The 114,744-nt window shown below is 63.4% G+C and carries 105 protein-coding genes (2 of these 105 running past the window's edge); 44 read left to right on the top strand and 61 right to left on the bottom strand.

What is annotated here, in order from left to right; genetic code table 11:
• A protein-coding gene (locus ABIA90_RS03135) for an ATP-binding protein (protein WP_354117248.1) crosses the window boundary here: on the bottom strand, positions 1-388 show its 5' portion. The gene continues 2,480 nt to the left of window position 1, outside the view; 388 of the gene's 2,868 nt are visible here — the first part of the coding sequence; the start codon lies at positions 386-388; the stop codon falls past the left edge of the window.
• Positions 389-705: 317 nt separating this feature from the next.
• On the opposite strand from ABIA90_RS03135, the gene ABIA90_RS03130 reads away from it, so the two are divergent.
• Positions 706-1,593: a haloalkane dehalogenase gene (locus ABIA90_RS03130; protein ID WP_085401697.1), complete on the top strand. Its 888-nt coding sequence runs from the start codon at positions 706-708 to the stop codon at positions 1,591-1,593.
• A gap of 25 nt (positions 1,594-1,618) precedes the next feature.
• Here ABIA90_RS03130 and ABIA90_RS03125 read toward each other — a convergent pair whose 3' ends face one another.
• Positions 1,619-2,377: a ThuA domain-containing protein gene (locus ABIA90_RS03125; protein ID WP_247310101.1), complete on the bottom strand. Its 759-nt coding sequence runs from the start codon at positions 2,375-2,377 to the stop codon at positions 1,619-1,621.
• Positions 2,378-2,623: 246 nt separating this feature from the next.
• Between ABIA90_RS03125 and ABIA90_RS03120 the strand changes: the two genes are divergently transcribed.
• The gene (locus ABIA90_RS03120; protein ID WP_354117247.1) at positions 2,624-3,046 is read left to right on the top strand and encodes a DUF805 domain-containing protein; all 423 of its coding nucleotides are present in this window, start codon (positions 2,624-2,626) and stop codon (positions 3,044-3,046) included.
• Between the two features lie 139 nt (positions 3,047-3,185).
• Here the strand turns inward: ABIA90_RS03120 and ABIA90_RS03115 are convergent, their stop codons facing one another.
• Positions 3,186-3,986: a LytTR family DNA-binding domain-containing protein gene (locus tag ABIA90_RS03115; protein WP_354117246.1), complete on the bottom strand. Its 801-nt coding sequence runs from the start codon at positions 3,984-3,986 to the stop codon at positions 3,186-3,188.
• A 120-nt stretch (positions 3,987-4,106) separates the two neighbouring features.
• On the opposite strand from ABIA90_RS03115, the gene ABIA90_RS03110 reads away from it, so the two are divergent.
• From ABIA90_RS03110 to ABIA90_RS03100, 3 genes are all read left to right on the top strand, one after another.
• Entirely contained in the window at positions 4,107-5,078 is a 972-nt protein-coding gene (locus ABIA90_RS03110; protein ID WP_354117245.1) for an alpha/beta hydrolase family protein, read from the top strand.
• A 165-nt stretch (positions 5,079-5,243) separates the two neighbouring features.
• Complete coding sequence (locus ABIA90_RS03105) at positions 5,244-5,612, top strand: hypothetical protein (RefSeq protein WP_354117244.1); 369 nt, start codon at positions 5,244-5,246, stop codon at positions 5,610-5,612.
• A gap of 27 nt (positions 5,613-5,639) precedes the next feature.
• Positions 5,640-6,206 carry a hypothetical protein gene (locus tag ABIA90_RS03100; protein ID WP_063984233.1) on the top strand — a complete coding sequence of 189 codons (567 nt, stop codon included), beginning with the start codon at positions 5,640-5,642 and terminating at the stop codon, positions 6,204-6,206.
• A gap of 415 nt (positions 6,207-6,621) precedes the next feature.
• On the opposite strand, the gene ABIA90_RS03095 is transcribed toward ABIA90_RS03100, so the two are convergent.
• The gene (locus ABIA90_RS03095) at positions 6,622-7,035 is read right to left on the bottom strand and encodes a hypothetical protein (protein WP_354122420.1); all 414 of its coding nucleotides are present in this window, start codon (positions 7,033-7,035) and stop codon (positions 6,622-6,624) included.
• Positions 7,036-7,533: 498 nt separating this feature from the next.
• On the opposite strand from ABIA90_RS03095, the gene ABIA90_RS03090 reads away from it, so the two are divergent.
• Positions 7,534-9,288, top strand: coding sequence for an arylsulfatase (locus tag ABIA90_RS03090; protein WP_354117242.1), 1,755 nt, complete (start codon positions 7,534-7,536; stop codon positions 9,286-9,288).
• Positions 9,289-9,499: 211 nt separating this feature from the next.
• Here the strand turns inward: ABIA90_RS03090 and ABIA90_RS03085 are convergent, their stop codons facing one another.
• The 6 genes from ABIA90_RS03085 to ABIA90_RS03060 all read right to left on the bottom strand — a co-directional run bounded on the left by ABIA90_RS03085 (position 9,500) and on the right by ABIA90_RS03060 (position 13,779).
• Positions 9,500-11,290 (bottom strand): tetratricopeptide repeat protein, encoded by a 1,791-nt coding sequence (locus tag ABIA90_RS03085; protein ID WP_354117241.1) that lies wholly within the window; start codon positions 11,288-11,290, stop codon positions 9,500-9,502.
• Positions 11,291-11,576: 286 nt separating this feature from the next.
• Positions 11,577-11,906, bottom strand: a complete 330-nt coding sequence (locus ABIA90_RS03080; protein ID WP_028155869.1) for a GcrA family cell cycle regulator — start codon at positions 11,904-11,906, stop codon at positions 11,577-11,579.
• A gap of 82 nt (positions 11,907-11,988) precedes the next feature.
• Entirely contained in the window at positions 11,989-12,630 is a 642-nt protein-coding gene (locus ABIA90_RS03075) for a glutathione S-transferase family protein (protein WP_063984235.1), read from the bottom strand.
• A gap of 151 nt (positions 12,631-12,781) precedes the next feature.
• Entirely contained in the window at positions 12,782-12,961 is a 180-nt protein-coding gene (locus tag ABIA90_RS03070; RefSeq protein WP_354117240.1) for a hypothetical protein, read from the bottom strand.
• Between the two features lie 152 nt (positions 12,962-13,113).
• A complete protein-coding gene (locus ABIA90_RS03065) occupies positions 13,114-13,419 on the bottom strand; it encodes a hypothetical protein (protein WP_071917568.1) in 306 nt (101 codons plus the stop codon).
• Between the two features lie 144 nt (positions 13,420-13,563).
• The gene (locus ABIA90_RS03060) at positions 13,564-13,779 is read right to left on the bottom strand and encodes a dodecin family protein (RefSeq protein WP_063986511.1); all 216 of its coding nucleotides are present in this window, start codon (positions 13,777-13,779) and stop codon (positions 13,564-13,566) included.
• 272 nt (positions 13,780-14,051) lie between these two features.
• On the opposite strand from ABIA90_RS03060, the gene ABIA90_RS03055 reads away from it, so the two are divergent.
• Complete coding sequence (locus tag ABIA90_RS03055; RefSeq protein WP_063984238.1) at positions 14,052-14,444, top strand: cupin domain-containing protein; 393 nt, start codon at positions 14,052-14,054, stop codon at positions 14,442-14,444.
• Between the two features lie 886 nt (positions 14,445-15,330).
• Here the strand turns inward: ABIA90_RS03055 and ABIA90_RS03050 are convergent.
• From ABIA90_RS03050 to ABIA90_RS03030, 5 genes are read right to left on the bottom strand one after another with little or no spacing between them, the layout of a single operon-like run.
• The gene (locus ABIA90_RS03050) at positions 15,331-16,038 is read right to left on the bottom strand and encodes a hypothetical protein (RefSeq protein WP_354117239.1); all 708 of its coding nucleotides are present in this window, start codon (positions 16,036-16,038) and stop codon (positions 15,331-15,333) included.
• Complete coding sequence (locus tag ABIA90_RS03045) at positions 16,035-16,472, bottom strand: acyl-CoA thioesterase (RefSeq protein WP_166097310.1); 438 nt, start codon at positions 16,470-16,472, stop codon at positions 16,035-16,037. The genes ABIA90_RS03050 and ABIA90_RS03045 overlap by 4 nt, the downstream gene beginning before the upstream one ends.
• Positions 16,472-17,380, bottom strand: a complete 909-nt coding sequence (locus tag ABIA90_RS03040; protein WP_063984241.1) for a fumarylacetoacetate hydrolase family protein — start codon at positions 17,378-17,380, stop codon at positions 16,472-16,474. The genes ABIA90_RS03045 and ABIA90_RS03040 overlap by 1 nt, the downstream gene beginning before the upstream one ends.
• A gap of 43 nt (positions 17,381-17,423) precedes the next feature.
• Positions 17,424-18,530, bottom strand: coding sequence for a cupin domain-containing protein (locus ABIA90_RS03035; RefSeq protein WP_354117238.1), 1,107 nt, complete (start codon positions 18,528-18,530; stop codon positions 17,424-17,426).
• Positions 18,531-18,582: 52 nt separating this feature from the next.
• Positions 18,583-19,599 (bottom strand): carbon-nitrogen hydrolase family protein, encoded by a 1,017-nt coding sequence (locus ABIA90_RS03030; protein ID WP_354117237.1) that lies wholly within the window; start codon positions 19,597-19,599, stop codon positions 18,583-18,585.
• Positions 19,600-19,726: 127 nt separating this feature from the next.
• Here ABIA90_RS03030 and ABIA90_RS03025 point away from each other — a divergent pair, with 127 nt between their 5' ends.
• The 4 genes from ABIA90_RS03025 to ABIA90_RS03010 all read left to right on the top strand — a co-directional run bounded on the left by ABIA90_RS03025 (position 19,727) and on the right by ABIA90_RS03010 (position 24,579).
• On the top strand, positions 19,727-21,886 hold the full coding sequence (locus ABIA90_RS03025; RefSeq protein ID WP_354117236.1) for a thiamine pyrophosphate-dependent enzyme: 2,160 nt from the start codon (positions 19,727-19,729) through the stop codon (positions 21,884-21,886).
• Positions 21,883-23,448 carry an indolepyruvate oxidoreductase subunit beta family protein gene (locus tag ABIA90_RS03020; protein ID WP_354117235.1) on the top strand — a complete coding sequence of 522 codons (1,566 nt, stop codon included), beginning with the start codon at positions 21,883-21,885 and terminating at the stop codon, positions 23,446-23,448. Before ABIA90_RS03025 ends, ABIA90_RS03020 begins: the two co-directional genes overlap by 4 nt.
• Positions 23,449-23,602: 154 nt before the next feature.
• A complete protein-coding gene (locus tag ABIA90_RS03015) occupies positions 23,603-24,097 on the top strand; it encodes a MarR family winged helix-turn-helix transcriptional regulator (RefSeq protein ID WP_354117234.1) in 495 nt (164 codons plus the stop codon).
• The gene (locus tag ABIA90_RS03010; RefSeq protein ID WP_028153094.1) at positions 24,097-24,579 is read left to right on the top strand and encodes a MarR family winged helix-turn-helix transcriptional regulator; all 483 of its coding nucleotides are present in this window, start codon (positions 24,097-24,099) and stop codon (positions 24,577-24,579) included. Before ABIA90_RS03015 ends, ABIA90_RS03010 begins: the two co-directional genes overlap by 1 nt.
• A gap of 80 nt (positions 24,580-24,659) precedes the next feature.
• On the opposite strand, the gene ABIA90_RS03005 is transcribed toward ABIA90_RS03010, so the two are convergent.
• From ABIA90_RS03005 to ABIA90_RS02985, 5 genes are read right to left on the bottom strand one after another with little or no spacing between them, the layout of a single operon-like run.
• Positions 24,660-25,388 (bottom strand): SDR family NAD(P)-dependent oxidoreductase, encoded by a 729-nt coding sequence (locus tag ABIA90_RS03005; RefSeq protein ID WP_354117233.1) that lies wholly within the window; start codon positions 25,386-25,388, stop codon positions 24,660-24,662.
• Positions 25,389-25,390: 2 nt separating this feature from the next.
• Positions 25,391-27,007, bottom strand: coding sequence for an ATP-dependent acyl-CoA ligase (locus ABIA90_RS03000; protein WP_354117232.1), 1,617 nt, complete (start codon positions 27,005-27,007; stop codon positions 25,391-25,393).
• Positions 27,008-27,014: 7 nt separating this feature from the next.
• On the bottom strand, positions 27,015-27,491 hold the full coding sequence (locus tag ABIA90_RS02995; RefSeq protein WP_354117231.1) for an aromatic-ring-hydroxylating dioxygenase subunit beta: 477 nt from the start codon (positions 27,489-27,491) through the stop codon (positions 27,015-27,017).
• Positions 27,488-28,828, bottom strand: coding sequence for an aromatic ring-hydroxylating dioxygenase subunit alpha (locus ABIA90_RS02990; RefSeq protein ID WP_354117230.1), 1,341 nt, complete (start codon positions 28,826-28,828; stop codon positions 27,488-27,490). The genes ABIA90_RS02995 and ABIA90_RS02990 overlap by 4 nt, the downstream gene beginning before the upstream one ends.
• A gap of 17 nt (positions 28,829-28,845) precedes the next feature.
• Positions 28,846-29,796, bottom strand: coding sequence for a PDR/VanB family oxidoreductase (locus ABIA90_RS02985; RefSeq protein ID WP_354117229.1), 951 nt, complete (start codon positions 29,794-29,796; stop codon positions 28,846-28,848).
• Positions 29,797-30,249: 453 nt separating this feature from the next.
• On the opposite strand from ABIA90_RS02985, the gene ABIA90_RS02980 reads away from it, so the two are divergent.
• Positions 30,250-31,173, top strand: a complete 924-nt coding sequence (locus ABIA90_RS02980; protein WP_354117228.1) for a catalase — start codon at positions 30,250-30,252, stop codon at positions 31,171-31,173.
• An 8-nt stretch (positions 31,174-31,181) separates the two neighbouring features.
• On the opposite strand, the gene ABIA90_RS02975 is transcribed toward ABIA90_RS02980, so the two are convergent.
• Positions 31,182-32,111 (bottom strand): AraC family transcriptional regulator, encoded by a 930-nt coding sequence (locus tag ABIA90_RS02975; protein ID WP_354117227.1) that lies wholly within the window; start codon positions 32,109-32,111, stop codon positions 31,182-31,184.
• Positions 32,112-32,558: 447 nt separating this feature from the next.
• Between ABIA90_RS02975 and ABIA90_RS02970 the strand changes: the two genes are divergently transcribed.
• From ABIA90_RS02970 to ABIA90_RS02925, 10 genes are all read left to right on the top strand, one after another.
• Positions 32,559-33,512 carry a helix-turn-helix domain-containing protein gene (locus tag ABIA90_RS02970; RefSeq protein ID WP_354117226.1) on the top strand — a complete coding sequence of 318 codons (954 nt, stop codon included), beginning with the start codon at positions 32,559-32,561 and terminating at the stop codon, positions 33,510-33,512.
• A gap of 52 nt (positions 33,513-33,564) precedes the next feature.
• Positions 33,565-34,515, top strand: coding sequence for a helix-turn-helix transcriptional regulator (locus ABIA90_RS02965; RefSeq protein WP_354117225.1), 951 nt, complete (start codon positions 33,565-33,567; stop codon positions 34,513-34,515).
• Positions 34,516-34,616: 101 nt separating this feature from the next.
• Positions 34,617-34,910 (top strand): hypothetical protein, encoded by a 294-nt coding sequence (locus tag ABIA90_RS02960; RefSeq protein ID WP_354117224.1) that lies wholly within the window; start codon positions 34,617-34,619, stop codon positions 34,908-34,910.
• A gap of 116 nt (positions 34,911-35,026) precedes the next feature.
• On the top strand, positions 35,027-36,232 hold the full coding sequence (locus ABIA90_RS02955; protein WP_354117223.1) for an NAD(P)/FAD-dependent oxidoreductase: 1,206 nt from the start codon (positions 35,027-35,029) through the stop codon (positions 36,230-36,232).
• A 79-nt stretch (positions 36,233-36,311) separates the two neighbouring features.
• Positions 36,312-37,109: an acetoacetate decarboxylase gene (locus ABIA90_RS02950; protein WP_354117619.1), complete on the top strand. Its 798-nt coding sequence runs from the start codon at positions 36,312-36,314 to the stop codon at positions 37,107-37,109.
• 33 nt (positions 37,110-37,142) lie between these two features.
• Positions 37,143-38,318 (top strand): DUF3734 domain-containing protein, encoded by a 1,176-nt coding sequence (locus ABIA90_RS02945; protein WP_354117222.1) that lies wholly within the window; start codon positions 37,143-37,145, stop codon positions 38,316-38,318.
• Between the two features lie 32 nt (positions 38,319-38,350).
• Entirely contained in the window at positions 38,351-39,499 is a 1,149-nt protein-coding gene (locus ABIA90_RS02940; RefSeq protein WP_354117221.1) for an HlyD family secretion protein, read from the top strand.
• Positions 39,500-39,582: 83 nt separating this feature from the next.
• Positions 39,583-41,199, top strand: a complete 1,617-nt coding sequence (locus ABIA90_RS02935; protein WP_354117220.1) for an MDR family MFS transporter — start codon at positions 39,583-39,585, stop codon at positions 41,197-41,199.
• A gap of 34 nt (positions 41,200-41,233) precedes the next feature.
• Positions 41,234-42,016 carry a 3-hydroxybutyrate dehydrogenase gene (locus ABIA90_RS02930; protein WP_354117219.1) on the top strand — a complete coding sequence of 261 codons (783 nt, stop codon included), beginning with the start codon at positions 41,234-41,236 and terminating at the stop codon, positions 42,014-42,016.
• Positions 42,017-42,068: 52 nt separating this feature from the next.
• On the top strand, positions 42,069-42,800 hold the full coding sequence (locus tag ABIA90_RS02925; RefSeq protein WP_084795221.1) for a YoaK family protein: 732 nt from the start codon (positions 42,069-42,071) through the stop codon (positions 42,798-42,800).
• Between the two features lie 63 nt (positions 42,801-42,863).
• On the opposite strand, the gene ABIA90_RS02920 is transcribed toward ABIA90_RS02925, so the two are convergent.
• The 3 genes from ABIA90_RS02920 to ABIA90_RS02910 form a co-directional block, all read right to left on the bottom strand.
• Positions 42,864-43,730, bottom strand: a complete 867-nt coding sequence (locus ABIA90_RS02920) for a PhzF family phenazine biosynthesis protein (protein WP_354117218.1) — start codon at positions 43,728-43,730, stop codon at positions 42,864-42,866.
• A gap of 69 nt (positions 43,731-43,799) precedes the next feature.
• Positions 43,800-43,982, bottom strand: a complete 183-nt coding sequence (locus ABIA90_RS02915) for a hypothetical protein (protein WP_223153619.1) — start codon at positions 43,980-43,982, stop codon at positions 43,800-43,802.
• A gap of 23 nt (positions 43,983-44,005) precedes the next feature.
• The gene (locus ABIA90_RS02910; protein ID WP_354117217.1) at positions 44,006-44,845 is read right to left on the bottom strand and encodes an AraC family transcriptional regulator; all 840 of its coding nucleotides are present in this window, start codon (positions 44,843-44,845) and stop codon (positions 44,006-44,008) included.
• 452 nt (positions 44,846-45,297) lie between these two features.
• Here ABIA90_RS02910 and ABIA90_RS02905 point away from each other — a divergent pair, with 452 nt between their 5' ends.
• From ABIA90_RS02905 to ABIA90_RS02875, 7 genes are all read left to right on the top strand, one after another.
• Positions 45,298-47,175 carry a PAS domain-containing sensor histidine kinase gene (locus tag ABIA90_RS02905; RefSeq protein WP_354117216.1) on the top strand — a complete coding sequence of 626 codons (1,878 nt, stop codon included), beginning with the start codon at positions 45,298-45,300 and terminating at the stop codon, positions 47,173-47,175.
• A complete protein-coding gene (locus ABIA90_RS02900; protein WP_354117215.1) occupies positions 47,172-47,843 on the top strand; it encodes a response regulator transcription factor in 672 nt (223 codons plus the stop codon). Before ABIA90_RS02905 ends, ABIA90_RS02900 begins: the two co-directional genes overlap by 4 nt.
• 100 nt (positions 47,844-47,943) lie before the next feature.
• Positions 47,944-48,324 carry a response regulator transcription factor gene (locus tag ABIA90_RS02895; protein WP_038955794.1) on the top strand — a complete coding sequence of 127 codons (381 nt, stop codon included), beginning with the start codon at positions 47,944-47,946 and terminating at the stop codon, positions 48,322-48,324.
• Between the two features lie 153 nt (positions 48,325-48,477).
• Positions 48,478-50,379: an FUSC family protein gene (locus tag ABIA90_RS02890; RefSeq protein WP_354117214.1), complete on the top strand. Its 1,902-nt coding sequence runs from the start codon at positions 48,478-48,480 to the stop codon at positions 50,377-50,379.
• On the top strand, positions 50,376-50,579 hold the full coding sequence (locus ABIA90_RS02885) for a DUF1656 domain-containing protein (protein WP_028155834.1): 204 nt from the start codon (positions 50,376-50,378) through the stop codon (positions 50,577-50,579). Before ABIA90_RS02890 ends, ABIA90_RS02885 begins: the two co-directional genes overlap by 4 nt.
• Positions 50,580-50,589: 10 nt before the next feature.
• Positions 50,590-51,888 (top strand): HlyD family secretion protein, encoded by a 1,299-nt coding sequence (locus ABIA90_RS02880; RefSeq protein ID WP_354117213.1) that lies wholly within the window; start codon positions 50,590-50,592, stop codon positions 51,886-51,888.
• Positions 51,889-52,144: 256 nt separating this feature from the next.
• Positions 52,145-53,191, top strand: coding sequence for a helix-turn-helix domain-containing protein (locus tag ABIA90_RS02875; RefSeq protein WP_063986513.1), 1,047 nt, complete (start codon positions 52,145-52,147; stop codon positions 53,189-53,191).
• A 195-nt stretch (positions 53,192-53,386) separates the two neighbouring features.
• Here ABIA90_RS02875 and ABIA90_RS02870 read toward each other — a convergent pair whose 3' ends face one another.
• The 10 genes from ABIA90_RS02870 to ABIA90_RS02825 form a co-directional block, all read right to left on the bottom strand.
• A complete protein-coding gene (locus ABIA90_RS02870) occupies positions 53,387-54,325 on the bottom strand; it encodes an ACP S-malonyltransferase (RefSeq protein WP_071915303.1) in 939 nt (312 codons plus the stop codon).
• A gap of 9 nt (positions 54,326-54,334) precedes the next feature.
• The gene (locus ABIA90_RS02865) at positions 54,335-55,285 is read right to left on the bottom strand and encodes an AEC family transporter (protein WP_354117212.1); all 951 of its coding nucleotides are present in this window, start codon (positions 55,283-55,285) and stop codon (positions 54,335-54,337) included.
• Positions 55,282-56,163 carry a triphosphoribosyl-dephospho-CoA synthase MdcB gene (mdcB, locus tag ABIA90_RS02860; protein ID WP_354117211.1) on the bottom strand — a complete coding sequence of 294 codons (882 nt, stop codon included), beginning with the start codon at positions 56,161-56,163 and terminating at the stop codon, positions 55,282-55,284. Before mdcB ends, ABIA90_RS02865 begins: the two co-directional genes overlap by 4 nt.
• Positions 56,160-56,840: a malonate decarboxylase holo-[acyl-carrier-protein] synthase gene (gene mdcG / locus ABIA90_RS02855; protein WP_354117210.1), complete on the bottom strand. Its 681-nt coding sequence runs from the start codon at positions 56,838-56,840 to the stop codon at positions 56,160-56,162. Before mdcG ends, mdcB begins: the two co-directional genes overlap by 4 nt.
• A complete protein-coding gene (gene mdcE / locus ABIA90_RS02850) occupies positions 56,815-57,537 on the bottom strand; it encodes a biotin-independent malonate decarboxylase subunit gamma (RefSeq protein WP_354117209.1) in 723 nt (240 codons plus the stop codon). The genes mdcG and mdcE overlap by 26 nt, the downstream gene beginning before the upstream one ends.
• Positions 57,524-58,462 carry a biotin-independent malonate decarboxylase subunit beta gene (locus ABIA90_RS02845; protein ID WP_354117208.1) on the bottom strand — a complete coding sequence of 313 codons (939 nt, stop codon included), beginning with the start codon at positions 58,460-58,462 and terminating at the stop codon, positions 57,524-57,526. The genes mdcE and ABIA90_RS02845 overlap by 14 nt, the downstream gene beginning before the upstream one ends.
• Positions 58,459-58,776, bottom strand: coding sequence for a malonate decarboxylase acyl carrier protein (mdcC, locus tag ABIA90_RS02840; RefSeq protein WP_354117207.1), 318 nt, complete (start codon positions 58,774-58,776; stop codon positions 58,459-58,461). The genes ABIA90_RS02845 and mdcC overlap by 4 nt, the downstream gene beginning before the upstream one ends.
• Before the next feature lie 9 nt (positions 58,777-58,785).
• Entirely contained in the window at positions 58,786-60,432 is a 1,647-nt protein-coding gene (gene mdcA / locus ABIA90_RS02835) for a malonate decarboxylase subunit alpha (RefSeq protein WP_354117206.1), read from the bottom strand.
• On the bottom strand, positions 60,429-61,295 hold the full coding sequence (locus ABIA90_RS02830; RefSeq protein ID WP_354117205.1) for an MBL fold metallo-hydrolase: 867 nt from the start codon (positions 61,293-61,295) through the stop codon (positions 60,429-60,431). Before ABIA90_RS02830 ends, mdcA begins: the two co-directional genes overlap by 4 nt.
• Before the next feature lie 94 nt (positions 61,296-61,389).
• Positions 61,390-62,175 (bottom strand): alpha/beta hydrolase, encoded by a 786-nt coding sequence (locus ABIA90_RS02825; protein ID WP_354117204.1) that lies wholly within the window; start codon positions 62,173-62,175, stop codon positions 61,390-61,392.
• 305 nt (positions 62,176-62,480) lie between these two features.
• Between ABIA90_RS02825 and ABIA90_RS02820 the strand changes: the two genes are divergently transcribed.
• Positions 62,481-62,822 carry a hypothetical protein gene (locus tag ABIA90_RS02820; protein ID WP_166351901.1) on the top strand — a complete coding sequence of 114 codons (342 nt, stop codon included), beginning with the start codon at positions 62,481-62,483 and terminating at the stop codon, positions 62,820-62,822.
• Between the two features lie 336 nt (positions 62,823-63,158).
• Here the strand turns inward: ABIA90_RS02820 and ABIA90_RS02815 are convergent, their stop codons facing one another.
• Complete coding sequence (locus tag ABIA90_RS02815) at positions 63,159-63,560, bottom strand: hypothetical protein (protein WP_354117203.1); 402 nt, start codon at positions 63,558-63,560, stop codon at positions 63,159-63,161.
• 23 nt (positions 63,561-63,583) lie between these two features.
• On the opposite strand from ABIA90_RS02815, the gene ABIA90_RS02810 reads away from it, so the two are divergent.
• The 4 genes from ABIA90_RS02810 to ABIA90_RS02795 all read left to right on the top strand — a co-directional run bounded on the left by ABIA90_RS02810 (position 63,584) and on the right by ABIA90_RS02795 (position 70,432).
• Complete coding sequence (locus ABIA90_RS02810; RefSeq protein WP_354117202.1) at positions 63,584-64,756, top strand: efflux RND transporter periplasmic adaptor subunit; 1,173 nt, start codon at positions 63,584-63,586, stop codon at positions 64,754-64,756.
• Positions 64,753-67,896, top strand: a complete 3,144-nt coding sequence (locus ABIA90_RS02805) for an efflux RND transporter permease subunit (RefSeq protein ID WP_354117201.1) — start codon at positions 64,753-64,755, stop codon at positions 67,894-67,896. The genes ABIA90_RS02810 and ABIA90_RS02805 overlap by 4 nt, the downstream gene beginning before the upstream one ends.
• A complete protein-coding gene (locus ABIA90_RS02800) occupies positions 67,883-68,299 on the top strand; it encodes a thioesterase family protein (RefSeq protein ID WP_354117200.1) in 417 nt (138 codons plus the stop codon). Before ABIA90_RS02805 ends, ABIA90_RS02800 begins: the two co-directional genes overlap by 14 nt.
• A gap of 168 nt (positions 68,300-68,467) precedes the next feature.
• Complete coding sequence (locus ABIA90_RS02795; protein WP_354117199.1) at positions 68,468-70,432, top strand: PAS domain-containing sensor histidine kinase; 1,965 nt, start codon at positions 68,468-68,470, stop codon at positions 70,430-70,432.
• 11 nt (positions 70,433-70,443) lie between these two features.
• Here the strand turns inward: ABIA90_RS02795 and ABIA90_RS02790 are convergent, their stop codons facing one another.
• Positions 70,444-72,735, bottom strand: a complete 2,292-nt coding sequence (locus tag ABIA90_RS02790) for an FdhF/YdeP family oxidoreductase (RefSeq protein WP_354117198.1) — start codon at positions 72,733-72,735, stop codon at positions 70,444-70,446.
• Between the two features lie 240 nt (positions 72,736-72,975).
• On the opposite strand from ABIA90_RS02790, the gene ABIA90_RS02785 reads away from it, so the two are divergent.
• Positions 72,976-74,223: an oxalate decarboxylase family bicupin gene (locus ABIA90_RS02785; RefSeq protein WP_063984285.1), complete on the top strand. Its 1,248-nt coding sequence runs from the start codon at positions 72,976-72,978 to the stop codon at positions 74,221-74,223.
• 94 nt (positions 74,224-74,317) lie between these two features.
• On the opposite strand, the gene cydB is transcribed toward ABIA90_RS02785, so the two are convergent.
• The 13 genes from cydB to ABIA90_RS02720 form a co-directional block, all read right to left on the bottom strand.
• On the bottom strand, positions 74,318-75,304 hold the full coding sequence (cydB, locus tag ABIA90_RS02780; RefSeq protein ID WP_354117197.1) for a cytochrome d ubiquinol oxidase subunit II: 987 nt from the start codon (positions 75,302-75,304) through the stop codon (positions 74,318-74,320).
• A gap of 2 nt (positions 75,305-75,306) precedes the next feature.
• Positions 75,307-76,716 carry a cytochrome ubiquinol oxidase subunit I gene (locus ABIA90_RS02775; protein WP_354117196.1) on the bottom strand — a complete coding sequence of 470 codons (1,410 nt, stop codon included), beginning with the start codon at positions 76,714-76,716 and terminating at the stop codon, positions 75,307-75,309.
• A gap of 18 nt (positions 76,717-76,734) precedes the next feature.
• Positions 76,735-78,273, bottom strand: coding sequence for a malate dehydrogenase (quinone) (gene mqo, locus ABIA90_RS02770; RefSeq protein ID WP_354117195.1), 1,539 nt, complete (start codon positions 78,271-78,273; stop codon positions 76,735-76,737).
• A gap of 42 nt (positions 78,274-78,315) precedes the next feature.
• Positions 78,316-78,720 (bottom strand): cupin domain-containing protein, encoded by a 405-nt coding sequence (locus ABIA90_RS02765; protein ID WP_166351885.1) that lies wholly within the window; start codon positions 78,718-78,720, stop codon positions 78,316-78,318.
• Positions 78,717-79,142: a cupin domain-containing protein gene (locus tag ABIA90_RS02760; protein ID WP_354117194.1), complete on the bottom strand. Its 426-nt coding sequence runs from the start codon at positions 79,140-79,142 to the stop codon at positions 78,717-78,719. The genes ABIA90_RS02765 and ABIA90_RS02760 overlap by 4 nt, the downstream gene beginning before the upstream one ends.
• 13 nt (positions 79,143-79,155) lie before the next feature.
• A complete protein-coding gene (gene fumC, locus ABIA90_RS02755; RefSeq protein ID WP_354117193.1) occupies positions 79,156-80,592 on the bottom strand; it encodes a class II fumarate hydratase in 1,437 nt (478 codons plus the stop codon).
• Positions 80,593-80,756: 164 nt separating this feature from the next.
• Positions 80,757-81,422 (bottom strand): YoaK family protein, encoded by a 666-nt coding sequence (locus ABIA90_RS02750; RefSeq protein ID WP_354117192.1) that lies wholly within the window; start codon positions 81,420-81,422, stop codon positions 80,757-80,759.
• An 18-nt stretch (positions 81,423-81,440) separates the two neighbouring features.
• The gene (fdhD, locus tag ABIA90_RS02745) at positions 81,441-82,277 is read right to left on the bottom strand and encodes a formate dehydrogenase accessory sulfurtransferase FdhD (RefSeq protein ID WP_247308970.1); all 837 of its coding nucleotides are present in this window, start codon (positions 82,275-82,277) and stop codon (positions 81,441-81,443) included.
• A gap of 3 nt (positions 82,278-82,280) precedes the next feature.
• Positions 82,281-82,880, bottom strand: coding sequence for an HdeD family acid-resistance protein (locus ABIA90_RS02740; protein WP_063984294.1), 600 nt, complete (start codon positions 82,878-82,880; stop codon positions 82,281-82,283).
• 137 nt (positions 82,881-83,017) lie between these two features.
• Positions 83,018-83,641 carry a histidine kinase dimerization/phosphoacceptor domain -containing protein gene (locus ABIA90_RS02735; RefSeq protein WP_354117191.1) on the bottom strand — a complete coding sequence of 208 codons (624 nt, stop codon included), beginning with the start codon at positions 83,639-83,641 and terminating at the stop codon, positions 83,018-83,020.
• 38 nt (positions 83,642-83,679) lie between these two features.
• Positions 83,680-84,180, bottom strand: coding sequence for a Dps family protein (locus ABIA90_RS02730; protein ID WP_063986515.1), 501 nt, complete (start codon positions 84,178-84,180; stop codon positions 83,680-83,682).
• A 125-nt stretch (positions 84,181-84,305) separates the two neighbouring features.
• Positions 84,306-84,869 (bottom strand): cytochrome b, encoded by a 564-nt coding sequence (locus tag ABIA90_RS02725; RefSeq protein WP_354117190.1) that lies wholly within the window; start codon positions 84,867-84,869, stop codon positions 84,306-84,308.
• Positions 84,866-85,918 carry a catalase family peroxidase gene (locus tag ABIA90_RS02720; RefSeq protein WP_354117189.1) on the bottom strand — a complete coding sequence of 351 codons (1,053 nt, stop codon included), beginning with the start codon at positions 85,916-85,918 and terminating at the stop codon, positions 84,866-84,868. The genes ABIA90_RS02725 and ABIA90_RS02720 overlap by 4 nt, the downstream gene beginning before the upstream one ends.
• A gap of 359 nt (positions 85,919-86,277) precedes the next feature.
• Between ABIA90_RS02720 and ABIA90_RS02715 the strand changes: the two genes are divergently transcribed.
• Together ABIA90_RS02715 and ABIA90_RS02710 are read left to right on the top strand one after the other, a co-directional pair.
• Complete coding sequence (locus tag ABIA90_RS02715) at positions 86,278-87,171, top strand: SDR family NAD(P)-dependent oxidoreductase (RefSeq protein WP_354117188.1); 894 nt, start codon at positions 86,278-86,280, stop codon at positions 87,169-87,171.
• 230 nt (positions 87,172-87,401) lie between these two features.
• Complete coding sequence (locus tag ABIA90_RS02710) at positions 87,402-90,305, top strand: ATP-binding protein (RefSeq protein WP_354117187.1); 2,904 nt, start codon at positions 87,402-87,404, stop codon at positions 90,303-90,305.
• A 262-nt stretch (positions 90,306-90,567) separates the two neighbouring features.
• Here ABIA90_RS02710 and ABIA90_RS02705 read toward each other — a convergent pair whose 3' ends face one another.
• Entirely contained in the window at positions 90,568-93,420 is a 2,853-nt protein-coding gene (locus tag ABIA90_RS02705) for an ATP-binding protein (protein ID WP_354117186.1), read from the bottom strand.
• 124 nt (positions 93,421-93,544) lie between these two features.
• Positions 93,545-93,826: a hypothetical protein gene (locus ABIA90_RS02700; RefSeq protein ID WP_028153535.1), complete on the bottom strand. Its 282-nt coding sequence runs from the start codon at positions 93,824-93,826 to the stop codon at positions 93,545-93,547.
• Positions 93,827-94,139: 313 nt separating this feature from the next.
• Here ABIA90_RS02700 and ABIA90_RS02695 point away from each other — a divergent pair, with 313 nt between their 5' ends.
• The 3 genes from ABIA90_RS02695 to ABIA90_RS02685 all read left to right on the top strand — a co-directional run bounded on the left by ABIA90_RS02695 (position 94,140) and on the right by ABIA90_RS02685 (position 96,397).
• A complete protein-coding gene (locus tag ABIA90_RS02695; RefSeq protein ID WP_063984300.1) occupies positions 94,140-94,382 on the top strand; it encodes a hypothetical protein in 243 nt (80 codons plus the stop codon).
• 380 nt (positions 94,383-94,762) lie between these two features.
• Positions 94,763-96,010: an ABC transporter substrate-binding protein gene (locus tag ABIA90_RS02690; RefSeq protein ID WP_354117185.1), complete on the top strand. Its 1,248-nt coding sequence runs from the start codon at positions 94,763-94,765 to the stop codon at positions 96,008-96,010.
• A 153-nt stretch (positions 96,011-96,163) separates the two neighbouring features.
• Entirely contained in the window at positions 96,164-96,397 is a 234-nt protein-coding gene (locus ABIA90_RS02685) for a hypothetical protein (protein WP_354117184.1), read from the top strand.
• Between the two features lie 322 nt (positions 96,398-96,719).
• Here ABIA90_RS02685 and ABIA90_RS02680 read toward each other — a convergent pair whose 3' ends face one another.
• A complete protein-coding gene (locus ABIA90_RS02680) occupies positions 96,720-97,613 on the bottom strand; it encodes a helix-turn-helix transcriptional regulator (protein ID WP_354117183.1) in 894 nt (297 codons plus the stop codon).
• A gap of 589 nt (positions 97,614-98,202) precedes the next feature.
• Between ABIA90_RS02680 and ABIA90_RS02675 the strand changes: the two genes are divergently transcribed.
• Positions 98,203-101,103 (top strand): ATP-binding protein, encoded by a 2,901-nt coding sequence (locus ABIA90_RS02675; protein WP_354117182.1) that lies wholly within the window; start codon positions 98,203-98,205, stop codon positions 101,101-101,103.
• A gap of 79 nt (positions 101,104-101,182) precedes the next feature.
• A complete protein-coding gene (locus ABIA90_RS02670; RefSeq protein ID WP_354117181.1) occupies positions 101,183-102,391 on the top strand; it encodes an ABC transporter substrate-binding protein in 1,209 nt (402 codons plus the stop codon).
• A gap of 87 nt (positions 102,392-102,478) precedes the next feature.
• On the opposite strand, the gene ABIA90_RS02665 is transcribed toward ABIA90_RS02670, so the two are convergent.
• The 7 genes from ABIA90_RS02665 to ABIA90_RS02635 form a co-directional block, all read right to left on the bottom strand.
• Positions 102,479-103,180 carry a hypothetical protein gene (locus tag ABIA90_RS02665; protein ID WP_354117180.1) on the bottom strand — a complete coding sequence of 234 codons (702 nt, stop codon included), beginning with the start codon at positions 103,178-103,180 and terminating at the stop codon, positions 102,479-102,481.
• Between the two features lie 10 nt (positions 103,181-103,190).
• The gene (locus tag ABIA90_RS02660) at positions 103,191-104,462 is read right to left on the bottom strand and encodes an efflux RND transporter periplasmic adaptor subunit (protein WP_063984307.1); all 1,272 of its coding nucleotides are present in this window, start codon (positions 104,460-104,462) and stop codon (positions 103,191-103,193) included.
• Positions 104,459-107,641, bottom strand: a complete 3,183-nt coding sequence (locus ABIA90_RS02655) for an efflux RND transporter permease subunit (RefSeq protein ID WP_354117179.1) — start codon at positions 107,639-107,641, stop codon at positions 104,459-104,461. Before ABIA90_RS02655 ends, ABIA90_RS02660 begins: the two co-directional genes overlap by 4 nt.
• 140 nt (positions 107,642-107,781) lie before the next feature.
• A complete protein-coding gene (gene rpoH, locus ABIA90_RS02650) occupies positions 107,782-108,702 on the bottom strand; it encodes an RNA polymerase sigma factor RpoH (RefSeq protein ID WP_208089358.1) in 921 nt (306 codons plus the stop codon).
• Positions 108,703-108,896: 194 nt separating this feature from the next.
• Positions 108,897-110,318, bottom strand: coding sequence for a sensor histidine kinase (locus ABIA90_RS02645; protein ID WP_354117178.1), 1,422 nt, complete (start codon positions 110,316-110,318; stop codon positions 108,897-108,899).
• Between the two features lie 60 nt (positions 110,319-110,378).
• On the bottom strand, positions 110,379-111,059 hold the full coding sequence (locus ABIA90_RS02640) for a response regulator transcription factor (RefSeq protein ID WP_354117177.1): 681 nt from the start codon (positions 111,057-111,059) through the stop codon (positions 110,379-110,381).
• 77 nt (positions 111,060-111,136) lie between these two features.
• Entirely contained in the window at positions 111,137-111,316 is a 180-nt protein-coding gene (locus ABIA90_RS02635; RefSeq protein ID WP_166097357.1) for a hypothetical protein, read from the bottom strand.
• A 232-nt stretch (positions 111,317-111,548) separates the two neighbouring features.
• Between ABIA90_RS02635 and ABIA90_RS02630 the strand changes: the two genes are divergently transcribed.
• Positions 111,549-111,797, top strand: a complete 249-nt coding sequence (locus ABIA90_RS02630) for a hypothetical protein (protein ID WP_354117176.1) — start codon at positions 111,549-111,551, stop codon at positions 111,795-111,797.
• A gap of 291 nt (positions 111,798-112,088) precedes the next feature.
• Positions 112,089-112,487, top strand: coding sequence for a hypothetical protein (locus ABIA90_RS02625; protein ID WP_135215372.1), 399 nt, complete (start codon positions 112,089-112,091; stop codon positions 112,485-112,487).
• A gap of 122 nt (positions 112,488-112,609) precedes the next feature.
• Here the strand turns inward: ABIA90_RS02625 and ABIA90_RS02620 are convergent, their stop codons facing one another.
• A complete protein-coding gene (locus ABIA90_RS02620; RefSeq protein WP_014496380.1) occupies positions 112,610-112,810 on the bottom strand; it encodes a hypothetical protein in 201 nt (66 codons plus the stop codon).
• A gap of 467 nt (positions 112,811-113,277) precedes the next feature.
• A protein-coding gene (gene glmS / locus ABIA90_RS02615; protein WP_354122419.1) for a glutamine--fructose-6-phosphate transaminase (isomerizing) crosses the window boundary here: on the bottom strand, positions 113,278-114,744 show its 3' portion. It continues 357 nt past the right edge of the window; 1,467 of the gene's 1,824 nt are visible here — the last part of the coding sequence; its start codon lies off the right edge, out of view — the gene reads right to left on this strand; its stop codon occupies positions 113,278-113,280.

Here is a 114,744-nt window from a genome sequence, read left to right as displayed (position 1 = left end):
TCGACGCTAATGGCTGCGCCGACGCACTTTCCTTTAGGTAGAGTGGATGTCCCGGTCCGGTTGCTGGCCGCATGGTCCAGATGCCGCGCAGGTGATAGCCGCGGCCGGACACCGTCTGCAACAACTCGCGATCTGCGCCGAGCGCCTTGCGAATGGCGGATATATGAATCTGGAGCGTGTTTTCTTCGACCGTCGCAACCGGCCACACCCGATCTATAAGGTCGCGCTTGGTGACAAGCTCGCCGCCCGACTGAACCAGAATCTCCAGAATCTCGAATGCACGGTTCCCGATCGGAACGGAAACACCTTGGGACCGCAGCTCACGCTGGGTAAGATCGATCTCCCACCCGTTCGACTCATAGACGGCTCGTAGGCCTTGCTCGGCCATCACGGCCTGCCCCGTCGGTTGAGTAATCCTAAGAAAATCTCAGCATCAGATCAGGGAACCGCTCCAGGAAAGCAGCTTAAACGTTGATCTGGGCAGTGGGCAAGCGCCGTCGAACTATCCGCTTAACGCGCGGCATATCAATGGCTTGATACCCAGCATCTGCTTGGGTGATCTTCTGAGCAAGATTAGCACAACAGCATCAATGGCGGGCAAGCGATTGATGCAAGGCCCTAGTAAGATCACTCTCGAGCCCAGCGGCGCGCTGTTGCGCAGGCTTCGCAGTCTCGCTGCGCCCACATGTAAACGGGAGAGCGAACATGATCTCTGCGGCATTTCCCTATAAGAAGCAGCGGCGGCGGGTCCTCGGCCGCGAGATGGCGTATGTGGAGGTGGGAAAGGGCGACCCCATCGTACTGCTGCACGGCAATCCCACTTCGTCGTATCTCTGGCGCAATGTGTTGCCGCACCTGAAGCCGCTGGGTCGCTGCATCGCCCCCGACCTGATCGGCATGGGCGATTCCGACAAGCTGCCTGACAGCGGTCCCAACTCGTATCGCTTCGTGGAGCACCGCCGCTATCTCGACGCCCTGCTCGAGTCCCTGGACGTGCGCGAACGGGTCACCCTCGTCATCCATGACTGGGGTTCGGCGCTCGGCTTCGACTGGGCCAACCGCCACCGCGAGGCCGTGAAGGGTATCGCGTACATGGAGGCGATCATGGGGCCGCAATACTGGGACCACTGGGACAAGTTCGAAATGCGTCACGCCTTGCAGGGGCTGCGTTCCGAGAAAGGCGAGGAAATGGTCTTGCGAGACAATTTCTTCATCGAGAAGATCCTGCCGGGAGCCATCCTTCGCAAAATGTCCGACGAGGATATGGCGGAGTACCGACGGCCCTTCGCCGAGCCCGGCGAGGGCCGGCGTCCGACGCTGACGTGGCCAAGGCAAATCCCCATCGAGGGCGAGCCCGCCGACGTGACTGCGATCGTGACCGCCTACGCTGACTGGCTTAAGACGAGCCATATACCCAAGTTGTTCCTGAGGGCGGAGCCCGGTGGGATCCTCGCCCATGGCCCGGTTCTCGATTTGGCCCGCAGCCTCCCGGCACAGACCGAGGTGACGATCTCGGGACTCCATTTTGTCCAGGAAGATTCGCCGGACGAGATCGGACGGGCCGTCGCCGGCTGGATGGAGGCGTTGGGCTGACCGCAAATGCGAAGTGCCGCGGCGTCTACCAGGGCGACCTTCGCATAGACCACAGGATAGCGTTCGTGAGAATTCGCTGGTAGCGGGCGTCCCGCCAAACTGACGGCTCGTGGCCTAGCGCCGAGTAAAATACTCGTCCCTCGCCATAGAATCGGGTCCAGGTGAGAGGCCAGCCATAGAATCGTTGATGTACGCCGGTCTTGCCAAGGTCCACCGAGCTTGGGTCGAGGCGCAGGAGCACGCGTGAACCACGATAGTCGAAGTCGCTGATTTGGTAGATCTCGTCCTCGACTTGCAACGAATTCCCGAGAAAAGCCACCAGGGGATCGCCGGGATCAACCACCTCGATCTTCACGGCCTGATGCCAAGGATGACCATTAAAGTAGCCGCCGACCAGATCGAGATAGTCCGGCCAAGTGTAGAATGTGTCCGTCGCCGAATGAACGCCGAGAAACCCGCGGCCCGAGCGCACAAAGTCGAGAAGAGCTCTCTTTTGCGCGTCGCTCATCGGAAGTTCTCCTGACGTATAGAACATCACCGCTGCGTAGCGCTCGAGGTTTTCAGTAGAAAATTCCGACGTGTCTTCCGTTGCAGTGACTTCAAAAACACCCGAATGGCTTCCGAGCTGGGTCAGGATAACCTTAGAAAGCGGTATGACATCATGCCGGTAGCCGGCGGAGTATGTGAAATAGAGGATGCGCTCTCGCGGACGCTCCGCATGCGCGCCGAGTGGTCGGATTGCCGCCGCGCCGCCGAGGAGCGCGATGAACTCACGTCGCCTCACAACCGCCTCCGCCAAAAGCCAACCATGTGTTGACGAAGCCTAGCACAGATCAGCCCGGCGCCGACCGGGGGGCATCGCCCTCTGGCGTCCTATGCGACGCTGCTGGCCTGATCCTATTGTGACCGTCGGCGATTGTCCGCCCGTGCGCACAATTTTAGGTTATCTATTCGGATAGTGTTGGGCTGAATAGCCTATGCTGCTTAAGCGTTGCACTACAGCTATCGGACAGGATGATCTCGGAGGCGCATGCATTCAGCTTTCATTTGGTATTTCTTATCCATGAAAGGCCGCATCGGTCCGCAGGAATTTCGATTGGGACTTTTGGGACTTGTGCTAGTCGACATGCTCGTCGTGCGCATCGCGAGGAAGCTCACTGATTCAGGACCCCAATACTATAGCGTCAACCCTCCGCTCGACTGGCCCATCGTCCCGGCTGTCCTCTTTATCTCGCTCTGGCCGTTCGCTGCAATCCTTGTGAAGCGACTACATGACTTCAACATCTCGGGTTGGTGGGCGCTCACAATCCTCGCAATTCCTCTCCTCGTCGACGCGCTCAGCATTCCGTATTGGCTTCCTTATCTTTTATTGGCGGCAATCCTGAGTGCATTTCCCGGACGGCCTGGCGACAATCGGTTCGGCTCGACCTCGCTACCGCGCACGCGCGTCTAGCGCGCCCCCAAAGCAGACCGGCCGGGCGTTCGAACGGTGGTGCGAAAGTCAGCCGCGATGTCTGCTGATGGGCCCACAACCGACGTTGCCACGCTGCTGCCGACCACCAGCTTTTGACCCACAACGGACATGGCCTCCGTCATAGGGGCAATATTTCTGTTTCAGTGCTGCGGCCCCCCGTCGAGTTCTCGTTCGTCAACCAGCCCGCGTCCCGCACGATGGCGACGGCTGACCGGGCGACGGGGGCCGTGATTCCATTGACGAGCTGCAGTCGCAGATTGCGGCCCTCGGTAATGGCCCGCACAACCGCCCTCCTCGCGACCCACCAGGAGCGATGTACCTGCAGGCCATCGGCATTTTCGAGCGCCGTCATCGCCTGGTTGAGCGTTGCCAGTACAAGGCGAGAGTTGCCGGCGGTATGGACGCGCACATAGTGGTCCTCCATCTGCAGGCAAAGCACCGCGGAAGGTGGCGCACCGAGTAGCCCGAAAGCAGTTGGCGGCGCTTCGCCGGCTTCCTTGGCCTGTTGCCGGCGATGTAACCGGGCCTGCATGAGAAGGGTGAAACCCAGCACAATCGGCAAGGCGGTGATCAGCCCCTGCAAGTACCAATCGAGCGGTCGTAAGATTCTCAGGAAGGGCCATATCGATACGGCGATCGACACGACCCAGATCTGGAATGGGATGACGACGCCGAGAAAGATCGACATCCAGGTCATCGCCGGGTTCAGGCGGAGCCGCAGCACCACCCGGATGAGCGATCCGAAAAGGAGGGTTCCGGGTAAGAAGCAGGCGAGTTGAAACACCACGCGCTGCCAGGTCGGTCCGTTCAGATAGCTACCAAACGGTCCGATCAGGCCGAAAAAGATGGCGCAGACGCTCGCGATCGCGAGGTCAACGGCCCAATCCCGCAGAAAGTCACTCCGACGCGCTTCGCTCATAAGGCCATTATAGTGGCGGTTTGCCCGCCGGCGAACCCATTCGCCCGTTGGCGAACAAGTGCTGGCGCAGGCCTGTGCCGTTTGCTGGATCCTTGGCGTCCCACTCGCCGAGAGGTTCCCATGCGCTACACGATTGCATATTTTTTCGCCGTACTCATCGCAGTCACCGCCGGCCAGGCCGACGCCGCGGTCGGGTTCCGGCATTTCAGCATCGACGATCCGCAAGGCCCACCCATCGAGGTGGGCGTCTGGTATCCGACCACGATGACCCCGAAGCCGGAGGCGGTCGAGACCGATCAACAGATGGTCGCCCGCGACGCGCCGGTTGAGGGCACCGGTCTTCCGCTGGTGGTCATATCTCACGGTCACGGAGGCTCCTATGCCGGGCACCTCGACACCGCCACGGCCCTGGCCAATGCAGGGTTCGTCGTCGCCGCTCTTACGCATAATGGCGATAGCTGGCGCGACCAAAGCCGTCCTACCGCAATCTGGGAACGGCCACGGCAATTGAAGCTGCTCACGGATTACATGCTGGGCGCGTGGAGCGACCACGGGCGCCTCGATGCCAATCGCGTTGGCGCGTTCGGCTTCTCGGCTGGCGGCTTGACCGTGCTGGCGGCCGCCGGCGGCGAGCCGGACCTTCGGACCCTTCCGAGTCACTGCAAGGCGCATCCCGCCTTCGAAGACTGTCAGATCATGGAAGAGCACCCGTTGCTGCCGGATACCGATATCGTCTGGACCCACGATCCGCGAATCAAGGCGGTGGTCTCCGCCGCGCCCGCTCTCGGTTTTGCCTTCGGGACCAACGGTCTGGCAGCGGTCCTCCAGCCGGTGCAGCTCTGGCGGGCCGAGGATGATCAAGTGCTACCACACCCCTATTATGCGGAAGCCGTTCGGCTCGCTTTGCCGACGCCACCCGAGACGCACGTCGTGACTGACGCCGGGCACTACGACTTTCTGAAGCCGTGCTCTGCGGACCTGGCAACCCGCATGCCGGCAATCTGCACGAGCAAGCCGGGCTTCGACCGCGCTGCGTTTCATGAGCGCTTCGACCACGACATCGTCGCCTTCTTCAGGCGGACGCTGCAGTAGCAGGTTTTGAAGTGGGATGTCCGTTCTTGGCCGTTAGTTGACATTCCCGCGCTCAGAGCGAACGTCCCCTCGTGACCCGAAGCGGACATTACGGATATTGGTGGCTGCGGAAATCGACGTGACTCAATGCTCACCTCCTGAGTTGCAAGCGGAACGACGCAAAGCATGAAGAGCGGCACAGAGTCGCTGCACCCATGTGCCCCGTGCTTCATCCGAACAACAGGAGAATTGCATTTTTTGCAGCGCATTCGGTCAGGACAGCTGACGGTGCGCGCTGCGTATTCCGGGCATGACGCTGACGTTCGCCGCGTTCCATGCTATTATGCTAATATTCCAGGTCGTTCGGTCGAGCCTTGTATTGAGGTCAAAACCGATGATTGGAGCCACCATCCCCACATACTTCGTCAGTCCAAGGCGAAGCATCAAGAAAGCATGATCACGTTGACGCTCGGCGCCGGCGTGCAAACTCGATTTGACAGGAGAAAGCATACGCAGGTCGATTTCAACTCGCGGCAGTTCACGGCGGAGACCTGAACCGCCGCTTGATCTAAGGAGGCACTCATGAACTCCATCAACGTGCGCATAGTCCCCACAGTCACCGCAGCGATGAGACTCACCAAAGCAACGGCTTTTGCTGCAGCGCTCGTGTCCTTTGCCCCCGCGGCTGTCGCGGGAGAGCCGATTGAAAAGAAGGGGACTACTCCTTATGTGACGCACTTTATTTTTCGGCCCTTGATGAGCATTGACACCGCCGAACTCGGCAAGGCCACTACGCTGGAGGCGGTCGGGACCACTCAAAACATGAAGGGAGAGAAGATGCTGGACAAGATGTCAGCACGCTGCGTGGCGCTGAACGTCGCGTCTGGAGACAAGAAATACATTGACGGCGCTTGCGTGCTCGCCGACAGCGACGGCGACAAGATTTTCTCGACCTTCGATACTCGAGACCTCGACAAGGCCCAGCCGAAGATGGATTGTGGAACGCATATCATCACCGGCGGCACCGGTAAGTATAAGGGCATCACCGGAAGCGAACCATTTGCGTGCATAGCTATGCCTGCGCTGGCTGGCTCTGGCGATTATTTTGCGATGGACATCCCGCACAACACGTCCTGGGAAATCAAATGATCCTGAACCCGATGTCGCCGTAAAGATGGTTGTTGAGGCGGCCATCAATCGCTGAACGAGAGCCCAGCCCACCACAGCTGGGCTCTTCTTCTGTTCGTAATTTGGGTCAGATGGTCCGCTTGTGGCCCCAAGCGGTCGACCCGGCATGTCCGCTAGATGTCCGCTAGATATCCGCTCCTTGGGGGTGAAGCAGACTTGATATGCTCATCCCGAGTTCTTCCGGGTGTGACCCGAAGGCGAAGTCGCCGCTGTCCGTTTGCATGTCCGTTAATGGGGAGCTGAGCCGACTCGTTGTGCTCGCGGCGAGTCTTTCCGTTGATGAGTGCGGCCCATCGCCTAGGTTGCGGTATCCAATACGTCGCTGAGCGAGGCGCCGATCATACGTCCGGCGGCAGTGGATAGCATTGTTGCCTGATCAGTCATTCGCGCCGACCTCCGTAAAAAGGAACCCCGCGGGCGTCTTGGTAAAGACGAAGATGAGCTCGCCGCAGAAGACGAAGTAATTGTCATTGTTCTCCTGATTGCGATCGTAGACGGCCTTGCCGCGCTGGATACACGCGCGATTTTTCGCCGTGAACGAGGTCGGATAGGTCTTTGCGCGAAATTGCGCGGCGTCGCGAATTGCGCTGTCGTTCATGAACGGCAATCGTGTCATACCGGCGACGGCGGCGGAATCGTTTGTCCTCAGCGCCGCGCGAAACTTCTCGATGAAGCCATCGAATTCCTTCTGCAAGGCAGGAGAAGCGACGGCTTTCTTCGGCGCCTGGGCGACGGCTGGAGTAAGGTTCACGAGAGCTGTTACGAGCATAATTCTCAGCAAAAATCCCACGGGTCGGCTCCGTCCATCGAGCAATCAAGGTCTTCCGACCGATCCAAATCCATGGTGTTCTGTTGCGTCAAGGACTTTCTGGCTCGCCGGTGCAGCGTTAACCCCGCCCAGGCGTGGACCAACAGCATTTGCCAGAGCATGCGCTGGCATGTCTTGCCGCGCTCGCTTATGGCCCTTAGCCGAAGGTCAATTGAGCGCGTGTCATGTCGGCTGTCAGGGGCAAACCGGACGCCGATACAGCTTGGCGCCCACTGCTGCTTTTGACCCGAAGCCGACGTTTTGGGCGTTTGCGACCTCGCCCGCCGCGTCAGTGGCTACCACGCGCAGACCCATTTCTTTCAGCTGTCGCCTTGTCACAAGCCATGCAAATTCGGGACGCCAAGCAACGCGCCTTTGAGGAATGATCCGTGGCGGACCTTTGATCTAGATCAACTGAAGCCTGCGGCATTTGGTATCCGCCATTGTTTCCGATGTCTCGTCAAAAAAAGGGAGTCTCAAATGCCGCGTACCCGTGAGGAGGATAATCGGCCCAAGCGAAGAAACCGCTTACTCGACCGTCGCAACTTGCTACTCGGTGGCACCGCGCTCGCCGCCGCTTCGGCACTTAACTCCGCTACATCAACTCAAACCGTCCAAGCGCAGCAAGCGGCAGGTCAGAAGCCCAACGTCCTCGTTATCATGGGCGATGATGTCGGCTGGTTCAACATCGGCGCCTACCACCGCGGAATGATGTCGGGCAAAACGCCAAACCTCGACAAGCTGGCGTCCGATGGCATGATGTTCACCGATTACTACGCCGAAGCGAGCTGCACGGCAGGACGTGCCAACTTCATCACCGGCGAGTTGCCAATCCGCACGGGACTCACGACTGTCGGTCAGGCCGGCGCCGATGTTGGCATACCTGACCAAGCCGTGACACTTGCTACAGTGCTCAGGTCACTCGGCTACGCAACCGGACAGTTCGGTAAGAACCACCTTGGAGATCTCAACAAATATCTCCCGACGGTGCATGGCTTCGACGAATTCTTCGGTTACCTGTATCACCTCGACGCCATGTCAGACCCGTACTGGTACTCGTTCCCCGCCAACCAAGACTACTACAACAAGTACGGCCCGCGCAGCCTGATCCATAGTTACGCGACAGACAAGGACGACCCGACCGAGATGCCGCGCTGGGGTAAGATCGGCAAGCAGCGGATCGTCGACGAGGGGCCGCTGCCGCCGTTCGCCGATATGTCCAACGTGCCGAACATGCACGATCTACCGTTCCTGAAGGCGAAGTATGACATGACGACTTTCGATGAGGTGTTGGTCAAAGCCTCCAGTGACTTCATGGACAAGGCCAAGCGCGACGGCAAGCCCTTCTTCGTCTGGCACAACACGACGCGCATGCACGTCTGGACGTTCCTGTCGAAGAAATACAGTGCGATGCAGAACCACGATACGAACTACGGTCTCGAGGAAGCCGGCATGGCCCAGCTCGATGACAGCGTCGGGGCCCTGCTTAAACATATCGACGACATGGGCGAAACCAACAACACCATCGTCATCTTCACAACGGATAACGGTGCCGAGGTGTTCACTTGGCCGGATGGCGGCATGACCCCGTTCAAGGCCACCAAAGGGACCAGCTATGAAGGCGGCTTCCGCGTGCCGGCCATCATTCGCTGGCCGGGCCGTATCAAGCCGGGTTCAGTGGAGAACGGTATCTTCTCCGGGCTGGATTGGTTGCCAACCCTGACCGCCGCGGCAGGAAACCCGAACATTACCGACCAGCTTCTCAAGGGCGTGACGCTGGAAGGCCGCACCTACAAGAACCATCTCGACGGTTACAATCAGATGGACCTGCTGACGGGCAAGGGACCCTCCGCTCGCCATGAGATCCTCTATTTTGCCGGTCCGCATCTCGGTGCCGTCCGCATGGATGATTTCAAGTTCCAGTTCTTCCAGCAGCCCTACGGGTGGCCGGGCGAAAAAGTTACGACCGATATGCCGACCATTATTAACATCCGCCAGGACCCGTTTGAGCGGACGCCGATAACCCGAGGTGAAAGCCTGAACAATGCCGGCGGAGGCTACATGAACGATTTCATGGGCCGCGAGTTCTGGCGGTTCGTTGTTGTTCAACAGGAAGTTGCCAAACTGGCGCAAAGCGCCATCGATTATCCTCCTATGCAAGCACCGGCGAGCTTCAACCTTGAAGCCGTAAAGAGGGAAATTGAGGAGAAGATCAAAGCACACCAAGGGCAATAGCCGGTCCGTCTTTCAACAAGCGGGCGCTCTCCAGAGAGCGCCCGAAATCCTCCAGCTCACTCAGTTCGCCCAGACAATTCCTTGCCAAGCGCATGTCGGCTGCTGGCCCTTAGCCGAACAAGGCTGAGACCATTGTAGTGTCGGCTATCGGCGGCAGACCGGACGCGGGGCCGTGCTCACTTCGACCGCGCCTTGTGACCCATCTCCGACATCACCCCTCTGGCACCCCGGCCATGCGCATGCCCTCATAGAAGCGCTCGCGTCCAGCGAGGTAAGTCGGATTGTCGCTCGGCACGTTGGCGCGGAAGCGGGAGATGGTGAAAGTCGGGTCGAGCGCAAGCCCTGCTTGGGCCGCGGATCGCGCCTCATCAAGCTGACCGAGGTGCGCTAGCGCGGTGGCAAGATAGATATGCGCGCGTGGATGATTTCGGTTGATCTCGACCGAGCGACGTAACCGTGCGACCGCCTCCTGGTCGGCGCCGAGCTGCAGCTTGGCGAAGCCCGCGAACATCATCCAAACAAAAGCCTCCGTATCACGAGGACTGAGGCGGAGTGCCTCTTGGACATGGGCCTCAGTCTCCTCGCCGCGACCGAGAAGATACTTGGCGCGACCGATGTAGGCGTGCGCATTAGCTAGGTTTCGATCCAGCGCCAATGCCTGCTCGCATTCAGCAATGCCTTGGGCCGCGCGGTTTGTGAACATTTTGATGTTTCCTAGAAGCCAGTGGGCGCTTGCGTGCTGGGGGGCCAGGGACAGAGCCTTGATCAAGGCCGTCTCAGCCGCTGCGAGACGCGCGGCCCGCTCAACGGTCAAAGCCATGCCAACAGCTGCCGCATCAACAACTGCCAATCCGACCAGCGCTTCGACATTTTTGGGATCGAGCGCCAAGGCGCGTTCAAAAAAGCTGCGCGATTGCGCAAGATACTCGGAAGTCCTTCCCTTGTTTAAGCAAGCCATGCCCTGGAAAATCAAATCCATCGCATCGGGATGCAGCGAACGCTCCGCCCGCCGCGCCTCAGCTTCAACAAGTTGAGTATTTAGCGTGTTGGCGAGCCTCGATACGATTTCGTCCTGCATATCGAATAGATCAGCGACTGGCTTATCGAACCGTTCGGCCCACAGGTGTTTGCCAGTCTCGGCGTCGATCAGCTGAACATTCACGCGAAGCCGGTTGCCACCACGCTGCACCGAGCCCTCCAGTACGTAGCGGACGTTTAACTCGCGCCCGATCTGCTTGAGATCAACCGCTTTGCCTTTGAACGTAAATGCGGTGTGTCGGCCAATCACGAATGAGCCATTGATGCGCGACAAGTCTGTGGTCAGGCTCTCGGTCACACCGTCAACGAAATAGTCTTGCTCGGGATCGCCACCAATATTCGCAAACGGCAGCACCACCATGGACAGACGCGGCGCTGAAAGCGAGCTTGGCGTCGTGCTGCCGACCTTTGTCACCGGGCTAAGTCCCTCTCGGGCCACGGCATAGGCTCGGATCGGACGAGCAATATTCTTGAGGTTCTGCTCGCCCAGATCGGTGAACTCAACCCCGACCTTGCCTCGGACTTGATCGTAGGCAGAAGACGAGATGCAGATGCCGCCGGGTTCTGCGATGCTCTCAAGTCTCGCCGCGACGTTGACGCCATCTCCAAAGATGTCATGGGGCTCGACAATTACGTCGCCGATATTGACGCCCACGCGCAAAGCAATGCGTCTGTCTTCCGCGTCACCAATTGTAAGTTCCTTGATGCGGGTTTGAAACTGAACAGCAGCCCGAACCGCTTGGACCGCACTCGGAAAGTCCGCCAAGAACCCGTCTCCGGTGTTCTTCACCACGCGGCCACCGTGCTCGGCGATACTCGGTTCAACAGCGTCCGCTAGGAGTGCCGTCAGTTTGGCATGCGTCGTTTCTTCGTCATGGTGCATGAGCCGCGAATAGCCAGCCACGTCGGCGGCCAATATCGCCGACAACCTGCGCTCGACCCGGACCGGCCGCTCTTCTGCCATGGCACGCTATCCAACCCACAGCACACTGTATGACGGATCAGACGGCAGTGCCAAGCACGCCTTGACGGGATGCCAGGGTTGATGTCGGCTATTGGCCCGTTTGAGACCTGGCGAGGGGTACTAAAGATGTCCGCTCACTGGGGCTGACCGGAAGTCGTCTCGGGAGAACCAAACCGACGCGATTGACCCGAAGCAGACCTGGGCCTGGGGAATGGTCACGACAGCCGAGCCGTTCGAGCTGGACCAGGGCACGGACGCGGAGCGTAACGCCCGTCGTGGTTAGCGCTTAGCCAGTGTTCCTGACCGCCTCAGCTAGAATGGCGTACAGCTGCTGCTTGCTGAATTCCTTGGGCTGCTGCTTCTCTGCGGTGCTTCGCGACACCTTCTTCTCTACTCGACGTACCAGGGCGGCCGACGACGCCGGCCTTGGCTTCGGGGGCGGCCTGATCTTGGGTCTTGCTGTTGGCGGCTTGTGGCCACGCTTCAAGCCCGAACGGGTTAGCATCCCGCAGACCGCGTTACGGCTACACCCGAGACGGCGCGCAATCTGTGCCGCGCTCTGTCCTGCGGCCCAGAGCCTTTTGAGCAGCGCTACGTCTTTCGCATCCCAGCCCATGAGAGATTATAGCGCGGACTGGCCGACACTGGCTAGTCCAGGCCGCTCGTGGGAATCCCTTCTATGGATTCACGACTTGGCTCTACAACGCCGGTGATCGCTCCGCCCAAGCCTTGGTGGCTTGGCAGATTTCCATCGCCCGGGCGTAGGCGGGGCGTGCCGTCGTGCGGGCGAGATAGGCACGCTCGACTGAACCCGGGGTATAGTTGCTGGTTCGCAGACCAAGCAGGAGAGCGTAGCTCACTGAAATGTCAGCAGCAGTGAACCGGTCTCCGGCGAGAAATGGACGATTTGCGAGACGCTGGATGACCAATCCCAGCCGGCTATGAAAGGTCTCCAGTGCCCAGATTGTGACCCGGGCGTTTCGCTCTGCTGCGGGGGCGAATGCGCGACCGACGATGACGGCGTTCATTGGTCCAGCGAGCCCGGCCTCTCCCAAATGGAGGAATTGCAGATAGGCGGCGAAAGCCGGATCATCCGGGGCGACGGCGAGCGGGCTCGGGCCGTGGCGGGCGAGCAGGTATTCGAGGATCGCGATCGACTCGACCATGATCATCTCGCCGTCCTGCAGCGCCGGGATAAAGCCGGCGGGGTTGATCGCAAGAAAATCGGGATCATTCTCGACAGCGAACAGATCGACCGGGCGCAGCCGATAAGCCACCCCCAATTCCTCGAGCAGCCAAACGACACGGAACCCACGACCTTCGCCATAGACAGTGAGCATACTTGAGTGTCCTTACGTTGGCTTAAGTGCCTTAATTCGCAGGAGCGAGATTTCCACACCTGCTGCTATCGCTCTGACACGATATCTACAAGGTTCGTCGAATACAGGGCATCATGCAGCGCCGGTCCTCCCTCCTTTATGGGTTCACGGCCTAGTCTTCATCCGGCTCGCGTACGACCGCCGGCTCGTCGGCTTCATCCTCCTCTTCGTCGCCCTCTTCGTCCTCGTCGTCTTCATCAGGATCTCGGGGCGGCATCGCGGTGCCCATAGCTACGAGCGGCGTCCAGACGGTCGCCGTGATGAAAAATGCTTCGAAATCGTGTTGCCTCATGTTGTTACTCCTCGAAAAGCATGAGCAGTCGAATATTCCTGACCGACGACATCCGGATGTCCAGGGCGCGATCGCCCCTGCGCGACGGCGATCAGATCCACGGCAGCGGCAGGGGCCGGCACCCCACACAACTGGCGGCGTTTACGAGTACTTCATGCCGAGGACGCATCAGGTTCCATATTTACCAACACTTCGCCGGCAGTGATTTCGGGATCCCCAAGATCGAGGTCATGCAGACTTGCTTGAATAAACTCCATTATCCTGGCGTTCGCTGCATTCGCGCTTTCGCGGTCCTCGAATATCATCACGGCGACACCGACGCCGTCGCCCCCATCCAGCACGTAGTAAGATCTGAATCCGGGCGATTGCCTCAGGATCTGACCGACGCCGCTCTTGGCGCGACGAGCAGCGTCCGCAACCGAACGAACCTTGGTGTACTTGCGAATGACGATGTACATGAGGTCACCGCGCGTTACAGTTCCCGCCCCACGCATCAAAGCATACCGGGTCCCGGTTGGACCAGAGCGCTGCTTCCCGAACGGCCGCGCGCCTTTCTCCAGCGAGCCAACCTCGCCCCGCAAGCGGGGGCGAGGTGCCGAGGCTCAGGACCCCTCGAACTTGAACGAGACGTTGAGCTTGGCGCGATAGGACTCGACGTTTCCCTTCTCATCCAGTTGCATATCGAGCTTGACGACCTCTGCAATGCGAAGATCCCGGAGAGTTTTTGCAGCTTGCCCGACCGCATTGGCGGCCGCCTTCTCCCATGAGTCACTGCTGGTACCGATCAGTTCAATGACCTTGTAGACGCTATCAGGCATATCGTCCTCCTGTTCGGTCTGAAGCAGGAAGCAGGTGCTCCCCGCCGTTGTGAAATCTAGCATCAGGATGTCGGCGCTGATACGACGCGATACGGCCTCGGACGTCGCCCGGGGGCCCGATAAGGACAAACCGCATTTGGCGGGGATGGAGGCTTTTGGCCCGAAGCAGGCCGTCGCCCGTAGCGGACCATCCCATCAGAGCCGTGATCACCCTCGCCGCGGTCATGGTAGGGTGGTCTTGTTCTTGCTGGCGAGCCAAAAGGTGACAGCCGATGAAGTGTCTTCGGATATACGCAACCCCGGACGGTGAATCTCACTTCGGTGAGGTGGAAATCCCCATGACGGCAAAGCTGACCGTCGCTCCCGGTGCCAAGCCGTTTCAGGTGTCCCAGCGCTATCCCGCGTCAAGCATGGAGGTTACTCAAATTCCTGCCGGTATGCGACAGGTCGATTGGCACACCGTTCCCGCGCGGGTATTGACTGTGAGACTGACTGGCGCGGTCGAATACGAGACGAGCGACGGCGAGGTGCGGCACGTCTCTGCGGGCGAGTTCGTGTTGGTGGAGGACACACACGGAAAGGGCCATCTGTCTCGTCATTCCCCAGACGAGCAAACCGTTCTTTGGATCAGGTTACCCAACGGCCTCGATTTGCCGTCCCCATAGTTTGCAGGGATCGCCATCGCCCACGACGCCGAAAATCTGCAAATGGGCTCATCGCCGACAAGGCGGGCCGCGGCTGTTGTCAGCATCTGCCCCAAAGCGGACGTCAACCGTCGATGCCGGCAAACCCGCTCGGTGACCACGGTCGCTATGCCTCTGTTGGTGACGGCTGCAATCCTAAGGGCTCGCGTGGCGCTGAGCGGGAGGCGATGGCAAGACTCGGAATCGCGCCCCATCGTGTCGAATAGAGGCCGTGCCGAAACCGGCGTCGCTTGCGCCAAGATGTAGGATGGGTAGCGCTCTTGCGAAACCTATCGCCCCCGGCACGCCGATGCAGCGCCCGTGTCATTCTTTAGCTCAATGCCGTTGCGAGGATCAGGTTTGATGGGTTTCGCTTCGCTCTACCCATCCTACGAACTACGTCAGTGTCAGCACGCCTTAAAGGTGGGACGGCACCCCTGCCGCCATGAATAGCGGCCGTCACAACGGTTGCACTTCCATAGAAAGCCGTTGTTACACTTGATCCTGGTGATGCAGTAGTTCTTGTATGCTGCAGACGATTGCGCTGAGGCAGAGGCGATACTGAGCGCAAGTGCTCCGACACTCATGGTCGCAACCAGGGCGACGAGAGCAAATGGTTTCGCTATCGTAGTCATGGTCGGTCCCTCCCTGGAGGCATGACAATCCCCGCATCAGAGTCGCCCCACGTTGCGATGATAGCAGAATTCACACGAGCAGGCGCTAAGATTGCTGGGTAATTTCGTCGCAACCTTGGGGTGTTTAAAAAGGCTACCGGCATAGCGAGTCCGGCGCGATCTGACGGCCAAAGCGGACATCTGGCGATCCATCTCAATTCACGGCTCACGCCATCGTTTTCACGCTCTCGGCTCTAGCGCTTCGGCCGCACCACCCGCGTCAGCATCGGAAAATGCTTGTTGCCGCCTGCGAATGGCGGGAACTGGACGAAGTCCGCGCGCATGCGCTTGATCACGTCGGAGCCGAGCGCGTGCGCGAGGGCTTGCGGGCTGTCGAACACTAGCTTGTTGCGCTGCATGTACTCGACGCGCTGCGACGGCAGCCGGTCGACCCAATCGATCCGGGTGCAGATCTCGATCTGGCGAACATCAGGGAAGGTTCGCATGATCGATGGATGATGCTCGAGATAATGCAGGTTCCAGGCGTTCATGTCCTCGGCCGGGCCAGGATAGTGCACGAGGTAGCTGCACGGAGTGGTCGTGCCTGCCGGATGCGCGGCGACGTCGACGGGAAACGCGCGTGTCAGCATGACCTGGTGCGTGACGTCCAATCCGGTGAGGCTCGCCAGTCCGGCCCCCGTCGCGAGACCGGCAAGGATGCCACCGCGGTCCATTGCCGCCTCGCAGGCGAGCAGGTCCGGAAATCGTAGTTGAAGCGCAAACACCGGGCCGGAGCCATCGGCCTTGTAGGGATGATCGACCGACTGTTCGAGCGGCGTGAACAGCAGGCCCTCGGTCATATCAAGGATCGATCCAACCAGCTCCGCTACGGCGTCAACCTCGTCAGGACGAATTCGCCGTTCGCCTGCCGGATCGGAGAATGTCATGAACAGCGAGATCATGCGGGCGTTGCCTCAGCGCCCTCTCCCGCGCTCACATGCGCCATCAGCGCGGCGCGAATGTCATCCGGCCACGGGATCGCATGGTGATCCACCAGCGACGTCGCCGCAAGGATCTGGCGCGCGCGCCAGCGCATGCCGTTCGCGCCGGAGACGACATGCTCCAAATGGAGCGACGATCCGCCGACCCGGCTAATGCGCAATCCGAACGTCAAGAGATCGCCGAACATCGACGGCCGGGAAAAGTCGCAGGACAGATGCACCGTGGGCGTCCCGATTTTCCGGACCGTGATCAGCTCCGGCCATGGAAATCCAATTCTCGCCCAGAAGTCTTCGACGACCCCGTTGAGGATGTTCAGGTAGGACGGGAAGTACGCGATCCCCGAGGGATCGCAGTCTCCGAACCTCAGCTCGCGATCGAACGAGAACGACGTCATCAGATCGCAACGACCGGATGCCTGATGACACCGACGCCGTCGACCCCGGCTTCAACCACGTCACCCGGCCATAGCCACTCCTGGGGAGTCCTGCCGGCGCCGACGCCCTCCGGCGTTCCCGTTGCGATGATGTCGCCCGGCTCCAGCGTCATGCCCGATGAAATGTCCGATATCAGGACCGGAATATCGAAGATCATGTATTTGGTATTGGAGTCCTGCTTCATGACCCCGTTCTTCGTCAGCCACAGCCGGAGGTCATGCGGGTCGGGAATTTCGTCCGCGGTCACGATGCAGGGGCCGAACGGCGCGTAGGTGTCCATGCCCTTGGAGAAGATCCACTGGCCGGCGCGGCGATTGTCGCGCGCGGAGATGTCGATCATCACCGAATAGCCGAAGACGTGGTCCATCGCCTTGTCGGTCGCGATGCGGGTTGCGGTCTTGCCGATGATGACGGCGAGCTCGACTTCCCAGTCGAGCTGCTGCGTCATCTTCGCATTGTGCTGGATAGCGCCGCCCGGGCCGATCACCGACGTCGGCGGCTTGGAGAAGACGACCGGCTGCTTCGGCAGATCCTTGTCCGTGTCCAGGCTCTTGGCGGACTCCGCCACATGCGCACGGTAGTTCAGCCCGATGCCAAAAATGTTCTTGCGGGGCCGCGGGATGGGCGCCTGTAGCTTCACGTCCTCGAGCGGAACGGCGGAGCCGGCCGGCAAGCGTCCATCGGCATCGTCCAGACGCTCCTTCAGCGCCGGCAGCAGCGTCACGCTGTTGTCGATGAACGACAGCATGTCGCTCGGCCATGCAAAGCCATGCGACGCACCGAGGTGCTCGACGTCCACGACCAATCCGTCAACGAGGACCCCGAGGCGGGCACCACTGGAGCCCAAGGTGTAGGTAACAAGGCGCATGAAGCTTTATCCGGCTCTTTCGGTTGAATTCTGTGCGGGGACGTCAGGCAGCAACCGGCTGATGGCCGGCGTTGTCGCCATAGGCCTCTTCCCGGTAGAAGCCGAGGCTCTCGATGACGGGCAGATCGTTGAAGCAGAACAGGCAGGCGTCCTCGCTGCCCGAGGCATTGCCGTGCTCATGCCAGGCCCAGGAGGGAACGCAGAAGATGTCGCGCTCCTGCCACTCGAAGCGCTTGCCGGCGATGATCGAATAGCCGCGCCCCTTGGCGACCTGGTAAATGAAGCTGCCGGTGTGCCGGTGCGACTTCGTCTTCTCGCCCGGCCGCAGCAACTGCATGCTCGCGCCGATCGTCTGCATCACGTGCCCGCCGGTGATCGGATTGACGTAGTTCATGAGAATGCCGTCATAGGGCGAACCGTCGGTCGCGGCGGCATATTTGCGCAAGGACTCGAAGGTCGGCTCCCACTCGTACTTGAACATGGGGGAATAGTCCTTCGACCATTTCGAATCCGCCGGCCGAAGCCCGGGATTGCCCCAGGTCTTGGTCATGTCGTCCACGGGATAGCCGGACTCTTCCTGCTGCACCTTGGGATGGACCGCGAAAAAATTCGCCTCCAGCGCGTTGACCAGCGGGATGTCCAGGCCGTCCTGCCAGATGCACACCGAGCCGTTGGCTTCGACGCCATGCTCGTGCCAGGTGCCGTTCGGCGTGAGCACGAAATCCCGCGCCCCCAGCGTCATCTTGTGCCCGTCGACGATGGTGTAGGCGCCCGACCCCTCCATGATGAAGCGCAGGGCTGAAGCCGAGTGCGCGTGCGCTGTTGCGACCTCGCCGGGATGCATCACCTGCAATCCCGAATAGAGCCAACCGACCGCGGCCGACACGTCGCGGCGGCCTGGATTGTTGAGATAGATCACCCGCCGCCCCGCCTTCTCCGGCGAGACGAGTTCGACCGAGCGCAGCACGTGCTCGCGCAGATCGTCGTAGCGCCAGAGCACGGGAACCGACGCCGATTGCGGCGCCCATGGCTCGATCTTGTTGGCGACCGTCCACAGCGCGCCGGCTTCGTACTTTTCGAGGTCCTTGTAATAGGCGTTGAGCTCGGGGGTATCTTCGACATTGGCCCGGCCGACGACGTTCTCGCGCATCCTATCCTCCAAGTCCTGTCTCGTGGCGCCGCTTTATCGACGCGCCCAACCACTATTCCGATCTCAGCGGGATCGGCGTGAAGCCCTGCCCCGCGTCATCGCCCTCACTGTCTGCGAGGCCGAGCGGTGCCAGCGGACGTCGGTTGACGCGCAAATCGAAAATATCGAACCGGTTGTAGTGCCCGACGATGTCATGCATCTGCTTCGGCTGGATGCAGCGGTCGAGATCGATGTCGGCGTAGACGATGCCTTCATCGTCGATCAGGGGATCGCCGACCACGCGGCCGTCAGGTCCGATGATTCCGGAGAACGCGCTCGACTTGCGCTGCAGGCGCGCACGCGCGTCGGGAACGACCGTTTCCATCGCCGTGATGATCTCCTCCGACACGGTCGAGCAGGAGACGATCGTAAAAATCTTGCCCTCAAAGGAATGTGCGATCGCGCGCAACTTGATCGCCTCCGCCATGTCGTAGTCGGGGGGCGCGACCGGAAGCGAGATGTAGCTGGCGACATGCACGAGCTCACCCTGACCCAACAGCGCAAAGCGCGCGAGCGTGTTGGTGTTCTCGCCGCAGGCGAGCCCGCCGAGACGCCCGATCTCGGTATCATAGACGCGCAGGCTCGATCCGTCACCGCCGGTCCAGGTCAGCTTCTCCGCCCAGGTCGGCACCAGCTTGCGGTGCTTGCCAAGCACCGCGCCGTCCGGCCCGATGAAAACCAGGGTATTGTAGATCGCGCCCAGCGACACCGGGCTGCGCTCGTTCACGCCGAGCACGACGTAGCAGCCGGTATCGCGCGCGGCTTTCCTGACGACATCGACCTCCGGACCCGGCACCAGCACCGATGCCTTGGCGAGCTTCTCGAACCATGCGCTGCCCGTGACAGGATCGGTGATCCAGTTCCAGTAGGGATAGCCGGGAACGAACACTTCGGGGAACGCGACGAGCTTCGCGCCATTGGCTGCGGCTTCACGGACCAGTGAAGCTGCCTTGTCGGCTGTCGCGCCCGGGTTGAGATAGACAGGTGAAGCCTGGACGGCGGCGGCTCTAAAGCGAGGCAGCTTCAGCATTGGCCCTACCCTGTCGCTGGCTCATGATCGCCTTGCCGGAGCAGAGGTCCGCAAGCGTGATAGCATGGCGCGGCGTTGACTTACTTCACATGTAAACGTATGCTATCGCATATTTCTGGAGGGTGCAATGGCTGAACGGTCTTTTGCTCGCGAAGTCGAGGATCTCCGGCTCGGCGATGGCGATACGTTCCGCGGCGAAGGCATCCTCGCCATCACCAAGGCGCTGCTGCAGTCCGGCGTCGCCTATGTCGGCGGTTACCAGGGCTCTCCGATCTCGCATCTGATGGACGTGCTCGCCGACGCCAAGGACGTGCTCGACGATCTCGGCGTCGTGTTCCAGAGCTCCGCCAACGAAGCGGCTGCGGCGGCGATGCTGTCGGCCTCGGTGATGTATCCCCTGCGCGGCGCGGTGGCGTGGAAGTCGACGGTCGGCACCAACGTCGCCTCCGACGCGCTCGCCAACCTCGCCTCGGGCGGTGTCACCGGCGGCACCATGATCATCGTCGGCGAGGACTATGGCGAAGGCTCCTCCATCATGCAGGAGCGGACGCACGCCTTCGCGATGAAATCGCAGATCTGGCTTCTGGACCCGCGCCCCGATCATGAATGCATCGTCAATCTGATCGAGAAGGGTTTTGAGCTCTCCGAATTCTCGAACACGCCCGTGATGCTCGAGGTCCGTGTCCGCGCCTGCCACATGCACGGCAGCTTCGCCTGCAAGGACAACGTCAAGCCGGCGCACACTATCAAGGATGCGCTCAACAACCCCAGGCGCGACGTCAACCGCATCGTGCTGCCGCCGGCGGCCTATGAGCATGAGCAGGAGAAGATCAAGACGCGGATGCCCGCGGCGATCGGCTTCATCCGGGACAACAAGCTGAATGAATGGATGGGGCCGAAGCAGGGCAAGGTCGGCATCATCATGCAGGGCGGCATGTACAACAACGTGATCCGCGCGCTGCAATATCTCGGGCTGTCGGATGCCTACGGCAACACGCAGGTTCCGCTCTACGTCATGAACGTCACCTACCCCGTGATCGACACCGAGGTCGCGGAGTTCTGCGTCGACAAGGACGCCGTCCTGATCGTCGAGGAAGGCCAGCCGGAGTATCTGGAGCAGGCGATCAACACCGTGCTGCGGCGCAGGGACATCCAGGCGCGCATCCATGGCAAGGACGTGCTGCCGATGGGCGGCGACTACACCGCGCAGGTTCTGCTCGGCGGCGTCCGGGACTTCCTGGAGAAGACCGAGCCGCGGCTGCTCGGCAACCGGCCGCCGGCGCCCGACGCCGTTCCCGTGCTCAATCACCCCGCGGTCGAGAAGCTGAAGCAGGTTGTGCCGGCACGCCCGCCCGGGCTCTGCACCGGCTGCCCGGAGCGGCCGATCTTCGCCGCCATGAAGCTCGTCGAGGAAGAGCTCGGCCAGCATCATGTCTCGGCCGACATCGGCTGCCATCTGTTCTCGATCCTGCCGCCCTTCAATATCGGCGCGACCACCATGGGCTTCGGCCTTGGCCCGGCCTCGACCTCGGCCTTCAACGTCAAGGCCGACAAACGCTCGATCGCGGTGATGGGCGACGGCGGCTTCTGGCACAACGGACTGACCAGCGGCATCGGCAATGCCGTGTTCAACAAGCACGACGGCGTGTTCGTCATCGTCGACAATTTCTACACCTCGGCGACCGGCGGTCAGGACATCCTGTCCTCGCGCGCGACCAACAAGCGGCGCGACACCAACAATTCGATCGTCAAGGCCGTGAAGGGCATCGGCGGCCAGTGGGTGCGCCAGCTCGACCGCACCTATGACGTCGGCAAGATGCGCGACACGCTGAAGGAAGCGCTGACGACCAAGGAGGAAGGCCCCAAGGTCATCGTCGCCTCCTCCGAATGCATGCTGAACAAGCAGCGCCGCGTGAAGCCGCAGATCAACAAGGCGATCAAGGACGGAGTGCGCATCGTCAAGGAACGCTTCGGCGTCGATGAGGACGTGTGCACCGGCGACCATGCCTGCATCCGGCTCTCGGGCTGCCCGTCGCTTTCGGTGAAGCAGCTGGACGACCCCTTGCGCGACGATCCCGTTGCGGCGATCGACAATTCCTGCGTCGGCTGCGGCAATTGCGGCGAGGTCTCCGAGGCCGCCGTGCTCTGCCCCTCGTTCTATCGCGCGGACGTCATTCACAATCCGACCGGCTGGGACAGGTTCAAATCCAAGGTTGCGATGGCCGTGATCGGCTGGTTGCAACGGCGGCGTGATCGCCGGCGTCCGGCGCTCGAGGCGTTGGCATGAGAGACGAGACGGTCCGGCTGGCCCTCCCCGCCGCCGGTGAGGCAACCGAGCGGCCAATCTCCATCGCGATCGTCGCGATGGGTGGCCAGGGTGGCGGCGTCCTGACCGACTGGATCGTTCAGCTCGCCGAGAACCATGGCTGGGTCGCGCAATCGACCTCGGTGCCCGGCGTCGCCCAGCGCACCGGCGCCACGATCTATTATATCGAGACGATGCCGCCGCTCGACGGCCGCAAGCCGATCCTGTCGTTGATGCCGACGCCCGGCGACGTCGACGTGGTGATGGCGGCGGAGTTCATGGAGGCCGGCCGATCGATCCTGCGCGGCCTCGTGACGCCGGATCGCACCACGTTGATCGCATCCAACCACCGGTCGTTTGCGATCGGCGAGAAGATCGCACCGGGCAACGGCATCGCGGACGGCGGCGCCGTCACCAGCGCCATCGGAGTTGCCGCCAAGTCCGAGATCATCTTCGATCTGAACGCGCTGGCGATCGCGCATGGCAGCGTCATCTCGGCCGCGATGTTCGGTGCGCTCGCGGCGGCCGCTGTGCTGCCATTCAGCCGCGACAGCTATCTCGACGTGATCCGCGCAGGTGGGAAGGGCGCCAAGGCCAGCGTGGAGACGTTTGAAGCCGCGTTTGACCGGGTCAAGACCGGCTCACCCGAGGTCGCAGCGCCAGCGCCATCAAAGCAGGCCGATCACGTCCCCTCTCCCGCAACGCCCGATCCAGATCTTGCCGGGCTGATCGCAAGACTGAAGCAGGAGCTGCCCGAGCCTGCGCTCACCATGGCGCGCGTTGGCTTGAGGAAGGTCGTCGACTTCCAGGACGTCGCCTATGGCGCCGAGTATCTCGACGTTCTCAAGACGTTGCACGCGGCCGACCGAAGCGCCGGCGGTGGTGCGCACGCCTATGCCTTCACGGAGACCGCGGCAAAGTACCTCGCCAACGCCATGAGCTATGACGACGTCATCCGCGTGGCCGACCTGAAGACGCGCGCTGGTCGCCGCGCGCGCATCGAGAGCGAGCTCGAGATGTCCGAGGGACAGGTGCTCCAGACCACCGAGTTCATGCATCCGCGCATGGAGGAGGTCATGGGCGTGCTGCCCGCGGGCTTCAGCCGCTGGCTCGGCGCGCGGCCGCGCCTGCTCGGCTGGCTCGATCGCCGCGTCAACCGGGGACGCCGGGTGCGGACCTACTCGCTGCCCTGGTTCCTGACCCTCTACGTCGTGGCCGGACTACGCGGACTGCGACGCCGCTCGCTGCGTCACGCCGTCGAGACCGCGCATCGGGACGGATGGCTCAAGGCCGCAACCGACGCGGTCGCCGCCAACTACCAGCTCGGTGTCGAGATCCTGCAATGCCGACGCCTCGTGAAAGGCTATTCCGATACCCACAGCCGCGGGCTGTCGAAATTCGACAGGACGCTGGCGGCGATCAAGCTGGTCGAACGACGCGAGGATGCCGCCGATTGGGCGCGCCGCCTGCGCGAGGCCGCGCTGAAGGACAGCGCCGGCAAGGAGCTCGACGGCGTGATCCAGACCATCAAGACTTTTGCATGATTCCATCGGGGGGAACGCCGGGTGGATTGCCGTTCGACCCCCCAAGACGTCAGGATCAGGCGACTTGACTACGATTCTCAAATTGTTAATCGGAGCGAAAGACCCGCGATAATCCCTCCAATCGACGAGACATCTTGTACTCGATGGTCATGCAATGCCGGCAGCACTCAAAGAGAACATTGTTCCCGTCCCTGGTCAGATCGAAACCCGGCTCTGGCTCCAATTGCTGTCGCTGCATGGCGAGCTGTTCGCGTCGCTGAATTCGATGCTGAACTCCGAGTTCGGCCTGTCGCTCGCAAAATTCGACGTGCTGGCCCAGCTTGATCGCTACCGGGATGGCCTCGCGCTCGGGCAGTTGTCGCAAAATCTGAAAGTCACCGGCGGCAATGTCTCGGGGCTGGTGCAGCGTCTTCTCGCCGACGACCTCATCAGCAGGGAAATGTCGAGCGAGGACCGGCGCTCCTTCATCGTGCGCCTGACGCCGAAGGGCGAAGCGCTGTTCAGGAAGGCGGCCGACGTCCACAAGAAGCATCTCGGCAAACGGCTCGAGAATGTTTCGGCCCAAGAGCTGGACGGTGCGCTGTCCGTACTGAAATCCCTTTCCTCAAAACTTCATACCGAGAGCAAGAAGCAAAGTCGCAAGAGATAATGGCCAGAGAATCCAAGAGCAGATGGAAGTCGGGTCCGCCGAGGACGCGGGACCAGCTGCAAACCTACATCCCGTATCTGTTCAACCGGCTCGCCAATCGCTGGAATCTAGATCAGAACCGCGACCTGAGCGACCACGGCATCAACAATGTCGTGTTCCGGACGCTGTCGGTCCTGTTCATCTACAAGACCCTCACCGTCAATGAGGTCGCCGTTCTCGCGGTGACCGAGCAGTCGACGGCGAGCCGCATGGTCGAGTCCATGGTGTCATCGGGCCTCGTCAAGCGCGAGATCGCGGAGGAAGACCAGCGCCGCCGCGTCGTGGGTCTGACGGCGGACGGCGAGGCGCTGCTGCGCAAGATCTGGCCAATCATGGCGAGCAACTACGACAAGCTGATCGAAGGCATCGAGCCCGACGACATCGAGGTCTGCGCGCGCGTGCTGGCCAAGATGGTCGAGAACATCCGCCAAAACCAGATCTGATCTTGTTTATTGGAGCATGATCTTTTCGGAAAACCGCTTCATACTTTGCGCTAACGCGGCCCTCCGGGTCCGGATCATGCTCACGGACCAAGGCCGACGAGGCTGGTGCCGCCGCAGACATAGAGCACCTGCCCGGTGACGAAGTCCGAACGTTCGTCGAGGAAGAAACTGATGGCGTGCGCGACATCCTCGCGCGAGCCGAGCCGCCCGACCGGCACGTTGCGCGCCATCCGCTCCTGCTGCTCGGAGCCCTTGGGAATGATGCCCCAGAAATTGTCGGTCAGGATCGGCCCTGGCGCGACGACATTCACGGTGATGCCGCTCGCGGCGAGCTCCAGCGCCCAGGTGCGCGCCATGCCGTGCACGCCGGCCTTGGTCGCCGAATAGGCCGACCGCGTCGCCGCGCCCATCGCGGCCCGCGAGCTGACGAACACGATGCGGCCGAAGCGGCGCGCACGCATCCCCTCCAGCGCCGCCTGGGTCAGCAGCATCGGCGCGCCCAGATGCAGCTGCGCCAGCATCAAAATGTCTTCCGGCTTAGCATCGGGCAGCAGGTTCGGCAGGATCACGCCGGCATTGTGCACGAGGCGATCAACGGCGTGATCGCGGCAGATCTCCTGCGCGATCGCGCGCGTCTCCTCGATATCTGAGAGATCGGCGCGATAGGCCGCGAGCAGATCATGCGTCCAGTCCGGCTTCTCCAGCCCGACCGAGACCACGCGCTGCCCGCTCTCGACGAGCCTTTTCGCCAGCGCCTCGCCGATCCCCGAATTGCCGCCAGTGATGAGTGTGGTGCGGATCTCGCTCATGATCAAACCTGCCGCCGCTTGAGGTCGCGAAGGTCGAAGAACGCACCGTCAGACATCAGCCTGGCGACGAAATCCTTCAGGCCGCCGCGCTGGATCTTCTCGGTCGCGGTCAACGGCAGGCTGTCGACGAAACAGATCCAGCCCGGCGCCTTGTAGTAGGCCATCTGCTCCAGGCTCCAGCGCACGATCTCCTCGGCGCGCGCGCGGTCGGCACCGGCCGCCTCGGCGATGATGACCGCCGCAACCTCGTCGCCGCGCACCTGATCGGGCGTCGCGGCAACCGCGGCCTGCCTGATTGCGGGATGGCGGTTGAGGACGGACTCGACCTCGACTGCGGCAATGTTCTCGCCGGAACGGCGGATCACGTTCTTCTTGCGGTCGACGAAATGAAGGTCGCCGTCCGCATCGCGCGACACGATATCGCCGGTGTGCAGCCACCCGCCGGCCCACGCCTCGGCGGTGGCGGCCTCGTTCTTCAGGTACTCGCGGAAGAAACCGTAACGCGGGTCCGCACCCGCGCGCCGCACCAGGAGCTCGCCCGGCGTCCCGACCGGCGCGTCGTTGCCGCTGTCGTCGACGATACGAATGTCGACCTCGGGGCCCGGGCGTCCGAAACAGCTCGTGCCGATCTTGCGCGGCTCGACATTGGCGGCGATGACGCCGCCGCTTCCCGTCTCGGTCATCGCCCAGGCCTCCAGCAGCGGAAGGCCGAAGCGCTCCTCGAACGGCGCATGCAGGAGCTTGTCGACGCCGGCGCCGAAGCCGAAGCGCACGGTGTGCGCGCGGTCCTGCTCCGATTGCGGCGCGCTCATCAGCATCGAGGGCATCACGCCGAGATAATGCAGACAGGTCGCGCGGCTGTCGCGGACGGACGCCCACCAGGTACGCGGATGGAAGCGATCGAGCATGGTGAGGCTGCCGCCGACGGACAATATCGCCATCAGCGACACCGCCATCGCGTTCATGTGAAACAGCGGCAGCGGCGTGATCATGCGCTCACAGTCCGGCTTGAGATCGATCAGCCCGCCGACATCGCGATACCAGTTTCCGGAATGCAGGAAATATGTGTTGGTGAGCACGCAGCCCTTGGGCTGTCCGGTCGTCCCGGATGTATAGAGAAGCGCACATTCGGTCGCGCCGTCACCCGTGTTCGAAGGCCGCGTGCCGCCGAATGGGGCAGGCACGTCGCCTTCGCAGGTCACGACCGGGATCGGCCGGCCGGCCTGGCGCGCCGCGGTCTCGACCTCGTCGCGCCGCTCGGCGAGGACGAACGCCGCATTCATCTCGGAATGCGCAATGATGTATTCGAGCTCGCTGATCCGCAAATCGGGATTGATCGGCACCACGGAGACGCCGAGCCCGTTCAGCGCGAACCACAGCTCGATGAACACCGGCCGGTTCTGGAGCAGCAGCCCGACCCTGTGGCCTTCGCCATAGCCCCGGCTTGCAAAAGCCGAGCGCCAGCGCTCGACCCGATCGAGCATGGTGCGGTAGGAAATCTCGCCTGCCGCGATGCCATAGATATCGGCGGTCTCCGGCAGCACGTTGAGAAAGCCTGCCTCCTCCCGGCGAAGGGCGGTCTCGCGAAAGCGGGCGTAGACTGTGGTCGCAGCGGTCAAGGCGTACTCACATGAAAAGCTGGATGTTGCCGAACGGCGCGTCGAAATTGACGAGATCGACCCGCTTGAGCTTGATCTTCAGGGCATCGCCGACCTCTACGAATTCGTGCGACGCCCATCCCGAATAGCGCTCCAGCAGATCGCCACGGGTCTCGGTGTAGATATAGGACGTCCGCGCCTTGTAGACGCCCGCAGCCGGGTCGCACGCCACGATCCGCGGTGCCTGGAGAAGATGATGGCAACGGCTCTTCGGCTTCTGGCTGAAGGTCCGCTCGCCGGCGAGCCGCTCGACCCGCACCTTCAGGAGCAGCAGATCCTCGTACATCAACGAGGGCTGGAGCACCGGATCCTGCTGCTGCCATTCGAGCGGCATCCAGTAGCGCCCTTCGGGGTGAAACAGATCGAGCCAGGCCTGCCATTGCATCGTGTCGAGCAGCTCGGCTTCCCGATAGATAAAGTCCGTGATGGCCTTCTCGTCGATCATTCCGCGGCCTCGACACGCTTGTCCATGTCCATGGTCATGAATTTCGACCAGGCGTGGAACTGGTTTCGCATCTGTCGCTCGGACGTGCCGTTGATTACGGCCGTGACGTCCTGCTCTTCATGGCTCTCGTAGAGGCGCCGCAGATTGACCCATTGATTGCCGTTGGACTTCAGTCCTTCCTGCGCCCGCTCGTACATTTCGAGATCGTCGTGCCCGACGATCGAGGTCGGCGCGTTGATGAAGCGGTTGTACATCAGCGCCCGCTCATAGAGCTTGTCCGGCGCGCCGACCAGGCGATAGACCCAGCTCTCGACCAGCGTCTTGTCGACCGCGATCGGGATGAAATTGCGCAGGATCTGCACCGCGCCCTTGACCATGATGTTCGGGAAATACACCGTGTTGTGCCTGACCTCGCCGAGGATCTCGTTCGCCCGCTGCTCGCCATAGGCCGCGACCATCTGGCCGAGATAGCCTTCGATGTCCGAATAGTTGGAATGGATGGAGTTGGCGACGCCGGTATGGCCATGGCCGTTCGGCCAGATCCTGATGCCGCTCTGTTCGTAGAACTCGTACGGGCTCATGAAGGGACCGTAGAGCTGCACCGCCATCGGTGTCTCCGTGGAATCGCCCTGCTCGCGCTTCCAGACCTTGACCGCGGTGCCGGCCGAGCTCTCATGCGCGACCATCGGATGGCAGGTGTCGGTCTGGTTCTCGACCAGCATCTTCCAATTGCAGGTGTGCATGTAGCGGATCGGCGTCGCCTGGACTGCGAGCTTCCCCTCCGGCGAGCGGTCGACCATGTTGTCGATGGTCGAGAGGCTCTCGCCGAAATAATCCTCGAAGGACACGCCGTCGTCGCTCAGGCGGGCGAAGATGAAATCGCGATAGATCACGACGTTCCTGACCTTCGACAGCCCCTCATTCGCTTGCGTGTCGCCAAAGCCGGTGCCCTCGTAGCCTTTCTTCAAGGGGATCGCGAGCAGCGAGCCGTCGGTCTTGAACGACCAGGCGTGATAGGGGCAGCGGAAGAACTTTCCGGTGTTGCCGCAGGGCTCGGAGGCGATCTTCACGCCCTTGTGCGGACAGCGGTTGTAGAAGACGTGGATGGAGCCGTCGGCGTGGCGGCTCGCCAGCACCGGCTGACGGCCGATATTGGCGGTGATGAAATCGCCGGGCTTCGACAGCTGGCTTGCATGCCCGACATAGATCCAGCTGTTCGGAAACAGGTGCTCCATCTCGAGCTCGAAGATCTCGGGGTCGACATAGACGTCGCGATGCACCTCGGCATCGCGCACCAGCGCCGCGATCGCGTCGGCATTCTGTCCGTATTTCGCCATGACGTCCCTCGCCTCCCCTAGAGATCCAGCACCAGACGTTCCGACTTCGCGCGTGATACGCAGATCTGCATGACCTTGTTGGACGCCCTCTCGTCGTCGCTGAGGATGACGTCACGATGGTCGGGCACCCCTTCGATCACGCTGCACTGGCAGATGCCGCAATCGCCGCGCTGGCAGTCGTACAGCACGTCGAGACCCGCGGCCTCCAGCGCCTGGATGATGGTCTGACCGGCCGCCACGCTGACGACCTGCCCGGTCGATTTGAGCTCGACCTCGAACGGCAAGTCGGCCGAGGACGATTGCTCGGCCTTGAACAGCTCGTAGTGGATACGGTCTGCCGGAATGTCCCTGCCGAGCGCAACCGCCTTCACCGCTTCGATCATGCCGGCCGGACCGCAGGCGTAAATGTGGGCGTTTGCAGCGGCATCGCCGAGCGCCGCTGCGATGTCCAGGCGGGACTCGTCGCTGTCGTAGTGGATGGACAGGCCCTTGGCGCATATCTTCTGCAGGTGCGGCAGGAACGCGAGCAGGCCTTGCGTGCGGCCCGCATAGTGCAAGCGATACGGGCTTCCTCGGGCCGCGAGATTCGCCGCCATCGACAGGATCGGCGTGACACCGATGCCGCCGGCGAACAGCAGCGCGGGCGCCGCTCCCTCATGCAGATGAAAATTGTTGACCGGCGCCGTTGCCTTCACGACATCGCCGATCTTCAGCGCGTGCATGAACTGCGAGCCGCCGGTCGAAGCCTCCTCGCGCAGCACCCCGAGCGCCAGCGTACCCTCGGGGAGACCCGGCAGAGCCATCAGCGAGTACGGCCGGTCGCCTCCATTCGGGAGCGCCACGCGGATATGGGCGCCCGCCTGCCATCGCGGCGCGACGCCGTCCTCCACGCCAAACACAAGGCTCCGTATGAACGGCGTCTCCGCGGCATACGATCTGACCTTGAGCTTGAGCGGATGCGTGTCCATTCAGGCATCTCACGAATTATATGAATTTGCATATTTTTAGACATGTAATAATTAGCTGTCAATCGCCGGCGCGGGCTCAGGCTCGGATTGCAGTCCGAGGCGCGTCTCGTTGGTGCAGGACGGTTGGCGCTGCCCCCTCCGAGGTTGCCCACGCCTCAGCGGATGACGGATCACTCCGAAGAACGGCCGGCCGCGCGTTCAATAGACTTTGCTGCCCGTGCACACGCCGCCTTTGAGCGCCCGCCCCGATCCATCATGGGCCGTGGGAAGACCTCAACTCAAGCCATTCATTTTACTGAGATATTCCATCTCGGACGACCCGCCGACGCCGCGTTCAGTGCCCTGGTGACCGCGCAAGAAGACAGCAATCGCGCTGCAAGCACAGCAATCGCTCTGGAGCGGGGAAGCATCCACGCCGCTAACGGTTGAGGGTAGCAAATCCAAGACCAAGCCATGTCCCTGTCCCCGAGCGGCACCGCCACACCCGCCTCCATTGTCGAGGCTCAGAAAGCCGTTCTGGGCAATCCACCAAAGGCACGCGCGAGCTTTGCCAAAGGCCGCTGCGTCCGGGGGACCTACATCCCTTCGGATCGGGCCGACGAGGTCACGAAGTCGCGGAGCTTCACAACACCATCGCGCGTGCTGGCGCGCTTCTCGGTGGACGGCGGCCCCCGCGGATCCGAGACCGGGGATCTCACGCTGCGCGGCTTCAGCTTCAGGCTCGGCAACGACGAGCATCGCTCCGACATCCTCACACAGAGCGCTCCGGTTCATTATGCGAGGACGCTCGATCAAATGCTGGCATTCCTCACCTCGCGCATGCCCGGACGCGACGGCAGGCCGGACCTGGAGAAGATCAAGGCGTTCTCCACCGCCAATCCCGAAACGCTGCGTCAGGCGAACTACATCGCCGCGCATCCACCTCCCCCGAGTTTTGCCGGCACGACCTACTGGGCCGTCCACGCCTTCCCCGCAACGAATTCGAAGGGCGAGACGCAGTTCATCAAATTCAAGGTCGTCCCGGTCGGTGGCGAACTTGCGATGATCGAGGGCAAGGTCAGGACGACGTCCGCCGACGTCCTGCACGACGATCTCAAAGGAAGGATCGCGACACGCGATATCCGGTTCAGCCTGATGGCGCTGCTCGGCCGTCCCGACGACCCGACGCAGGACGTCACGATCCAGTGGCCGTATGAGGACAGCCGGGAAGCCGTACGGCTCGGAACGATCGTGATCACCGCGATCGAAGCGGACGAGACGTGCGATACTTCCGGCTTCGATCCGGCGAATCTTGCGGAAGGAATCGGTTATCCGCCGGATGAGATCTTCGCGGCGCGCCGCGCCGCCTATGCCAATTCACTGGCGCAGCGCCGCTGATCGGACGATCACGTCTCGCTGTCCCTGATGCCAAGCGCTTCGCGGCGCCATGCCGCCGGGCTGACGCCCACCTGCGCCGAGAACACCTTCGTCAAATGGCTTTGATTGGCGAACCCGACCGAGATCGCAATCTCGGACAGCGGCAGGTCGCGCAGGGTCATCAACTGCTTTGCCGCCTTTACACGCTGGCGGAGCAGCCACTGGTGAGGCGGAAGGCCGGTCGAGATTCGAAACGCGCGGGAAAAATGGCTAACCGAGAGACCAAACTCGGCCGCGATCTGTTGCAGTGAAAGCGTCCCGCCCAGATCCGAGTCGAGCCTTTCGCAGGCTCGCCTCACCTGCCATGGGGAAAGACCGCCCCGGGCCGCATCCGCGACGCGATGCCATCCGCCATAGGTCTGGGCAATGTGGGCCGTGAACGCGAGCATCATGTGGTCGATGAAGAGCTGGTTGGCCTCTGCCGGACGACTCAGTCCTTCCAACATCAGGGCGCCGACATGGCGCATGATCTCGTCGTCATGGCCGAAACCATACCGGCATGCGAGGTCGCCAATGGGCGGCGCGCGAGCCTCTCGCGCGATTCCGTCGAGCGTCAGACGGGGAAGATAGAAATGGACGGAATGGAACGGCTTGTCGATGACGAAGCGGGGATCGTGCCGGAGATCGTACAGATATGTCGTGCCGGCTCTGACATCCGTCTTCGTGAAGCACTTGCCGTGCTCCCAGAGCTCGCAGTCAGGATAATCCTGCAGCTTCAGGCTGACGAGATAGGCGTCGTCGGCAAGCGAGCCGGAAAGACCCTCTACCGGCTCACTGTTCAGGGTTTCGGTGACCGCAACGTCGACGCCTCGCCGCGACCGCGTGATCAGCGAAGGCGGCGCATCCGCCAGGCTCAACTGCCGCTTGACCCTCTGTCCGAAGGTGCCCGCCAGTGCCATTCGATCGACCCATCCGTGGAATTTTGACCAGGCAACCCATCTGACTGCCGTCGCCCTGGAGGTCGGTAGCATTATCCGCTTCAGAGTACGGCGGTCCAGTCGCGTCGCGGCGTGATTTGCGATTGCGACGGGGCGCCGCGGTCGATTGTGGCAAAGCCATTTTCAGAAGCGATTTCAATATCTAATGCGTAAATCATGAGCTTGATTCTCCACAGTCGTCCAAGGATCGCCGATCACAAGATCTCGCGTCCGAGCGCTTTGAGCAGAATCAGGACAAGCACCGCGGTTTCAGGAAAGACCCCGTAGTCCCACGTGCCTAGAAAACCACACCGAGCGCTCGCGGCGCGCTGCGGCACCCGTACGGGCGCAAAAGAAGCGATGGCTTCACGCCGGGCGCGCAAATCGCGCTCAGCCGCGAGTGCAAGGCCCCTGAGACGAGCACGTCCAATGAGCAAACCGATCTCGCACAATTCTGCGCGTGAAAATCCTCCGGCCGCATCCGAGCCAAGCCAAGGCCGGTCGTCGGTGACCGGGCGGCGTGCCGCTGATGCCGAGATGGCGCGTGTGCTCCACACCGAACCATTTCGCGTGGCATTGGACTCCTCCGGTGCCGGGATCGCCCACTGGAAACACGAACCCTTGCACGACGTCGTCGAGCCCATGAGCCACCACGTCATCATGGCCTACAACGGCGCGGTGCAGCACATGGAGCGGCGGTCAGGACGGTCCGTTGCGATTGGAACGTTTCGTCGCGGGGCTGTGATCATCATTCCCGAAGGATCGAGCTCCCGATGGGATATTCCGAAGCCCGTCGACGTCGTTCAGCTCTATCTCCCCCACGCAACGCTGAAACGCGTCGCCGACGAAGCCGCGAGCGGCACATCGAGCGAACTCCTGGAGCGAACGGCGCATCCTGATCCCATTACGTCCCGATTGATCCTGAGCGCGGTCAACACGCTGGAGAGCAATGGGGCCCTGGACACGCTGTTCAGGCATCAGTTGATCGACCTCCTGGCGATGCGTCTCCTGGTTGCCCATACCGGCTCGCAAGCCCCATTCCAGCCGACCATCGGTGGGCTTTCGCCCAAGGTCCTGGCCCGTGCCATCGAGCGCTTGCGCTCGGACAGCGATACCGACGTCTCCCTCGATGCCCTCGCCTCCGATGCCGGCCTCTCGCGTTTCCACTTCTGCCGCGCATTCAAGGAAAGCACCGGGCTCTCGCCTCACGCCTGGCTGCGCCAATACCGGCTCGAGCAGGCCATGAACCTGCTTCGCGATACCGACGCATCGATCGCCCTGGTTGCGGCAGAGCTTGGTTATGCCTCGCAAACGGCCTTCGCCGCGGCGTTCAAGCGATTGAACGGCGAAACGCCGAGCGATTGGCGACGACGCGTGCGTTAGCAGCAATCGCTCCGCGGGTCCCGAAGTGCCTTCCGAACGCGAGACTAGCTCCATGGACAAGCCAATCCTGCACGATCCTTTGGGGGCTCTGCTTGCCGCACCCGGTGCGCGCCATAGCGACTCGCCGAACGTCGAGCGGCGGCGTGCCGATGTGGAGATGGCGCGCATCCTGAAGACCGCGCCGCTGCAGATGGCTTCAGACCCCTCCAATGGCGGCATCGCGCATTGGAAGCACGGCGCTCTGCACGACGTCGTCGAGCCCATGACCGACCACGTCATCATGACGTACCCGACAGGCGTTCAGCGCCTGGAGCGACGCGCCGGAAAATCGGTTGCGATTGGAACGGCCCGTTCCGGAGTCGTGACGATCATCCCGGCTGGTTCGAGCGCCAGATGGGATATTCCCGGTCCTGTCGATGTCGTCCAGCTGTATCTTCCGCACGCAACGCTCGAACGCGTCGCCCGCGAAGCCGACGCGCCCATTCCCGGTGATCTTCTGGAGCGAACCGGGCATCTCGACCCTGTCACATCCGGACTGCTGATGAGCGGGGCGGATGTGTTGGAGGGCAACGCGGTTCTGGATGCACTCTTCAGGCAGCGACTGACCGATATCATCGCCACGCGCATCCTGGCCGCGCACATCGGCGAGCCGACCGCCATCGAGCCGATCATAGGCGGGCTGGCTCCCCAAGCTCTGCGACGCGCGATCGAACGCTTGCGTTCGGACAGCGATTCCGACGTCTCTCTTGCGGCGCTCGCTTCGGACGCCGGCCTGTCTCGCTTCCACTTCTGTCGTGCTTTCAAGGAAAGCACCGGTCTTTCGCCGCATAGCTGGCTGCGCCAGCATCGGCTCGAGCAGGCCATGAACACGCTGCGCGACACCGACATCTCGATCGCCACGGTGGCGGCTGAGCTTGGCTATGCCTCTCAAACCGCCTTTGCCGCCGCGTTCAGACGATTGACGGGAGAAACGCCGAGCGATTGGCGACGTCGCATGCGCTAAGCAGCAATCACTCTGCAGGCAGAGCAATCGCTCTGGCGCAACCGCAGGTCCGCTCCGCTAAATGATCAGGGTGCCCTCGATCCAATAGACGGAGACGAACAATGACCTGGAAGAACTTCGTTAGTCCGGTCAAACTCGTGCCGCGACGAAGGATGGCCGCAAGTGCCATCATGTACGGACTTTCATTGGCCGTTCGCTTCACCTCGGCAACCGGCGAGGAAGTGGAGATACCGGCGCAGTCCCTACACAACGCAAGTCCGGTGATGCCCGTCATCGACAGGGATGGCGGCCAGCTTCCGTACGCCGACTGGCGTCCGTACGCCATCGAGCCAATTTTCTTTCGTCACCGCTGGCCGCCGCCGATAGCTTCGATGCCAGGCTGTCCCTCTCCCTGAGAATTCGCAATCTCACTTCACGTCTTCGCGTCATCGGTCTCGACGATCCGCCACGAGAGTGGCGGCGGCGGTGACGCGCCCATGCCCGGAAAGCTCAATCCACAGGAGATCATCAAATGCGACTCGTCATTATCGGCGCCGGCTTTGCCGGCATGTACGCAGCACTTTCTGCCGCGCGCCTGCGGGACATTCAGGGCGCTTCGCCCAAACAACTCGAGATCGCGCTTGTTGCACCGGAGCCGACGCTCGTGGTCCGGCCCCGCCTCTACGAAAGCAAGCCGGAAACCCTGACGGCACCTCTGCAAGACGTATTGAAGGCCATCGACGTCGTCTACGTGCAAGGCAGCGCCGGGACCATTGATACCAAGTCTCGTGTGATCGAGCTCGTCACGGCCAAAGGCACGAAGCAGCCTCTCTCCTACGATCGGCTGGTCGTTGCCACCGGCAGCCGGCTTTTCCGACCGAACATCCCCGGCATCGCCGAACACGCCTTCAGCGTCGACAAGCTCGACGATGCGATTGCGCTCGAGCGGCATCTCCATGATCTGGCGGATCGGCCTGCAAGGAACGGACGCGATACGGTCGTCGTGGCCGGCGGCGGGTTCACCGGTATCGAGACGGCGACGGAGATGCCGGCGCGGCTGCGTGCGGTCCTCGGCAAGAACGCCAAGGCGCGCGTCGTCATCGTTGATCGCAACAGCACGATCGCTCACGATATGGGCGCGGATTCCCGCCCCGTCATTGAGGATGCGCTGCGCAAGCTTGGCGTGGAGACCCGCCTCGGCACCGGTGTCACCTCGCTCGACAAGTCTCGCGTCACGCTTTCCAGCGGCGAACACATCGAAGCGGAGACCGTGATCTGGGCTGCCGGCATGCGCGCCGCTCCTTTGACCGCGCAGATCCCGGCCGAGCGCGACAATCTGGGCCGCCTCCTTGTCGACCGCGACTTGCGCGTCCCTGGTGTCGCCGGCGTCTTCGCCACCGGCGACGCCGCCAAAGCAGCGTGTGATGACGTCGGCAACCACGCGCTGATGTCGTGCCAGCATGCCACGCGAATGGGCGCGTTTGCCGGCAACAATGCTGCTGCCGAACTTTTGGGTGTCGCGACCAGGCCTTATCACCAGAAGGCCTACGCCACATGCCTCGATCTGGGAGAAGCCGGCGCGATCTTCACGCGAGGCTGGGATCGGAAGCTCGAGCTCGTCGGCGACGAGGCGAAGCGGACCAAGCAGCAGATCAATACTGTCTGGATCTATCCGCCCCGAGCGGAACGCGCGGCCGCGCTGGCCTCGGCCGATCCGGAGCACGTCGGCGAGGTCTAGCTGCCTCGCGCGAAACCGGGCCGCGCCGATCGTGCGCGGGCCCGGCCCGATCTCCCCTTACCAATTGGAGCCGACCATGATGAAACACGAGACCGTGCGCGCGAGCGCGTTCGCCATGCCGCTGACCAGCCCGGCTTTCCCGCCCGGCCCCTATCGCTTCATCAATCGCGAATACTTCATCATCCAGTACCGGACAGATCCCGCGGCACTGCGCCGGATCGTTCCTGCACCACTCGAAATCACCGAACCGGTGGTGAACTATGAGTTCATCCGAATGCCGGACTCGACCGGATTCGGCGACTACACCGAAAGTGGGCAGGTCATTCCGGTGTCCTATCAGGGCAAGGCCGGCAGCTTCGTCCACCAGATGTTCCTCAACGATCATCCGCCAATTGCGGGCGGGCGCGAGCTCTGGGGCTTTCCCAAGAAGCTGGCGCAGCCGAAGCTTGAGGTCGAGACCGACACGCTGGTCGGCACCTTGAACTACGGCTCGGTCCGCATCGCGACGGGCACGATGGGCTACAAGCACCGGGCCCTCGACGCCTCGGCCGAAGCAAAAAAGCTCGCCGCACCGAATTTCCTGCTCAAGATCATTCCGCATGTCGACGGCACGCCGCGCATCTGCGAGCTGGTGCGCTTCCATCTCGAAGACATCACCGTGAAGGGCGCCTGGACTGGGCCGGCAGCGCTCGACCTGTACTCGCACGCCCTCGCCCCCGTCGCCGAGCTGCCGGTCCTCCAGGTGCTCTCGGCGAAGCATATCGTCGCCGACCTGACGCTCGGGCTCGGCACCGTGGTCCACGACTATCTGGCCTCGAACGAAATCGTGCGGCGGCGCGGATCCTCCGAAACCCTGGTCGACGCGAATGCCGGCTGATCGACATCATCCGTACCATCGGGAGTCCTCAAAATGCTGAACGTGATGCGCGAGCAAACCAATCCTGTGCCGCAGCGGAGCAATTCGCTGCCCTACGATGTCGTCGCCCTGGTGTTGCAAGGCGGCGGCGCACTCGGCGCCTATCAGGCCGGAGTCTATGAAGGCCTGCACGAGGCCGGCATCCGGCCGAACTGGCTGGCCGGCATCTCGATCGGCGCGCTCAACGCCGCAATCATCGCGGGCTCGCCCGAAGGCGAGCGTGTTGCACGCTTGCGCGAGTTCTGGGAAACCATCTGCGCGTTTTCGATCGAGTGGCCCGCCGGCGAAGGGCTCGCCAACGCCCTGCCGTTTGCGTTCGACATCAACTCGGTACGCAACGCGATGGCGGCGGCGCGGGCCTTGATCCAGGGCCAGCCTGGCTTCTTCAAGCCACGCTTCCCCTCGCCGCTCTGGTCACCGTTCTCGGGCGACTCCGCGACCAGCTTTTACGATACGGCACCCCTGCACCGGACGCTGGAAAGGCTCGTCGATTTCGACCGGCTGAACTCGGGCGACGTGCGCGTCAGCGTCGGCGCGGTCAACGTCCGCACCGGCAACCTGACCTATTTCGACACCGCCGAGCGCCGGCTGGGACCGAAGCACTTCATGGCATCGGGTGCGCTGCCGCCGGGCTTCCCCGCCGTCGAGATCGAAGGCGAGCACTATTGGGATGGCGGCGTGGTTTCGAACACGCCTTTATCTCGCGTGCTGTCCGGCGAGCCGTGTGACACGCTGACGTTCCAGATCGATCTCTGGTCGGCCAAGGGCCACGTTCCCCACGACATGATGGAAGTGTCGAGCCGGCAGAAGGACATCCAGTATTCGAGCCGCACACGCGCCGTGACCGACCAGGTGCTGCGGATGCAGAAAATGCGTCAGGCCTTGCAGCGCACGATCGCGAAATTGCCGGACGCCGCCAGGCACGATCCCGAGATCCGCGCTATCGCGGAGATGGCGCGCCATCGTTGCTACAACATCGTGCACCTGATCTATCAGACCAAGATCCACGAGGGTCATTCGAGGGATTACGAGTTCGGGCTGAGCGCGATGCGCGCTCACTGGCAGAGCGGACTGGACGATATCCGCCGCACGCTGGCCGATCCGCGACGCCTGGACCCGCCGGCTCCCGAGCTCGGCATCGTCACCCACGACGTCCATCGCCGCGACTGAATCTCACCGCCCACCTCGTTTCGGAGAATACCATGTCTTCCATTCCCTATGCTCCCGAGCAGGGTGCCAAAACCAGCCTTCGGCCATCCGGGCGGGCGATCAAGCGGGCCGCCCTCGCCTTGGCACTGGCCCTGAGCGTCGCCGCCGCGGCCGAGTTCGGCCACCACTATCTCACCATCGGCCGCTATCTGGAGACCACGGACGACGCCTACGTGAAGGCGGATTCCACGATCATCTCGCCGAAAGTGTCGGGCTATATCGCGCAGGTCCTGGTCGGCGACAACGAAGCCGTGAAGGCCGGCCAGTTGCTGGCAAAGATCGACGATCGCGATTTCCGCGCCGCGCTCGACCAGGCCGGCGCCGACGTCGCCGCATCCGACGCCGCTGTCCGCAATCTCGATGCACAGCTTGCCCTGCAGCAGCCGATCATCGAGCAAGGCACGGCCGATGTCGCTGCCGCCACGGCCAATCTGAAATTCGCGCAGGAAGAGCAGGTCCGATACGACGGGCTGATGAAGACGGGCTCCGGCACGGTGCAGCGCGCGCAGCAGACCGATGCGGCGCTGCGCGCTGCCGCCGCCCAATTGCAGCACGCCAAGTCGGGCCTGCTCGCGGCCGAGCGCAAGGTCGACGTGCTCTCCACCGAACGCGCCAGGGCAGTCGCGCAGCGCGACCGCGCCCGTGCGGTCGAGCAGCAGGCGGCATTGAACCTTTCCTACACCGGCATCATCGCGCCGGTCGACGGCACCGTCGGTGCGCGCTCACTCCGGGTCGGGCAGTTCGTCCAGGCCGGTACGCAGCTGATGGCCGTCGTTCCGCTCGATGCCGTGTACATCGTCGCCAATTTCAAGGAAACCCAGCTCACCCATGTGCGCAGCGGCCAACCCGTCGAGTTGACGATCGACAGCTTCCGCAGCACCAGGCTGCGCGGCCATGTCGACAGCCTGTCCCCGGCAAGCGGCCTGGAGTTCGCGCTGCTGCCGCCCGACAACGCGACCGGCAACTTCACCAAGATCGTACAGCGCATGCCGGTAAAAATCGTCCTCGACGACCGCAGCCTGAGCGGCCTGCTCCGTCCCGGCATGTCGGCCGAGCCGACCATCAACACCAAATCGGCGGCGATCGCCGAACGCGAAAGCAAGAAGCGCCTTGCATCGCGCCGCCCCGAGCCTCGCAGTTGAATGAACACGCGTCCCTGGCGGTTGTGTCCTCCCGGACAGTCCGTTCAGGCAATGCTTCTCTCGCAAGTGACGAGCAGACAACCATGACCACACTGCAACCGGCCATCGATGCCGTGCCCGCCGGCGAAGGCGAGCGGTCCGTCACCACACCGGCCCCGGCGGTCTCCGCCAAGACCTGGATCGCCATCGCCGGCGCCACGCTCGGCGCCTTCATGGCGGTGCTCAACATCCAGATCGTCAACGCTTCGCTGGCTGACATCCAGGGCGCGATCGGGGCCGGCATCGATGATGGCGGCTGGATCTCGACCTCCTACCTGATTGCCGAGATTGTGGTGATTCCGCTGTCCGGCTGGCTGGCGCAGGCGTTCTCGATCCGCATCTATCTCCTGACCAATGCGACGTTGTTCCTGGTGTTCTCGGCGGCCTGCGCGCTGGCGCAAAACCTGTCGCAGATGATCGTGTTGCGCGCCGTGCAGGGCTTTACCGGTGGCGTGCTGATCCCGATGGCGTTCACGCTCATCATCGCGCTGTTGCCAAAGGCGAAGCAGCCGATCGGGCTGGCGCTGTTTGCGATCTCCGCGACCTTTGCGCCCGCGATCGGGCCGACCATCGGCGGCTATCTCACCGAGAACTGGGGCTGGCAGTACATCTTCTACGTCAACCTGGTGCCGGGCGCGGTCATGATCGGCTTGCTGTTCGTCTCGCTCGAGTCGCAACCGATGAAGCTGTCGCTGCTGCACGAGGGCGATTGGGCCGGGATTGCCACCATGGCGATCGGCCTCGCCGCGCTACAGACCGTGCTCGAGGAAGGCAACAAGGACGACTGGTTCGGCTCGTCGTTCATCGTCAAGCTGTCGATTGTCGCGGCGATCGCGCTGTCGGCCTTCCTGTGGATCGAGCTGGCGGCGAGGAAGCCGCTGCTGAACCTCCGCCTCCTGGCGCGTCGCAATTTCGGTTTCGGTATCCTCGCCAATTTCCTGCTCGGCATCGCGCTCTACGGCTCGGTCTTCATCCTGCCGGTCTATCTATCGCGCATCCAGGGCTACAACGCCGAGCAGATCGGCATGGTGCTGGCGTGGACCGGGCTGCCGCAGCTGTTGCTGATCCCGCTGGTGCCGCAGCTGTTACGGCGCTTCGACGCGCGGCTCATCATCGGTATCGGCTTTGCGCTGTTCGCAGCCTCCAACTTCATGAACATCTCGATGACCAACGACTACGCCACCGACCAGCTCTTCTGGCCGAACGTCGTCCGCGCCTTCGGTCAGGCGCTGGTGTTCGCCCCGCTGTCCGCTGTCGCGACATCGGGCATCGAGGCGGAGAACGCGGGTTCGGCCTCGGGCCTGTTCAACATGATGCGTAACCTCGGCGGCGCCGTCGGCATCGCGCTGCTGCAAACGCTGCTCACCAAGCGCGAGCAATATCACTCCAACGTGCTGACGCAGTCGGTCTCGCTGCTGGAGCAGGCCACACAGGCCAGACTCGAGAAGCTGACGCAGTATTTCATGAGCCACGGCGTGACCGATCGCATCGACGCCGCTCACCGCGCCTATGTCGCGATTGGCAAGATCGTGCAGAAGCAGGCCTTCATCCTGGCTTTCGGCGACATGTTCTACCTGCTCGGTGTCGCGCTGATCGTCGCACTCGCCGCGTCCATGATGCTGAAGAAACCCGGCCAGATCGAGGCCGGCGGCACCCACTAGTCCCCCACCCCACCTGACGTCGAAAGGAACACGCATGTTGAAGGATAAGGTCGCTATCGTCACCGGATCGACCAGCGGTATCGGGCTCGGAATCGCCAGAGAGTTGGCCAGGCTCAGCGTCAACCTCGTGTTGAACGGCTTCGGCGACCCCGGCGAGATCGAAGCCATCCGCAGCGGGATCGAACGCGAGCACGGCGTGCGCGTGGTCTACGACGGCGCCGATATGTCGAAGGGCGATGCCGTGCGCCGATTGATCGCCGCGACAATCGAGACGTTCGGACGCCTCGACATCCTCGTGAACAATGCCGGCATCCAGTTCACCGCGCCGGTGGAAGAATTTCCGTCGGCCAAGTGGCATGCGATCCTGGACATCAATCTGTCGGCCGCGTTTCACGGCATCGCGGCGGCGGTGCCCCAGATGAAGAAGCAGCGCTGGGGCCGGATCGTCAACATCGCCTCCACCCACGGCCTCGTCGCATCGACACACAAGGCCGCCTACGTCGCCGCCAAGCACGGGTTGATCGGCCTGACCAAGGTGGTTGGCCTGGAGACCGCCGGCAGCGGCGTGACCTGCAACGCAGTCTGTCCCGGCTGGGTGCGGACGCCCTTGGTCGAAAAGCAGATCAGCGACATCGCCGCACAGAAGAACATCAGCCAAAAGGACGCCGCCACGACACTCCTGGGCGAGAAACAACCGTCGTCCGAGTTCGTCTCTCCGGAGCAGCTTGGAGGCACCGTGGCCTTCCTGTGCTCGCCCGCGGCGGACCAGATCACGGGCACCGCGATCGCGGTCGATGGCGGATGGACGGCACAGTAGCCGGCGGTCAGTGAGCGGCCCATGCGAACGGCCAGCATCGGAGTAGCCAAAGATGTCCCTGCTCGCCAGAGACCTCCTCATGCTGCAAAGGTCCGCGGATTCAGCGGATGACGCAACGGAGCTGTCGCGCCTGGAGGCGCGACTGCCACCGTTGCTCAGCGTCATCGCCGGAATGGTCGACTTCACCGGCTTCTTCACGCTGGGTCATATCTTCACGGCTCACGTGACCGGCAACATCGTGCTGGCCGCCGTCGTTGCCGTCGATGGCGGCTCGTTTCATTGGGCACAGCTGTTGGCGATTCCCGTTTTCATGTTGACCTTGGCGACCGTCTGGCTGATCGCCCAAGCTTCCGGCCGGCACGGTTCGAGCCTGGCGCGACTGTTGCTTCGGGTTCAGTTCCTCGTGCTGGCCGCGTTGTTGATCTTCAGCGTCATCACAAGGCCGTCTGCCGATGCGGCTGGATCCCGGGCCGGCGCGGCCGCGATGATCGCCGTGTCGGCCATGGCCTGCCAGTACGCGCTCCTTCGCCTCGCTCTGCCGGGCGCGATCTCGACCGCGGTGATGACCGGCAATCTGGCCAATGCCGTCTTGTCGGCGATGGACCTGCTCGCTCCACGCACCCCTCTGCTGCCGCATGATTCAACGCCGCTGGGTCGCTCGCTCCATCGTTTGCTCGGCTTCATCTTCGGCTGTGTCGCCGCCGCGGCGGCTGTTTCAGTGCTGGGAGACTGGGCCTGGTCCCTTCCGGCAGCCTTGTCTGCCGTCGCGGTCGCGGTGCGTTAGCGGGTCTGACTCAATATGCATACCGCAGCCGAAGCGCGGCATGATCGACCATCGACCTGTGGCTTAATCGGCAATCCTGCCATCCACGCACGTAACGCAAGCGCCGCCAACGCTGATCTCGCCGTCTGCCTCGATCGCCAAGGCGATGCGGCCATCGCGCCCGACGCAGCGCCCCTGCGCCGCCGTGTAGCTCGTCCCGGCCTTGAGGAGACCGCGGTCGCGATGGAACACGGCGATGGCACCGTTTCCACTGCCGCATACCGGGTCCTCCTCGACGCCGCATGATGGTGCAAAAGAACGCACCTCGATAGCCGCCTCGCCATCAGCGTGACGGCCAAAAAGCGAGAGCCCGGTCACACCGAGCCGCTTCTCGAAGGCAGCCGAGCGCCGGAAGTCCGGGGTCAGCGCGAGCACACTGTCCGCGTCGGCAAGTTGCGCGACGACCCAGACGGCCCCGACATCCACGATCGCTGGAGCCACCTCGCGAACGACCCGATGCCCGATGACTGCCTCCAATTCGTCGACGTCTGCGGCTGAAAGAGCCGTGACCTTCGCCGGCGGCAACGCAAGCGTCAGACGCCTCTCCGCGCCGTCGCCCTCCACGGCAATCCGCACCAGCCCGACACCGCATTCCTGGACGAGACGACCGCCCGGGGGCATCACGCGGCCTGCCTCCAACACGGCATGGGCGCTGCCGAGCGTCGGATGCCCGGCAAACGGCAGTTCGCTGCGGGGGGTAAAAATGCGCAGGCGGTAGTCCGCCTCGGAACTCGTGGGCGGCAAGAGAAATGTCGTTTCCGACAGGTTCGTCCAGCGGGCAATTGCCTGCATTTCGGCCGTCGCCAGCCCCTCGGCATCAAGGACGACTGCGACGGGGTTTCCCAGGAAGGGTTTGGAGGAGAAAGCGTCGACGACTTTGTAGGCTCTCATGACTCTCGCTCTGCGGTTTGCCATCGCAGTGTTAACGCTTGACCTGCCCCGCTTGTAAAGGGCTCGAGGCTATCGCGCGACAACCGTGACGATGGTTCGGCAGAAATCGAAAATGAACCGGCCATAGAGAGCGCCGGATCCCGGATCTGACGATGCCAGGCGATAGGAGTTACCGAGAGCACGGGCGATCTCCAGCACGCCCGTGACTTCATGCTGCGTCATCGCCAGGTGAATGCCGGCCAGCGGCAGCATCAGGGCCTCAATGCCAACACTGCTCATGACGGCCCAACTTCGGCGCGAGGCAGCGGCAGGAATTGCGCAAGGTAGGCGCTCCTCCATTGATAAGGCGTATCGCCGGCGAAACGCTTGAATACCGTCGTGAAATGCGCCTGAGTCTGGAATCCGACGGTCAAGGCAACGTCGACCAGCGAGACGTCGGCGCGCCTCAGCAGTTCCTGGGCGCGTTCGATCCGCCGCTTCAGCAGAAAGTCGTGAGGCCGCATGCCGACGGCCGCGCGGAACTGCGCGGCAAAGTGCATGCGGCTGAGGCCGGCGACCGCCGCCAGATGCTGCAAGGTGATCTTGCCAGCCAAATTCTCGTCGACATATTGCAGCACGCGCTTGAGGCGCCATTTTTGCAACGACCGCACAGACCGGCACCGCTCGTCGGCCTGATCGGTCTCGTTGCGCGCGACGGCCGTCGGCCGGCTGGCTCTGCGGGTCAGGATGGCAAGACGCAAGGCGTCCGCAAGGATGGCGGAGTGAGGATGATGGGCCGCTTCGGTTGCCGCGAGCGCATCGGAGAGGCTTCGCATCACCGGGTCCGGGAACTCGCCTGCACCGGCCTCCCGATCGGTCTCGACGGAGATGCGCGCGAGGCGTTTCGCCGATACCCTGAAGCTGGGCCCGTCGCCGGCGCATCTCCGCACGCCCGGCGGGGGCGTCTCGATGGCCAGAGCAACATCGAGGTGAACGAGGGACAGCGTCATCGCCTTTTCGCCGGCGCGATCCGGACGTTCCGCAAGCCCGGACTGGCAACCATCGATGGCCGAGACGCCGATCGAGCCGACGACATGATCCTTCGCGCCTAGCGGGTGTGACATCTGTAGCGACATCGTCGAACTCCTTGTCCCATTTTCGATCCGGCGAGACCCAATGGCTCGTCCGAATGTGGGAGCAGAGTAGTTCGGCGGTCCCCGCGCTCCATTCTACGCGCGGGTGCACCGGATAGGTTCTCGGGTTGATCGCGTCATACCTAGGTATGACCGCGGCGTCGCCGGCCGCACGGGCGTCCCGTTCGCCGCGATGGCGGAACTGATCTCGCCCTGCGGTAAGTTGACGCGCTCGCCAATGGTCGGAAACTCACGCAAAACCCCGTTTTTGCCGGGGAATGTGCCTCATCGGCACGCGCGCGGGATCAAACCGCGGCAACGTCTTTCAAGAGAGCACGAAAATCATGTTGCCGCATGTTGTCGGCCCGATCAAATCGCGGCATCAACGTGACCGAAAATGAGCAGAGCGACCACCAGCGACGATGACCAGTCTTGATCGGGCCACGGGTTCATCGATGAGCCGCGCCGGCTTGCGGTTCTGGTCTGCCGTCCTCGCTTTCGCGGTTTTCCTGGTCGATGTGCTGACGCCGCTCGAGGGCGCGGTCGCGGTTCTCTACGTGGTTGCGATCCTGCTCGCGGCGAGGACGCACCGGCTTAACGACATCATCGCCGCCGCTGTCGGCTGCAGCGTCCTGACCATAACCGCCTATCTACTGTCGCACGATCTGGAGGCGATCGCCTCGCCTGCCCTTCGTGCGCTGGTGAGCCTCGCAGCCATCGGAATCACGACCTTGCTGGCGCTCCAGAATCAGGCGGCGACGAAGCGCCTCGCGGCGCAGGCGCGCCTGCTCAATCTCTCGCATGACATGATCTTCGTCAGGGATCGCGGCGGCGTGATCAGTTTCTGGAACAGGGCCGCGGAACAGGCCTACGGCTGGTCGGCCGACGAGGCGGTCGGGCAACTCGCCGACGCGCTGCTGAGAACCAAATATCCCGACCGGCGAGAGGCCATCGAGGCCGGCCTGCTCGACATCGGCCGATGGGAAGGCAGGCTGGAGCAGCGGACGAAGGCCGGCGGCGCACTCACCGTCGATGCAAGATGGGCGCTCCAGCACGACCATCTCGGCAAACCCGTTGGAGTCCTTGAAACCCACACCGACGTCACGGACCGCGTCGCGGCACATAACGCGCTGGTGCAGAGCGAGCAGCGATACCGCCGGATGTTCGACGCAAGCCGGGTCGGCGTCGTCGAGGAGGATTGGAGCGCAGTGCGGACCGCGCTGAATTCGCTGGAGACCGGAGGCGCCACGTTGCGGGACTACCTTGCACGAAATCCTGAATTCGTGCGGCATGCCCGCCAGCTCACCAGAATCTCCGACGTCAATCCGGCCCTCCAGAAGATGGCGGGAGCAAGCGGCTCTGCGGCCTTCATCGCGAACGTGGACAGGCTTCTGGGCGAGAACGACCGCAGTTTCCTCGGCGCGCTGGTCGCATTCGCGGAAGGAGAGCGGTTCCACGAAGGCGAGACCGATCTCGTGAGCCTCGACGGACGCAAGGTTCCCGTCCTGTTTACGATCACCTTTCCGGCTGAGCCCGACGGAGATCGCAACGTGCTCGCCTTCGTCATCGACATCACCGAGCGCAAGCAGGCACAGGATGCGCTGCTCGCGGCGCAGGCGGAGCTGGCGCATGCCGCGCGCGTCGCCACCCTCGGCGAGCTCAGCGCGTCCATTGCCCACGAGGTGAATCAGCCTCTGGCAGCGATCGTCACCAGCGGCGAGGCTGGCTTGCGGTGGCTGCGCCGCGACGTGCCCGATCTCAAGGAGGTTGCGACGACGATCGGTCACGTCGTTGCTCAGGGCCGCCGCGCCAGCGAGATCGTGACCCGGATCCGGACTTTCCTGAAGAAGGCCCCTACCCAGCAGGATCTGCTGCAGATCGACGAGATCATCGAGGAAGCGACCCTCCTGGTCGCGCGCGAGCTCGTCAAGGACGACGTCACCCTCATCGTCAAGACGGAGCATGGCCTGCCGCCGGTTCGTGGCGACCGGGTCCAGCTTCAGCAGGTCCTGGTCAATCTTCTGATCAATGCCGGCCAAGCCATGTCAGGCCGGCCGGGTTCCCGCACCGTCACGCTGCGCGCCGGAACCGTGGACGGTGAAAACCTCGCCATCACGGTCGAGGACAGCGGCCCGGGCATCCAGCCTGACGACCTGCCGCGCCTGTTTGATCCGTTCTTCACCACCAAGGGCGGCGGCATGGGCATGGGACTTGCGATCTGCCGAACGACGGTGGAAGCTCACGGCGGCCGATTGTCCGTGGAGAGCTCTCCGGGCTCGGGCGCGAAATTTCACCTGACACTGCCATTTAGCCAAGAACACGCCTTGCCATGACACGACCAAACCAAGCGCAACCGCCGGCCCAATCCTCCAGTTCAGTCGTCATCATCGTTGATGACGACGCGAGCATTCGTGCCTCGCTCGACAGCCTGTTCCGATCCGTCGGCCTCGAGACACGCCTGTTCGGCTCACCGGCCGAGCTGCTTGGCGGCGTCATGCCCGACAAACCGGCCTGCATCGTGCTGGACGTCCGGCTCCCGGGCGTGAGCGGCCTCGATCTCCAGGGTCAACTGACCCGCCAGGGCATCAGATATCCGATCATCTTCATGACCGGTCATGGGGACATCCCAATGTCGGTGCGCGCCATGAAGGCGGGCGCCGTGGATTTCCTGTCCAAGCCGTTTCGCGATCAGGACATGCTCGACGCCGTGACGGCAGCCCTCGAGCGCGATGCGCAGCGCCGCGCGGAAGCCGCGACGAAGGAAGATATCCGCATCCAGTATGAGAGCCTGACGGCGCGCGAGCGCGAGGTGATGGGCCATGTGACCGCCGGCTTGATGAACAAGCAGGTGGCAGGCCTGATCGGCCTCAGCGAGATCACCGTCAAGATTCACCGCGGCAACGTCATGCGCAAGATGGAGGTCCGGTCGCTGGCCGACCTCGTTCGCAAGGCCGAAGCGCTCGGGATTTCCCAGAACCGAAAGACTACGGACCAAACCTGAGTATAATTCCGGCGGGACTGCCGCACGGTGCATAAGGCCCCATCGGCCGCCCAATGGGAGATATCCTCCCTGCGGAACACAGCGGTCAGGATGTGTGCCAATGGCCAAAACCCCGGTGATTGCGATCGTGGACGACGACGAAGGCGTGCGCGCGTCGCTGGCGAGCCTCGTGCGTTCGCTCGGCTATGAAGCCCACGCCTACGAGTCCGGCGTCGCCTTCCTGCGGGAACCGGCGGGAGAAGATCCGGCCTGCATGATCGCCGACGTTCAGATGCCGGTCATTACCGGCGATGAATTGCAGGCGCGCCTGGTTGCCTCCGGCCGCCATTTCCCGATCATTTTCATGACCGCTTTCCCCAGCGAACCCGTGCGCCAGCGCGTCATGGCAGCCGGCGCGCATTGCTATCTCGGAAAGCCGTCCAGCGGCGACGAGATCATCCGCCGCCTCGAAGAGGCCCTGGCGGGCCACGCGCCGCAATAGTCGGGCCCCGGCTCGGGCAAACTGCGCCTTCCCGGCGTGCGTTCCCGAAAGCAGGTTGATGGACCGAAAATACCGGCCGGCACAGCTCATGCTCCCCTTTGATTTCGCGACGCCGGCAGGCCGCACGCTTTGCCGCGCATGGAGGGAGCATAATTGCCAGGTGACGCCACCAGCGCTGCCGACGACATCCGCCCGCGGGTCTTCGCCGGCTTCCCGGTGAGTTCCTGGGCGTTCGCGCTGCGCGTCCTGCTGGCAATGCTCCTCGCACTCTATGTGAGCTTCTGGCTCGAACTCGAATCCCCCTCGTCGGCAGCCGTCACCGTGGCAATCCTGGCGCTGCCCACGCGCGCGCAGGGCATGGAAAAGGCAGGCTACCGGCTCCTCGCAACCGCCATCGGCGTGATCGCATCGATCGCCATCGCCGGCACCTTTTCCCAAACCGGCGCGCTCCTGCCCGCAGTGTTGGGGATCTGGGTCGGACTTTGCGTCTACGTCGCCGGGATGCTGGACGGCAATCGCGCTTATGCGGCGGCTCTCAGCTGCATCACCGTTGCCCTGATTGCCATTCAGCAGATCGACAGCCCGTTGCAGGTGTTTCCGACCGGCGTCGCCCGGGGCGCCGCCATCGCCATCGGCGTCCTCGCGGTCGCTCTGGTCAACGAGGTGCTCGCCGCGCCGGACTATCATCCGGTTCTGGCGAGCCGCCTCGAAACACTGCATCGCCGGGTCACGGAGTTCGCGCAACGCGCCGTCCGCGGTGAAGCTTCATCCGCGACCGCTGCTGCGGACATGTTGCGCGATGTCGCGGCCCTGCATCCGGAGATCGCGAGCCTCGTCACGGAGTCGATCAGCGGCCCGGCCAGAACCGCAGCCGCACGCTCTGCGATGGTGGGCCTCGTGAGCGAGCTCGCGCTCTCCCGTACGCTTGCCGCGCTGCCGGCCGCATCCGCGACGTCCCGGGACGACCGAAACCCCGACGCCTCCGGCCTGATCGCGATCTGCCGGACCCATCTGCGCGATCAGATCATCCGCAGGAATGCAGACGTGCGCGACAGCCTCGAGGCACTGCGGGCCGGAAACCATCCACTCCGGCAATGGCGCGCGCCGCTTTACCGCTCGCCTCGCATTGCAGCGGCAGCCGGCGTCAGGGCCGCGATCCACTTCATCCTCATTGCAATCATCTTCGTGATGGCGGGATGGCCGACCACCGCGCTCTGCCTCTCGCTTGCCGCAGTGATCATCGGCCTCAGCGCGACGGCTCCGGATCCGCGCGCCTTCACGACACTGGCGGTTTTTGCCATGCCGATCGCATGCCTGCTGGCCGGCGTCCTGAAATACCTCGTCTTCAACGGCGTATCCGAGTTCCAACTGCTGGCGATCGGCCTTGCGCCTCTCGTGATCGGCGCAGCGCTGCTGATCACGCTGCCGAGCGGCGTCCTGCCGCCGCTCGGCCGGCTCTCCCTCGTGTTCACGCTTGTCATTCTCGCACCGAGCAATCCGCAGAGCTACGACCCCGACGTATTCCTTGTGACGTGTCTGTTTGCCCAGCTTTCCTCGGTTCTGGTCTTCGCGGCGCAGCTCCTGCTGCCGTCCTTGTCCGGCGAACGGAGGATCCGGCTGCTGCTGGACGAGGCCCATCGCGAGCTGAGCCGCCTCGATTCCGGGCGAGCCCGGCATCTCGCGCCGGAGGAAGCCGCGTTTCGCGATGCCGCCCGGATCGAGCAGATCCTGACGACGAAGGGCGCCACGGCACCTCCCCCTCGGGTCGTCGCGGAAGCGCTGCGCTGCTTCGACGAGGCCGTGGTGCTGCGACGGTGCCATGCCGAACTGGACCGCCTGGCCGAGACCTCACTCGGCGACGCGGCGCGCGCCGCGCGAGCCGCGCTCACCCTACGGGATGGAGGCGCAATCCTGACTGCCGCCGAGGCGCTGCGCCAGACGGCTGCCCAAGGCAACCTGTCCGTCGAGCCGGTGCTCGCCGCGCTCGTTCCGGCCAGCATCGTCCTCGAACCATGGCGGAGTTTCGCCGGTTCCGGCCAGGGGACGCATCCGTGACGAATACTTATCGTGAACTCGTCGTGGGCGGCGTGCTGATCGCCCCGATCGTGTCCTATGCGGCCACGGCGCTGCTCGCATTCCTGCTGCTCCGCCCGGTGCTGCGCTTCGTGGGTTTTACAAGAATCTTCAGCAACCCGTCGCTGGCCGAGCTCTGCCTCTACGTGTCGATCTTCGGCCTGCTCGCGCTCTTTTGCTAAGGAGACAATCATGGACGCGGCTCTGCCTCGAGATGCGGCCTTTCCGCCCCACCCCGAATCTTCAGCCGAAGCACGGGCGGGCGCAGCCGACGCCGTCGCGTGTTCCAGCCTGACGGAGGCCGCGGCGCGCGCGACCAGCGACCGCGCCGCGAACGATGGCGAAGCTTCCCGGCAGGCGACGCCATTGACGCGGTCGCTGCGCAAGGCCGCCGGGCGTTTCATGGCCGGCGTCGGCAAGCATTTCGCCACTCTTGCCATCGCCCTGGTCGCCATCCTGATATCGGTTGCAACCTGGCAGCACTATGTCACCGCGCCCTGGACGCGCAATGGCAGCGTGCGCGTGCAGGTCGCCAATGTCGCGCCGCAGATCGCAGGCAAAATCGTGGAGCTGCGGGTGGCCGACAACCAGTTCGTCCACAAGGGTGACTTGCTCTACGTCATCGATCCCTTCGACTTCGACGTAGCCGTTCGCATCGGCAAGGCCCTCGTCGACCAGCGGGCGGCGGACCTCGAGGTGAAGCAGGCCGAGTCCGACCGGCGCCGGCGTCTGTCCGACCTCGCGACGACGCCAGAGGAGCAGCAGATCTTCGCCGGCAATGCCTCGCAGGCGAAGGCCGCCTACGCAGCGGCCGCTCACCAGCTTGCACAGGCGGAATTGAACCTGAAGCGCACCAATGTGCTCAGCCCCGTCGACGGCTATGTCACCAATCTCCTGCTACGCGTCGGCGACTATGCGCTGACCGGCGTCACCAACGTCTCCATCATCGATTCCAACAGCTTCTGGATCGACGGTTATTTCGAGGAAACCAAGATGGCGCATGTCTGCGTCGGCGATCGCGTCGAGGCACAGCTCATCGGTTACTCCAAGCCGATCCTGGGACATGTGAAAACCGTGACCCGCGGCATCAGCCCGTCAAACGCCGCGGCGGGCACGCAAGGTCTGCCCAACGTGGACCCGATCTACACCTGGGTGCGGCTTGCACAGCGCATACCGGTTCGTGTCGCCATCGACACGGTGCCGCCGGGCGTGCCGTTGGTCTCCGGCATGACGGCCACGGTGACGATCCGGCAGCCCAATGCGGTCGATCGCCAGACCTGGCCTCATCGGCTCCGCACGACCTTCGTGGACCCAATGTTCGATGTGTTCGGCGCAGGAGATCCGCCGCGCCCCAACTGCCTCCAATCCCCATCCCAGCAGCCTCCCGAGGTGACGGCGCTTCCCTACGCGCGGGTGCCCGCAATTCCGCCGGCGGAGAAGATCGCGCCCGGCCTCACCCCGGGCATCGATGCCTCGCCACGCCTTCCCTGAATCCGGTCAGATCGCCCGACCTGAAGAGAGCTGCATCGCGCCGCAACATCGGAGCTCACAGCGCAGGCCTTTGATTTTTCTTGCTTAATTCGGAGTTTCGCGACGTTCCGACGCACCTGCAGCTTTCGCAAAATCTAACACGATTTCAGCAACGCTAACGGGCCTTGTGGCGGCATCAGACATATCGTTCGAGCGTCAACCAATGGCATTCAGCAGCCGTCACGGCGGCAGCGGAATCCAAAAGACGGGACGAACGATGCTCACCGATATGCAAGCGGCCGGCGCCCGATTGACACATCAACCCGGCGCCCGCGAACCGGATTTCTCTCAGGGGGCACGCGCATTCCCCCACGAACGAAAATGGCGCCAGCCCGAGCAACGCGCAGGCGTCGCGCGCGAGGACATCACGATCTCGCGCTTTACCTATGCCCAGACGGCCGTCAGGCGCGAGGATGCAACGACGCCTCCCGACCGGTATTTCTTCTCGATCGCCCTGAAGAGCACACGTCTCAAGCTGACCAGAGGCAGTCAGACCATTTTCGACGGCGCCATGCCGGCAGGTACGCTCTATGTCGGCGCGCCGTCGAAGCCGCTCCGCGCGCAGTTTCTTGCGCCGTGCGATTTCCTGCACTTCCACATCTCGGCCAATTGCTTTCCATCTCCACAGCAGGGAACGGAGCCGCTCGCGCCCGAATGCCTGAACGATCTCCTTCTGTTGCGCGACCCGTTCGCCGAGCAGCTCGCAAAGGCGCTGACCGAACAAGGCCATTCGGCCGATCGCGAATTTGCGTGCTGCATCGCCCAGACGCTGGTGATGCACGTCGCTCGGCGCGAACCCCCGCGTACGAAAGTCAACGCTTTGCCGAAATGGCGGCTCCGACGCGTCGAGGAGTATGTCAGGGCGCGCTTCGACCACTCCATCAGCCTGTCCGACCTCGCCGGCGTCGCGGGATTGTCCCGGATGCACTTCGCAGCGCAGTTTCGCGCCGCGACTGGATACCGGCCGCGCGAGTATCTCCTGCAACAGCGCATCGAGCATGCAAAATCTCTCCTGTCGAATACCGAGACGCCGCTGGTCGAGGCGGCGCTGGCCGTCGGTTTCTGCACGCAGGCGCATTTCTCGACCGTCTTCAAACGTCTGACAGGCGACACGCCGGCACGTTGGCGATGCACCAGCCGGAACGCATTGGCGTCACCCAGGCTAGCCGAATGCGACCCGGTTCCGTCACGCGAGCCGGTGTCTCATGTCCTGCCGGCGGACCTTCGTGAATCATGCGAAATGAGAAACAGCGTGGGGACGTGAAATACTTTGCACGCCGGATCGGCGACGCTGGCAGTGTTAGTGACTGAGACCCCCAAGTCACGGCTCGAGCCTTCTCCTCCCAGGCATGCGAGCATTGGGCCGTCCTCCCCACAAGGACGGCCCCTTTTTTTGCCTCGCCGCACGTCGATCCGGAGCGCGCCGTCCGTCCGATTCCGGAACGAAGCTGTTACCATTTCAGTCGCTGAGATGCCGCGCAAGCCAGTTACGCACGCCCTGAAGACTCCTGAAATCGTCCAGCGACCGCACCGGAAGGCCGGGCTCGATGCTCGCAACCATCCGGCTCAGTGCATGTCCAGGTCCAAATTCGAGAAATGCCGTGGCACCCGCTTCGAGACAGCTTTGCAGGCAATTTCCCCACTGCACGGTTTGCGAGATCTGCGCGGCGAGCTTGTCGTGGCCCGCCTCGGCGGAGACGACCGAACCGCCATCGATGCCGCTCAGGATGCGCGCACCGGCGGCCGACGGGAACGCCACCGGCGCCGACCGCAAGACTTCGCGAAACACGACCGACGCCTCGGCGAGCCGTCCGGTGTGGGAGGCAACCCGAACCGGCAGATCGACGATCCTTGTGGCGCGCATCGCCCTCGCCTCTCCGGCAATTCCGTTCAATGCCTCCCGGCCACCGCCGATCACGAAGGCATCGCCTGGATTGACGATGGCGATCGCCGCACCGTGGCGCTCGCAAAGGCGCTTAATATCGTCATGTGAAAGACCGCGGACAAAGATCAGCCCGTCACCGGCGCAGGTGGCGGCGTCCATCGCTTCCGCGCGGCGCACTGCGAGGTCGAGCGTGAGGACCGGTTCGAACAGATCTCCCACGCCCCATGCCGCCACCTCACCGACGCTATAGCCTGCGATGATGGCGCCATGTGGAATGATGTCCCCGAGCCCGGCAGCGGCGGCCAGTGCCTGCAACGTGCATAGAATCTGGCCGGACCGGTTGCGATGCAGAGCCTCGTCAGATTCGCTGCGCACGAAATCACGCGGATCCCTGCCGCCCAGCAACGTTGCCGCGTGTGCAAACAGGTGCGTCGCTTCCGGCGCATCGCCCGTCAGGGCGAACATGTCCCGATGCTGTCCGCCTTGTCCCGAGCACAGGATCGCAAGTGTCATGATCGCCGCCTAGTGCGGAAAGAGCACGGCGATCGCGACCGCCATGGTCGCGACGCTGAATCCGGTGCTCGAAATGACCATCGATCCGACCGCTGCCGAGTCCAGCCGGTAGTTGACCGCAAACAGGATGCCGAAAAAGCCGGAAGGCACCGCGGCGAGCAGAATGGCCGTCCTCGCTGTGTCGGGAGCGATTGGAAAGACGTGAGTGATTGCAACGGCTGCGAGCGGCCGAACCACGTCCGCGGCCACGGTTGCGGCCGCGATCTTCCAGTCCAGGCGGAACGACTGTGCCGACAGGATGGCTCCGGTCAGGAACAGCGCGACGCCGGCGGCCGAACTCCCGATCAGCGCGAGGCACGCATGAGCGAGCGCATCGAGGCTCAGATCCGACACCGAAAACAGGATGCCGAACACGGGCGCGAGCACGACCGGCTTGGTGATCGCACGTCCCACCGCCGTCAGCATCTGCCGCGCCGCCATTTCCTCGCCACGGGACCTGGCGGCGTCCATTTCCGCCATGATCAGGGTCACCGGGCTGATGAGGACCGAACCGGTTGCCAATGCGACGGCGACCGGAACGGCGCCCGCCTGTCCCGCGACGGATGTCAGGATTGGAAGACCGACGCCGGCAAGATTTGGAAAGCCAACCGTGAGTGCCTGAATCGACGCATCGGGCCGCGACACCTTGAACAACCTGCGCGCGGCAAGATACCAGGCGGCATAGAGCAACGACATCGTTATGCCGAGCACCAGAAAGAGCGGAACCTGCTCGATCATCTCGCTGCGCGACGCCGAGGCGGTCGCGGCGAACAACGACGCCGGCACGGCGAAATCCATCACGAGTGCGTTGAGAGCATCGACATGAAGATTGTCGACGACATGAAACCTTCCGGCGGCGTATCCAAGCAGCAAGACAAAGAACACCGGCACCAGCGCCATCAGGATTGCATTGGACATCATGGCCCCGGCGCGTCGTGGGCATCGACGAAGAGCGACATCGCAAGCAGGTCAGCCGAGCCACCGGGACTGAGACGACGGGCGACGAAGCTTTCATGGATCCATCGCGCGCTGACGCGCCAGCCGGGAGCGCGCACGCCGCCGGTGTCGATGAAGCGACGTGCCGCGCGACGCGCAAAACGAAGCCCCTCGAGCCCGCCACGATGCAGCAGATTCGTGTCTTCCACGGACGCAATCAGGGCAAAGCACGCTTCGACCCGAGCCGCTTCCGCATCCTCGGGCGTGGCAGGCATTGTTCTCCGCAGGGCCGGCAAGCCGATCCGGTAGACGCTGGGAAACCCGCTCGCCGCCTCGATACGGGCTCCGCCCGCGCGAAAGCGGCGGCGAGCAGCGCTGCCATGGCTGTGCAGCAACACCGGACCGTCGAGTACGCTGGCGCCCCAGAGGCGTGCCACGACGTCGCCGAGCGGAAGTGCCGGATCGACCAGCCCGCCGGCCCTCGCACCGGCCGCCGCGCACAACAGGCCAAGACCGAAGATCGCGCCCCGATGCGTATTGACGCCCGCGGTCGCCTCGAGCATCGCCCGTTCGGCCTCCAGGCCGATGACCCGCAGCACTCCCATGCCGCAGCCGAGCGCGCCCGCTTCGGCAAGACTTTGAAGATAAGGCCTGATGGCCGCAGCGCTGCGACGAAACGTGCCGGCATCCATGTCGACGTGACTACCATTGTCGACATGGCTCACGAGCCCCGGCTTGGGCCAGGTTTCCAGCTCCATGGCAAGGCAATCGGCAGCGAAGCCGCCGATGGCCCAGATACCGGACGGCATCTGCCCCCGGCTGGCAACAAGCGGTTCGATGCTTCGCGCGGCCGCTGTGATCATGATCCCATCGCTCCCGAAATGAATCGATCCCTGTCGAGCAGAGCCACGCACCCGATGGTCTTGACCAGAAGCTGGTCCGTGCCGGCATGGAATTCGCGCCAGTTGACCGCTGCACCATCCGCGCGCATCAATTCACCATCGAGCCGCATCGGCGCATCGGTCTCGATCGCAGCCACGTCGGCGGCGAGACGATCCAGATCGGTTTCGCGGGGGAACGCGAACAGGACATCGAGGTCGGAACGAGCGGTCACGTAATCGAGCCCGGTCAGCGATTGCCATGCGAGGCTGCCGAACACGCGCACGTCCACCGAATGACGAAGCGCGAGCCCGTCGAGCCGATCGAGCGTCGGCCACCAGTTGTGCGGCGCCGAGGCGCGCACCTGCCGCAGCGCGGGCGGCCTCGCGACCGAGGTGACGTGGTCGATATCCGCGAGAAACGACAGCCGCTTCTTGCCGGCGGAGGGCGGCAACGGCAGGCCGAGCGCAAGGCCGGTCGCTTCGCAAGGGAGAGCGCGCCGCCTGATCGTCGGCCATCCCATTTCGGACCAGCGCGAAACCAGCGGGTCGGTTGCGAGATCGCCGCGGATCCCGATCATCGCGCGCCACCCCTGCGGGCTGACAAAGACGAGGTCGTGGCGACCGACCGGCGGTTCAGCGGGTTTGCAGGGCAAGGTCACGAACGCGCTCCGCGATATCGGCGGCCTTCGGCCGGCCACCGCGCTCCTTGCCGAGCGCATCTCTTCGATCCCGCGCAGCCGGCATGTCGGCGAGCAGCGCCTCCAGCTGGTCTGCGAGTGAGGTGGCGTCGCTCCATGTCATATGAACGGCACCCATCTGCTCGAGATTGGAGAGCCCCGGCGCGAACACCGGCGTCGATTTGGCTTTCTCCTCAAGAGCGGTCATCGACAGCTTGGTGACCTTCGCCATCGACGGCAGATCCATCACCGCGGGAGAGGCACCGGGCAATCCGACCAGCACGCGCGTCGCAAGGCCCGTCGCAAGCAGGGCCCCCGCCGCCGAGTGGCCGTAGAGAAGACCGATCGTGGGGCGACCGTGCATGTCCGCGTGAATCAACACTTTCGCCAGATGCGCGAGGAATTCGTTGAGCCCGAGCAGCTCGTCACGCTTGCTCATGCGCTGGCTGTCGCTGTCGACGAGCACCAGGATCGGTCCGCTCCCCCGGTCGATCGACTCCAGGACATGCGCGGAAAGCCTGATCGCCTCGTCGACGCCGAGCGCAGTCCGATCCGCAACACCAATCACGAGTATCCTGCCGCCGGACCGCAGCGTCGCCGCGCCGGCAAGGACGCCATTATCGTTCGTGACCTCATGGCCGTCAGGAAACAGCGAGGCGAGAATGTCATCGAGCGTCACGGCTGCTCCTCCCGATCCTGCTAGCGAGCGCAATGAACTGGTCGGCCGGCAATTCCGGCACCGTTTCCGCATGCGCAACACCTTCCACGGTCCAGATATCGACGGCGTCCTGGCAAGCGCCGAAGCGGCGCAACCTGTCGGCCAGACGCTCCTGCTCCGCCCTGAGCCGGTCGAGGCCGAAGGGGCCAATCAACCCGATCAGCTCGAGTGCGGCCTCGCGAAAATCCTGCACGGTGTCATCGGCGAAGACGTCGGCTGCGCCGAGCAGCCGCCGGTGCTTGCCGCCCATGGTGCGCCAGACCAGGGCACGGTCACGGGAGTCGAACTCCTCGACGCCGCGATTGGTCTCGATCACCTCGGGGCCCGAAACCGCGATCCGTCCCGCCTCCGACACGGCGAGCGCGGAGCAACAGCCTGCGATCAGACCGCCGCCGCCATAGCAGCCGGAGCGCCCGCCGATCAAGCCGATGACCTTCACGCCAGCACTGCGCGCCTCCATCACCGCGCGCATGATCTCGGCGATGGCGAGCTCACCGGCATTGGCCTCCTGCAGCCGGACGCCGCCGGTATCGAGCAGGATCAGAACAGGGATCGATCCGATCTCGCGCGCCGCGCGGAGCAGACCCAGCAGTTTGGCGCCGTGCACCTCGCCGAAGGCGCCGCCCATGAAACGTCCTTCCTGCGCGGCGACGAAGACCGGCGCGCCGCCGAGCCGGCCATGGCCGACGACGATGCCGTCATCGAACTGCTCGGGAAGGCCGAATATCTCCAGATGTGGACTGACTTCGCGCTGTTCCGGCCCGATGAACTCGACCAGGCTGCCGGCATCAAGCAGCAGATCAAGCCTCGTCCGCGCCGATGCCTCGTTGAAGCTTGTGCTGCGGGCCCGTTCGGCCGGGGCGATGTGCGGGAGCGGCGCGGTCATTGCTCGCTCCCCGCGATCAATCGCACCGCCTGCGCCAGCCGAAGCGAGACCGTGTCGGGACGCGCGCCGCCGTCATTGATGGAGAATTTCAGCCCGCCGGGCGAATAGCGCTCGACGAAATCGCCAATGACGGCGCTCCAGACTTCGCCGAAGCCCATCGCCGCGGTTTTGATCTCGATCGCGCATTCCGCATCCGGCAGGACGCGCTCCACCAGCACTTCCAGATTGCCCGAGGCGACCACGCCCACAATCGCGCTCTGCCTGATACCGCCCGCACGCTCGCGAACCGGGTGATGAAAGCTGAGATCTTCCATGGCCTGTCCTCACCAGTTCCTGAATTTCGACGGCGGCGCGTAGAGCCCGCCCGACCAACGCACGAGATCCTTGATCGAGCGCGCCGCCAGCATGTTGCGATCCGCTTCGAGCGGATTGATGCCGATATCTTCCGGCCGCCGGATCACGCCGCGCTCGCGCAGCTGCGCGACCATGCTGCGATCCCGCCCGCGACCGACATCAGTGTATCCGGCGACGCCGCGGATCGCCTGCTCGCGTTCTTGCGCCGTACGGCACAACAGGAGGTTCGCCACGCCCTCCTCGGTGACGATGTGCGTGACGTCGTCGCCGTAGATCATCACCGGCGCGAGCTCGAGGTTGAGCTTCTCGGCGAGCTCGATCGCATCGAGCTTCTCGACGAACAACGGGACGTTCTTGTCGCCGAAGGTCTCGCCAATCTGCACCACCAGCTTGCGACCCCGGCGCAACGGCGCCGGGCTGTCGGGATCGGCCTCCGCGCCGGCCTTCAGCCAGGGCTCGCTCGGATGCCTGCGCCCGCGCGCATCCGCGCCCATGTTCGGCGCGCCGCCGAACCCGGCGATGCGCGAGGTGGTGATGGTCGAGGAATTTCCCTGAAGATCGATCTGCAGCGTGGAGCCGATGAACATGTCGCAGGCGTAGAGCCCGGCGGTCTGGCAAAAGGCGCGGTTGGAGCGCAGCGAGCCGTCGGGGCCGGTGAAATAGACGTCGGATCGCGCCCGGATGTACTCGTCCATGCCGACCTCCGAGCCGAACGAGTGGATCTGCCGGACCCAACCGGACTCGATTGCGGGAATGAGCGCGGGATGCGGATTCAAGGCGAAATGGGTTGCGATCCTGCCCTTCAGGCCCAGCCTCTCGCCGAACGTCGGCAGCAGGAGCTCGATCGCGGCCGTGCTGAAGCCGATCCCGTGATTGATCCGCTGCACGCCATAGGGCGCGTAGATGCCCTTGATCGCGAGCATCGCGGTCAGGATCTGCCCCTCGGTGATCGCCGCCGGATCGCGCGTGAACAGTGGCTCGACGAAGAACGGCTTGTCGGACTTGACGACGAAATGGACGCGGTCCGCCGGGATATCGACCCGCGGAACCGTCTCGACGATCTCGTTGACCTGGGCGATCACGACGCCGTCCTTGAACGCCGTTGCCTCCACCACGGTGGGCGTGTCCTCGGTGTTCGGGCCGGTGTAGAGGTTGCCGTCACGGTCGGCGCTGACGGCGGCGATCAGGGCGACGTGCGGGGTGAGATCGATGAAGTAGCGCGCGAACAGTTCGAGATAGGTGTGAATTGCTCCCAGCTCGATCTTGCCGCCGAACAGCATGCGCGCGATGCGCGCCGATTGCGGCCCGGAATAGGCATAGTCGAGCCGCTTCGCGACCCCGCGGTCGAACAGGTCCAGATGTTCGGGCAGAACGACGCCCGACTGCACCATGTGCAGATCGTTGACCTTGGACAGATCGACCGCCAGCAGCGCGCGGCTCAAGAGATCCGCCTGCTTCTGGTTGTCGCCTTCGAGGCAAACCCGGTCGCCCGGCCGGATCACGGCCTCCAAGAGACGCGTTGCGTCGGACGCGTCCACGACCTTGCCGCGGGCAAGTCCAGCACCGGCCGCAATGCGGACATCGCGCGCGGCGCGGTTGTTCTGCCAGCTCGTCATGACCTTGGCCCCTTTGCGGCGTTGGCTCCGCTCCAGAGCGATCCCGGATTGGCACGGTCGGGATGAAGCGCGAGCATCGCCTCGTAGAGCTCGCGCGGAGAAATCGTCGCCTGGTCGAGGCGGTTGAAATCGAGCAGATATTGCCGGGTGTCCGCGATGCTGCGCGGATCGTCATCGTTCTCCGGCTTCTTGTGTCCGGCCACCACGAAGCGCGGCTTCAACGCTTTGAGCCGATCGAGCGCGGCGATCCATTCGAGCCGGCTCTGCGTGTCGGTTTCGGAGAGATAAGGATGAATGCCGTTGTATACGGTGTCGCCGGCGACGATCAAATCGAGAGACGGGACATGAAGGGCGGTGGAGCGCGCCGTATCGGTTCGTCCCATGTCGATGACGACGAGCTTGTGCCCCTCGAGCGTGAGCTCGCCTTCGAGAGGCTTCGCAGCGACCAGGCGCTGTGCGATCTCGCCCGGAAAGCGCTTGCGCCAGAAACCGTCGAGCGATGCCGGCGAAAGCTGCGTCTTCATCTCGTCGACAACCTCGGGAACGGCCACGGCCCGTGCCCGCGGAAAGCGATCGAGCAGCGGCGCGAGACCGAAGAAATGATCACCGTGGCCATGCGTGACGTAGATCGTGGTCAGATTTCGCTCCCGCGACACGACCCAATCCAGCAACGTCTTCGACTGCCCGGCGGTGAGGAACGTGTCGACGAGGATGGCATCCCGCTCGCCGTAGATCAAAGTCGACGAATTCGCGACCCACATCAGGTCCGGATTGCCGGAGGGCAGATCGCGGCTCAGTCCAGCCCGCTTCACCGTCGTCACGTCCCAGTCCAGGATCGTGCCGGTCGTCTCGATCATGCTCATGGAATTCTCCGGAGGGGCAGTCGGGCCGGCGGGAGTGCTGTCTCTCCCGCCGTCCTTCCTTCTGCCGGCCGTGCGTCAGGACCGGCAAAACGCGTCAGCGGGTGGCCGGTTGATCGATGCTGCGAGCGGCACGGGTGATGATCTCCGCCACTTCCTTCGGATGCGACTCGTAGACCGAGTGGCTTGCACCCGGGATCACGGTGGTGTGGCTCTTGGCCCGCTCGTAATACCAGCGCTCGAGATCCGGATTGATGATCTGGTCGTTGCCGGCAACGATGCCCCAGCTCGGCTTGGTCTTCCACGCAGCCGCCGTCAGCGGCGTGCTGAACACCTGCGTCGCGGCCAGAACCTGGGAGCGTGATTCGAACTCCGCCTGCTCGCGCGGCAGATCGGGGGCGAACAGCTTGGGGAATTGCACGGGATCGAGATAGGTGAATTTGTCGGGCGTGACCTTGATGGCGCCTTCGGTCTTTCCAAGTACGCTCGGCGTCTTCTTGCCCAGCGCCGCTTCGTCCTCTCCGACGTCGGGCGCATGCGCAGCGACGTAGACCAGGCCGACCACGTTGGGATGAACACCCGCCTCGGTGATGATCGAGCCGCCATAGCTGTGGCCGACCAGAAGCGTCGGGCCATTCTGGAGATCGAGCAGCCGCTTCGCCGCCGTGACATCATCGCCAAACGACGTCTCGGGCTCCTGCAGCATGCTGACGCGGAAGCCTTCCTTGACCAGGATCTCGTAGACCGGCCTCCAGCCGGACGCATCGACCCAGGCGCCGTGCACCAGGACGATGTTCTTCGGGGGTTCAGCGCGCGCCGGGGCGACGGTCGCGAACAGGGAGAGAGTGGCAGCGAAGGCGAGGCCAGCGTTGAGGTGTTTCATGTCGGGATCACTCCGGGTTGGAATGGTGCGACAGTAGTGTCGACACTTGCCGGCGTATTTCGGCAAACAACGGCCCTTGCCACTTCGCACGTCGGGACATGCCGATCGAGACAACGGCTGCTCGTGCATCCCCGGGACGCTGCCTAGCTAAGGCGCGCACTTCAAAACGCAGCGCATATGTCAGGCGTACAGACCTCTCATTACTGTGAACGGCCGGCGTTCATACGCGAAAGACGAACGATCCGCTTTGGCATTCAAGAGGTCGCATCTGATGCTGATTGAACTCCATGCATGGGATCGGACACATGACATCCACAGCAAATCTCCAGATCGCGCTTCTCATCCTGTTGTGCGCAGCTTCGCCCGCGCGTGCAGGCACTTGTGCGGACGACATCGCGAAAACCCAGATCCAGCTGGATCAGGCCATAGAAAAAGACGCGGGCGCCCACGGCTGGCAGCGGGAGAGCCTCAGCGCGCTGCGCAGTCATCAACCGACGCCTCGCTCGATTGCAGAGGCCGAAGGCGGCCGCGGAGCGGTTTTCGCGGATGCGCTGGATTCGCTTGATCGCGCACGTACCGCCGAACAAAACGGCGACACAGGCACATGCAGCCGGGAACTCGCGCATGTGCGGGCCATTCTGAAATAGCGAAAGCGAGCCGAAGCCAAAGCCGGCCAACGGCGCTGTCATCGGCGAGGCAACTCGGCGACGCGGCCGAACGAAGACGAATGCCCGCTTACGATGCGTCGAATGCCCGTTGTCGTCGTGCTGCCGGGTAGCGGGACGTGCGTTCTGGAAATACCCCACCGTTCCGCACCTCTCTAGTGCTCGACAGCATTCAGCCGGAGCATTTTTCATGCGAGAGCAGCACCCATCGAACGACGTCGGCTCGGGAAGATCCAGCTCGCGCCGGTTCACCCTGATGCAGCCCGCCGTGGCGCTCACGGCCGGCATGCTGTGGCTCGTCCCGGCTGCGACGATCGCTCAAACGACCATGCCGGGAATGCAGCCTTCCACCGGCATGCTGGCGACGTCGCCGCTCAACCCGCAATCGCGGCCCGTCGGCGTTCCGCTGGGATCGACCGAGATCGCAACACCCGGCATTTCGCCGCTTAATCCGGCGCAAAGCACGACAGGTTGCGCCGGATCCGGCAATACCGCCTCGTCCGGAGCCTTGTTCGACGGTGGCGGACTGTCCGGGGGCTCATCCGTCACCTGCAACGGCAGCATCACGGCGGCGTCTCCGCTGCCTTCAGCATCGACGGTCGGACGCGTCGGGATACCGCTCGGAGCCACCGAGCTCGGCGGCGCCGGAATCAGTCCGTCCGTTCCGGTGCAAGGCCCTGCCGCAACCGACAGCACGACTTCGATCAGCGGCTCAAGCAATCCCTGACATCCAGGACGATCTCATGAAACGAAATCTCGCCATCGCGCTTGTCGCTCTCGCCGCGATTCTCGTCGGAGCCGGCCTCTGGTTCTTCGCCGCGGACCGGAAGCCGGTCGTCGCCGCCGCGCCAGTGCCCGCGGCCGTACCGGTGGTCACCGCCGCGGTCACCGGCAAGGACGTTCCGATCTATCTGCGCGGCATCGGCACCGTGATCGCCTACAACACCGATGTCGTGCGCAGCCAGATTCAGGGACAGATCGTCAAGATCGCCTTCACCGAGGGACAGACCGTCAAGGCCGGAGATCTGCTCGCCCAGATCGACCCGCGTCCCTACGAGGCCCAGATCGAGCAATTGACGGCCAATCGCGACCGAGATCAGGCCCAACTCACCAATGCCGAAGCCAATCTCTCCCGCTACAGTAAACTCGGTGACAAGGGTTATGCGACCCCGCAGCTGATCGAGACCCAGACCGCGCAGGTGGCCCAACTCAAGGCCGCCGTGAAAGCGGACCAGGCGCAGATCGACGAGGCCAACGTCCAGCTCAGCTACACGCGCCTGACATCGGCCATTCCCGGCATCACCGGCGTCCGCCAGATCGATGTCGGCAACGTGATTCATCCGACCGACCCGAACGGTCTCGTCGTCGTCACCCAGATCGAGCCGATTTCGCTGCTGTTCACCCTTCCGCAGACGGATCTGCCCGTGATCCAGGAACACGAAGCAAAAGGCCAGTTGAAGGTCATCGCCTACAGCCAGGACAACAAGATTAAGCTCGGCGAAGGCACGCTGCTGCTCGTCAACAACGAGATCGCAGGGACGACCGGCACCGTCCAGCTCAAGGCCACATTCGCCAATCACGAGCACCGGCTGTGGCCGGGACAGCTGGTGAATGCCCGGCTGCTGCTGAAGATTCAGAAGGATGCGCTGACGGTCGCCGGCTCCGCAGTCCAGCAGGGCCCGAACGGCAGCTATGTCTATGTCGTCGCTCCCAACCAGACCGCTTCCTTGCGTCCTGTTCACGTCGCGCAGATCAGCGAGGGGCAGGCCCTGATCGACCAGGGACTGAAATCAGGCGATACCGTCGTCGTCGACGGTCAGTATCGGCTGACGGAAGGAAGCCAGGTTCGGGAACTGCACGGCAAGGCCGCGCGCGAAGCCGACCTGCAAAGTTCCGTGCAGGACGCGCTCCCATGAACTTGTCCGCGCCCTTCATCCTGCGGCCGATTGCAACCGCTCTGCTGATGGCGGGCCTGCTGCTGTGCGGCCTCGCGGCCTACCCCCTGTTGCCGGTCGGCGCGCTGCCGAACGTCAACTACCCGACGATCCAGATCTCAGCGCAACTGCCCGGCGCCGACCCCGGAACCATCGCCTCGTCGGTCGCGACGCCACTCGAACAGCAGCTCAGCCAGATCCCCGGCGTCACGCAGCTCACCTCGTCCAGCGCACTCGGCGTCGCCCAGCTCACGGTGCAGTTCGAGCTGTCGCGCACGGTGGACAGCGCGGCGGTCGACGTGCTCTCCGCGATCAATGCTGCGAGCCCGTACCTGCCGCAGAACATCCCCTACCCGCCGACGATCAGGAAGGTGAATCCGGCGGAAACGCCGATCATGCTGATCGCGCTGACGTCGGACTCGCTGCCGATGACCACGGTGGATGCCTACGCGGAAAACATCCTGCTGCCCAAGATTTCCCAAGTGCCTGGCGTGGGCCTGGTCGGTATCGGCGGCCAGCAGAAGCCCGCGATCCGCATCCGCGTCAATCCGCAGGCGCTGGCCGCCCGCGGCATCGGCCTCGAAGACGTCCGCACCGTGATCGCCGGCGCCAATGTCGACCTGCCCAAGGGCACGCTCAACAGCCCGCGCGTCACTTATACGCTCAATACCAACGACCAGTTGCTGAAGCCCGCCGCCTATGAAGCCCTCATCATCGCCTATCGCAACGGCTCGCCGGTGCGGCTGCGCGACATCGGCTCGGCGATCGAGGCGCCCGAAAACGACCTGCTGGCCGGCTGGTACGGCAAGGACCCCGCCGTCATCCTCGCCGTCCAGCGCGTCCCCGGCGCCAACGTCATCGAAACCGTCGATCGCATCAAGAAGCTGCTACCGCAGCTGCAGGCCTCCGTTCCGCCGGCGATCAAGGTGACGATCGCCGCCGACCGCACCGCCACGATTCGCGCCGCGGTTACCGATGTGCAATTCACGCTGCTGTTGACCGTTGCCTTGGTGGTGATGGTCATATTCCTATTCCTGAGGAATTTCTGGGCCACCATCATCCCGGCGATCACGGTTCCGCTGGCGCTGATCGGCACCTTCGCGGTCCTCTACGTACTCGGCTACAGTCTCGACAACCTCTCGCTGATGGCGCTGTCGATCGCGGTGGGATTCGTGGTCGACGACGCCGTGGTGGTCATCGAGAACATCGTGCGCCATCTCGAGCAGGGCATGACGCCCATGGAGGCTGCGCTCAAAGGCTCCAGCGAAATCGGCTTCACGATCGTCTCCATCACCCTGTCGCTGATCGCGGTGTTCATCCCGCTGTTCCTGATGGGCGGCTACGTCGGAAAGCTGTTCCAGGAGTTCGCCGTCACGATCACCGCCTCGCTGCTGCTGTCGCTGGTCATCTCGCTCACCTTGACGCCGATGATGTGCGCGCGCCTCCTGAAGGACGAATCGCGCAGGAAGCACGGCCGGCTCTATCTCCTGTTCGAGCGCGGCTTCGATGGCCTGCTTGCGCTGTACGCGCGCGGCCTGCGAATCGTGCTGCGCCATCGTTTCGTGACGCTGCTCGTGATGCTCTCGACGATCGCGCTGACCGGCTATCTCTATGTGATCATCCCGAAAGGCTTCTTCCCGCAACAGGATACCGGACAGATCGTCGGCATCACCGAGGCTGCCCAGGACATCTCCTTCCCCGCCATGTCCGAACGCCAGCAGGCGGTCGTCGACATCCTGTCAAAGGATCCGGCGATCCAGTCGGTGGCGAGCTATATCGGTCCGGGCGGCCCGACCGCGACCCTCAACCAGGGGCGCATCTTCATCGTCCTGAAGCCGAAGCCCGAACGCAAGGCAAGCGCCGACCAGGTGATCGCGCGGCTGGAACCCCGGCTCGCCCATATCCAGGGCATCAAGCTTTACATGCAGTCGGCCCAGGACATCACGATCGGCGCACGCCTGTCGAAGACGCAGTATCAGTACACGCTGACGGACGCCGATTCCAACGAACTCAACCACTGGTCGGCGATCTTCCTGGAGAAGATCCGCGCGCTCGACCTCGTCACCGACGTCGCGAGCGACCAGGCCAATGCCGGCCCGAGGCTGCAGGTCACCGTCAATCGCGAAGTCGCCTCGAGCTTCGGCATCCTGCCCACGACGATCGACAACACCCTCGACGACGCGTACGGTCAGCGCATCGTCTCCACCATGTTCACCTCGCTGAACCAATACCACGTGGTCATGGAGGTCGATCCAGCCTTCCAGTATGGGCCCGACGCGCTCAAGGACATCTATCTCAACTCGGCGACCGGCCAACAGGTCCCCTTGAGCACGCTGGTCCACAGCGTGATCATGCCGGCGCCGATTCTGATCAATCACCAGGGCCTGTTTCCCTCAGTGACGATCTCGTTCAACCTGCGGCCCGGCGTAGCGCTGGGCGATGCGGTGACGGCGATCCAGAAGATCGAGAAGGACACCGGCAAGCCCGCCTCGCTGTCGACCTCGTTCCAGGGCAACGCGCAAGCTTTCGAGTCGTCCCTGTCCGGCACGCCGCTGCTGATCGGGGCGGCGCTGATCGTGATCTACATCATCCTCGGCGTCCTCTATGAGAGCCTGATCCATCCGATCACGATCCTGTCGACGCTGCCTTCCGCCGGCATCGGCGCGCTGCTGCTACTGCTGGCAGTCCACATGGATCTCAGCGTCATTGCCATCATCGGCATCATCCTGCTGATCGGCATCGTCAAGAAGAATGGCATCATGCTGGTCGACTTCGCCCTCGAGGTGGAGCGCAATCAAGGGCTGAGCCCTGAGGAAGCGATCTACCAGGCCTGCACGCTCCGCTTCCGTCCGATCCTGATGACGACCATGGCCGCGCTGCTCGGCGGTGTGCCTCTGATGCTCGGCAACGGCACCGGCGCCGAACTGCGCCAGCCGCTCGGCTACACGATCGTCGGCGGCTTGATGCTCTCGCAGATCCTGACGCTCTACACCACGCCCGTGGTCTATCTCTATCTCGACCGGCTCGGCAATTGGTTCACCAACCGCAAGCCACATGCGGCCGAGACACCCGCCCCCTCCACGAGTGAAGCAGATGCCGGATTGGGCCATGAGTCCGCTTGATCAGGTGAGCGTCGGCATGACGGCGGAAAAGCTGGTGACCGTCACGGCGGAGATGACGGTCGGCCACGTGGTCCCGGGAATGCCTGAAGTCTACGGCACGCCGATGATGATCCTGCACATGGAGATGGCGGCGGGATCGGCGATCCAGCCGTCCCTGCCGACCGGCTATGTCAGCGTCGGGATGATGGTCGACGTCCGTCATCTGGCGGCGACGCCGGTCGGCCGCACCGTGCGCGCGGTCGCACGGGTCGTCGCCGTCGAAGCCAGGAGCGTCCTGTTCGAAGTCGAGGCCTGGGACGGCGGCCGCAAGATCGGCGACGGGACCCATCGGCGCGGTGTCGTCGATGTCGCCCAGTTCGAGAAGCGATTCGGCGTGACGAGGCCCACCGCGGCGTTGGCCTAAGGTCGCGGAATCCTTCCGGCGGCAACATCCCGGATCTGCGCGCAGGCTCGCTTGGTGACGCCGTGCGTTTTGACAAAGGGTCCGCGAAAAAGCAAAAGACCGGTTTTTCACGGTGCGGTACATCGCTTGGATCCCGCGTCCGGACATCCGGGCTCGGGAATTGGTCTCATGCCCGGCGAGTATCTCTTGGACCTCTTCAATCTGCTGGCCCAGCCCGGACTCGCTCACGAAGGCAAGGAACCCGCGACGGCCCGCCACACGGAGACGCTCTGTCGCGCATCGTGGCCCGACCATTCGCGCTACGCCCATCCCGCCCTTTGGGTCCTGGGAGGCGTTGCGCTCGGCGTGTTGTCATTCACGTGCTTCCTGCTCGGGATCGACCTCACCACCAGCGCCCTCGCCCTGCTGGCCGTCATTGTCGTGTTGTCGCTGCTTGCGATCGCCGGCTTGGTCAGGCGGCAACACCGGCTCGAGCGAGAGGACATCTTGCGGCGGCGTCAGGTTGCCTATCTCGCCGAGGCTCAGAAGCTCAGCCACACCGGCAGCTTTGGCTGGAACGTCGCCAGCGGCGAGCTGTTCTGGTCCGAAGAGACGTTCAGGATCTTCGATCTCGAGCCGACCTTGCCGCCGTCGCTCGACACTATCCTGAAGCGTACGCATCCCGACGATCTCAATGCCGTACGCGAGGCGCTCGATCGCGCCACGAACGACAGGAACGACTTTTCCCTGGAACATCGGCTGATCCTGAGCGATGGCTCGATCAGGCACATTCGCGTGGTCGCCCGTGGAACGTCGGAAGAGCGCGGACAATTTCGGTTCATCGGCGCGGTCATGGATATCACCGCCCAGAAGAAGGACCACACCGAGCTGGAGCGGAGCGAGCAGCGCTACCGCCACCTGTTCGGCCGCATGCCGATCGCCCTCCGTCAGCTCGATGCCAGCAGACTGGTGGTGCTGTTCCGAAAACTGCGAGCCGAGGGCATCAAGGACCTCGGCAGCTATTTCGACAGCCATCCCGACTTTCTCCGGACCTGCATGGACGCGCTCTCGTTTCAGGAAGCCAACGAACGGGCCATCCAGATGTTCGGAGGAGGCGTCGACGGCTATGTCGGGCGTTCCATGTCCGACACCTGGAAGGCACGCCCGGATACGTTTCGGCGGGCCATGGAGTCCCGCTTTCGCGGTGAAACGAACTTCGAGGAAGAAACCAAGATGGTGACGTGGGACGGCCGCGTCGTCGACGTTCTCTTCACAACGGCCCGCGTCGGCCCAATCAATGATCTCGAAATAAGCCTGGTCGCCACGATCGACATCTCGCAACGCGTCCGCGCCCAGGAGAGGCTTCGGCAGGTTCAGGCGGAGTTCGCGCACGCGGCGCGCGTCTCGATGCTCGGCGAACTCACCGCCTCCATCGCGCATGAGGTCAACCAGCCTTTGGCCGCCATCGCGACCAACGCCGCTGCCGGGCTGCGCTGGCTGAACAGGCCGATTCCCGACATGGCCGAGGTCCGCAGTACAATCGAAAATATGGCCACGGATACGAGGCGGGCCGCGGACATCGTGGCGCGTGTTCACGGGATGGCTTCAAGCAAGGCGCCGGAGCGTGCCGTTCTGTCGCTTGACGATGTCATTCGCGAGGCGCTTCTGTTCCTGCGCCACGAGATGGAATCCCGCGGCGTAACGATCCTGCACCGGCCCGACGCGGAAGCTGCACTCGTGCTCGGCGACCGCACCCAGCTCCAGCAGGTGATCGTCAATCTGGCCATCAACGCCGTGCAAGCGATGGCGCAGGCGGGACGCGACCATGGCAAGATCGTCATCACCACCGCCGCGCAGGACGTGACGACCCTGTGCTGCTCCGTGGAGGACAACGGTCCCGGCATCTCCGCCGAACATGCCGGCCGGGTGTTCGAAAGCTTTTTCACGACCAAGGAGTCCGGCATGGGCATGGGACTGCCGATCTGCCGGTCCATCGTCGAAGCGCATGGCGGCCGCATCGACGCCGAAGGACTTAGCACCGAAGGACTTGGCGCCGAAGGCCTTGGCACCGATCGCGGCGCCCGGTTCTGGTTTACGCTGCCTATCGCGACGCCGGCGTCATCGCCGCCATCCGGTCGGGACGCCGACGCCTGACCCCGCCTGCTCTATTGCGCCGGGGCGGTCGAACGCACCAGGCGGATCGGGATGCCCTTGAATGACGGCGTGAAGCTGAGGGGGTCACGGGCATAGAGCGGCACCAGCGGATTGGTCTCCGGATAGTACGCGGCACAGCAGCCGGTCGGAAACGAATACGCAACCACGCGGAAGTTGCGCACGATCCGCTCGGCGCCATCGGTCGACTCCGTGATCAGGTCGACGCGATCGCCGTCCGCGAGCCCGCGCTTCTTCAGTTCATATTCGTTGAGGAAGACCACGTCGCGCTGGCCGAAGACGCCGCGATAGCGGTCCGACAGCGAGTAGAGCGTCGTGTTGTACTGGTCGTGGCTGCGTATCGTGCTGAGCCACAGGAAATCCGGATCGGCCTGCGGCGGGTCCTCGCCGCAGCCCTCAAACACCAGGAAATTGGCCTTGCCGGACGGCGTTGCCCAGATGCGCTCCCGCGCGGTCGAGGTCAGATGGAAGCCGCCGGGAATGCGGATCCGGGCATTGTAGCTCTCGAAGATAGGGAAGACGGCCTCGATCGCATCCCGGATGCGATCGTAGTCGCCTACAAAGCCGTCCCAATCGACCACCGTGCGCTCGCCGAGCGTCGCCTTGGCGAGGCCTGCGATGATCGCGACCTCGCTGAGAAGATGCTCGGATGCCGGCTTGTTGCGACCGCCCGAGGCGTGGACCATCGACATCGAATCCTCGACCGTGATCGACTGCGGCCCCGATTCCTGAATGTCGATCTCGGTTCGCCCGAGGCACGGCAGGATCAGGGCGGCGCGGCCATGGATCAGATGGCTGCGGTTGAGCTTCGTGGAGACGTGGACGGTCAGATCGAGCTTGCGCAGCGCGGCCTGCGTCGCCTGCCAGTCGGGTATGGCCGCGGCAAAGTTGCCACCCATCGCGAAAAAGACCTTCACTTCGCCGCGGATCATTGCCTCCAATGCCGTCACGACGTTGTGTCCCGGCGCGCTCGGCGGCTTGAAGCCGAAGCGGTGCTCGAGGCGCTCGAGGAAATCCGCCTTGGGGATCTCCGTGATCCCCACGGTTCGGTCGCCCTGCACGTTGGAATGACCGCGAACCGGACAAACGCCGGCGCCGTCGCGTCCTACATTGCCGCGCAAGAGCGCAAGATTGGCGATCTGTTGCACGTTGTGCGCGCCACGCTGGTGCTGGGTAATGCCCATGCCGTAGACAAGGATGGCGCGCTCCGCCTTCATATAGGCGGCGGCGGCATATTCCAGGTCCTCGCGCGTCAGGCCGGACTGGCGCTCGATGTCGGGCCATTGCGTTCGCTTGAGGTCGTCGATCAGCGCGTCGATGCCGGCGGTGTGCCCGCGAATGAAATCCCAGTCCAGGATCTCCGGCTGCTCGGCCGCACGGGCGGCCTCGTCCGTTTCGACGAGGATCTTCATGATCCCCTTGAGGACGGCGACGTCGCCACCGACACGCACCTGGAAAAGCTTCGAGCTGATCGTCGTCGACGACAGCGTGATCATCTCAACCGGGCTCTGCGGCGCCTGGAAGCGCTCCAGCGCGCGCTCGCGGAACGGATTGAACGAGATGATCGAGGCCCCTCGGCGGGCCGCGTTGCGCAGGCTGGTCATCATGCGCGGGCTGTTGGTGCCCGGATTCTGGCCGAAGATGAAGATGCAATCGGCCTTGTCGAAATCCTCCAGCAGCACGGTGCCCTTGCCGACGCCGAGCGATTCCGGCAGGCCGACGCTGGTCGCCTCGTGGCACATGTTCGAGCAGTCGGGAAAGTTGTTGGTGCCGTACTCGCGCACGAACAGCTGATAGAGGAAGGCGGCTTCGTTCGAGGTTCGCCCGGACGTATAGAACTCCGCCATGTTCGGATCCGGCAGCGCATTGAGCTCGCGGCCGATCATGGCGAATGCATCGCTCCATTGCACCGGGAGATAGCGGTCGGATGCGGCGTCATAGGCCATCGGATGGGCGAGCCGACCGACCATTTCGAGATCGTAATCGTTCCAGCTCGCGAGCTCCGTGACGGTGTGCTCGGCAAAGAATTCGGGCGTGCAGCGCTTCGATGTCGTCTCCCAGGCGATCGCCTTACCGCCGTTCTCGCAAAATTCGAATGACGAGGTGTGCTTCGGATCGGGCCAGGCGCAGCCGGGGCAATCAAAGCCCTCCGGCTGATTCATCCTGCTGAGCGTGGCTGCGCCCTTCAGCGGCGCCCGCTGCACCAGAAGCGCCTCGCTGAGCGCCTTGAGCGCGCCCCAGCCGCCGGCGGGTTCACGGTAGGGACGAACCGATTTCGTGGTCATCTCGATATCTCGCGATATGGCAATTCTCCGGGCCAGTTAAGGATTGCGCGGGCAGAGCCGTCTTTTCAAAACGAAGCCGAATTTCGCAATTGCACATGTTCGGAGCCGGCCGCAGCAGCCAGTGCATTCCGGCAAAAAGAGCGCGTTCACGGAAGCTGAAACGGCGACCGGAAACTAGGTTTGTCAGTTGGAGCCCCGTCGCTACGGAGGGCTTTCGACATTTTTCAGGAGCGACCCAAGATGTTCTCAAGACGTGATTTGCTGGCCATGTCCGCGGCAGGCGCCGCCATGGTCGGCTCCAGCGCGCAGGCCGCAACTTTCGGCAATCCGGACGAGCCGCCGCAAGGCGCCGTGAACGCCAAGAGCCCGGGAAGCCTGTCCGATCCCGGTCCTCAAGATCCGGACCTTGCCAAGCACTTCCCCTCAGCCCAAACCCCGCCCCCGACGGACGTCGGCGGCCTGCCGATGGATTGGGCCTCCTTCAACAATGCGCCGAGGCGCATCCAGAATGGCGGCTGGGCCCGTCAGGTCACGGTCGAGGATTTCGCCATCTCGAAGGAGATCTCCGGCGTCAATATGCGGCTGGCTGCCGGCGGAATCCGCGAGCTGCATTGGCACCAGGCTGCCGAATGGGCGATCCTGACCTACGGCTCCTGCCGCGTCACCGTGCTCGACACGCAGGGGCGCCCCTATGTCGGCGACCTCAAAGTCGGCGACCTCTGGTATTTTCCGCCGGGCGCGCCGCATTCGCTGCAGGGCTTGGGCCCCGATGGTTGCGAGTTCGTGATCTGTTTCGACGACGGCCACGCCAATGAATTCAACACGCTCCTGGTGACCGACTGGTTCGCCCACACGCCGCCCGAGGTGCTGGCGAAGAACTTCGGTGTTCCGGCCGATGCGTTCGCAAAGATCCCGCTGCACAACCGCTGGATTTTCCAGGGGACCGTGCCCGGCGATCTCGCCGCCGATCGCGCAGCCGTTGCAAAGCACGCCGAAGCGCCGCCCTACCCCTTCGTCCACTCGCTCGGCGGCTCGGCCCCGGTCAAGGAGAGCTCCGCCGGCAGCATCCGCGTCGCCGACAGCACCACCTTCAAGGTTGCCACCACCGTCGCTGCGGCGCTGGTGTCGATGCCGCCGGGGGCTGTCAGGGAGATGCACTGGCATCCGAATGCCGACGAGTGGCAGTACTATATCAAGGGCAAGGCGCGGATGACGGTGTTCGACACCGGCCCCAATGCGTTGACGACGGACTTCGGTGCCGGCGACATCGGCTATGTCCGGCGCAATCTCGGCCACTATGTCGAGAACGTCGGCGACACCGAGCTGCAGTTCGTCGGCGTGTTTCGGGCCCCTCGCTACGAGGAGGTGTCGCTCTCCTACTGGCTGACGCACACGCCACCCAAACTGGTCGCCCAGCACTTCAACATCGACGAGAAGCTGATCGCCCAATGGCCGGACAACAGCCCCGGCGTCATGCCCAAATCCTGAACCAGGTCCGCAGGAGTTCTGAACGAGAAAGGCGCCGAAACCGGCGCCTTTCTTTTATCCGTGACAGCTCACGGCAACTTCGAGCGTGCAGCCGTCAGTAGTGATCGGCAGCAGGGGCCGACTTGCCGCGGAAGACCCGATAGCCGATCGCCACATAGAGCAGCATCAGCGGGAATACGAACAGGCCGGCGCCCCAGAACATGAATGCGAGACTTGCATGAGGCGCCGCGGCCTCGTCGATCGTGACGACGAACGGAATCATGTAGGGCCAGAACGACAGGGCGAGCGTGGCGAAGGCCGCGACGAAGATCAGGGCGACCATATGGAACGGCCAATAGTCGTCATGGCGCAGGATGCTCTTGGCCAGCATCGCGGCCGCACCGGCACCGATCACGGGAAACACGAACAGATAGGGCCGGTCGGTCCAGCGTTGTAGAATCGGAAGATGTTCGACAAGCGCATACGCAAAGACGACCACCAGGAAGACCAGGACGCCGATCGCCAGCGGCGGGATCTGGCGCCGTGCGGCATCCCGAACGGGACCTTCGCACTTCCGCACCAGCCAGCAGGCGCCGAGCAGCGAATAGCCGAAGCAGAGCCCGATCCCGCACAGCGCGGAAAAGGCGGTCAGCCAGCCGAGCGTTCCGCCGGTATAATCGCCGTTGGAGAACTGGAGTCCTTCGACGAGAGCGCCGACCATCGCGCCCTGCATGAAGCTGGCGGCAAACGAGCCCACGACGAAGCTGACGTCCCAGACCCAGCGCGAACTGAGCGCCTTGCCGCGAAACTCGAACGCCACGCCGCGCAGGATCAATCCGAGCAGCATCACGAGAACAGGGATATAGAAGGCCGACATCACCATGGCGTAGACCACGGGAAACGAGCCCCACATGATCACGCCCGTGACGATCAGCCAGGTTTCGTTGCCGTCCCAGACCGGAGCGACCGTGCTCAGCATGGCATCCCGTTGCGACTCGCCCCCGGCCGCGCCGAACAGCATGCCGACGCCGAGATCGAAACCGTCGAGAAGGAGATAGATCAGAATACTGATGGCAAGAAGGGCAACCCAGTACATCACCATGGCTATTCTCCCGCCCCGAGATAGCTGCGTGCGGCGGGCACCTGATCGGCGAGCGACATCGGCCGATTGGGCACGGGAACGTGGAGCGGCCTGCCACCGAGTCCCGCCGGGCCGGCACGCAGCAGCTTATAGATGTAATACGTCCCGAATGAGAAGATGAAGGCGTAGACCGCGACGAACAGGATCAAGGAAGTCATCGCAGCCGACGCTGTCAGGAACGGCGTCACGGCGTCTGCAGTCCGCAACACGCCATAGACCGTCCATGGCTGGCGCCCCACTTCCGCGGTGTACCAGCCGGTGAGGATCGCGACCCACGGCAGCGGGAAGCTGAGGAAGATGCCCCACAGCAAGAGGCGGTTCCGATCGAGCCGATGCTTGAGGCCGAGCCAGGTCCCGAGCCAGGCCAGCCCGAGCATCACGAAGCCGCAGCCGACCATGATGCGGAAGGCAAAGAACGGGATCAGCACCGGCGGCCGGTCCTGCGGCGCGAAGCTGGTGAGGCCGACCTCTTTCGACGTCAGGCTCATGCTGCCGATGATGCTCCCGAGCACGGGAATCGATATCGCGTATTTGTTCGATTCGGCGCTCGAATCCGGGATCGCGATCAGCACCTCGGAGGCCGGTTGCTCGTCATGCCAGCGCGCCTCGATCGCGGCGAACTTGGCCGGCTGGTAATCGTGGACATAGTCGCCGACGAGATGCCCGATGAAGAGCTGGACCGGCAGCAGCACCGCCGCAAGCGCAAGTCCCATCCGCAGCATGACATGAGCCTCGGGGCGATAGGTCCGCCGCAGCAGATACCACGCGCCGGTTGCCGCCACGCAGAACGCGCCGGTCAGGTAGGACGCGAGCAGCATATGCGGAAACCGGACCCAGACCACGCGATTGAAGATGATCTGCGTCCAGTCATCAGGCACGAACTGGTCGTTCTGCAGGACGTAGCCGGTCGGCACCTGCATCCAGCTGTTGTTGACCATGATCCAGAACGCCGAAAGCGTCGTCCCGAGCGCGACCATCGCCGTCGAGAACAGGTAGAACCACGGCGGCACCCGGGGGCGACCGAAGATGAGGATGCCGAAAAATGCCGCTTCCAGCATGAAGGCGGTGAAGGTCTCGTAGGAGAGCAGCGGGCCCTGGATCGGGCCCGACATCTTCGAGAGCACGCTCCAGTTCGTTCCGAACTGAAACGCCATCACCACGCCCGATACGACGCCCATGCCGAAGGCCACGCCGAAGATCTTCAGCCAGAACGCGAACAGGGTCCGGTAGACGGGCTTGCCACTGTACTGGTGCATCGCTTCGAGCACGGTGAGCCAGGCGGCAAGCCCGATCGTGAACGCCGGGAAGATGATGTGGAACGAGATCGTGAAGGCGAATTGCAGCCGCGACAGAAGGAGCGCCGTCGGGTCCATCGAACATTCTCCGTTGGTTCACGCCCGCTTCGCGGCAGCCGGCGCGCGTGCGGCCGGCTGCGGAATGTTGTCGACCTTGAGGACCGCGGCTGTCGCTGTACGAATCTGGCGACAGAAATCCGCATCGTCGATCAGCGACACGCCATAGGACGGGATGATCTGCTTCAGCTTGGGCAGCCAGGCGCTTGCCGTCAGCTCGCCGGCGAAGCACTTCTCCAGCACGCTGATGGCGATGAACGCGGCGGTGGAAGCCCCCGGTGAAGCACCGAGCAGGGCCACCAGCGAATGATCGTCCGCGCCGACGAGCTCGGTCCCGAACTCGAGCAACCCGCCACGCTTGACATTGGGCTTGATGATCTGGACGCGCTGGCCCGCGACCTGCAACCTCCAGTCCTTCGGGTCGGCCTTCGGGAAATATTCGTCGAGCGCCGCGAGCCGGTGTCCCTCGGATTGCAGCACCTGCCCGACCAGGTATTCGGTGAGATCGAAATTGTCGCGCGCCACCGAAAGCAGCGGCTTGACGTTGGCGGGACGAATGGACTCGAAGAGATCCAGCAGCGAGCCGTGCTTGAGGAATTTGCTCGAGAAGCCGGCATAGGGACCGAACAACAACGAATGCTGGCCGCCGATCACCCGTGTATCGAGATGCGGCACCGACATCGGCGGAGAGCCGACCGCGGCCTTGCCGTAGACCTTGGCATGGTGACGCTTGTTGATCTCGGGATCATCGCAGCGCAGCCAGATCCCGCTGACCGGGAAACCGCCATAGCCGCGCCCCTCCGGGATGCCGGATTTCTCCAGCAACGGCAGCGCACCGCCGCCGGCACCGATGAAGACGAACTTTGCGCGCACCGATCGCGTCTCGCCGCTCGCGGTGTCGCGCACTTCGACGCGCCACCGGCCGCCCTGCTCCCGGTCAAGACCGGTGACACAGCTGTTGTAGTGGACGGCGCAGCCCGGCTGGCTGACCAGATGCTTGACCAGCAGATGCGTCAACGAGCCGTAGTCGACGTCGGTGCCGGTGATGATCCGCGTTGCGGCAACCGGCTCGTCGCCACCCCGTCCGTCCATCACCAGCGGCGCCCATTCGGCAATCTTCTTGGGATCCTCGGTATGCTCCATCCCCTCATAGCAATGATGGGCCGACATCGCCTTGAACCGCTTCCGGAGAAATTCGACGTTCTCCGCGCCGTGCACGAAGCTCATATGCGGCACCGGATGGATGAACGCTTGCGGATCCGCGATCGCTCCGCGACCGATCAGGTAGGACCAGAACTGCCGGGACAGATCGAACTCGACATTGACCTGGAGCGCCTTGGAGATGTCGATGCTGCCGTCGGGCCGCTGCGGCGTATAGTTCATCTCGCAGTTCGCCGCGTGGCCGGTCCCGGCATTGTTCCAGGAGTCGGAGCTTTCCTGCGCGCAATCCCCGAGAATCTCGCACATCTGGATCGACAGAGAGGGCTCGAGCTCCTTGAGAAAGACGCCGAGGGTCGCGCTCATGATGCCGGCGCCAATGAGGACGACATCAGTTTCGCGGTCGGAAGCTGCTGACATGGCTATTTCCTTCGTCGGGTGTTGCTGCTTTGGATGGCTCGATCAGGCCCGCACCGATTGCCGCACCTTGGCGCGGAACGGCACGTCCGCTCCCGGGCGCAGGATCACGTAGGCACGGCGCCAGGATGAATCGTCGGTCAATTTCCAGCTATGCCCCGAGCCGGCGGTGTCCTCCGCCAGCAGGATGTTGCCGGGGTGGAGCAGGAAGTGGTGGCCGTCACGCGTCTGGAAATCGAGCGTTCCGCTGAGCGTGATCACCAGCTGCCGGATCGGCGCGGTGTGCCAGGCGAAAGCTCCGCCCGATTCCGTTTCCTGAAAGGAGACGCTGGCGGCATCGATCTTTCCGGTCAGGAAGTCGCCGCGCTGTCCCGGCTCCAGCTCGAGGAAGCCTTCCTCGAAATGCGAGTTGTTGTCCTCTCCGGTCCATAGGCGCACACAGCGGATCATCGTGTCTCTCCTTGCATTGTGGTTACGCCGCTTGCGCGGCGTCGTTCGGACCTGAACGGCACCTCGGCGTCCGGCTCGAGAACCGTGTAGAGCCGCCGCCACGGCGCCTCGTCCGTCATGGTCCAATTGTGGCCCGTCCCGCCGGTATCTTCCGTGAACAGGACATCGCCCGGGCGCAGCGTGAAGCTTCCGTCCGCCGTCTCGAACCGTAACGTCCCGCTCAGGGACATGACGAGCTGGCGCGCTGCGTCGGGATGCCAGCCGAGTTTCGGGTCTGCATCCGTTTCGTGAAACGAAGCGGCATCGATCCGAAGCTTTGCGCTGAGCGCATCGCCCCTCGCCCCGCGCGCGAGCTCGACGACGCCATCCTCGAAGTGCGACTTGCCATCCGCACCCGTCCAGAGTCTGACGCACCGGATCATTGCCGCCGTCCCTTCAGCCGGCCTTCGCGCCAATTGCGAGCGGCACCTTGATCTCGGCCACATAGGGCTTGACCATCTTGGCGGGATCCACGATGCGGTCGAACTCCGGCTCGGTCACGAAACCGAGCTTGAGCGCCGCCGACTTCAGCGTGAGGTCGTTGTCCATCGCATAGTGCGCGATCCGCGACGCCTTGTCGTAGCCGATCACGGGCGCCAGCGCAGTCACGAGCATCAGCGATCTCTCGACATACTCCTTGATCTTCCTGTGGTTCGGCTCGGTGCCCTCGACGAGGAAGGTGCGGAAATTGGTGCAACCATCGGTCAGGATGGTGACAGACTGCGCGATGTTGTGGATGATCAGCGGCTTGTAGACGTTCATTTCCAGATAGCCGCCGGCTCCGCCGAACCCGACGGCGACGTCGTTCGCCATCACCTGCACGGCGATCATCGTCAGCGCTTCGGCCTGCGTCGGATTGACCTTGCCCGGCATGATCGACGAGCCCGGCTCGTTCTCGGGGATCAGCAATTCGGCAAAGCCCGCGCGCGGGCCGCAGGACATCAGACGGATGTCGTTCGCGATCTTGTAGAGCGATCCCGCGAGCGTGCGGAGCGTGCCGGATAGCTGCACAAGCGCGTCATGCGCACCCTGGACGGCAAACTTGTTCGGTGCGCTTACGAAGGGCAGCCCCGTCAGCCGCGCGATTTCCGCGGCGACGGCCTCGGCGAAGCCCGGCGCGGCATTGATGCCGGTGCCGACGGCCGTGCCGCCCAGGGCGAGCCGGAAGACGCCCTTGAGCGCGTCGTCGATGCGGGCCAGATTGTCGGCGAGCATGCCGGCATAGCCGGACCATTCCTGCCCGAGCGTCAGGGGGGTCGCGTCCTGCATGTGGGTTCTGCCGATCTTGACGACGTCGTCCCACTGGCTCGATTTTGCCGCGATTGCGTCGTGCAACGCCTCGACCGCCGGAACGAGCCGCTCGGTCACGTTCATCGCGGCTGCGATGTACATGGCCGAGGGAAAGCTGTCGTTCGAGGATTGCGACATATTGACGTGATCGTTCGGGTGAACCGGATGCTTGCTCCCGAGCGGCGTGCCCGCAAGCTGGCAGCATCGGTTCGAGATCACCTCGTTCACGTTCATGTTGAACTGCGTTCCGCTGCCCGTCATCCAGACGTGAAGCGGAAACATGTCCTGATGCTGGCCGGAGAGGATCTCGTCGCAGACATGCGCGATCAGCTTGTGAATCTTGCCGTCGAGACGGCCGCCGGCGCAATTGGCGTTCGCGGCCGCCTTCTTCAGGATCGCGTAGGACTGGATCATTTCGCGCGGCATCGGGTCCTTGCCGATGCTGAAATGCTCGAGCGAACGCTGCGTCTGCGCCCCCCAGAGCTTATCCGCGGCAACGTCCACTTCACCCAGGCTGTCCGTCTCTTTGCGAAGGTTGTTCATCCGTGCCTCTTGGCAGTTGACGTCGAAAGGCCATCTCGGCGCTGTTAGAAAGTGTATGCACCGCATGAGGCGCATGCTTCCGTGAATGAACGTCCTTTTGCCGAATGGCATGGTGCGCGCTCCGCACCGTCAACGAGCAAAATCATGGGACGTAGATCGACGGTTCAGCTTCGCAGCTGTGGCCGGCAGAGCCAAAGAACGCTCACCGACGATGCGATTGGCAGGACAAGGCCCCAGGCGTGCAGCCATTTCGTCACGCAGGCCCCGATGGCGGCCCCCGACAGGAACATCAGGCAGACCAGAAGCATGACTGCGGTGCCGCGCGCCGCATCGCGATCGGACGCAACTGATTGATCGAGGGCACGGAGCATGTTGCCGGTGACGGTGACGGAGAGATATTTCCAGCGCTCGACCTGCCTGAAGCTGGCCGACTGCAGTGCGGCGCCGAAGGAGATTCCGAGGATCGTGATCATGTCCGGAATCCGATGATACAACAGCATCACCGCGACCAGGCAGACGATCTCTCCGGCGAGGCAGAGCAGCGGCGACTTGAGGCGGATTGCCAGCGATGCCCCGAGCAGAAAGGCGGCAAGCGGAAGAAGATGATGGGTTGCCTGCCGCCATTGCCCGGACATGGCGTCGATGCCGAGGAAGACGACATTGCCGGTTTGCGAGCTTGCAAACACGCCGCCGAGCGAGAGCCATGTAAAGGCGTCGAGAAAACCGCCCGTCATGCTCAGAAGAGACGCCACGAGAACCGATCGCTCCGGCGCTTGGACGACGCTTCCGGTCTCGGCGACCGGTTCCGGAGATACGGCTTGCATCGCCATGTGCGCCGCCCCGCGAGGTCAGCAGCCGGCGTGCGTTGCGGCCTCATCCGGCAGCAGAACGCGACGCGGGTGCGTGAATACGCCGTATCCGTCATCGCGAGCGATCGCGAGCAGCGTGATCCCCGCTTCATCCGCGGTCTTGATCGCGAGTGCGGTGGGTGCGGATACGGCCACGATGACCGGTGCGCCGAGCATCGCCGCTTTCTGCACCATCTCGACCGAAACGCGGCTGGTCAGCAGTACCGCGCCATCGCACGCCGATCTCCCCTCGCGTACGATCGCGCCGGCCAGCTTGTCGAGCGCATTGTGCCGGCCGACGTCCTCTCTGACCAGGCCGATGCCGGCCCGCGGATGCCAGAAGGCCGCCGCGTGGACGGCCCGCGTTTGCTGATTCAGGATTTGGTGCGGAGAAAGGGCCTGCATGGCGCCCAGCAAGTCGCGCGCGTGAAAAACGATGCCCCGGCCCTTCACCCGCGCCGGCGCGCGGCGAGCCTGTTCGAGGCTCTCGATGCCGCATAGCCCGCAGCCAACGGGGCCGCTGATGGTTCGGCGCCGTGCAGCCAGGGATGCCGCGCGGTCACCATCGAGCCACATTCGAACCTCGACGCCGAGATCGTTCGGGATCAGCTCGATGCTGCTGATCTCGCTCGCACGTTCGACGATGGCCTCGGTGAGGCTGAAGCCGATACCGAAATCCTCCAGATCTCCCGGCGTGCCCATCATCACCGCCTGGGTCGAGCCGTTATAGGTGAGCGCAATCGCGGTCTCCTCGGCAACCAGCCGCGAGGTCGACTTCGTCTGACCGCCGCGCCAGGCAATCTCCCAATGCCGCGTGAATGTCGAGCCTTTCGCCATGACTCATACCGTCGCCGGCTGGGACGAATGGCGGGACGCGCGGCTCTTGAGCGCGACCCCGAATGCGATGAATCCCCATCCCTGGAAGATCAGGTCGACGACCAGCATCACACCAAGCAGCCACAAACCGATGGCGGGCCAAGCCGCCACCAGCATGACACCGACGCAGAAGGTCAGGACGCCCGCAGCCACGATCCAACGCCAGCCCGCGGCCGGCCGGATATGGAACCCGGCCCAGATCCTTATCACCCCGGCTACGACCAGGAAGGCACACACTGCGAGAGACAGCGTGAATGAAGCCAGGATCGGATCGTAGAGTATGATGGCCCCGGCGGCCGCATAGACGATCCCGGCCAGTAGCCAAAGCAGGAATCCCCGCAAGCCGCGCACTGAAAACGCTTGCACGATCTGGAAAATGCCGGCGACCGCCATGGTGGCGCCGATGACCAGTACGGACGCGAGGTTCGCCGCCATCAGATTGGCAGATGCAACACCGCCGAGGATCAGTTCGCCGACACCCAGCGCAACGAACCAGCCCCATTTTCCGGTGATGGCGTGGATGGCCCATCCGAGCGAGGCCTTCGAGTTCGACATGTCCGTCATGGCTTGACCCTTGTTCGCACGACGATCCGCAGATCATGAATAGGGCAAGCGTATCGAGATCTGTCCCAACTCATCTTTCGAGGTCGCAGCGATATTATTTGATCCGCACGATACGGACCGTTGCGCGAGAGTCGCGACTAGCGCGGGATGGTCACGACGGTCCTGAATCCGTCGGGGCCGCCGCGGACGTCGACGGTCCCGTGCAGACGCGCCGCAAGCGTCTCGACGATGGAGCGGTCCTCTTCCCGGTACCGACTTTCGTCGGACGAGCCGTTGTCCATGACGCTGCACGCAACCGACGTCGACGTGAGCCATACTTCGAGACGAATGGCGCCTGCCCCGCAGTGGGACACGTGGCGCACCGCACCGGTGATCAGTTCGAAGACGATCATCCCCAGCAGCCAGCAGCGCTCGGAGCTCATCTGCAGCGGATGCAGCAGCAGCGAGAGCGCAATACCCTTGTCTTCGAGGCTCGAGCGGCTGATCGACCGGCATAATTGCTGAAGATAGGCCGCCAGATCGACGGTGGTGGTGAACTGCGGCATTTGCAGCGCGTGGTGAAGTTGTGCATGACCTTCCAGCCGGTCCTGCACGGAAGCGAGGGTCGCCCTCGCTTCGATGCCGTCGCAACGATCGGCCGCCTGTGCCACCAGATCAATCGCCGAGGCGAGCTCGTCGTCGATCCGGTGCGCGAGCTCACGCAGCAGCAGGCGCTCCGCCTTGACGCCGCCATCCGGCGGGAGTTCCGAGAGGCTGCTCATCCTTCACGCGCCTCCCGGCCCAACGGCGTGCTTTGCACTTACGGGTTCTGGCCGCTTCGGCCGGTCTCGTAGAGGAACCAGATGCGCCGTTCCGTTTCGTCGATCCAGTTTTCCAGGACGCTCGCGGTGGCGACATCGCCGTACTCGTCGCAGAGCTCGTGGACCCGGCGCATTTCCCGCGTTAGCTGCTGGTTGTCGCTGCGCAGCTCGGCGAGCATGTCCTGCGGATCGACATAGTCGGCATCGTTGTCGAGAATGCGCTGCTCGCGCGCGATGTGGCCGATCGAGCGCAGCGTCGTGCCGCCGATCTTGCGTGCGCGTTCGGCGATGTCGTCAGTCATGGCGAAGATTTGGTCGGCCTGCTCGTCGAGCATAAGGTGGTAGTCGCGAAAGTGGCTGCCCGACACGTGCCAGTGGAAGTTCTTGGTCTTCAGGTAGAGAGCGAAAACGTCGGCGAGCAGCGCTCTCAGCGCGGCTGGAACGTCCCGGTTCGCATTCGCTCCGAGATCCGTCGGGCTTTGGAGGTCTGCTTTGGTCATGGTCGGCATCCTTGTGTTGGAGGTTGGAAACATCTAACCGCGCGGTGCGCGAGGAATCTTTCCAGCGTGAAAGATCCTTTTGGGATCGCACGCCTGCGAGGGGCGCCCGCTGGCGCGCCGCGGGTTCATTTCACTTGTGTCACCCTGTCCCGCAGCGGCAGAAGCGACATCGATGCGAATACGCCATCGCGACGGATCAATGCGTGGAATAGCCCCGCCGCCAGATGCAGCAGCACGAGGGCAAAGAACGCGAAACCCAGATAGACGTGGGCATTCCAGAGCAGCGTGTGCATCAGGTCGCTCTGCGGCAGCAGCGCGGGAATTCGGATCCCGCCATACAGGACGACCGGATAGGCCGCAGCCCAGAGCATGCCGAGGCCGAGCAACGGCATGACGATCATGAGGCCATACAGGAGCTGATGCGACAATCTTGCTCCAAACTTCATGGGTCTCGAAAGATCGGCCGGCAATGGCGGCGCACCGTAATGCAGCCGCAACGCCAGCCTGATCAGCACGAGGACCAGCAGGATGACGCCGATCGTCTTGTGGACCAGGATGAGCGGCAGATATTTCGGCGCGACCGTGGAGACCATGCCGACGCCAATGAACAGCATGGCGAGGATGCAGACCGCCATCAGCCAGTGCAGAACGCGCTGGATCAGGGCAAAACGATGAGGAACGCTGGTCATGGCTTGGCGGTCTCGGTTCGCGGATAGTCCCTGGCTTCGGCCGCACGCAGATCGTAGGATTTGCGGTAGACCGATGAGCGTGCAGCCGGGAACGGATCGTCCGACACCCGCATTCCCTGTGGCAGGACCGCCGGATCGAAATTGATGTCGCGGCATGGTCCATCGCGCTCCGGCTCGATCCGCTGCACGATCAGCGTTCCGACCGCCACCTTGCGACGGCTCTCGGGCCAGGCCTTGCTCGGATCCGCGGTCGGGTCACCCGGATCGGCCACGGTCGTGACCATGGTCCATCGCAGTGGACCGGCGGTCCGGACCCGTTCGGTGATCTCCTGCTCGAGATAATCCGGCCCGCGCTTTTCGAGGTCGGCCTGCGAGATCGGAATGGGTTGCGCCGAGGGCAACAGCGACCATCGCACGGTGTGGTCGCCGCCTCCGGCGTCCGTGAAAACGAAGCTGTTGAGGCCGTTATAGGGCTCCTCCGCATAACTGCCGGTCCAGGGCGCCGTCTTGGCCCAGGCCGCGAAGGGGCCGAATTCCGGGTTGGCCTGAATGAACGCCTTCATCGCCTCCGGATCCTTCTTGCCGGATGCGATCAGCAGGTCGTGAAATGCCTGCGGCGTGGAAACCGCAAAGAACGGCGGGTTGATCATCGCCATGCGCCACTCTTCGCCGTCTGCCGTCGTGATCATCAATCCCAGGCCGCGGACGCGCACGGTCGCATCGACCGCGTTCGGATCGGCTGTGCCGAGATTGAAACGGCCCAGGGCCGGATAGTGCCCCTGCGCGAAGACCTTGGCCCGGGAGAGTTCCGCGCCGTTTCCATTCGCCTCGAATGTCCCGGTGAAGCAGATTCCCTTGGCATGATTTCGCCGGTGCCCGAGCGGCGGGCCGCTCGGAGGCGTCAGCGCCGCGATCATCCGTTCCGGCGTCAGACGCCCCGGCGAGAGCCATCCCGCAGTGTATGCGAAGGCAGCCGCGCCGCCGCCGACCACGGCCGCAATCAGGACGAGGGACCCAAGCCCCGAACGTGGTAGCTTGCCTTGATTCATCCGGTCTCCTTTGCGATGCGCAGACCGCCTGGCGATCGGGTGCGCGCGACGCTCTTTCGAGCGACGCAGCTTCCTTGTAGCCGGCGGCCAAGGCCCGATCTTTTCGAACCCACCGCCAATTTCGCGAAGGCACGCCTGAGCTGCCTTCGGCGTTCGCCGGACCCGGGAGCCGGCTTCGGGCATTCTCGAAATTTTTCGTGCAATTTGACAATCGATCGTGATGCCCGAAAAGACCCACCCTGCGCCCCGCCCTATTCCAGATGCGCTTCGCACGATGGCGGCGGTCGACTCCCGAACGATGGACCGTGTCGCGACGGGGCCGCCAGCGCCGCAGAGGCTGGAATGCGATTGGGAATCGGATGAGCAAAGTGATCATCGTCACGGGTGCTGCAAACAGCATCGGACGAACCACCTGCCGGCAACTGATGCAGGCAGGCCACACGGTCTACGTTTCAAGCCAGGAAATGAGTGGCCCTATTGCGCAAGGGATCGAGGAGGCTGGATCAAATCCCGGCCAGCCCGGCGCCGATCTCCGCACGATCGAGTTCGACGTCTCTTCGGAATCCTCAGTGACCTCGGCCGTTGAGACCATCATCGCCGAAAACGGCCGCCTCGACGTGGTCGTGCACAATGCCCGGCAAGTCGTTTACGGACCCGCAGAAGCCTTCACGCCGGAGCAGCTTGCCGAGCTCTACGATACCAACGTCCTGATCGCACAGCGCCTCAATCGCGCGGCGTTGCCACAATTGCGCAAGCAGGGTCAGGGCTTGCTGATATGGATCACGTCAAGCAGCGCGCGGGGCAGCTCGGTTCCGTTCCTCGGCGCCTGTGCTTCAACGGAAGCCGCCTTGGATTCGCTGGCACTCAGTTACGCCGGCGAACTCGCGCGTTGGGGCGTCGAGACGACCATCATCGTTCCCAGCGCTCTCGGACCCGGCCACTATGTCCGATCCGGCCGGCCGCAGGATACTGTTCGGGCGGAAGAATACGCGGATGGTCCGACCGCCGACGTGAGTGAAATCGCGCTTGCGGGACTCGCGCAGCTTTCGCCGAAGGATACGGCTCCACAAGATGTCGCAAGCACAGTTGCGAATGTCGTGAACATGCCGTTCGGACAACGTCCGCTGAAAGTTCATTTCGGCCCGGATGACGATGGGGCGGCAGCTGTCGACGCCGTCGCCGACCGCGCTCGCACGGAACTGTTCCGCCGGATCGGCCTGGAGGATCTTCTCAAGCCCGTGTTGATCCGATGAGATCACCCATCGGCGGAGATTTCCCCAATCGACGGTCGTTTCCCAAAAAATCAGGACTCTCCCCGGAGTTCCCTGCCCTCCGGACGAAAGTGATCGGCGACATCCATCGGTGATCCTTTACCGCGATACGGCCGGATGTTACGTTTGAAGTTGCCACCGCGGTCACACGTTTCGGCCCGAGTTCAAGTCATAGAGTACGACGAGTCGGTCGTCGGATTTGATATTTCCAAATGGTCCACCGCTGGCAGAGCAACGCCACAACAGCCACGACCGGACCCTCTCCCCAGGAGAGCTCCGCTCAAGAGATTTTCGTCTTTGGGCCGTTTCGTCTGGACGCCTCGCAGAGACGGATCGAGAAAGGTGGCAATCCGGTCCAACTGTCGGCTCGCGCATTTGACCTGCTGCTGACACTGATCCGGCATGCGGGCGACGTCGTCAGCAAGAGCGATCTGATAGCCAGGACATGGCCAGGCTCCAGCGTCGATGACAACAGCCTGCGCGTCCATATCGCAGCACTCCGCAAGGCGCTCGGGGACGGCAATGCGGGCGCCAAATATCTGAGCACGGTCTCGGGACAGGGTTACTGTTTCGTCGGTTCGGCCGCGAGCCCGGAGCAGAATCAACCTGCACCGACCAAGCCTGTTCGCGCGCACAACCTGCCGGCACATCCCTGGCAGATGGTGGGCCGCGAGCAAACCATCCAGGATATATCGGAAAGGCTCAAAGCCCAGCGTTTCATCACGGTCGTCGGCCCGGGCGGCATCGGCAAGACGACGGTCGCTGTTTCCGCGGGCCACGCCCTTCTCGCGGAATTCGCCGGCCAGGTTCACTTCGTCAGTCTCGGTGAGACCCGCGATGCCGCTCTGGTACCGGCCATTGCAGCATCTTCGCTCGGGCTGCGGGCGCGATCGGACGATCCCTCAAACAACCTTGTGGCATTCCTGCGCGACCGGCGGATGCTGCTCATTCTGGATTGCTGCGAGCATGTCGTCGACGCCGCAGCCGCGCTGGCCGAACGGCTCTACCAGGAGGCACCGCAGTTGCACATCATGGCCACGAGCCGGGAGCTGCTGCGGGTCGAAGGCGAGCACACATATCGGCTCTCGCCTCTGACAAGCCCGCCGGAAAATGCCGTTCTGACGGCCGAGAGCGCGGTTGCCTACCCCTCCGTAAAGCTCTTCGTGGAGCGCGCGGCCGCAGCTGGAGGTGAGTTCGGATTGACGGATGCGAACGCGTCGGACGTCGGCAACCTCTGCTGTCGGCTCAATGGCATCCCGCTCGCGATCGAGCTCACCGCCGGCCATGTGACCGCATACGGAGTCAAGGCCATGGTCCAACTCCTCGACAAGCACTTCAATCTGCTGTGGGAAGGACGACGCACGGCGCTGCCCCGGCACCGGACGCTTCGCGCAACCATCGAGTGGAGCTACGATCTTCTATCCGAGCCCGAACGGGTGGTTCTCAGCCAGCTATCCGTGTTCGTCGGCAGCTTCACCGCCGAAGCCGCCCGAGCGATCGCCGGCAGCGATCCCACTAGCGACGACACGACCATGGCTGCGCTCGACAACCTCGTGGCCAAGTCGATGCTTGCCCTGAACCAGGGCTCGCAATCGATGCGCTACAGGCTCGCGGACGCGACGCGGGCCTACGCGCAGGAGAAGCTCGCCGCCAGCCCCGACGCCGAGATCGTGCCGCTACGCCACGCCTCCTACTTTCGGGATTTGCTTGAAAAGACGGCCGACGAGCCGAATGAAGGCCTGTCGTCGATGGCCGATCAATTCGGCGACATACGCAGCGCGCTGGCGTGGTGCTTCTCGGATCGAGGCGACCGCAGAACCGGCGTCGGCCTCGCTGCGGCAGCGATCCCCCTGTTCTTCAAGCTGTCGCTCTTCACCGAATGCCAGTTCTGGGTCACGCGCGCAATCGAAGCGCTTCATGAGATGGGCGGAAGTGTCAGGCACGACCTCGCACTTCATGCGGCGTTGGCGTCGGCCCGGATGCTGACGGGACAAATCGACGAATTGGGCGTCGGCTATCTCGACAGAGCGGTCGGGTTGGCCGAGACAATTGGCGATGTCGCCGGACAAATCCGTCTGATTGGCCGACTGCATCTGCTCCAATTGCTGGTCGGCAATTTTGACGATGCGCTGGCCACCGCTAAGCGCGGCGAAGCGATTGCCCTCGCCAGCAACGATTCCGTCGGAGTGGCGCGCATGCGCATGTTGCTCGGAACGTCGTGCCACTATCTGGGCGAGGTTGCCGCGTCTCGCTCGTACGTCGAAGCGGCGCTGTCCCATCCGGGCCTGGAAGGCGACTCCCGTGGCGGCCTGACGTCCGATTACCCGAGGCGTCCTCAAATCACCCTCGCCCGCATCTTATGGCTCGAGGGACATCCCGATCAGGCCACGGCGACGGCGCGCCAAGCCATCTCCGATGTGATCGCCATCAACCATCCGACCATATTGTGCATAGCGCTGCCCTGGGCATTCGGTGTTTTCCTTTGGAACGGGGATGTGGGCGTGTGCGAAGAGCACATTGACAGGCTCCTCGTGGAGACCCGCAAGCATAATCTCGCCACCCTCCAGACGGTCGGCGACGCCATGAAAGGGATTGCGCTGTTGGCGCGCGGCGAGAGTGATATCGGGCTGGCCATGCTGAACGCCTCCGTCAAGAAGCTGCAGAGCCAGCGCTACGGCGCGGCGGCCGGACTTTGCGTGCCGCTCGCGGAAGCTCTGGCGGCGACAGGTCGTGGAGATGAAGCACTCGACATCCTCGATCAGGCGATTGCCCGGGGCCGGCGTCGCAACTTCATGGTGGAGATGCCGGACATGTTGCGGGCAAGGGCAGAAGTGCTGATCCGCAAGGACAATCCCGACTTCCTGGAGGCGGAGCGGAGCCTGGCGCAATCACTTGACCTTGCCCGACATCAGGGGGCGCTCGGTTTTGAGTTGCGCACGGCAATCGGTCTTGCAGGGCTATTACAGCGGCGGGGCCGCCGCAGTGAAGCGCAAGACGTGCTTGCGCCCATCTATGGACGATTCACCGAGGGGTTCAATACGTCCGTCCTGAAAGCGGCCAGCGAATTGCTGGCCGAATTGGCGTCTCCGCCTTCGGGCTCGCTCGCCGCGAGTTGATAGCCCTGACACACTCGCGTGGGGGGCGCGAACCCGCAGTGGCCCAGGTCGTGCGGCTGGCGGCGATGCCGTGCAATCCGGATAGAAGCGCGCGGCATGGAAAGACCGCGTCGAGGGGCCGGCGCATTCTTGGTCCGGCAATAGGACTTCGAAGCCAACGTTCTGGAGCACGGGGGATGCGGCGCTCGCCGAGGCCGCACCTGCGTCCGATGACATGTATCGGACGCCGCCCCCGGGGCATCCTGGAGCACCGCCCGTACTATTAGGTCGAAAACTCCGTCATCATCGCTCTCGCGAGCCTGAGATCCGTGGTCTCGAAACCCTCGGTGAATTTGCCGTACACAAGAGCCAGGATTTGGTGCGCATCGGCGGGACGGCCCTGACTCGTCCTCAACCGTGCCAGGCTGATGGCCGCTCTCAGCTCCCAGAACAGCGCACCTTGGCCGCGCGCGACTTCGAACGCCTTGTCGAAGCACTGCTCGGCAGCGATAGCCGAGCGACGCTCGCCGGGATGCCGGAGCAACTCGCCCTTGATGCGCCAGAGCTCGGCCGCATACCACCGCTCATCCCTCGCCTCGCAGCGCGCGAGCGCCTCGTCCGCGGTCGCAAGCCCCAGCGATACTTCGCCGACCTCTCCGAGACACGCCGCCAGTTCGCCGAGAGGAAGCAGGAAGCGCGGCAGGAAACGCGCCTCGCCCGCCAGCTCGAGCGCCTTGCGCAACAACGTCAGTCCGGCGGCGACATCGCCACGCCGCGCCATGACCATGCCCCTGAAGGCGCGCGCCCATACGTTCCATAGACGGATCGGATGACGTTCGGTGTGCTCGAGCAGCATGGTGCAATAGCCTTCCGCAGCATCGAGATCGCCGGCCAGGAAAGCAATCGGACAGGCGCCCTGGCCAAGCACGCTGCAGAAGGTCAGAGCATGACCACTCGCTCGGCCCTCCTCGACATTGCGCTCGACGACGTTCAGTGCCTGATCCGCCAACCCGAGAAGCCACAGGATGCGCGCCTGGAAATAGCGTGCCGAGGCTCGCAGGTCGAACCTGAAACGGATCACCTGCGGCTTCGCCGCCAGATCGGAAAGGCGAGATAAGGTCCGCCCAATGTGATGATGCGCCAACCGCTGGTCACCGAGGTAGTGCAGCGTGGTGGCAAGCAGCCGATCGCCCATCATCCGGTCGACCGAATTTTGGGAATCGGCCACGATATCCGCGAAGCGGTGCGCGAATTCCAACGCCTTGCGGAACTCGCCGTTGTTGAATTGATCGATGCAGAGCCCCCAAAGCGCACGCAACAGATAGTCGCTGTCGCCGAGCTGCTCGGCCAGCTGCAGGGTCGCAGCCCAGGCCGGACCGGCCTCTCGAGCCCTGCCAACGCCGTACATCAGTGACCAGCCAAGCGCGGCCGACAATTGCATGCGGAGCCGCAATGCGCCAGCGGCGCTGCCGTCGAGGCTGGCCAACGCCAGTTCGGTCCGCTCGCGGCACTCGGCGAGGAGCGACAATTGTACCCATAACGGGACGGCCCCTGCGGTCAGCGCCACTCCGATCTGCGCATCTCCGTCGGGCGAGAAAGCCCAATCGAGGCTGGATCGTACGTTGTCGATGTGCTGGCCATAGAAGCCGAGCCACTCCGCCTGCGGCTTCACTTCGCTGTCAGCTTCCGCATTCGCAAAGAACCCGCCATAGTATCCGGCCTGGCGGCGCGCTGCGCCGGGAAATTCGCCGCTGGCGTGAAGCTTTTCCAGTGCATAGGCGCGCGTGGTGTCCAGCAGGCGATAGTACGGGCGCTCGCCGCGAATATCCGCAAGGACGAGCGACTTTGCCACCAGGTTGGCAAGCTCCGCGGTGACATCGCCCATCCCTTCGCCGGCGACCGCGATCACGGCATCGAGCAGAAACTCTCCGGCAAACACGCCGAGCCGCCGCAGGACCCGCGCCTCGGCGTCCGGCAGTAGATCGTAGCTCCAGTCGAGCGTCGCACGAAGCGTTTGCTGCCTGGGCAACGCAGTACGCCGGCCGGTCGTCAGAAATTTGAACCTGTCGTCGAGAAGTGCCGCGATCTTCGGCGGACTGAGCATCACGGCGCGTGCCGCCGCGAACTCGATCGCGAGTGGAATGCCATCCAGCCGGCGGCAGATGGCTGCGACGGCATCGAGGTTCTCTTCGTCGAGCGCGAAGCTGGAGCCCAGCGCTTTCGCTCTGGTCGTGAACAATTCCACTGCCGTGTAGGCCGATGCGGCGTCAGACCCGAGCCGGACTTCGGGCGGCACACCCAGGGGCGGAACGCGATAGACATGTTCGCCGTCAATGCGCAGCGCTTCGCGACTTGTCGCCAGGACGGTCGTTCCGGAACACTGGCTGACGATCGTCTCGGCCAGTTGGGCCACGGTATCAACGACGTGCTCGCAATTGTCGAGAATGAGCAACAACTGCCTGGCGCCAATCGCGCGCGCTATGGAGCCCGGGGTGATCTCCTCCCCTTCGAGCTTGATACCGAGCATGCTGGCGACGGCCGAGGGCACGAGCTTGGGATCGGGCAGCGAGGCCAATTCGACCAGCAACCGGTCGGCCGCAAAACCGGCTGGCAGCGTTCTGGCGGCTTGTAGTGCAAGGGCTGTCTTGCCAATCCCGCCAGGCCCGACGAGGCTCACGACGCGATAAGCCGACAGAAGCTCCCACAAACGCGCGACCGCGGTGGTGCGGCCGATGAGAACGAATGATGCATTGGGAATGTTGGTCGACGGCAGTGGCTGGGGTGCGGCAGATTGTAGCGGGGCATCCATCTGCCGGGTCCGCCATGAACCCAGCAGGCGATAGCCCCGGCCGACCGTTGTCGCCAGCATGTCACGATCCGAACCAAAGGCCTTCCGGATCGCCGCGATATGGACCCGAAGTGCACTCTCCTCGACGAAGACGCCGCGCCAGACACGCTCTGTCAGGTCATTCTTGGTGACCAGCCCGCCTTCGGCCTGAGCCAATTCCGCAAGAATCTCAAAGGCACGACCGCCCAGAGGAACGGACTCTCCCATCGAGCGCAGTTCGCGTCTGGCAAGATCGATCTCCCATTCAGCGCAGGCGTAGACGGGGCGCTGGTTTGGCTCGGCCATCATCGGCATAGCCCCAGGCGGTTGTTTGATCTTGCGCCCAGCGTATCACCAACGCTTTCAAAATACACAATCTGTCCGGCGACCAAGGCCGCCAGACACTCGCCGCAAATATCGCAATGCTCGCACGTCAGCAGCCGCGACAGATGGATCCTTCCAGCATCTTCTCGACCCGTGCGTCCTCCTTGTCGATGGTCGCATCCGAGCCGAGCAGCGGTCCCTTCGTCGGATGACCAACCCCCTCCGATGACGGGAGCGCGGTGCCGAGCGAGTTCGTTCCCGGCGCAGCAGCGCTGGTACCGAGCGCGCCGCCGCTCTCCATCGACATGTGAGATCCCATGCCGCCGCGGGCAGATGCAACGCCCGAGAGCGCAAGGCTGGCAACGACGCAGAGAAACCAGAGCAGTCTCATGGCTCACACTCCTCATGTTGTATGACCTGCACCTAGAACTGGGCGTCGCACACGATTCGACCATGCACGATCGCGCGAGCAACTATGACAATTGTGACAGAGTTCGGCTTCGAAGACGCATCAGACCTTCGTAACCGCGCGCTCTGCCTGATATTCCCGTCATCTTCTCGCAAGAGTGATGCGTGACAAGCAGGGTTTTCCGGCCGGACTGCCTATATAGCCCGGTATAGAAAACAATTCCGGAAACGCCATCAGCCGAGCAGCGATCATCGCCAAGCGACTCTCCGCACGTCACGAACAATGGAGATTCGCTATGAGTGCATTCAAAACCCTGATCGCCGCAGTGCTGCTCTCAACGGCAACGATATCATCCGCCTCCGCGGCTTGGTCCTTTGCCGATCAGGAGCCCGCCGCATTTGCATCAATGTATCCCAATCGCGACGTGCTGAATGGCGGCGCATTGACGCCGGCAGGGCGAATGGGTCTCGAGCGGTCCGGTGGCGCGGCTCCGGTGTTCGGAGCGGGCCACATCTACAACCGCCACGGGCATCGGTGAGCGGCGGCAATACGCAAAGGCAAATTGCCGCGCAACCATGCCTGTCCGTGACCCCGCTCGGCGTGCGACCGCGCCATGCGGCGCACCCCGCGGGTCCGGAGCCTCGATCGATATCATCGGCTCCGAACGTTTGTTCGCGACGACGGCGTAGAACGCTCCCCCAGATCGCGCGCCGGTGACGGGTCAATTCTACGCACACCATTGTAAAACTTCACAGTTCTTCAGCTTCTGTAATCCGGCTCGCGTCGGGTCCCGCGCTACACTCCGGCTATCGACTGTTGGACGAGCAGGCCCCCCATTGGCGCCATACCGCCGCCCGGCAGGCACGATGACCAGCAGCGCTATGGAGGCATCGCTTGATCACTGATGGAAGTGGCCATTTGAGTCCGGACATTGCGAGGCGCCTGCGAAAACTAGCGATCGTCGCCGTCATATTTGCGGCCGGCGCAGCCAGCGCCTCTGCGCAACAGCGATACGATCCCGGTGCGAGCGACACCGAGATCAGGATCGGCAACATCATGCCCTATAGCGGCCCGGCATCGGCTTACGGCATCATCGGCAGGACGATGAGTGCGTATTTTCGCATGGTCAACGACAATGGCGGCATCAACGGCCGGACAGTCGAGTTCATCTCCTACGACGATGGCTACAATCCGTCCCGAGCGGTCGAGCAGGCACGGCGGCTCGTCGAGGCCGACGAAGTGCTCGCGATCTTCGCCCCCTTCGGCACCGCGAGCAACGCCGCCATTCAAAGGTACATGAATAATCGCCACGTGCCGCAATTGTTCGCCATTTCGGGAGCATCTCGCTGGGCTGATCCCGTCCACTTTCCGTGGACGATCGGCTGGCTACCGAGCTACCGAACCGAGGCACGCATCTACGCGGACTATGTCCTGACGCATCACCCTGGCGCCAGGATCGGCATCCTCTACCAGAACGACGACTTCGGACGCGATTATCTGGCTGGCCTGAAGGAGGTGCTGCAAGACAGGTACGCGCAAATGGTGGTTGCGAGCCTGCCATATGAAATCAGCGAGCCGACAATCGACTCGCAGATCGTGGCGATCAAGGCGGCCGCCCCCGACATTTTCATCAATGTCGCCACGCCAAAATTCGCGGCTCAGGCGATCAGGAAGCTCGCCGAGCTGGACTGGCATCCCGTCCACATCATGACGAACGTCTCGGTTTCGGTCGGCTCAGTGTTGAAGCTCGCAGGACTGGACAACGCGAAGGGAGTCCTGAGTGCCGGGTACCAGATGGACGTGACCGACCCGCAGTGGGACTCATACCCGGGCATGCAGCATTTTCGCGCGTTCATGGCGAAATACTATCCGGACGCAGATCGATCCGAAAGCGGCCCGCTGGTGGCATTCAATATGTCGAGCGCGCTCGTTGAGGTGCTTAGGCGCTGTGGCGACGATCTCACGCGCGAGAGGATCATGCAGGTGGCGACGACTCTCGACATCGAGGGGGCGGCCTATATTCCCGGCGTCCGGGTCAAGACATCGCCGACGGACTTTCGCCCGATCGAGCATCTCCAAATGATGCGTTTCACCGGCGAGAAGTGGGAATGGTTCGGTCCGCTCATGAATGGCCATTCGGACCAGATAACGCTTTCGCCCGACTAGCGAGCAATCGCTTTCGAGATGAAGCGCGGGCGCCGACTTCGTGCAAAGGCGAAAATGATCGTTCAATTGATACTGCTCATCCGACACATGCGTACACATGTCTGGCAGGCGAGCCGAGGCGTTCCCGGCGTCGCTTTGTCAAGGAGACGTGCAATGACTACACTGAAGCTCTTGTCGGCCGGACTGATGGTTTCGGCCATGATCGCCTCCCCCGCGATGGCTCGCGAAGGCAGCAACAACGCGCGCCAAACCAATGACGACGCCTATGCGTCGGTTCAGCGCGTTCCGGTGACGTCCAAGCGCAACTGTGTTCGCGCTCCCGACGTCGGTGCGTACGCGAGCGACCCCTGGCGTCGGCCTCCGTGCGAGCCCAAGTCGGGCTATTGAGCACGCCAACCGGAGCGAGCCCCCTTGCCGCAAGGCAATCGTCAGCGCGGACTTGAAGAGGTTCATCTCGGCGCTTCGGGGGCTTCCATCTCACGGACGTGACTGGAGGAAGAATGGCGGCCCTATGAAGCCCCGTTCTTCCGACTGGCCATATCCGAGGCGCATTGATCCGTACCAACAGCGTGGCCCGGCATCTGCCGCGCATACGTTAAAAATGTGGATTGATGGATGGCGATGCCAGCTCCATCGCGGAATTCACCAACCTCGCCATTGCGGTCTCAGGCGCCACGGGGCAGAGGCCTACTCGCTCGAGGCAAGGGCATCAAAGATCGAATCCCGCCGCAGCGGCATCTCGCCATCGACTCGGCGTGTCACCCGCGAAGCGCCTGAACGTCGTCGTGAAGTGGGCCTGGCTCTGAAAACCCACTGTGAGCGCGACCTCAACAATCGGCATCTCGCACTCCCGCAGTAGATCCTTGGAACGCTGTATCCGGTGCCGCAAGATATATTCGTGAGGCCTGCAACCCGTCGCAGCGCGGAACTGGGCGGCGAAATGCATCCGGCTCAGGCCCGCGGCCGCGGCAAGATCCGCCAGCACGATTTTCTTGCGGAAGTGAGTCTCGATATAGTCGAGCACCCGCTTGAGCCGCCACTTCTGCAATCCGTGGACCGGCCTTTCAGAAGTGCATTGGCCGACGCGGGCTCGCTCGTCGAACCTCGGCTGCGCCTCGGACCGCAAGGCAAGGAGCCGGGCAATGACGGCAAATCGCAGGGCGTCGACGCAAAGGGCGCTATCGGTGGCTTTCAATCGCTCCATCGCGACGAGAGCTTCGGACAGGCGCTGAACTACCGGATCGTCGTCACAAATGGGCGCAGTTGTCAGAGAGCTAGGTGCAGTCATGGCCGCGCATTGCCACGGGATTTCGACGCGCAGCCAGCCGGTGTCGCGCGCCGGATTACACGGGGATATGCTGGAGCTGCGCCGTGGCTGCCCTTCGATCGCAATGACCAGACCAAGCCGCCCGAAGGCAATCGTCGTTGCATCAAGGGGGGACAGATCGTCCCTGCGCGAAACGGTGGTAGGCGCGATGACCTTCGGAAGCGGCGCGATCGAGGCCATTGCGATGGCCGAGCGGAAATCTGTTTCGTCCGCGGTGACGGTCGCCTGGGTGTCGCCATGCTTCGGTTGTGGCGACAGTAATAATGGCTGAGACATGATCTTACTCTGGCAAGGACAATCCAAACGATGATGCTCCATTCCGGCGAAGCGCATCGATCGCAGAGTAAGGTAGCAAGCTATGGCCCGATCGCGAGTGAAGAGGCGCAAAATCAGGAAACTTCAGGCTCTCCTTCGCCGACATGCCGACACCGTCGAAGCGATGCGTCGTGCCATCCATTCAATCGAGATGCCGCGCGATATCCTGCAGCTCGCGATGTGAACAGGTGTCGCTTCGACCGCTCGATAACGAAGAGACCAAGCAGGCTGCCGAGCTTCTGAACCGTCGCGACGCGAAATCCCCTGCCCCGTGTTGCTGTGTGCTGCACGCTCCTTCCGGCCGCTCTCCCATTTTGGCACTCCCATTCGTCCTCACGAATTCGTGTGCAAGCAAAGAGCGTTTCGGACGCCTGCATCGAGCCATGGCGAACAGCCGACTACTGAGAAGGTCGCCTTGACACCCCAACGGCCTCCCCTGTAGGACACCTGGGCATACTGACGCTTTCAGAATCTTGCCAGGGGCGGTGATCTTTGGGGGTCACGTCACTCTCCTAGATTGCGGCAGTGAAGCTGATCCACGGACCCCCTTATGTCGCCTTCGCCCGCTGTACGAACCTACTCTTTCGGTAACTGGCTCATCGATTGCCAGCGGAGAGAGCTGAAGTGCGACAACATCACGGTCCCGATCGGAAGCCGCGCATTCGAGATTCTCGAGAAACTGGCGGGTTGCGCCGGTCACCTGGTGACCAAGGATGATTTGATCGGAAGTGTCTGGTCAGGCCTGGCCGTCGAGGACAACACGCTACAGGTCCATATCTCCGCCGTCCGCAAGGCGCTGGGCAAAGATCGCGATCTCCTCAAGACGATCTCGGGCCGTGGATACACCCTCGCCGGGACCTGGCGAAGCGGGCATTTGGATCAGCCCGCAGCGACATCGGTATCCGTCCCGGCCATCGAATCCTTTTCGAACAACCTGCCGAACACGCGCGCTCCTCTTATCGGGCGCGAGGATTGCCTGAGCGAAATTGCCGAACTTATGTTCGCATATCGGGCCGTGACTTTGGTCGGCCCGGGAGGCATCGGGAAAACAAAGCTGGCCATCGAACTTGCGCGCCTGGTCGCATCCTCATTCGATGGTGCGGTGGCGCTGGTCGAGCTCGCGACCTTGCATGATCCGGCACTTGCGACATCGACCACCGCGCGTGCGCTCAAGCTTGCCCTGAGTGACAAGGAGGTTTCGGCCGCCTGCATCGCGCAGGCTATCGGGTCACGGCGTCTGCTTCTCATCTTGGACAATTGCGAGCATGTCATCGACATCGCTGCACAGATCGCGAGTGCTGCACTTCGCTATTGTCCCAATGTCACTATTCTTTCGACCAGTCGGGAAGGCCTCCGCATCGATGGCGAATACGTTGCGGCCATCCCGCCGCTGTCGGTTCCGGACTCTGGTTTGCGTGATCCCGGTGTGCTGTTGCAGGCAAGCGCCGTGCAGCTCTTCGTCGCTCGCACACAGTCGCTACGCGCGAACTTCTCTCCAGGCGCGGACGATCTGCTGAAAGTGGCTGCCATCTGTCGCCGGCTCGACGGAATTCCGCTCGCGCTGGAATTCGCCGCGGCTCAGACCGCGAATCTTGGGGTAGACACGGTCTTGCTTCGCCTGGACAGGCGAATGGAGTTGCTGAGCGGCGGCCGCAGGGACCAACTGCCGCGGCACCAGACCCTGCGAGCGACGCTGGACTGGAGCTACGATCTGTTATCGCCCGACGAGCAAAGGCTGTTGTGCTGGCTCGCGGTGTTTCCAGCAGGTTTCACACTCGATGCGGCCATTGCAATGATGGACGACGCGTTGTCCCGGTCGGACGTCATCGAAACACTGTTCAATCTGGTCGGAAAATCGCTGGTCTCGCTCGATCCCTCCTTCGAAGGGCGGTGGCGTCTGCTGGAGACCACCCGCGCCTATGCTCTGGAGAAGCTGGCAGAAGCAGGGCTCTGCGCGCAGGCCAGCAGACGGCATGCGGGCTTTCTCAGGCAGCTCATCATGCCACCTGGCGATGCCTCCCCCGCCTCCGACGATCTCACTCGCCTTGCCCAGGAAATTGGAAACGTGCATGCGGCGCTCGACTGGGCCTTCGCACCCGGCGGCGATGCCGCGCTCGGCGTAGAGCTGACAGCCGGCTTTGTGCCGGTGTGGATGCAACTGCTGTCCTTCATGGAATGCTCGACCCGGATCGAGCACGCTCTCGCCCATCTTGACGGAGAGCTGACCTGCAATCCAAGGCTCAAGGCGCAGCTCTATGTCGCGCTGGGGTTCGCGCTTCTCAATACGACAGGCTCGGCGGAGCGCATGAAGGCGGCTCTGAACATCGGCCTTGCGCTCGGCGAAGAGCTGTCCGATCTCGAGCTTCAGCTCAAGGCTGTTTGGACGCTGTGGAGCTATAATCTCAACTCGGGCCAATACGACGCGGCCAAGAGTGTCGGAGAGCGATATCTGGAGATCGCCCTTCGCACGGGAAACCCCGCCAACGAGACGGTCGGCCGCCGCCTGATCGGCGCCGCCACCCATTTTTACGGCGCGCAGGAGGAAGCTCGACGCGAACTGACCCTCTCCCTGAACCACTCGGCTCACGGATTGAAGGACGGCGCGAACCAGATGTGGTTCCTGCTCAACCAGACCGTCCTGGCAAAGGCCATGTTAGCCCGCGTGCTGCTGCTCCAGGGAAAGATCGCCCAGAGCAGATCCCTGGCCGCGGAATGCCTCGAGGAGGCGCAGCGTGAGAAGGACAAGCTCGCGATCGCTTACGCGCTGCGGAACGCCGTGTGCCCCATTGCGCTGATGACGCATGATGTCGCCACTGCCGATCAGGCGATAGCGTCTCTCCTCGAGCTCGTCACGCGCGAGGGAATAGCTTTCTGGACGAGCTGGACGTCCTGCCTGAAGGGGCAGTTGCTCGTCCTGCAAGGCAGACATCACGATGGAATAGATCTGCTGCGCAGCGGACTGAAAGCGCGGGCCGAGAACGGCTGGCTGATGCGCAATCCCGAATTTCTCGGATCGCTCGCCGAAGGACTGTTCGCGGTCGGCGAGAGTGCGCAGGCCCTGGCCGCCGTGGAAGATGCCCTGGCCATCTCCCGGCAAGGCCAGCAATTGTGGTGCCTTGCTGATCTGCTGCGGATCAAGGGCGAGATCCTGCTTGCCGATGGCTCGTCAGATCGGTCCCGCTCGGAAGTCCTGTTCTCCGAGGGCCTGTCCGTTGCCAGAGAGCAGCAATGCCGCTTCTACGAGCTGAAGGTCGCGGCAGCCTGGGCAAGGATCATGGCGGCGTCGGACCGCCAGCAGACCGCGCTTGATCTGGTCGGTCCAGTCAGCGCTCTGTTCGATCGGGAGGTCGATCTTCCCGCGCTCGCCTTTGCGCGCGGTCTCGCTGCAAGTCCGGGCATCTCGATTTCGACAGGCGGCGACGACCGGCCCCCGTCCTGCACCTGCCACTAGGTTGCTGATCTTTCGACCGGCACGACATGTCCTGCAGCGCTGGACCAACCCTCACACTCAATCCTCCGGATCGTACCAGATGAGCATCTCTCGACGACAGGTCTTAGGCGGTGTTGGCGCGTCGGTGTTTTCGCCCGGCATCATCCGCGCCCAGGGCACGAGACCGATCAGGATCGGCGAGATCAACTCCTATAGCAGCGCGCCCGCGTTTACCCTGCCCTATCGTCGCGGCTGGCAGTTGGCGGTCGAACAGCTGAATGCGAATGGAGGTCTCCTCGGGCGTGAGCTGCAGGTCATCAGTCGGGACGACGAAGGCAAGCCGAGCGTCGCGCTGCGTGCCGCCGAAGAACTGGTGCGGCGGAATGACGTCGATCTTCTGGCAGGCGCATATCTGTCGAATGTCGGACTGGCAATCAGCGACTTCGCCCGGCAAAACCGGATCCTCTTCGTGGCGAGCGAACCGCTCACCGACGCCCTCGTTTGGGAGCAAGGGCATCGATATTGTTACCGGCTCCGCCCCTCGACATACATGCTGGCAGCCATGCTGGTGGAGGAGGCAGCTCAATTGAAGGCGACGCGGTGGGCGACGATCGCGCCGAACTACGAATACGGACAGTCGGCCGTAAGATGGTTCACGCAGCTTCTGAGCCGCCGCCGTCCCGACGTCGAGTTCATCAACAGTCAGTGGCCGCCGCTGGGCGCCATTGATGCCGGCGTGGTCGTTAACGCCCTCGCGCAGCAGAAACCCGAAGCGATCCTCAACGTCACCTTCGGACCCGATCTCGCCAGATTTGTCCGGCAAGGCAATGATCGCGGCCTGTTCGAAGGGCGACACGTCGTGTCGTTCACGACCGGCGAACCCGAATACCTTCTTCCCCTCGGGCAGGACGCACCGGAGGGATGGATCGTGACCGGCTATCCGGTGACCGAGGTCTTGGATCACGCCAACAGCGCCTTCGTGTCGGCCTATTCCGCGCGATATGGCGAGGCTCCCACGATGGGATCCGTGGTCGGTCACGCCTTGATCAGCTCCATCGCGGCGCCGATCGCAAAGCTCGGGAAATTCGATACCGAGGCGATGGCCGACGGCTTTGGCAATGTCGGCTTCGAAACGCCATTCGGCCCGGCGATTTGGCGTTCCATCGACCATCAGAGCACCATGGGGACCTTCGTCGGCCGCACCACTGTACGGGGCAACAAGGGCGTGATGGTGGACTGGAAATACCGGGACGGTGGAACGATGCTGCCGCCCGACGCCGAAGTTTTGAAGCTACGCCCGGCAACGTGAAGCGCTGGTACGGCCAAGGCTACGCCAGCCGACGTGTCATCCCCCGATCCGCACGCGGTGCGACGAGAGTCCTGTAGCGGCGTCGCCTCAGCATCCCGGCGGCAAGATCGGCGACACTCCCGGCGTTGGCGCCGCGCCTGAGGCGTTGGCCGGCAACACGGTCGCAGGCGCTGCGAGGTTCATCGAGACTCCTTCCGCGCAGGCCGTGCTGTTCGGGCTCGGCATGACGGCGGCATTTGGATCGATGCCGGTACCGCCGGCGGCGCTGGTGTCCGCCAGGATCGTGCCGGGCGCGAGACTGGACGGCACTTGCGGGATCGAGAGTGGCAGGGACGCAGCGCTTGTCGCGAGCCCTCCCGGCGTCGAGCTGCATGCGACCGTCGTCCCCGTTCCCGCCGGTGCCGCTGCGGGAATCGTTCCGATGGAGCTGCCGGTTTGCCCTGTGACCGGCAATAACGGAGCGCCGATGCCTGACGCTGACGAGCCGATGCTCGATACGATCGGGGTCGCCGGCACCGGCATCGAGGACGTCAATGGCGTGGCGCAGACGACGACCGTACCCGGCGTCGTCGGATCCGAGGCGAGCGGAACAGGCGCCAGCGTCGTGTCGGGAACGCCAGGCTCGGTTGTTGCGGAAAAGGGCCCCGGACTATTGAGCGGCGAGGTCACGATCGCACCCGGTACGGTTGGAAGGCCCATCGCCGTGGTGCCCATCGTTGAGACCTGCGCCTCACTCGAAGAACAACCCAACAGCAGCGCAATCATTGTTGCGAGCACGATCCGGATCATCTCTATGCTCCTAACTGACCTCGACCTTGCGAATGGTGACCTTGCTGCCCTCCGCCAGGTTCACCGCCGGATTGAGCACGACCTGGTCGCCGGGCTGTAGGCCCTCGCGCACTTCAATTGTGGTGCCCAAGTCCCGCGCGATCGAGACGTGCTGCAGATGAACGGTGCCATTCCGCACGACCGCGACATGAAGACCGTTCTGATCGAAGACGAGCGCATCGGACGAGACGGTCATCGACGGTGTCTTGCGCGGGATCGACAGCTCGACCGTGCAGTAGATACCGGGACTCAAGGCACCGTCCGGATTGGGCACGTCGATCTCGGTCAGCAGAGTCCGGCTTCCCGGCTGCAATGCGCTTGCGATGCGTGTGACTTTCCCCGGAAACGTCCGCCCCGGGATCTCGGGGACGCGAATATCCGCGTCGACGCCCGGCCCGACTCCGAAGGCCTCGTCCTGCGGCACGAAGACCTGGGTTCGGATCACGTTGGAATGCATCAGCGTGAACATGAAGGTCGACCCGGCCTGCACCAGGCTGCCATTGTCCACGTTGCGCTGTGTGATCACGCCGTCGAACGGCGCCACCACGCGCTGATAAGCCTTCTCCTGCTGGAGGACCCGAATCTGGGCCTCCTGCGCCGTGATGTTCGACTGGGCGACGCCCACGGCCGCCTGCTGTGCGCGCAGGGTGAGACGATCGTTGTCGCCCTGCTGTGCCGTCAGCCAGCCTTGCTTGACCAGATTGCTGTCGCGCGCGTTGGTGACGTCGGCAAGCTCCCGGCTCGCTTGGGCCTGCTGCAAGGCGGCCTGGTTTTGGGCCAACGTCGCCTGGGCCTGGGCGATCTGCTGGTCGAGCTCCGGAGCGGTGATTGCCGCGAGAAGATCGCCTTTCTTGACCCGATCGCCGATATCCACATAGCGCTTTTCGATATAGCCACTGGTCCGCGCGAAGATATTGGCTGCCTCGAACGCGGTCGTCGTCGCCGGCAAGGTAACCTTCATCAGGTCGCCGCTGGGCCGGACCACCGCCACCCGCACTTCCGGAATGGCGGTTCTCACCTGCTCCGCCACTGCAGCGACCTCACGCGCCGCCTGATAGTGCCGCCAGCCGCCGATGCCGAGACCGCCCGCGAGCAGCAGCAGCATCCCTCCTCCGAGCAGCGCGCCGCCGTAACGGCGTCCGGATGGTGCGGCCTTGCCGGGGAGCTCGACGATGCGGCGGCTCTCCGCATCGGGCGGGTCCCTCGCCTCGTCATCATTGGTCCGCACACGAACGTCGCTCATTCCGGTTGCTCCTCGAATACGCCGTGGTGAGGCTTGCCATCGTTACCTTTGCGCAGCATGGCAAAAAGGTACGGCACGATCAGCAAAGTCGTCGGGGTCGCGAACAGAAGTCCGCCGATCACCGCGCGCGCGAGCGCGGCGTTCTGCTCCTCGCCCGGACCTCCGAGCGCCATCGGGATCATGCCCACGATCATCGCGGCAGCAGTCATCAGGACCGGACGGATCCTGGTGCGGCCCGCGCTCAGCGCCGCCTGGAACGCGGAATGTCCCTTCAATTGCTCATCACGCGCGAACGTCACGAGCAGGATCGAATTCGCGGAGGCAACGCCGACCGCCATGATCGCCCCCATCAGCGAAGGCACGTTCAGTGTCGTTCCGGTGATGAACAGCATCGTCAAGATACCGCACAAGGTCGCCGGCAGCGCCATGATGACGACGAAGGGATCGCCGAAGTTCTGGTAGTTCACGACCATCAGCAGGTAGACCAGGATGGCGGCAAACAGCAGGCCGATTCCGAGATTGCGGAACGACTGATTCATGCTCTGGATCTGTCCCAGGACCTGGATCGAGTTACCCGGCTGGAGCTGCTTCTGGAGTGTGGACGTGACCTTGTTGATATCGGCCGCGACGCCGCCGAGATCGCGACCCTGGACGCTCGCATAGACGTCAAACACCGGCTGGACGTTGGCCTGGTTCGAATTGGTGGGGACACTCCCCCGCTTGAACGTCGCGACATTGCTGAGGAGGCCTGGCACCGTCTGCCCGCTCGCGGCAAGCGAGGCCGACACCGGCGTGTTTCCCAGTGCGTTCAGCGAATTGGCCCTGTATTCGGGCGTCTGCACGGCCAGGTAATACGGGATGCCCGACGTCGGATCGGTCCAGAAGTTCGGCGAGACCTGCGCCGACGAGCTGAGGCTGACATTGATATTGGTCGCCACCGTGCTGGCGTTGAGCCCAAGCTGCGCCGCCCGCGTGCGGTCGATGTCGGCATAGAACGCCGGAGCATCGACTTCCTGCTGCAGATGCGCATCGACGACACCGGGGATCGCCGCGAGGCTCTTCTGCAGCTCCTTGGCCACGGCCAGATTGTTGTCGCCATAGCCAACCGTGCGGACATCGATCTGCGCCGGAAGACCGAAGTTCAGGATCTGCGTCACGATGTCGGCCGCCTGGAAATAGAACGTGTCCTCCGGGAATGCCGCCGGCAGCACCTGGCGCAGTTTCCTGACGTAGTCCGCGGTCGGCTTGTGTCCGTCCTTGAGCGACACGAGAATGGTGCCGTCGTTCACACCGATCGTCGAGCCGTCGGTGAATGCGAGATTGTAGGGACGCGCCGGAAGCCCGATATTGTCGACGATCAGCGCCCGGTCCCGCTCCGGAATCACTTGGCGGATCTTGTCTTCGACCGCCTGGAAGATCGCTTCCGTCTTCTCGATGCGGGTGCCCGCGGGCGCGCGAACGTGGAGCTGGATCTGGCCGCCGTCGATCAGGGGATAGAAGTCCCTGCCGACATAGACGAACATGGTGGCCCCGAGCGCCAGCACCAGCACCGCGACGACCGGCACGACAACGCGACGCCGAAGCAACGTCAACAGCAGGTCGGAATAGCCGTTGCGCAGGCGTTCGAATCCGCGCTCGAACATCGCAGAGGCGCGACCGAAGATGCCCGAAGGGCTTCCGCCCTCACCATGGCGCCGTTCGCCTTTCAGCAGCAGGCCGATGGTGATCGGCGTCAGTGTTCGCGACAAGGCATATGATGCCAGCATTGCGAACACCACCGCCAGACCCAGCGGGGTGAAGAGGTATTTGGCCGGCCCTTCCAGAAAGACGACCGAGGTGAACACACAGCTGATGGCGAGCGTGGAGACGAGCGTCGGCACCGCGATTTCGGCTGCCCCGTGCAGCGTCGCATCGGGCAACGGCATGCCTTCCTCGGTCCAGAGCCGGTGCGTGTTCTCGATCGTCACCGTGGAATCGTCGACCAGGATGCCGACCGCGAGTGCTAGCCCGCCGAGCGTCATCGTGTTCAAGGTCTCGCCGAGACAATACAGCACGACCAGCGAAGACAGCATCGCCAGCGGGATCGAGATCAAGACGACCAGTGTCGATCGCCACGATCCCAGAAACAGCAGGATCATCAGTGCCGTGAGGCCGGCCGCGATCGCGCCCTCGCGCAGCACGCCATCGACCGAATGGGTGACGAAGACCGACTGATCGAACAGCTCGTTGATCTTCAGCCCTGCAGGAGCCGACGCGCGAATCGAACTCAAGGCCTTCTTCACCCCGTTGACGACAGCGAGCGTCGAGGCATTTCCGTTCTTGATCACGCTGAGCAGGACGGCGCGATGACCGTCCTCGCGCACGATGTTCTGCTGGACCTGGGAGCCGTCCCGGACCTGGGCCACGTCCTTCAGGAAGATCGTGGCCCCGTTCACGAACTTGACCGGGATCATGTTGAGATCCTTGATCGAGGCCGGCGTGGCGTTGGTTCGAACGGTGTACTGGGTGTCGCCGATTTTCGTCGTGCCGGTGGGCAGCGTCAGATTCTGGGTGTTCACCGCATTGACGATGTCGAGCGGCGTCAATCCGCGCGACAGGAGCTTGTTCGGATCGATGTCGACCATGATCTGGCGGTACTTGCCGCCGGCAGGCGTGGGCAGCGTCACGCCCGGAACAGGCGCCAATTGCTGCCGGATACGGTAGATGCCGAAATCGTAAAGTTGCTGCTCGTTCAGACTATTGGACTCGAGGCTGAGCTGGAGCACCGGCACGCTCGACGCATTGAACTGCACGATGATCGGCGGCTGAATGCCCGGCGGCATCAGGGCGCGGATCGCGTTGGTTGCCGATACGATCTGCGAGATCGCGAGATCGAGATTCACGTCCGGCTGGAAGTAGATCTTCTGAACCGACAGGCCGTTGAGGGTTTGCGCCTCGATGTTCTTGATGCCGCTGACATTGGCGCTGATCGAATACTGGCTGTAGGTGCTGACCCGCTGCTCCATCTCGGGCGTCGACAGGCCGGTGTAGCTCCACACCACCGTGACGACGGGAATGCGGATCTCCGGAAAAATGTCCGTCGGCATCGACCAGATCGCGATGCCGCCGAGAAACAGGATCAGCGCCGCAAGCACATAGAACGTGTGCGGAAACCGTAGCGCGAAGCGAACAATTCCCATTGGTGGTTCTGCCTGAAGCAAGTTGCGCGGGATCATTGAACAGATGAGGACGGGAGAGCATCCGTTCAAATGAAAACGAATTCAGATGCTCCGCGGCAGGACAGACATCATTCGTACCGGCATCACCGCTTCTCGATCGCTCATGGAGCGGTGAGCTCCCGCGGCCGTGAGCCCGAGGCGCCGTCGGGGCGCTTGCGTGCCGCATCCTGCGCGGCAAGAATTGCGGCTCGCCTGACCTTGGCAAAGGCGCGGATCTCGATCTGCCGAACCCGCTCGCTGGAGATCGAAAGCTCGAAGCCGAGTTGGTCCAGCGTAACCGGGCATTCCGCCAGCCGCCTTGCCTCCAGAATATGACGCTCGCGCGCCGTGAGCATGCCCAGCGCAACGCGCAAGGCGTTGGTACGGCGCTCCGTCTGCTCATGATCGGCGAGCACCGTCTCCGCGTCGATCGCCTGATCGACCAGCAACGCTTCCCATTCGGTTCCTTGCTCGTCGTCGCCAACGCGCGCGTTCAGCGACATGTCACCGTTCAGGCGGGAATCCATCTCGATCACCTCACGCGCCGTGACGTCGAGCCTTTCCGCGATGGTCTCGGCGACATCGGGCGTGAGCGCCGCCATCGCGCCACCCGCGGCTTTCCTCATCTCGCTACGCAGCTTGAAGAACAGCTTCTTCTGCGCTGCCGTCGTGCCGATCCTGACCAGAGACCAGGAGCGCAGGATGTATTCGTGAACCGAGGCCTTGATCCACCAAACCGCATAGGTGGAGAACCGCGCACCGCGGCCGGGTTCGAAGCGTGACGCCGCGATAACGAGGCCGAGATTTGCCTCCGCAATCACATCGGCCAAGGGCAGACCGTACCCCTTGTAGCCGCGCGCCACCTTGGCTGCGAGCCGGAGATGGCTCGTGACGAGCGCGTTCACGGCACCTCGGTCCCGCGTCTCGCGCCAGCGGCGTGCAAGCTGCTGCTCGTGACCGGGCTCAAGCAGTTCATAGCGCTTGATGGCCGCGGAATAGGCGCTGAGGAAGGAGGGCGATGGGGCTCCGGCCGCGACAGCCATGGCACCATTCCTCACGCCTTCGGGGCGGATCTGCATCTGTCACTCCCACATACGAAACCGGCGAGCGGACTCTAGGAAGCCTCCGAAGGCGGAGGCCACTGAATTGAGCGTAACAAACCTGAATTCGCCTTCAGACATTCGGCATGTCACTCGGCATGTCATGGCATCGAGAACATCACGCATCATGAGGGGCATCACATCTGATTGACGGTTGCGAGAGTTGGGGTCCGGGACCGGCATGCGGCGGCTTTGCTCGCCCTCCCGGTCCAGGCAAGGATCTCGATCCGCCCGCCGGGAGCCGGACCGATGATCAATCGAAAGCCATGCAGCTTGACGATGGCAGCCACCAGGCTCAGTCCCAGCCCAACCCCCGGCGTATTGCGCATCTTGTCGGAACGATAGAATCGCCGCAGCACCGCTTCGCGCTCCTGCGTGCCGATGCCGGGTCCGGTGTCACTTACGCGCACGAGCGCCGTGTCGTCTTCCGACACCAGTTCGAGCCTCACCTGGCCGCCGGGCGGCGTGAACTTGACGGCATTGTCCACGAGATTGGCCATCGCTTCGAACAACAGGTCCCGATCGCCCCACACCTGCACATTGCGATCGATGACGACGCCAAGCCCGATGCCCTTGTCTTCGGCGATGGGCTCATAGACGTCGCACACCTCGCGCAGGATCTCGTCGAGCGCAACGTTACCGAAGCCGGCGGTGCGGCGGCTGTTCTCGATCTCGGTGAGGCGCAGCAAGGCGGTGACGATCGCGAGCGACTGATCGATTCCGGCCATTGCCTTGTCCGTAACCTCCTGGAGCTGCTCCAGGGTGGTCGCATGCGTTCGGCCGCGCTCCAGCGCCAGGCGTGCGCGCGTGAGCGGCGTCCTGAGATCATGGGCGATATCGTTGCCGACACCGGCAAGCGCGTTGATCATGGTCTCCATCTCGGCGAGCATGCCGTTGACGATCCTGGCCAGTCGCGCGAACGGATCGTCGGAATTGTCCTCCGGCAGCCGCTCGCGCAACTCCCCGGCCACGATCCGCTGTACCCGCTGGTTCACCTCCTCCACGCGTCTCTGGGCGCGAACACTCAGCCAGGCTCCGGCCAGCAGACAGAGGCAGAACGCCGGCAGCAGGCCAAGCGCGAGCGCCTGCCCTACGACACTCGATATCTCGCGCGTCTCATCGACGTTCCGTCCCATCACCAGGACATCGCCGTTCTCAAGACGCCTGCCCACGACCCTGATGACCGGTCCGTGGACCGCCGATTTCTCAATGAGGTCGAGCCGCACACCCTGCGCCGCTCCGCCGAGATCGAGTGCGCGCGGCAAGCTGTCGATGTTGCCGGCAAGCCGGGTGCCGGCACCGTTGAAAAGTCCCGCGTACTGCACGCCTCTGGAATCCTGCTCGAGATGATCGGAGATCGCTCCGATGCGGCGCGCCGACGGCAAATCGGCGATGAAATTGATCCGGGTCATGATCATGCGGTCGGATCGCGCGATCAGATAGTCATCGAGCTTCCAATAGATGAACGCGAACAGCCCGACCACGAACAGCGCAAACGCGGCCGCCACCGCCAGGGCCCAGAGGAACGTGTTCGAACGGATGAACTGAATTTGGCGCATCGAACCGGCTACTCGATATTCGTCCGAGATGTGCTCCGCGAGCCCCTGGGTTTCGCGTCTCTATGCGCGCGAACGCAGAATGAAGCCGGAGCCGCGAACATTGTGGATGAGCTGCGTATCGCCGGGACCATCGACCTTGTGGCGCAGCCGGCCCATATGCACGTCGATCAGATTCGTCGTTGCCGGAACGAACTTGTAGTTCCAGACCTCTTCGAGCAGCATCGCGCGCGTGAGCAACTGATCGCTCCGGCGCATCATGTATTCGAGCAGGCGGAACTCGCGCGGCAACAGGTCGATCTCGCGCTCGTCCCGTCGCGCGGTCCGCTCGATCAGGTCGAGCTCCAGCGGCCCGACATGCAACGTGGTCTCGCGGCTGTCCATCGGACGGCGCAGCAATGCCTCTATCCGTGCGACAAGCTCGATGATCGCGAACGGCTTGGTGAGATAGTCGTCTCCCCCCATGCGCAATCCGCGCACCCGATCGTCCACGGCGCCGAGCGCACTCAGAACCAGCACCGGTGTCCCGACCCGATCCTTGCGCAGGGCCTCGATGACGGTCAGCCCGTCCATTCCGGGCAGCATGCGATCGACGATCATGGCATCCGGACACGCCGCGCGCGCCCGATCGAGACCGTCGACGCCGTCAGGGGCCCATTGGACGTCAAAACCGCGATCGGCGAGTTCGGCGACGATCACCTCGGCGGTTTCGGCATCATCTTCGATCAGAAGAATCCGCGTCATGATCCTGCTCCCACGTTCTGCGAGGCGTTTCGGCCTGCGGCGGAGGAGCACGGGCTCGGCGGTCCGGAGCGTCATGTTCAATGCCCGCCCGCTCTGAACGCGCGGCGCCGCGCCAGCCTGCCATAGGCCACTCGTTGTCTGACGAGATAGTCCTGCGGAGCATGGGGCACCACTAAATAGCGATTCAGGAAGCGCGCCGAGCCCGTCGCCAACAGGGCCAGCGCGATGGCCATACGTCTCGCTGTCGTCGTGATCATCTTCCGCCTCCATTCTGAACTGCGCTTTCATGAACATATGCCTGCGATGCGCTCCCCGTTACTCTCAAGGCAACGGATGTTGCGCATTCGCACGATCGTGCTTGCAGCGCCGCGCCGGGTCACAGGCCGTTGAAATCAGGTGAGCAATTCGTGCATTTGGACGACGCCCGGCCGTCCATACGTTGATGGTGAGCCGCTTGGTCGGCCTGATGTCATCAAAGGAGAAGCCGAAATGACCACTCTCAAACTCTTGTCGACGGGATTGATTGCAGCCGCCGTGCTCGGGGCACCCGTCATGGCGCGCGAGCACCATTCCGTCATGCGACAGCCCGCGATGACAACCGATACGGCCGCACCGGATGCGCCCTTCTATCAGCAGGGAGGCCGCGTCTGCGTTCCTGCGCCGCGCGTCGGCGCTTTCGCGACGGCGCCGTGGACCGGCAACAACGTGCCTTGCGAGCCCGGCACGGGCAGCTTCTGATCACGGCATTTCCCTGGCCGGCCGGGCGCCTCGGTCGGCCGCTCCTCATCGAACGAAGGGGGCGGGCTGGAACGTTCAGCCCGCCCCCTTCTGTGAGCCGCGGCCCCCGCGGCAGGGTCAACTTCCCTACCGGTGCGCCTCGTTCCTGAAGTCGAATTTAGTGGGATTGCCGCGCATCGCTCCTACCTCTCCTTTCATCACGAGCCTTGTCATCAGGAGCTTTTGGCGACGGCACGACGCGGAAGCGGACTGCATGGATGACCAGGCAGATCGACACGAAAGGAGTGTCCCATGAAACGAGCAATCATGATTTTGGCAACGGCGGCGCTTGCCTCGACCCTGGCCATCGGAGCGGCCGAGGCGCACGGCGGTGGCGGCGGCGGCGGCCACGGTGGTGGCTTTGGCGGCGGCGGCCACGCCAGTTTTGGCGGTGGTGGCTTTGGCGGCGGACATATGGGCTTCGGCGGCGGCGGCGCGCATTTCGGCGGCATGGCGCGTGATGGAGGCTTTGGCGGCGAACATCTCGGATTCGGCGGTCATGCCGGCAACGGCGGCATCGGCCTGCGCCAACATGCGTTCCACCGCTTTGGTCGCGATCGACCCGGATACGGATTCTACGGCGCCTATCCAGATTGCTACGATTGGTACGAGTTGCACCCCGACCAGCCGTTGCCGCTGAGCTGCAGTTAGTTTGCACACACAGCGCTCCGCCGGGGTCCAGAACCTACCGCGGAGGTTGCGGCGGCGCCCGCCCGCTCACGATTTGGCCGAGCCTGGCTCGGCCATTTGCGATGCTGCTTCGCCAATGAGCTCTAGGAGGGGCGGAAGCCCGGAGGCATCGTTCGCCAGACTTTATCTTTGAGGCAATAGGCACGGGCGCCCTCGGGAATATCTTCGGCGGCGCCGCCCTCATATTGCTCGTAAAGGAGCGCCGGGAACAGCCTCCCTTTGATCACCTTAATCATATCACCACGTCGAATGTCCGCGCCGGCTGTTCCCGTCAAAACCGACATGATCCCTCGCGAAGCGCACGTAGGATGCCAAACGAGCTCGTCGACCGGACGCGCTTGTCTGAAGCTATCTCGAAGCGGAACGGTCTTCCAATAACCCGAAAGGACTACTCCCTGATCGGGCTGCCCTTGCGGCCTGATGCCGAAGAGTCTGCGAAGATCCGGCTGCGGAGCGCGCGCAAGGCGCCTGGTTCTGAGGAGTTGCGTATCTCAAGTCCGAGCCGCACAGGTCCTAGCTCGTTTCTTGGCAGCAGCGGCCCCGCCAACGCGGTTACAATATAGCGGGGCCGCCTGCCCTACGGACGTCGGTGCTTAACCTGGGCCCGAAGGCCACCAGATTTTACCCCGAGCCGCCGAGAACGCGGATTGGTCGAAAGAGGCACCCATTTCGGAGCGTCCCGGTCTGTCAGACCAGCATCCTGCTTTCGACAGCACCTCTTTCTGAAGCGCAAGTGGCGCGACCGGACCGACTATTCGACGGTCACCGACTTCGCGAGATTCCGCGGCTGGTCCACGTCGGTCCCCATAATCGCGGCACTGTGATAGGCAAGGAGCTGTAGCGGCACCGCGAGAGCCAGCGGCGCCACGATCGGGGGCATATCCGGTAAGGCCAGGACCGAGCAACCACTGGACGCGGCGAGTGAAGCACCTCTCTCGTCGGTCAAGAGGATAATGCGGCCCCCGCGGGCGATCACCTCCTGCATGTTCGACATGGTCTTTTCGAACGTCGCGTCGTACGGCGCAATGACGATGACCGGCAAGCCCTTGTCGATCAGCGCGATCGGTCCATGTTTGAGCTCACCGGCCGCATAGCCCTCTGCGTGAATGTAAGTGACCTCCTTGAGCTTGAGGGCTCCCTCCAATGCCAGCGGATAATTGGTGCCCCGGCCTATGAATAGAGCGTCTCTGGCCCTGGCGATCTCACGCGCGAGCTCATGGACTTTCGGCTCCAGTTCGAGCGCGCGGGCCATATAGTCTGGAATCTCGGCAAGGGTCCGGACGAGTGAGCGCTCTTCTTCGGCCGAGAGCACACCGCGACTGCGACCGGCAGCGATTGCAATGCAGAGCAAGATTGCCAGCTGACAGGTGAACGCCTTTGTCGATGCGACCCCTATTTCCGGACCGGCCAATGTGGGCATTACGATGTGGCTCGAACGAGCCATCGTCGAGGTTTGCACGTTGACGACAGCGAGAACGCGCTGGCCGTGGGTCTTGGCGAACTCCAACGAAGCGAGCGTGTCGGCCGTTTCGCCGGACTGCGACACGAAAATCGCCAGATTGCCCGCGCCGAACGGAACATCGCGATAGCGGAACTCCGAAGCAATATCGATCTCGACCGGGAGCTTGGCGTAGCGCTCGAACCAGTACTTCGCAATCAGACCGGCGTAGAAGGAGGTCCCGCAAGCTACAATCGACACGCGATCGACTGTCCTGAGGTCCGCATCCACGCCCGCCGGCAACCTGATTGTCCCGTCGCGCGCGATATATTGCGCAAGCGTCTGCCCAACCACCTTCGGCTGCTCGTGAATCTCCTTCGCCATGAAGTGGCGATGCTCGCCCTTGTGAACAATCACGGCGGCACCGGCGATTTTGGCCGACGTACGGCGCAGGCGCGCGCCGTTCACGTCGATAAACTCGATCTGCTCTCGGGTCACAACGGCGAGATCGCCGTCCTCAAGGTAGGCGACAATATCCGTCAGAGGCGCGAGCGCGATCGCATCCGAACCCAGGAACATTTCGCCGCAACCGTAGCCGACAGCAAGCGGCGAGCCCTTTCGGGCACCGATCAGGAGATTGTCGTGCCCCTCGAACAGGAAGGCGAGCGCGAACGTTCCGCTCAAGCGCGGGAGCACCTTACGCACCGCTGCGACCGGCTCGTATCCGTTCTTCCGCTCGCGGCTAACGAGATGCGCGACCACTTCGGAGTCGGTTTCGGT

Source organism: Bradyrhizobium sp. LA6.8 (assembly GCF_040547935.1).
GTDB lineage: Bacteria > Pseudomonadota > Alphaproteobacteria > Rhizobiales > Xanthobacteraceae > Bradyrhizobium > Bradyrhizobium barranii.
The sequence above is the reverse complement of the archived record's forward strand: the minus strand, read 5'-3'. Positions and strand labels throughout refer to the sequence as shown.

Bases quoted from the DNA above. Each gene is read 5' to 3' on its own strand.
- ABIA90_RS02665 (WP_354117180.1), bottom strand. From the start codon at position 103,180: ATGATCCGGATCGTGCTCGCAACAATGATTGCGCTGCTGTTGGGTTGT.
- ABIA90_RS02715 (WP_354117188.1), top strand. From the start codon at position 86,278: ATGAGCAAAGTGATCATCGTCACGGGTGCTGCAAACAGCATCGGACGA.
- ABIA90_RS02725 (WP_354117190.1), bottom strand. From the start codon at position 84,869: ATGACCAGCGTTCCTCATCGTTTTGCCCTGATCCAGCGCGTTCTGCAC.
- ABIA90_RS03035 (WP_354117238.1), bottom strand. From the start codon at position 18,530: ATGCGCGAGAACGTCGTCGGCCGGGCCAATGTCGAAGATACCCCCGAG.
- ABIA90_RS02645 (WP_354117178.1), bottom strand. From the start codon at position 110,318: ATGCGCCAAATTCAGTTCATCCGTTCGAACACGTTCCTCTGGGCCCTG.
- ABIA90_RS02655 (WP_354117179.1), bottom strand. From the start codon at position 107,641: ATGGGAATTGTTCGCTTCGCGCTACGGTTTCCGCACACGTTCTATGTG.
- ABIA90_RS02685 (WP_354117184.1), top strand. From the start codon at position 96,164: ATGACTACACTGAAGCTCTTGTCGGCCGGACTGATGGTTTCGGCCATG.
- ABIA90_RS03085 (WP_354117241.1), bottom strand. From the start codon at position 11,290: ATGGCAGAAGAGCGGCCGGTCCGGGTCGAGCGCAGGTTGTCGGCGATA.
- ABIA90_RS03075 (WP_063984235.1), bottom strand. From the start codon at position 12,630: ATGCTCACTGTCTATGGCGAAGGTCGTGGGTTCCGTGTCGTTTGGCTG.
- ABIA90_RS02865 (WP_354117212.1), bottom strand. From the start codon at position 55,285: ATGATGTCCAATGCAATCCTGATGGCGCTGGTGCCGGTGTTCTTTGTC.
- ABIA90_RS03015 (WP_354117234.1), top strand. From the start codon at position 23,603: ATGCCGGCAGCACTCAAAGAGAACATTGTTCCCGTCCCTGGTCAGATC.
- mdcC (WP_354117207.1), bottom strand. From the start codon at position 58,776: ATGGAAGATCTCAGCTTTCATCACCCGGTTCGCGAGCGTGCGGGCGGT.
- ABIA90_RS02720 (WP_354117189.1), bottom strand. From the start codon at position 85,918: ATGAATCAAGGCAAGCTACCACGTTCGGGGCTTGGGTCCCTCGTCCTG.
- ABIA90_RS02735 (WP_354117191.1), bottom strand. From the start codon at position 83,641: ATGAGCAGCCTCTCGGAACTCCCGCCGGATGGCGGCGTCAAGGCGGAG.
- ABIA90_RS02845 (WP_354117208.1), bottom strand. From the start codon at position 58,462: ATGACCGCGCCGCTCCCGCACATCGCCCCGGCCGAACGGGCCCGCAGC.
- ABIA90_RS03030 (WP_354117237.1), bottom strand. From the start codon at position 19,599: ATGCTGAAGCTGCCTCGCTTTAGAGCCGCCGCCGTCCAGGCTTCACCT.
- mqo (WP_354117195.1), bottom strand. From the start codon at position 78,273: ATGTCAGCAGCTTCCGACCGCGAAACTGATGTCGTCCTCATTGGCGCC.
- ABIA90_RS03005 (WP_354117233.1), bottom strand. From the start codon at position 25,388: ATGAGCGAGATCCGCACCACACTCATCACTGGCGGCAATTCGGGGATC.
- ABIA90_RS03070 (WP_354117240.1), bottom strand. From the start codon at position 12,961: ATGAGGCAACACGATTTCGAAGCATTTTTCATCACGGCGACCGTCTGG.
- ABIA90_RS02945 (WP_354117222.1), top strand. From the start codon at position 37,143: ATGCTGAACGTGATGCGCGAGCAAACCAATCCTGTGCCGCAGCGGAGC.
- ABIA90_RS03130 (WP_085401697.1), top strand. From the start codon at position 706: ATGATCTCTGCGGCATTTCCCTATAAGAAGCAGCGGCGGCGGGTCCTC.
- ABIA90_RS02985 (WP_354117229.1), bottom strand. From the start codon at position 29,796: ATGGACACGCATCCGCTCAAGCTCAAGGTCAGATCGTATGCCGCGGAG.
- ABIA90_RS03090 (WP_354117242.1), top strand. From the start codon at position 7,534: ATGCCGCGTACCCGTGAGGAGGATAATCGGCCCAAGCGAAGAAACCGC.
- ABIA90_RS03100 (WP_063984233.1), top strand. From the start codon at position 5,640: ATGAACTCCATCAACGTGCGCATAGTCCCCACAGTCACCGCAGCGATG.
- ABIA90_RS02905 (WP_354117216.1), top strand. From the start codon at position 45,298: ATGAGCCGCGCCGGCTTGCGGTTCTGGTCTGCCGTCCTCGCTTTCGCG.
- ABIA90_RS02705 (WP_354117186.1), bottom strand. From the start codon at position 93,420: ATGATGGCCGAGCCAAACCAGCGCCCCGTCTACGCCTGCGCTGAATGG.
- ABIA90_RS02630 (WP_354117176.1), top strand. From the start codon at position 111,549: ATGACCACTCTCAAACTCTTGTCGACGGGATTGATTGCAGCCGCCGTG.
- ABIA90_RS02765 (WP_166351885.1), bottom strand. From the start codon at position 78,720: ATGATCCGCTGTGTGCGCCTATGGACCGGAGAGGACAACAACTCGCAT.
- ABIA90_RS02710 (WP_354117187.1), top strand. From the start codon at position 87,402: ATGGTCCACCGCTGGCAGAGCAACGCCACAACAGCCACGACCGGACCC.
- ABIA90_RS02995 (WP_354117231.1), bottom strand. From the start codon at position 27,491: ATGATCGACGAGAAGGCCATCACGGACTTTATCTATCGGGAAGCCGAG.
- ABIA90_RS02700 (WP_028153535.1), bottom strand. From the start codon at position 93,826: ATGAGACTGCTCTGGTTTCTCTGCGTCGTTGCCAGCCTTGCGCTCTCG.
- ABIA90_RS02675 (WP_354117182.1), top strand. From the start codon at position 98,203: ATGTCGCCTTCGCCCGCTGTACGAACCTACTCTTTCGGTAACTGGCTC.
- ABIA90_RS02915 (WP_223153619.1), bottom strand. From the start codon at position 43,982: ATGCTGCCGCTGGCCGGCATTCACCTGGCGATGACGCAGCATGAAGTC.
- mdcA (WP_354117206.1), bottom strand. From the start codon at position 60,432: ATGACGAGCTGGCAGAACAACCGCGCCGCGCGCGATGTCCGCATTGCG.
- ABIA90_RS02670 (WP_354117181.1), top strand. From the start codon at position 101,183: ATGAGCATCTCTCGACGACAGGTCTTAGGCGGTGTTGGCGCGTCGGTG.
- ABIA90_RS03115 (WP_354117246.1), bottom strand. From the start codon at position 3,986: ATGAGCGAAGCGCGTCGGAGTGACTTTCTGCGGGATTGGGCCGTTGAC.
- mdcB (WP_354117211.1), bottom strand. From the start codon at position 56,163: ATGATCACAGCGGCCGCGCGAAGCATCGAACCGCTTGTTGCCAGCCGG.
- ABIA90_RS02910 (WP_354117217.1), bottom strand. From the start codon at position 44,845: ATGTCGCTACAGATGTCACACCCGCTAGGCGCGAAGGATCATGTCGTC.
- ABIA90_RS02825 (WP_354117204.1), bottom strand. From the start codon at position 62,175: ATGAAACACCTCAACGCTGGCCTCGCCTTCGCTGCCACTCTCTCCCTG.
- ABIA90_RS02750 (WP_354117192.1), bottom strand. From the start codon at position 81,422: ATGGCGATGCAAGCCGTATCTCCGGAACCGGTCGCCGAGACCGGAAGC.
- ABIA90_RS02895 (WP_038955794.1), top strand. From the start codon at position 47,944: ATGGCCAAAACCCCGGTGATTGCGATCGTGGACGACGACGAAGGCGTG.
- ABIA90_RS03010 (WP_028153094.1), top strand. From the start codon at position 24,097: ATGGCCAGAGAATCCAAGAGCAGATGGAAGTCGGGTCCGCCGAGGACG.
- ABIA90_RS03020 (WP_354117235.1), top strand. From the start codon at position 21,883: ATGAGAGACGAGACGGTCCGGCTGGCCCTCCCCGCCGCCGGTGAGGCA.
- ABIA90_RS02620 (WP_014496380.1), bottom strand. From the start codon at position 112,810: ATGTCGGTTTTGACGGGAACAGCCGGCGCGGACATTCGACGTGGTGAT.
- ABIA90_RS03025 (WP_354117236.1), top strand. From the start codon at position 19,727: ATGGCTGAACGGTCTTTTGCTCGCGAAGTCGAGGATCTCCGGCTCGGC.
- ABIA90_RS02795 (WP_354117199.1), top strand. From the start codon at position 68,468: ATGCCCGGCGAGTATCTCTTGGACCTCTTCAATCTGCTGGCCCAGCCC.
- ABIA90_RS02955 (WP_354117223.1), top strand. From the start codon at position 35,027: ATGCGACTCGTCATTATCGGCGCCGGCTTTGCCGGCATGTACGCAGCA.
- ABIA90_RS02940 (WP_354117221.1), top strand. From the start codon at position 38,351: ATGTCTTCCATTCCCTATGCTCCCGAGCAGGGTGCCAAAACCAGCCTT.
- ABIA90_RS02880 (WP_354117213.1), top strand. From the start codon at position 50,590: ATGGACGCGGCTCTGCCTCGAGATGCGGCCTTTCCGCCCCACCCCGAA.
- ABIA90_RS02980 (WP_354117228.1), top strand. From the start codon at position 30,250: ATGTCCCTGTCCCCGAGCGGCACCGCCACACCCGCCTCCATTGTCGAG.
- ABIA90_RS02805 (WP_354117201.1), top strand. From the start codon at position 64,753: ATGAACTTGTCCGCGCCCTTCATCCTGCGGCCGATTGCAACCGCTCTG.
- ABIA90_RS02790 (WP_354117198.1), bottom strand. From the start codon at position 72,735: ATGACCACGAAATCGGTTCGTCCCTACCGTGAACCCGCCGGCGGCTGG.
- ABIA90_RS02635 (WP_166097357.1), bottom strand. From the start codon at position 111,316: ATGATCACGACGACAGCGAGACGTATGGCCATCGCGCTGGCCCTGTTG.
- ABIA90_RS02640 (WP_354117177.1), bottom strand. From the start codon at position 111,059: ATGACGCGGATTCTTCTGATCGAAGATGATGCCGAAACCGCCGAGGTG.
- ABIA90_RS02900 (WP_354117215.1), top strand. From the start codon at position 47,172: ATGACACGACCAAACCAAGCGCAACCGCCGGCCCAATCCTCCAGTTCA.
- ABIA90_RS02660 (WP_063984307.1), bottom strand. From the start codon at position 104,462: ATGAGCGACGTTCGTGTGCGGACCAATGATGACGAGGCGAGGGACCCG.
- ABIA90_RS02930 (WP_354117219.1), top strand. From the start codon at position 41,234: ATGTTGAAGGATAAGGTCGCTATCGTCACCGGATCGACCAGCGGTATC.
- ABIA90_RS02935 (WP_354117220.1), top strand. From the start codon at position 39,583: ATGACCACACTGCAACCGGCCATCGATGCCGTGCCCGCCGGCGAAGGC.
- ABIA90_RS02800 (WP_354117200.1), top strand. From the start codon at position 67,883: ATGAGTCCGCTTGATCAGGTGAGCGTCGGCATGACGGCGGAAAAGCTG.
- ABIA90_RS02730 (WP_063986515.1), bottom strand. From the start codon at position 84,180: ATGACCAAAGCAGACCTCCAAAGCCCGACGGATCTCGGAGCGAATGCG.
- ABIA90_RS02975 (WP_354117227.1), bottom strand. From the start codon at position 32,111: ATGGCACTGGCGGGCACCTTCGGACAGAGGGTCAAGCGGCAGTTGAGC.
- ABIA90_RS03040 (WP_063984241.1), bottom strand. From the start codon at position 17,380: ATGCGCCTTGTTACCTACACCTTGGGCTCCAGTGGTGCCCGCCTCGGG.
- ABIA90_RS03055 (WP_063984238.1), top strand. From the start codon at position 14,052: ATGAAGTGTCTTCGGATATACGCAACCCCGGACGGTGAATCTCACTTC.
- ABIA90_RS03050 (WP_354117239.1), bottom strand. From the start codon at position 16,038: ATGATCTCGCTGTTCATGACATTCTCCGATCCGGCAGGCGAACGGCGA.
- ABIA90_RS02960 (WP_354117224.1), top strand. From the start codon at position 34,617: ATGACCTGGAAGAACTTCGTTAGTCCGGTCAAACTCGTGCCGCGACGA.
- ABIA90_RS02785 (WP_063984285.1), top strand. From the start codon at position 72,976: ATGTTCTCAAGACGTGATTTGCTGGCCATGTCCGCGGCAGGCGCCGCC.
- ABIA90_RS03120 (WP_354117247.1), top strand. From the start codon at position 2,624: ATGCATTCAGCTTTCATTTGGTATTTCTTATCCATGAAAGGCCGCATC.
- ABIA90_RS03065 (WP_071917568.1), bottom strand. From the start codon at position 13,419: ATGTACATCGTCATTCGCAAGTACACCAAGGTTCGTTCGGTTGCGGAC.
- ABIA90_RS02965 (WP_354117225.1), top strand. From the start codon at position 33,565: ATGGACAAGCCAATCCTGCACGATCCTTTGGGGGCTCTGCTTGCCGCA.
- ABIA90_RS02695 (WP_063984300.1), top strand. From the start codon at position 94,140: ATGAGTGCATTCAAAACCCTGATCGCCGCAGTGCTGCTCTCAACGGCA.
- ABIA90_RS02925 (WP_084795221.1), top strand. From the start codon at position 42,069: ATGTCCCTGCTCGCCAGAGACCTCCTCATGCTGCAAAGGTCCGCGGAT.
- ABIA90_RS03045 (WP_166097310.1), bottom strand. From the start codon at position 16,472: ATGACGTCGTTCTCGTTCGATCGCGAGCTGAGGTTCGGAGACTGCGAT.
- ABIA90_RS02625 (WP_135215372.1), top strand. From the start codon at position 112,089: ATGAAACGAGCAATCATGATTTTGGCAACGGCGGCGCTTGCCTCGACC.
- ABIA90_RS02775 (WP_354117196.1), bottom strand. From the start codon at position 76,716: ATGGACCCGACGGCGCTCCTTCTGTCGCGGCTGCAATTCGCCTTCACG.
- ABIA90_RS02810 (WP_354117202.1), top strand. From the start codon at position 63,584: ATGAAACGAAATCTCGCCATCGCGCTTGTCGCTCTCGCCGCGATTCTC.
- ABIA90_RS03060 (WP_063986511.1), bottom strand. From the start codon at position 13,779: ATGCCTGATAGCGTCTACAAGGTCATTGAACTGATCGGTACCAGCAGT.
- rpoH (WP_208089358.1), bottom strand. From the start codon at position 108,702: ATGGCTGTCGCGGCCGGAGCCCCATCGCCCTCCTTCCTCAGCGCCTAT.
- ABIA90_RS02920 (WP_354117218.1), bottom strand. From the start codon at position 43,730: ATGAGAGCCTACAAAGTCGTCGACGCTTTCTCCTCCAAACCCTTCCTG.
- fdhD (WP_247308970.1), bottom strand. From the start codon at position 82,277: ATGGCGAAAGGCTCGACATTCACGCGGCATTGGGAGATTGCCTGGCGC.
- ABIA90_RS03105 (WP_354117244.1), top strand. From the start codon at position 5,244: ATGAAGAGCGGCACAGAGTCGCTGCACCCATGTGCCCCGTGCTTCATC.
- ABIA90_RS03080 (WP_028155869.1), bottom strand. From the start codon at position 11,906: ATGGGCTGGGATGCGAAAGACGTAGCGCTGCTCAAAAGGCTCTGGGCC.
- ABIA90_RS02990 (WP_354117230.1), bottom strand. From the start codon at position 28,828: ATGGCGAAATACGGACAGAATGCCGACGCGATCGCGGCGCTGGTGCGC.
- ABIA90_RS02760 (WP_354117194.1), bottom strand. From the start codon at position 79,142: ATGATCCGGTGCGTCAGACTCTGGACGGGTGCGGATGGCAAGTCGCAC.
- ABIA90_RS02820 (WP_166351901.1), top strand. From the start codon at position 62,481: ATGACATCCACAGCAAATCTCCAGATCGCGCTTCTCATCCTGTTGTGC.
- cydB (WP_354117197.1), bottom strand. From the start codon at position 75,304: ATGGTGATGTACTGGGTTGCCCTTCTTGCCATCAGTATTCTGATCTAT.
- ABIA90_RS02875 (WP_063986513.1), top strand. From the start codon at position 52,145: ATGCTCACCGATATGCAAGCGGCCGGCGCCCGATTGACACATCAACCC.
- ABIA90_RS02970 (WP_354117226.1), top strand. From the start codon at position 32,559: ATGAGCAAACCGATCTCGCACAATTCTGCGCGTGAAAATCCTCCGGCC.
- ABIA90_RS02740 (WP_063984294.1), bottom strand. From the start codon at position 82,880: ATGACGGACATGTCGAACTCGAAGGCCTCGCTCGGATGGGCCATCCAC.
- ABIA90_RS02870 (WP_071915303.1), bottom strand. From the start codon at position 54,325: ATGACACTTGCGATCCTGTGCTCGGGACAAGGCGGACAGCATCGGGAC.
- ABIA90_RS02680 (WP_354117183.1), bottom strand. From the start codon at position 97,613: ATGTCTCAGCCATTATTACTGTCGCCACAACCGAAGCATGGCGACACC.
- ABIA90_RS02830 (WP_354117205.1), bottom strand. From the start codon at position 61,295: ATGAGCATGATCGAGACGACCGGCACGATCCTGGACTGGGACGTGACG.
- fumC (WP_354117193.1), bottom strand. From the start codon at position 80,592: ATGAACAACCTTCGCAAAGAGACGGACAGCCTGGGTGAAGTGGACGTT.
- ABIA90_RS02950 (WP_354117619.1), top strand. From the start codon at position 36,312: ATGAAACACGAGACCGTGCGCGCGAGCGCGTTCGCCATGCCGCTGACC.
- ABIA90_RS03110 (WP_354117245.1), top strand. From the start codon at position 4,107: ATGCGCTACACGATTGCATATTTTTTCGCCGTACTCATCGCAGTCACC.